This window comes from Streptomyces caatingaensis (assembly GCF_001187435.1).
Taxonomy (GTDB): domain Bacteria; phylum Actinomycetota; class Actinomycetes; order Streptomycetales; family Streptomycetaceae; genus Streptomyces; species Streptomyces caatingaensis.
Map to the genome: position 1 here is coordinate 512,455 of NZ_LFXA01000004.1, position 111,565 is coordinate 624,019.

Below are 111,565 nucleotides of genomic sequence, written 5' to 3' on the forward strand. Positions count from 1 at the left end.
GGCGGCCGACTTCTCGCCGTTCTGGTTCGCGGTCCCGGTCAACCGGCCGCTGTTCGCGGAGGACGGCTCCCCCACCCCGATCGCCGAGCTGGCGCCCGGCACCTGGTACCTGGCGGTGGACCAGCGGGGACAGGCGCTCGTCGCCCAGACCCAGGACGGCCGCCGCGGCGTCCTCCAGGACACCTCGGGCATCCAGCGCGGCTGACCCGCGCACCCGGGCGAGGGCCCGCCGGGGAGCTTCCCCGGCGGGCCCTCGCCGTCAACGGCGGTCCGGCTTCCCGGCCTTGAACAGCCAGGTGTCGAAGAGCCCGCCGAGATCCCTGCCCGACTTCCTCGCGCAGAGCCGGACGAAGTCGTCCGTCCCCACGTTCCCGTGCCGGTGGTCGCGCGCCCACGTCCTCAGGATGTCGAAGAAGACCGGATCGCCCACCGCTTCGCGCACCTTGTGCAGCACCATCGCGCCGCGCCCGTAGACCGGCCGTTCGGATATCGTCCCGGCCGTCGGGGAGGCGGGCGGGAAGGCCCAGATGTCGTTGCCCTCGGGGTCCTTGGACTCCGGATCCCTGCCGTCGTAGTAGTCGTCGAAGATCTGCTGCTCGCTGCGGCCCTTCTGCTGCTGGGCCTCCCACATCCACTCCGTGTACTGCGCGAAGCCCTCGTTGAGCCACATGTCGCGCCAGGTGCGCGGGGTGACCGAGTTGCCGAACCACTGGTGCGCCAGCTCATGCACGATGATCTTGTCCGACTCGGGCTCGGGGAAGTACGGCTTGGTCTGGGTCTCCAACGCGTAGCGGATGTACGGGTTGTCGTCGACGATGCCGCCGAACGACGTGAAGGGGTACGGGCCGAAGCGCTCGCGCGCCCAGGTCATCGCCTTGGGCAGCAGCTCCTTCATGTGCCGGGCGGCGTCCTCGTGCTTCGGCGCGTAGGCGATGTACGCCGGCACCCCGGCCGCGTCCGTCTCGACCGTGCCGAAGTCGCCCACCGCGACGGTGGCGAGATAGCTGGCCATGGGCTCGCCGCTGTGCCAGGTGAAGACCGTCCACGCGTCGCCGTCCTCGTCCTCCACCTGCTCCCTGCCCTTCAGCTCGCCGTTGGCCACGGCGGTGAAGCCGTCCGGGACGGAGACGGTGACGTCGTAGGACGCCTTGTCGGACGGGTGGTGGTTGCCGGGGAACCAGGTCATGGAGCCCTGGGGTTCGCCGAGGGCGACGGCGCCGTGGTCCGTCTCGATCCAGCCCTCCTTGGCGCCGTCCGGATCCCGCATCGGCCCCGGCTTGCCCTCGTAGACGATCTCCGTCCTGAACGTGGCGCCCTTGCCCACCGGTTCGCCGGGGACCACCGTCAGTTTGTCGCCCTCACGCGAGGTCTTCGCCGGTCTCCCGCCGACCTTGGCGTCGGTCACCTTCATGCCCCGGAAGTCGAGGGTGAAGGAGGACAGCTTCTCGGTGGCGCGGGCGGTGATGACGGCCGTGCCGTCCAGGTCGTTCCCCTCGGGCTCGTAGTCGAGCTCCAGGCCGTAATGCTCCACCTGGTAGCCGCGGTTGCCCAGGGAGGGGAAGACGGGGTCGCCGACGCCCGCCCCGCCGGCGCGCGGGCCGGAGTGCCCTCCGCCCGAGCAGCCGGCGACGAGCGCGAGGGCGACCGGCGCCGCGCAGTACAGCACGGCTCTGCGCAGGGCGGGCACGGAAGCGGACCTGGTCTTCACCATGAGAGCCATGCTCCCACCGGCCACCGACAGCGGTCAGGGCGCGGGGCCGTCAGCCCTTCTGCAGCTCGCTCACCGAGGGCGTCTTGTCGGTGACGGGCGCGCCCGCGCTCCGGCCGGCGTCCTTGACCTGGCCGATCACCTTGTCCACGGAGTTGACGTCGGCGTCGTTGGCGTCGCCCTTGCGGAGCTTGGTGCCCAGGTTCTTGAGGGAGTCGATGCCGGAGTTGACCGGGGCGAGGGCCTTGGCGAGCGTGGGGTCGCCCTGGGCGTTCCGGGTCGCGGCCTTGAGCCGGTTGTAGGTGAACGCCCCGGCCAGGCCCGCCTTGACGAGGGCGCCGGTGCGGCCGTCCGCGCCCTTCCTGAACGCCCCGTTGCGGTACGGCTTGATGATCCACTGGTAGGCGGCGCCGGCCGCGAGGCCCGCGTTGGCGACGAAGCGGGTCTTGGCGAACTTCTGCCGCTCGGCCGAACTCGTCGGAGTGGCCTCGGCCTTCTCCTTCTTCCCCCCGCCGCCCCCGCCGCAGGCCGAGCCGGTCAGCAACAGGCCGCACACCAGCGGCAGGACGACGACGGTGCGGCGGACGCGGGCACGCTCGGACACGCTGGCCTCCACGGCGGGCGGACACGGTACCGGACCAGCGTGGCCCGCCCCGCGCCCGGCCGCATCCGGACCGCGCCCTTCGGGTGAACGGCCGGGCGCCGGACCGCCGGGATCGGGCCATGAACGCTCAGCAGCGGCAGTCCGGTTCCAGCCCCCGCGGCAGCCGCTCGCCGCCGAAGACGGCCGTCGTCGCCTCGTCGCCGCCGAGCGCGGCCACGGCCAGCAGCAGGGAACCGGCCGTCCAGGTGGTGCGCTCCTCGGGCCAGATCGCGTCGTCCTCGTAGACGTAGCCCGTCCAGTACATGCCGTCGTCCGCGCGCAGGTGCTGGATCCAGCGCAGGATCTCCACCGCGTGGTCGGACTGGCCCACCGCCCAGAGCGCCAGGGCCAGTTCGCAGCTCTCGCCGCCGGTCACCCAGGGGTTGGGCACCACGCAGCGGACCCCGAGGCCGGGGACGACGAAGCGGTCCCAGTCCGCGGCCAGCCGCGCCGCCGCCTCGTCGCCGGTGAGGGCGCCGCCGAGGACGGGGTAGTACCAGTCCATCGAGTAGTGGCCCTTGTCGAGGAAGCGCTCCGGGTGGCGGCGTATCGCGTGGGCCAGCAGCCCGGCCGCGAGCTCCCAGTCCGGCTGGGGCTCCTCGCGGTGCTCGGCGATCGCCAGGGCGCAGCGCAGCGCCTGGTGGATCGAGGACGAGCCGGTGAGCAGGGCGTCGGTGACGGCGGTGCCGTCCGCCTCCCGCTTCCAGCCGATCTGCCCGCCCGGCTGCTGGAGTTGGAGGACGAACTCGACGGCCGCGTAGACGACGGGCCACATCCGGTCGAGGAAGGCGTCGTCGCCGGTGGAGAGGTAGTGGTGCCAGACGCCGACGGCGACGTAGGCGGTGAAGTTGGTCTCGCGGGCGCGGTCGGTGGGGGCGCGGTGGTCGCCGTCGGCGTAGGCCGCGTACCAGGAGCCGTCGGGGTTCTGGTGCTCGGCGAGCCAGCGGTAGGCGGCCTCGGCGCGGCCGTGTTCGCCCGCGGTGTCGAGGGCCATGGCGGCCTCGACGTGGTCCCAGGGGTCGAGGTGGTGGCCGCGGAACCACGGTATGGCCCCGTCGTCGCGCTGCCCGGCGGCGATGCCGGCGACGGTGGCGTCGATCTGCGCGGCGGTGAGCACGCCGGGCAGCGCGAGCCGTTCGGCGGGGGGCCGCCGGCCGGCGGGGGTCACGCGCGGTCCTCGCGGGAGCCGCCGTCACGGGCGGCGGGGCCGCGGCCGGCGGCCGGCGAACCCGCCGCGACGTCGTGCGGGACGTGCGGCTTGGTCGCGTAGGCGACGAAGCTCTTGCCGATCACGGGGTTGAGGAGCCGCTCGGCGGCCCGCGTGGCGGCGGGCTTCTTCATGATGTCCCAGACGAGCAGCTTGTGGTACGCGCGCACGGGCAGCGCCTTGTCGTTGTCGACGCCGAAGGCGCACTTGAGCCACCAGTACGGGCTGTGCAGGCCGTGTGCGTGGTGGGTGCCGTACGGCTTGAGCCCGGCCTCCTCCATCTTGCGCAGCAGTTCGTCCGCCTTGTAGATGCGGATGTGGCCGCCCTCGACCTCGTGGTAGGCGTCGCTGAGCGCCCAGCAGACCTTCTCCGGCCCGTAGCGGGGGACGGTCACGGCGATCCGGCCGCCGGGCCTGAGCACCCGGACCATCTCGGCGAGCACGCCCTTGTCGTCGGGTATGTGCTCCATGACCTCGGAGATGATGACGACGTCGAAGCTGTCGTCGGGGAAGGGCAGGGCGAGCGCGTCGCCCTCCAGGGCGGTGGCGGTGGCGCCCGCGGGGGCCTCGCCGGCCTCCTTCATCGCGGCGAACCACGTGGCGACCTCGCGGATCTCCTCGCCGTTGCGGTCGAGCGCCACGACGTGCGCGCCGCGCCGGTAGCACTCGAAGGCGTGCCGGCCCGCGCCGCAGCCCAGGTCGAGGACGCGGTCGCCGGCGGCGAGCGGGAAGCGGGAGAAGTCGACGGTCAGCACGGCGGCGGTCTGCTTTCGTCCGGCGGGTGGGTGGGTGACGGGCGGTGCTAGGCGCGTACCGGCAGCGGGCCGGTGCCCGCCCGGGCCCGGGCCCTCGCCCGCGCGGCGCGCTCGATGGAGGCGCGGTAGCGCTCGGCGGTGCCGAGGGCGGCCTGCCGCCAGGTGAAGCGGGCGAGCACCCGCTCGCGGCCGGCGGCGGCGAGCCGGCGGCGCAGCTCGTCGTCGGCGAACAGCCGCTTGAGCGCGCCGGCGAGGGCGTCGGCGTCGCCGGGCGGCACGGCCAGGCAGGTCTCGCCGTCGGGTCCGGCGACCTCGGGGATGGCGCCGCCGGTGGTGGCGACCAGCGGGGTGCCGGTGGCCATGGCCTCGGCGGCGGGCAGCGAGAAGCCCTCGTACAGCGAGGGGACACAGGCGATCTGCGCGCCGCGGACGAGGCCGACCAGCTCGGCGTCGCTGATGCCCTTGACGAACTCGACGGCGCCGTCCAGCCCGTACTGCTCGATGGCGCGCGCGACCGGCCCGTCCTCGGCGCGCCTGCCGACGACGACGAGGTGCGCGCCGGGCACCTCGGTGCGGACCTTGGCGAGCGCCTCGACGAGGTGCACCAGTCCCTTGAGGGGGACGTCGGCGCTGGAGGTGGTGACGATGCGGCCGGGGACGACGGGGACGGACGGGTCGGGCGAGAAGAGGTCGGTGTCGGCGCCTATCGGCACGACGTGGACCCGCTCGGGGCGCACCTTGAGGTGGTCGACGATCTCCTGGCGGGAGGAGCCGGAGACGGTGAGGATCGAGGGCAGGCGGCGGGCCACCTTCTCCTGCATGCGCGTGAACGCGTACCAGCGCCGGACGGACATCCTCCGCTTGACGTCGTCCCCCGCGGCCTCCAGCTCCAGCCGCCGGTCCACGGTGACGGGGTGGTGCACGGTGGTGACCAGCGGTGCGCCGAGGTCGGCGAGGAGGCCGTAGCCCAGCGTCTGGTTGTCGTGGACGACGTCGAAGTCGCCGCGGCGGGCGGCGAGATGACGGCGGGCCCGCAGCGAGAAGGTCAGCGGCTCGGGGAAGCCGCCGGTCCACATCGTGGCGACCTCCAGCGCGTCGATCCAGTCGCGGTACTCGTCGCGCCTGGGCGTGCGGAACGGGTCGGGCTGCCGGTAGAGGTCCAGGCTGGGCAGTTCGGTGAGGGTGACGCCCTCCTCCTCGCCCAGGTCGAGGACGGGGTACGGCTGGGCGCCGATGACCTCGACGCGGTGGCCCAGCAGGGCGAGTTCGCGGGAGAGGTGGCGGACGTAGACGCCCTGGCCGCCGCAGAACGGGTTCCCCTTGTACGACAGCAGCGCGATGCGCAACGGACCGTCGGGGGCCGTCGCGGTGCGCGGACCCGGCCCGGCTGCCCGGTCGGTCTCAGCGGTCACTCGCGGCCCCCAATTCGTCCTGCTGGTTCGGCGGGAGCGTAACCGCTCCGGATTCTCTAGAACAAGTTCCACCCCTGGAAATCACGCGGAAATCACGGAAAGCCCGACAAGTCGTGAAGCGGGCGGAAGACGGAGGGGCAGAGGGACAGGAGAGGGGGGATACCGGGATCCGGCAGCGCCCGGGCGCGCGAAAGGGTAATGATGCTGTGATGCGCGCCGACGCGTCCGCCCCGCGCCGCGCGGGAAGGGATGCACGCCGACGAGAGGCCACGACCACTGGAGATACGGGCATGAGCCTGCCGCTTCATCTGTCAGTCAAGCTCGGCAAACACCTGCTCAAGCAGAAGCTGCGGCGCCGGGAGAAGTTCCCGCTGCTGGTCGAGGTGGAGACGCTCTTCGCCTGCAACCTCAAGTGCGCCGGCTGCGGCAAGATCCAGCACCCGGCGGCCACGCTCAAGCAGCGGATGCCCGTGCAGCAGGCGATCGGCGCGGTCGAGGAGTGCGGCGCGCCGATGGTCGCGCTGTCGGGCGGCGAGCCGCTGATGCACCCCCAGATGCACGTGATCGTACGGGAGTTGCTGGCGCGCAAGAAGTTCGTGCTGCTGTGCACCAACGCGGTGCTGCTGCCCAGGCACCTCCACAAGTTCCGTCCGCACAAGAACTTCGTGTGGATGGTGCACATCGACGGGCTCAAGGAGCGGCACGACGAGTCGGTGAGCAAGGAGGGCGTCTTCGACCAGGCCGTCGAGGCCATCCGGCTGGCCAAGTCCCGCGGCTTCCAGGTCTATACGAACAGCACCTTCTTCAACACGGACACCCCGCAGGACATCATCGACGTCCTCGACTTCCTCAACGACGAGCTCAAGGTCGACCGGATGCAGATCTCGCCCGGTTACGCCTACGAGAAGGCGCCCGACCAGGACCGCTTCCTGGGCGTCCAGCAGACCCGCGACACCTTCCGCAAGGCGTTCGCCGGCGGCAACCGGCAGAAGTGGCGCTTCAACCACTCCGCGCTCTTCCTCGACTTCCTGGAGGGCAAGCGGGACTTCGCCTGCACGCCGTGGGGCATCCCGCTCTACAACCTCAAGGGCTGGCAGCGCCCCTGCTACCTGATGGAGGACGGCTACGCGAGCACGTACCAGGAACTGCTGGACACCACCGACTGGGAGAAGTACGGCCGCGGCAAGGACCCCCGCTGCGACAACTGCATGGCGCACTGCGGGTACGAGCCGAGCGCCGTCCTCGCGACGGTGGGCTCCCTGCGGGAGAGCATCCGGGCGGCGACGTCCATGTGACCGCGGGGACGGCCGGCGGTGACTCGCGTCACGGCGCCGTGCCTGCCATGATGCCTGCCCATCGACTCGTGGGGAACGTAAGGAACGCACCGACGTGGGACAGAAGACCGCCGCCGCCTTCCCCGCCCCTCCCGTACGCCCCCACCTGACGGAGCGTCAGGAGGCGCGGCGGCGCGCCATCCTGTCGGCCACGACGCGGCTGGCGAGCCGGGGCGGGTTCGACGCGGTGCAGATGCGGGCGGTCGCGGAGTCGTCGAACGTCGCGCTCGGCACGCTCTACCGCTACTTCCCCTCCAAGATCCACCTGCTCGTCGCCACCATGCGCGACCAGCTCGAACAGCTCCACGACACGCTGCGCGAACGCCCGCCGACGGAGGCGGAGCCGGCGGCCCGCGTCGCCGGCACCCTGATGCGGGCGTTCCGCGCGATGCAGCGGGAACCGCACCTCGCCGACGCGATGGTCCGCGCCCTGACCTTCGCCGACCGCTCGGTCAGCGCCGAGGTCGACGCCGTCTCCCGCCTGACGACGACCATCATCCTCGACGCGATGGGCCTGCGCGGCGCGCCCTCCCCCCACCAGCTCTCCGCCATCCGCGTGATCGAGCACACCTGGCACTCCGCCCTGATCACCTGGCTGTCGGGCCGCGCCTCGATCGCGCAGGTACGCGTCGACATCGAAACGGTCTGCGGCCTGATCCGCCGCCCCTGACACGGCGCGTGCCTCCCCGCCCTGCCTCGCCCCGCCCTGCCGCACCGCGCCGTGCGGCTCGCCCGGCCCGGCCGCGCCGCGCCCTGCCCGCCCCGGGGCGGGGTGCGGCGGAGCCTCGCGCAGGGCGCGGGAGCGCACCCCCCACGGGATGCAGGGGCGCAGCCCCGCGCAGGGGTGCTGGGGGCAGCGCCCCCGCCCCCGCCCCGCACGCCAGTGCGCGCCGGGCCGAGGGGCGGAGCCCCGGGAGAGACGGTGAACGGGCGGGGCGGGGGCAAACCTTCCCCGGACACCAGGCGGGGCAGGGGCGGACCTCCCCCGGGGCACCGGGCAGGGCGGGGCGAACCCTCCACCGGGCACCGGGCACCGGCGGACCGGGCCTGGAGCCGCCCCACCCCGGCACCGACTAAAGTGGCAGACCCCCGCAAGAGCACCGACGCAAGAGCACCGAGAGGCACCCCCACCCCCATGGCCCCCTCCTTCGACGCCCGCCGCCGCGCCCGCACCGCCGCGGCCCTCGCCGGCGCCGCCGTCCTGAGCGCGGCCGTGATCCCCGCCGCGGCGGCCGACGGCGGGACGCCCGCCCCGGCCGCGGCCCAGGGCCTCTACGGTTCGGCCGACCCGAAGTTCGACGGCGTCTACCGCCAGTCCCTCGCCTTCCTCGCCCAGCACGCCACCGGCGTCACCCCGGCCCCCAAGGCCGTCGACTGGCTCGCGGGCCAGCAGTGCAAGGACGGCGGCTTCCCCGGCTTCCGGGCGGACACCGGCAAGCCGTGCGACCCGGCGAAGGAGGAGTTCCCCGACCAGACGGCGGCCGCCGTCCAGGCGCTCGCCGCCGTCGGCGGGCGCGGCGCCCAGGTCACCAAGGGCATCGACTGGCTCAAGTCGCACCAGAACGAGGACGGCGGCTGGGGCATGAACCCCGGCGCCGCCAGCGACGCCAACTCCACCGCCGCCGCGATCGGCGCGTTCGCCGCCGCCGGCCAGGACCCGGCGAAGGTCGAGTCGAAGGGCGGCAGGACGCCCTTCGACGCCCTGCTCACCTTCCAGCTCGGCTGCGACGCCCCCGAGGCCGACCGCGGCGCCTTCGCCTGGCAGCCCCGGGACGGCAAGCTGAACGCCGACAACTTCGCCTCCGCCGCCGCCACGACCGCCGCCCTCGGCAAGGGCTACCTGGTCGAGCCGGCCGACAAGGACAAGGGAGGCAGGGAGAGCAAGGAGAGCAAGGCCGCCCGCCCCCTCGAGTGCCCCGGCGGCAAGCCCAAGGACGCCCCCGCCGCCGCCTCGGCCTCCGCCGCCTACCTGGCGAAGAAGCTCGCCGGCTCCGGCGACCACCTGGAGGCGTCCATGCCCGGCGCCCCCAAGGGCCCGGACTACGGCGTGACGGCCGACGCCGTCACCGCCCTCGCCGCGGGCGGCCACCACGACGCCGCGAACAAGGCCCTGGACTGGCTGCGTTCCAAGGACAGCAAGACCCTCGCCTGGGCCAAGGGGGACAACGGCAAGGGCGACCCCGGCCGCCTGGCCAAGCTCGTCCTCGCGGCCCGCGCCGCCGGCGCGGACCCGCGCGACTTCGGCGGCACCGACCTCGTCGAGGCGCTGAACGCGACCGGCCCGAAGCCCGCGGCCGTGGAGAAGACCACGGACGAGGAGAAGAAGGACGGCGAGGGGTCGTCGTCCGGCACCTGGTGGTTCGCCGCCGTCTGCTTCGTCGCCGCCGTCGGCATCGGCTTCCTCCTCAGCAACCGCAGGAGGAAGCAGTCGTGACCCGGGCGCGGGCGACCGCCGTCCTCCTGCTCGCCGGCCTGCTGACGGCCCTGCTCGGCACCGCTCCGGCACAGGCCACCGGCTACCGCTACTGGTCGTTCTGGCAGACGGGCCGGGAAGGGACGGCCCAGCAAGGGTCGTGGACGTACGCCACGCAGGGCCCGTCCTCCGCCCGCCCCCGCGACGGCGAGACCGTCGGCTTCCGCTTCGCGGTCGGCAGGGACGCGGCCGACGCCGCGAAGCCGCGCACGGCCCCCGACTTCGCGGCCGTGTGCGACCGCACCCCCCACGAGGAGGGCCGCAAACGCGTGGCCGTCGTCCTCGACTTCGGGACGGACGCCGACGCCCCCGGCGGCGAGCGGCCGCCCGCCGCCCGCACGGCCTGCGCGCAACTGCCCGGCGACGCGAGCGCCGGCGACGCCCTCGCGGCCGTCGCCAAGCCGCTGCGCTACAACTCCGCCGCCCTGCTCTGCGCCATCGCGGGCTACCCCAGGACCGGCTGCGGCGAGCAGGCGGACCCCGCCGGCCCCGGCGCGAAGACGGAGAGCGGGAACGACGCGGGCGGGAACGGCGCAGGCCCCTCCGCCGGCCTCCTCGGCGGCATCGCCGCCGTGCTCGTCCTCGGCGCCGCCGCCGCGTGGCAGGCCCGCCGCCGGCGCGCCCGGTGACCGGGGCGCTGCACGCCGGCGCCTGGTGGGTATGGGCGCTCGGCCTGGCCACCGCCGCCTCGCGCACCACCAACCCGCTGCTGCTCGCCCTGATCGTCGCCGTCGCCGGCTACGTCGTCGCGGTCCGGCACACGGCCGGCGCCGGGGCCCGCCCGTACGCCGCGTTCCTCAAGCTCGGCCTGGCCGTCCTCGCGATACGCCTGGTCTTCGCCGTCCTCCTCGGCTCCCCCGTCCCCGGCACGCACACCCTCCTCACCCTCCCCGAAGTGCCGCTGCCGCACTGGGCGCAGGGCGTGCGGATCGGCGGCCGCGTCACCGCCGAGGGCGTGGTGTTCGCCCTCTACGACGCGCTCAGACTGGCCGCCCTCCTCGCCTGCGTCGGCGCCGCGAACGCCCTCGCCGCCCCGGCCCGGCTGCTCAAGTCCCTGCCCGGCGCGCTCTACGAGGCGGGCGTCGCCGTCGTCGTCGCCCTGACCTTCGCCCCCAACCTCGTCGCGGACGTCCGGCGGGTGCGCGCCGCGCGCCGGCTGCGCGGCCGCCCCGGCCGCGGCTTCCGCGGCCTGCTCCAGGTCGGACTGCCGGTGCTGGAAGGCGCGCTGGAACGTTCCGTGGCGCTCGCCGCCGCGATGGACGCCCGCGGCTACGGCCGGACGGCCGAGGTCCCGCCCGCCGTGCGCCGCACCACCTCCGCGCTCACCCTCGGCGGCCTGCTCGGCGTCTGCGCCGGTACGTACGGACTGCTCGCCGGCCAGGGCGCGGGCTACGGCGCGCCGCTGCTGGCCGCCGGCCTGCTCGCCGCGCTGGGCGGACTGCGCCTGGGCGGACGCCGTTCGGTCCGCACCCGCTACCGCCCCGACCGGTGGGACGCGCGCGCCTGGCTGGTCTCCGGCTCGGGCGCGGCGGCCGCGGCGCTGACCGTCTGGGCCGGAGCGTACGCGCCCGGCGCGCTGCACCCCCCGGCCGTCCCACTGACCGCGCCGGAACTGCCGCTGTGGCCCGCCGCGTCGGTGCTGCTCGGCCTGGCCCCGGCGCTGCCGTGGACGGCCGGGCGCGCCCCGGCGCCCGCCGTCCCGGGACAGCGCAACGCCCCGTTGTCGTCCTCGCGAAGGAGCCGCACCCCGTGATCCGCTTCGAGCAGGTGTCGGTGACGTACGAGGGCGCCGCCGCCCCGGCCCTGCGGGACGTCGACCTCACCGTCCCCGAGGGGGAGTTGTGCCTCCTCGTCGGCCCGTCCGGCGTCGGCAAGTCCACGCTCCTGGGCGCGGTGAGCGGCCTCGTCCCGCACTTCACCGGCGGCACGCTGCGCGGCCGGGTCACGGTCGCGGGCCGCGACACCCGCACGCACCGCCCGCGCGAACTCGCCGACGTCGTCGGCACGGTGGGGCAGGACCCGCTCGCGCACTTCGTCACCGACACCGTCGAGGACGAACTGGCCTACGGCATGGAGTCGTTGGGTCTGCCCGCCGACACGATGCGCCGCCGCGTCGAGGAGACCCTCGACCTGCTGGGCCTCGCCGAGCTGCGCGACCGCCCGATCGCGACCCTCTCCGGCGGGCAGCAGCAGCGCGTCGCGATCGGCTCCGTCCTCACGGCGCACCCCCGCGTCCTCGTCCTCGACGAGCCGACGTCCGCGCTGGACCCGGCCGCGGCCGAGGAGGTGCTGGCGGTGCTCCAGCGCCTCGTCCACGACCTCGGGACGACGGTGCTGCTCGCCGAGCACCGCCTGGAGCGGGTCGTCCAGTACGCCGACCAGGTCGTGCTGCTGCCCGGCCGCGGCGAGGCGCCCGTCGTCGGCGCCCCGGCCGCCGTCATGGCGCACTCGCCCGTGCACCCGCCCGTCGTCGCCCTCGGCCGGCTCGCCGGCTGGTCGCCGCTGCCGCTGTCGGTGCGCGACGCCCGGCGGGCGGCGGCCCCGCTGCGGGAACGGCTGGCGGACGTGCGGCCGCCCGCGGTCGCGGCCCCCGTGGAGACCGCCGCACCGGTCCGCCCGCCCCGCGGCCTCCTCCGCCGCGCCCGCCGCGCCCCCGAAGGCCCGGCGCCCGCCGCCGCGTTGACGGACGTGTCCGTCCGGCACGGCCACGTCGACGCCCTGCGCGAGGTGTCCCTGACCGTCCGCCCCGGCGAGACCGTCGCCCTGATGGGCCGCAACGGCGCGGGCAAGTCCACGCTCCTGCGCACCCTCGTCGGCCTGCACGAGCCGGCGCGCGGCACCGTACGCACCGGCGGCGCTGCCCCGCACCGCACCGGCCCGCGCGAACTCCTGCGCCACGTCGGCCTCGTGCCGCAGGACCCCCGCGACCTCCTCTACGCGGACACCGTCGCCGCCGAGTGCGCCGCCGCCGACACCGACGCCTCGGCGTCTCCGGGGACCTGCCGCGCCCTCGTCTCCTCCCTCCTCCCGGACGTCCCGGACACGGCCCACCCGCGCGACCTCTCCGAGGGCCAGCGCCTGGCCCTCGCCCTCGCCGTCGTCCTCACCGCCCGCCCGCCGCTGCTCCTCCTCGACGAGCCGACGCGCGGCCTCGACTACGCGGCCAAGGCCCGCCTGGTCGAGGTCCTGCGCGGGCTGGCCGCCGAGGGCCACGCGATCGTCCTCGCGACGCACGACGTGGAGCTCGCGGCCGAACTCGCGCACCGCGTCGTCGTCCTGGCCGAGGGCGAGGTGGTCGCGGACGGCCCGACGCCGGACGTCGTCGTCTCCTCCCCCGCCTTCGCCCCCCAGGTCGCGAAGATCCTCTCCCCCCTCCCCTGGCTCACCGTCCCCCAGGTCCGCGAGGCCCTGTCATGACCGCCCGCGCCATCCGCCTGGGCCCCCGCTCGGTGGCGGCCCTCGCCCTCGTCACCCTCATCGGCGTCGCCGCCTTCGGCTGGCCCCTCCTCGCCGGCCCGTCCTCCGGCCTCGCCCACTCCCAGGACGCCCCCTGGCTCTTCGCCGCCCTGCTCCCCCTGCTCCTCGCCGTCGTCGTCGCCACCATCGCCGACACCGGCCTGGGCGCCAAGGCCGTCGCCATGCTCGGCGTCCTCGCGGCGGCCGGCGCCGCCCTGCGCCCGCTCGGCGCGGGCACGGCCGGCATCGAGCCCATGTTCTTCCTCATGATCCTCGCGGGCCGCGTCCTGGGCCCCGGCTTCGGCTTCGTCCTCGGCTCGCTGTCGATGTTCGCCTCGGCCCTGCTGACGGGCGGGGTCGGCCCCTGGATGCCCTTCCAGATGCTGGCGATGGGCTGGGCCTCCATGGGCGCGGGCCTGCTCCCCCGACGCGCCCGGGGCCGCGCCGAGCCGGCCCTCCTCGCCGCCTACGGCGCCCTGGCCTCCCTCTGCTACGGCACCGTCATGAACCTCCAGGGCTGGCCCTACATCGGCTCCCTGGCCTCCTCCATCTCCTTCGTCCCCGGCGACCCGCTGACGGACAACCTGACCCGCTTCGCCGCCTACTGCCTGGCCACGTCCCTCGGCTGGGACATCCCCCGCGCCCTCGTCACCTCCGTGGCGACGCTGCTCCTGGGCCCGGCGGTCCTGAAGGCCCTGCGCCGGGCGACGCGGCGGGCGGCGTTCGAGGCCCCGGCGCGCTTCGAGGACGCGGACGCGGCATAGCCGCGGACCCCGCCGCGGACACCGCCCCCCGCTCCGTCGCGACGCCGCGCCCCCGGAGCCGCCCCGTTCCCGTCCCGGCGGACGTCGGCCCGCTCTCCGTCCGCCCCGGAACCTCCCGCCACAGCGCCGCGTACGCGGTGAACCGCCGCACGCCGCAATGCCGGCAGGCGGCGGAACCGGCCGCCACCGTCCACGCGCCGTGCACGCACGTCTCCACGTCAGTGCATCCAGCGCTGGTGACGCCCCATGGCCACGATCCAGCCCTGCGCGGCGGTGCGGTCGCCCTCGCGGGTGGCGGCGTGGAAGGCGTCCTTGATGCGGCGGCACTCCGCGCACGGGAGGGGAACGGGCGGCGGGAGCTGCGGCGGTGGCGGTGCGGAGGCAGGCAAAGGGCACCCCTTCAGGTGGGCAATCACTGGATGTATCAACAGCGTTGCGGACCGCGAGTACGCTCCGGAAGAGGCGAACCCATAACTTCGCGCGAGTTATCAACCCGGAAGGTGCGCTGCTGCTCATGGCCGCCGAGACCGACACCCCGGACCCGACCTCGTCCCTCCTCGCCTTCTTCGGCTCCGAGCTGCGCCGGGTGCGCCTGGCGGAGGGCAAGTCGCAGAGCGAGACGGCGAAGCTCGCCCATACGACGCAGGCGATGATCTCCTACGTGGAGTCGGCGAAACGGGTGCCCTCGGAGGAGCTGGCGAGGGATCTCGACCTCGCGTTCGGGACGGGTGGGCACTTCGGGCGGCTGTACCCGCTGGTGATCAAGTTCGCCTACCCGAGCTGGTTCCTCCCGTTCGTCCAGTTCGAACGGGACGCGTCGTCCATCCGGTCGTTCCAACCTCAGGTGATTCCAGGTCTGTTGCAGACGGAGGAGTACGCCCGGGAAGTGCTCGCGAGCGGACGACCCGACAGTCTGGACGACCTGCTCGCCGCCCGGATGACGCGCCAGGACCTCTTCGAGCGCGACACACCGCCACGCACATGGTTCGTCATGGACGACTACGCCCTCACCCGCGCCTTCATGCCACCAAAGATCATGAAGGGCCAGTTCCAGCACCTGCTGCAAGCGGCCGACCGCCCCCGGACGGTCATCCAAGTGGTACCGCGCGACGCTCCGCCGCACCCCGGCCTGGCCGGTCCCTTCACCCTCCTGAGCTTCGACGAAGGCTCGGACGTGCTTCACGTGGACGGCTACTCCCAAGGCTGGACGGTGCTCGACGCCGGGCGCATCTCCGAGGCAGCCCACGCCTACGATCTGATCCGGGCCACGGCCCTGTCCCCCCGGGCGTCCGCTGACCTGATCAACACGTACTTGAAGGAGCTGGCCACATGACCACGGCGAACGAGCCGCCTGTCGCACGGCGGCGGAACCGCCACAGTACGGACGGCAGCCGCCCTTCGCGCACCGAAGCCCCCGGGCACGTCCGATGGATCAAGTCCAGCCACAGCAGTAACAACGGCGGCGACTGCCTCGAATGGTCCCCGCCCCGAGCCTGCTCCGGCACCGTCCCCATACGCGACAGCAAGGCCCCGGCCGGCCCCGCCCTCCGCTTCCCAACTCCCGCCTGGCGCACCTTCCTTCACTCCCTGACGGCGTCCGGGTAACCCTGTCGGCGGCCACCGCCCGCGCCGTCCGCGCCGTCCGGAAAGAACGTCCAGGATTCTTCCGGGGAAGCGGGGGGATCCAGCCCCCGCAAACCCCCTTCTCCTTCGAACATGTTCCCCCCGTTCGAAGGAGAAGGAGAAGGACATGCCCCGGGAAGTCATCCCCCGCCCGGCCCGCCGGATCCTGCAGGCGGCGCTCGTCGTCGGCGCGGAGGCCGCCCTGCCGCCGGGCCCGCTCCGGGATCTGACCGTCCTCTGCGCGGGAGCGCTGCTGGAACTCCTCCCGCTCCCCGCGCTCCGCGCGTGCTTCCGTGCGCTTCGCGCAACCGTCCGCGCGCGGCTCGTGCGCTCGTCCAACGCACCGGCGTGCCTGGCACGTTCGGCAGGAGGACGGGCACGACGGGGGAGCGAGGTGGACGAGCGGTGACGGCGTGGGAGATCACCGAGCTGGACGATGCAGGCCTGGCGCGCGTGCTGGCCGGGGCCGAGGACCGGGCGCGCCGCGCCGCCGTCGTCACGGAAATCGTGCGGCGCTACGACGCGCGCGTCTGCCGCCACTGCCGCAAGCGGCTCGGTCCGGACGACGCCGAGCTGGCCGCCGCCGACACCTTCGCGGCGGTGTGGAAGGAGGTGGAGAAGGGCACGGTGCCGGACAACGTCGAGGCGTTCGTCATCGGGATCGCCAACAACCGCGTCAAGGAGCAGGAGGGCAAGCGCGCCGAACGCGCCCGCAGGGAGGCCGGGCTCGGCGAGCAGTGGGAGCTGTGGCGCCGGCAGGAAGAGGAGCGGAAGCGGGCGGAGGACGACCGGGAGTTCGGCCTCCGGCACCGGCTGGTGCGGGAGCTGGTCGACAACATCGTCGGGACGCAGCCGCCCGCCCGCCGGCGCCTGCACGAGCTGCACTTCCGCAAGGGGCTCACCGGCGCTGCCCTGGCCGAGGAGCTGGGCTGCTCGACGCGGCGGGCCAACAAGGCGGTGGAGGGGCACCAGGAGTGGGTGACGCGGGCCTTCCGCAGCAACGCGCTGGCCCGGGATCCGCACCGCCGCGACGCCTGCGGCAGGCTGGCCCGTATCCTCGCGGAGGCCGCCCGGAAGGACGAGGACCTGCGGACGATCCTCAAGGACGGCCGGAGCACCCTCGCCCTAACGGCGGCACTCTGCGAGACGGTCACCCGCCACGCCGCGCACTGCGGAACGTGCGGCGCCAACGGCCAGCGGGCCGTGGCCCGTTGGACCCGCGCCCTCGTTCCGCTGCTCTTCCTCCCGGCCGCGGTCGAGGAGGGCACCCGTACGGACGTGGAGCCGGTCTCCTGCTCCTCCCGCCCGGACGGCTCCGACACCGGCCCGGCGGGGCGGCCGGGCGGCCCCCGGGCCGCCCGCCGTCCGCCTTGGCGCAGGACGCTGCTCCGCAACGCCACGGCGCTGGCCGCGGGGGCGGCGCTGCTGTGGGGAGCGCTGACCCTGGACGACGCGGGCGGCACCGGCGACGCCCCGCCCGCGCCGCTGGGCCCGGCCGTCGTCACCCCGCCCTCTCCGACGCCGAGCGCACCGCCGACGGTGGGGAGCCCGGACGGGATGCCGCCCCAGCCCGTACCGCCGAAGCCGAAGCCGAAGCCCTCCGGCTCCACGGCCCCACCCGTGACTCCCCCGATGAACCGGCCCTCGCCGGACGCGGCGCGGGACGCCGCTCCGGCTCCGCCAACGCCCGTACGGCCGCGCCCGGTTGAGCCGAGCCGCCCGGCCACCCCACCCGCCTCCCCGGAGGCCGCAGCGGGCCCGGTCCCCAAGCCCACCCCCACCCCGAAGCCCTCCCCCGAACCCTCGAAGCCGACGCCGAAGCCGAAGCCCCCGCCCGAGCCGGCCCCGCACGACGGCGAAGAGATCGTCCCCAAGCCGCCGCCCAACCCCGGCCCCGGCAAGGACGATTCCGGGAAGAGCAAGCCGAAGCCCAAGCCCGTCCCCCACCAGGACGCGGCCCCGAAGCCCCCGCCCAAGCCCCCGCAGAAGCCCGCCGAACCGAACAAGCCCGCCCCCGAAAAGGTCGCCCCCCAACCCCAGAAGCCCGTGCAGCCCCAGAAGCCGAAACTGTCGTAGGGCCGCAGGGACAGCACCCCGGCGTGCGCGCCGATCACCCGACCGGTGCGCACGCCCACCGCTACCCGCCCCCCGTCCGACGCGCCATGTCCCGTAGCGACACGGCCAGTTCGCGTGCACGTCCCGGCGTGACGGGCATGGCGTCCAAGGCCCGGCCCAGCAGCCCGGCCGTGTGCGACAGCGCACTCGGCCGGGGTGAGAGGCCCGCCTTCTCCAGCAGGACGGCGGTCAGGTGGGGGTCGTGGGCGTACGGCCACTGCGGGGACGACACCGCGATCTCCCGCCACCGTTCGCGGGGCAGATCGCCGACGCCCTCCAGCAGTCGCGCGGCGGCGAACCGCCCGGCGAGCGCGAGCCGGCGGCCGATGCCGCGCGCGTGGCCCTCCAGGTCCAGCAGGCCCGGCCTGCCGTCAGCGGCGTCGCTCATGGGATCCCTTCGGCTCGTCCGGCCCCGCGCACCCACGATCCCCGTCCCCGAGGAGCAGCGTCAACGCGCTTTGTCCAACCCCCCAACCAGGAAAGGCAATCACTGTCCGCACGAACCCTTGTCTCTGGTCCGGACCGGACTTACTCTCGGGTACACCTTTCTGGGACGGCTTGCACACACGCGGCGCGTTCGGCGCGTTGATCCCTTGATGCGGCGAACGCCCCGGCACGTCCCCCTGCACCGGCAACGTTGTCAGACCGCTCACCGAGGGGAACGGCACCATGAAGGACGCTCAGGGCAGACAGGTGACGGGACGGGTCAGGTGGCGGAAGTTCGCCGTGCTGGCCGTCCCGGGGTTCGCGGTGACCGCCGCGCTGGCGGTGGCGCTGGCGCAGGGCGCGCTGGCGGCGTCGTTCGCCGTGTCGGGGCAGCAGTTCAAGGTCAGGGCGGGGAGCATGCACGGCGAGGGCTTCGCCCAGTACGGCACCCTCGACTACAACGTGCGGGACGGCAAGGACCACCCCTTCCCGGCCGTTGCGACCGCCATCCACAAGGCCACGATCCACGAGCTCTGCCAGTCGGTGGTGACGGACTTCCCCGGGCTCGGTACGTTCTCGCTGAACGTGTCGGCGGGCAAGGACCCGCAGCACCCGGTGGAGGCCACGGACCTCGTCCTGGACCTCACCCAGCTGGAGGGCAACGCCGACTTCACCAACATCGAGATCGGACGGGACGCCTCCACGCTGGACAAGGGGCCCAAGAAGGCCAAGGGAATGCAGGACCTCTTCGGCCAGCAGGCGGACAGCCTCGACATCAACGACGCCAAGCAGGTCGCCTGGTCCGTCAACGCCGCCAAGTTCAAGCTCTCCGGCCTGAGTCTGAGTCTCCACAAGGGCAAGCAGGAGTGCTTTAGGTGACGAGCGGCGCCGGCACACGCCGCCGTCACCCCTGGCTCGCATGGCGGATGTGGCGCAAGGGCCGCCCGTTCTGGGGCGGCCTGTTCACCACCCTCGCCGGAGTCGAGATAGCCCTCATTCCGCTGGGGCCGCTCAAGGTGATGCTCGTCCAGGGGATCACGGGGTTCCTGTCGGTCCTCATGGGACTGGTCCTGATCCTGATGGGCCTCAGCGCGTGGTTCGCCCCCAACTACCGGGGATTCGCGGGGATCGTGGCGGTGATGTGCGCGGCGGCCGCGCTGGTGCTGTCCAACCTCGGCGGGTTCCTGCTGGGCACGGTCCTGGGCGTGATCGGCGGCAGCATGGTCTTCGCCTGGCAACCGCACACCCTCCCCACGGACGAGTCCCCTCCGCGCGTCTCGCTGCTCAAGGTCCGGCGCACCCCACCCCTCCCACCCAAGGAGCCGCAATGACCGCAGCGCACAGATTCCGCTCCCGGACCCTGCTCGCGTCCGGTTCCGTCCTGGCCGTCGCCCTCGGGCTGGCGGGCACCGGGACGGCCACGGCCCGTACGGCGGACGCCGCGTCCACCACCGTCTCCCCGGCGGGGCACTTCTTCGCGGCCACGCTCAACGGCACGGCGACCTTCACGGCCGGTTCCCTCGTCGTGACGTGCTCGACCTCGAGTTCCACGCCGGACGCGGGCAGCAGCCACAACCAGGTGCCCGCCGCCCCGGGCAACGCCAACCCCTCCGGACCGGTCGTCAGCGACATCAACGCCCCGACGTACTCGGACTGCGACGTCAACCTGCCCGGTATCAAGGTGGCCATCCAGACCTCGGGCACGTGGAACGTCTCCATGCAGAACGGCAGCCCGATCACCGCCGGTCTGACCATCCCCAAGGGCGGTTTCGTGCTCAAGAGCACGGGCCTGGCCACCTGTACGGTGACCGCGGCGCCGACCGCTCCGGCGAGCTTCGGCACGGTGTTCACCAACAGCGACGGCAGCGGTCCTTCGAAGCTCACCGTCACGGACGCCGAGGTGGCCGTGAAGGTGGAGGGCGGGGTCGGCTGCCCGACGGCCGCCAAGACGTCCACCTTCAACACGGTCTACGACATCACCGACGTCACCGACCCGTCGTCCCAGATCACCGTCGGAAGCTGACGGACGGCGCGCGCACCCCTCAGGAACGGGTACCCCGGGCCCCGCAGAACGCCGGCTCTAGCGTGCTCAACAACCCTTTCAGCACGGCGTTGTTGTTGGACGCGTTGGCGAACGCGACGACCGTGCGCCTGCCGTCGCGCGTCGCGAAGACCTCGCTCTGGTAGCCCTGGACGACGCCGCTGTGGCCGTAGACCTTGCGGCAGGAGAGGGTGATCTCGCGGAGGCCGAGGCCGTAGGCGACGTGCGGGGTCGGGGTGGGGAGCGCGGCCGTCATCTGGCGGAGGGAGGCGGCGGAGAGGAGGCGGCCGCCGAGGAGGCCGGAGAGGAAGCGGTCCATGTCGGCGGCGGAGGAGATGACGGCGCCCGCGGTCCAGATCCAGGAGGCGGTCTGCTCGGTGGAGTCCAGGGGCGGCCGGGAGCGGTCGTCGTTCGTCAGGTAGCCGGTGATGTGGCGGCCGGAGATGGTGCGGGCCGGGACGACGAAGGACGTGGCGGTCAGGTGCAGCGGCCGGACGATCTGGTCGCGCAGGACGTCCGCGTACGGGCGGCGGGTGACGTGCTCGACCGCCATGCCGAGGAGGACGTAGTCGGTGTTGGAGTAGGCGTAGCGGGTGCCCGGGGTGTACTGGACGCCGTGCTTGACCGAGAGGGCGGCCAGGGCCGCCGGGCGGTAGACCGCCGTGCGGATGCGCTTCTCGAACGCGGCCGTCGTCTCCTCCCCCGGCCCGCCGAGCAGGTCGTAGGTGTGGTCGTAGATGCCGGCGCGGTGCTGCATGACCTGCCGGACGGTCATCGTCCAGCCCCTGGGGAGGGTGCCGGGCGGGAGGTAGTCGCGCATCGGGCGGTCGAGGGCGATGCGGCCCTGTTCGGCCAGGCGCAGGACGAGGGCGGCGGTGAAGGTCTTGGTGTTGCTGCCCGCGCGGAAGCGCCAGGAGGCGTTCATGGGCGTGCCGTCGAGGTCGGCCCGCCCGACGGTCGCGGTGCGGGCGGGGGTGGTGGCCCCGCCGTCCCGGACGACGGCGAACGCACCGGGCGCGCCCGCGCCGACGGTGCGTCCGAGCGCCGCGCGGACGGCCGCCATGTCGGGCGCGGAGGCCCGTGCCCCGGGCGGCGCGGACGCCCCGGCCGCCGTCGCGTCGACCGCCCCGGCGGTCGCCAGCACCACACTGCTCAGAGCCGCCGCGGCGGCCCGCACAACCCCGGTTCTCATGGGCCGGATCGTAGCGGCGCGCCCCCGCCCGGGCCGGCTCATACGCGCGCCGACCGCTGCTCCGCCGCCGACGCGTCCGGTGCGCCGCGCGCCCCCGGGATGCGGGCGAGGGCCTGCCGGCCGGGGCCGGTCAGGGCGTACTGGAGGGCGAAGCCGGAGGCGACGACGGCGGCGCCGCCGGCCGCGTCGAGGACGTAGTGGTTGGCGGTGCCGACGATCACCAGGAAGGTGAGCAGGGGGTAGACCATGCCGAGCGCCTTGGTCCACGGTCCCGGCGCGACGATCGCGATGACGACGCCGCACCACAGGGACCAGCCGATGTGCAGGGAGGGCATCGCGGCGTACTGGTTGGACAGTTCGGTCAGCGCCCCGAAGTCGGGGTGGGCGAGGTCCTGGGGGCCGTTGGCGGTGTCGATGTAGCCGAGGCCGGGCATGAGGCGCGGCGGGGCGAGCGGGTAGGCCCAGAAGCCGACGAGCGCCAGGAGGGTGGCGAGGGCGAGGGCCGTGCGCGCCCAGCGGTAGGTGGCGGGGCGGCGTACGTAGAGGAAGCCGAGCACGGAGAGCGGCAGCAGGAAGTGGAAGGTGCCGTAGTAGTAGTTCATGGTGTGCTCGAGCCAGCCGACGCCCGCCACGAAGTGGTTGAAGGCGTGCTCGACGTCGACGTGCAGGAGCTTCTCGGCGCCGAGGATCTGCCGGCCGTGGGCCTCGGCGACGCTCCGTTCGTCGGGGGCGCTGCCGCGGATGTACGCGTAGCCGAAGTAGCCGACCCGTATCAGCATCAACTCCAGCAGCAGATTGGGGCGGTTGAGCGGGCGCTTCCAGAAGCGTGCGAGCGGGATCCCGGGGAGGCGGCCCGGCTGGGGGTCGACGACGGGGGTCGGCGTGGGCCGCTCCCACAGCTCCGATCCGCGGGTCAGGAACGGCACCGCGCAGGCGGCGGCGAGCGCGGCGAGCAGCGGGGCGTTGTCGCCGAGGGGGGCGAGGACGGGGTTGTCGGGGACGATGATGCGGCTGGGCAGGGTCGTGACGAGCACGACGAGCACCGGCCACACCAGCCGGTCGGCGCGGCGGCGGCCGGTCCGGCCGGCGAGGGCGAGCAGGATCCACAGCTGCTGGTGGCGGAAGGCGGTGGGCGAGGCGGCGACGGTGACGCAGCCGGTGACGGCGACGGCGAGCAGCGGCTGTCCGTCGCGGGCGTAGCGCACGGCGCGGCGCAGGCCGAGGACGGCGACGGCGGCCGCGAGGGCCGCGCAGAGCGCGATCTCGGCCGGTCCGCGCAGGCCGAGGCGGAGCAGGAGCCCGTGCAGGGACTGGTTGGCGAGGCCGTCCGGCCGGTCGCCGAGGCCGGCGCCGGCGACGTGGTGGATCCAGTACGTCCACGAGTCCCGCGGCGCGGCGGCCCAGGCGAGGGCGGTGGCGAGGGCGAAGGTGCCGCCCGCGACGGCCGCCGCCCGGCGGCGGCCGGTGAGCCGGAGCAGGGGGACGAACAGCAGGACGGCGGGCTGGAGGGCGGCCGCGAGCCCGGCGAGGACGCCGGCGGAGCGGCCGGAGCCCTCGGTGCGGCGGGGCGGGCAGCAGGCCAGCACGGCGAGGAGGACGGGGAGGACGCTGGTCTGGCCGAGGGTCAGGGCGCTGCGGACGGGCAGCGAGAGCACGGCGAGGCTCACGGCGACGGGCGCGGCGAGGAGGGCGGTGCGCCGGGAGAGCGGTCCGGGCAGCGCGCGGGCGGCGACGAGGGCGAGGGCGACGACGAGGAGGAGGGTGCCGATCGTCCAGCCGATGCCGAGGCTTTGCTCGGCGGCGCGGGTGAGCGGCTGGAGGACGAGACCGCCGAAGGGGGTGCCGGTGAACCGGTCGTCGTCGTAGAAGGAGCCGCGGGTGCGCAGCACGCCGTGTGCGCCCGTCCAGGACGCGAGGTCGGTGAACCGGTGTTCCGGGGGCCGGAGCAGGACGGCGGCGGCCTGACGGGCCGCCAGCGCGCCGGCGAGCAGCCAGAGGGCGCCGAGCGCCAGGACGGTCCGTGAGCCGGCCCTCCGCGGACCGGCCGGTCCGCCCCTTCCCGCATCCACCACGCCCTGTCCGCTCCTCCGGTCGCCCGGCCCGACGGCCCCGGTCACCCTCGACGGGCCCGGTGAGACCTTACTGACTACGGGCGGACACCCGCAGGTCGCCACCACGTCACATCCGGCCTTCCCGGGGTGGCCCGAATGCGCCGCTCGCGCGGGGGCGTCCCGGCGCCCGTGTCAGGGATTCATATCAGGTGCCCGGGGGCGCGCGGTGTCCCCCGCGCGGGGAACACCCCCTGTTCGCACAGGCGTTCAATCCGCTCGCGGTCCGCGCCGCGCCGTGCCACGCTCGCCCTCCATGACGGAGTCCCTCCTCATCGCCCCGGCCCCCGCCGCCTCCCCCACCGCCCGCGCCCTGCTGCGCGAGTACCTGGCCGACGTCGCCGGCCGCTGGTACCGGCTGCACCGTCAACGTCCGTACACCGAGGAGGAGTTCGAGCGCCATCTCGCCGAGATGCGGGACGAGGGCCTCGGCGTCCTCCTGGTCGCCCGCCGCGCCGGCGAACCGGCCGGCTGCGGGGGGCTGCGGCGGCTGGACGCCGAACGGGCCGAGGTGACGCGGATGTTCGTGCGCCCGGCGCACCGGGGCGCGGGCGTGGCGCCCGCGCTGCTGAACGCGCTGGAGGAGACGGCCCGCGCCTGGGGCGCGTCCCGGGCCGTGCTGGAGACGCGGCTGGACCTGACGGAGGCCAGGGCGCTGTACGCCCGCCACGGCTACACGCCGGTACCGGCGTACGTGCACGGCCCCCACGCCGAGGTCTGGCTCGGCAAGGAGCTCGGACCGACGCGTCAGAAGCGGTGATCCGCCCTTCCCCCGTCGTGCGGCTGCTCCGCGTCCGACCCGCACATCTCCCCGCACAACTCCCGTACGAGCGCGTCGAGATCGGTCGGCCGGTCCGGCGTCCACCAGTCGCCGAGCAGCTCGGCGAGCGACTCCTCGCGCGCCCGGAAGAGCAGCCTGGCCTGCCGGCGCCCCTCCTGCGTGGGGAGGAGCTGCACGCCCTCGCGGGAGACGAGCCCGCGGGACTCCAACTGCCGTACGGCGTCGGTCAGGACGTGCAGCGGGATGTCCGCCTTCTCGGCGAGCAGCGGTGGTTCGACGTGTCCCTGCCGGTCGGCGCGCAGGAGCATCCAGCTCGCCGCCGGATGCAGGTCGAGCCCGGCCCGTTCGGTGATGTGTTCGTAGACCTGTTTGCGGCCCTCGCGGCTGCCGAGGAGGGACAGCGCGCGGGCCACCTCGTCGCGCGAGGAGCGCTCGACGGGGTTGCTGGCGACGACCTCGCTGGCCTCGGGGGCGGTGACGCTGGCGCGCAGCGGCTCCTCCCGGAGCCACCAGGCGAGGAGGAAGGCGAGGAGCCCGGCGGGGACGGCGTAGAGGAAGACGTCGGTGATGGAGTCGGAGTACGCGGCGAGGACGCCGCCGCGGACGGCGGGCGGCAGCCGGTCCAGGGCGCGCGGGTCGGCCGTGAGACTGGACGGCGAGACGCCCGGCGGGAGCGTGACCCCGGCCAGCGCGTCCCGCACCCGCGGGGCGAGCCGGTTGCTGAAGATCGTCCCGAAGACGGAGACGCCGAAGGAGGCGCCGATGGACCGGAAGAAGGTGGCGCCGGAGGTGGCGACGCCGAGGTTCTCGTAGGAGACGGAGTTCTGCACGACCAGGACCAGCACCTGCATCACCAGCCCCAGCCCCAGGCCGAAGACGAAGAAGCAGACGCTCATCACGCCGGTGCTCGTGGCCGGCTCCAACTGGTGCAGGAGCAGCAGCCCGACGACCATCACGGCGGTGCCGGAGATGGGGAAGAGGCGGTAGCGGCCGGTGCGGCTGACGATCTGTCCGGAGGCGGTGGAGGCGATCAGCATCCCGGCGACCATGGGCAGCATGTGGACGCCGGACAGCGTCGGCGTGACGCCCTTGACGACCTGGAGGAAGGTCGGCAGGTAGGTCATCGAGCCGAACATCGCGAAGCCCACGATGAAGCCGATCACCGAGCAGAGCGTGAAGGTGCGGTTGCGGAACAGCCCCAGCGGCAGCACCGGTTCGGCCGCGCGCCGCTCGACGAGGACGAACGGCACCAGCAGCAGCACGCCGAGCACCCCGAGCCCGATGATCTGCCAGGACGACCAGGGGTAGCTGACCCCGCCGAGCGAGGTCATCAGCACCAGGCAGGTCGCCACGAGGGCGATCAGCAGCGTGCCGGGGTAGTCGATGCGGTGCGGGGTGCGGCGGACGGGGATGTGCAGGACGGCGGCGATGACGGCGAGCGCGACGATGCCGACGGGCACGTTGACGTAGAACACCCAGCGCCAGCTGAGGTGGTCCACGAACAGCCCGCCGAGCAGCGGCCCGAGGACGCTCGTGCCGCCGAACACGGCGCCGAAGAGACCCTGGTAGCGGCCGCGGTCGCGGGGCGGGACGATGTCGCCGACGATCGCCATCGACAGCACCATCAGCCCGCCGCCGCCCAGCCCCTGGAGCGCCCGGAAGGCGATCAGCTGGGGCATGTCCCGGGCCACGCCGCAGAGCACGGAGCCCACGAGGAAGATGCCGATCGCGGTCTGGAAGAGCTTCTTGCGCCCGTACTGGTCGCCGAGCTTGCCCCACAGCGGGGTGGCCGCGGTGGAGGCGAGCATGTAGGCGGTGACCACCCAGGACAGGTGCTCCAGGCCGCCGAGGTCGCTGACGATGGTCGGCAGGGCGGTGGAGACGATCGTCTGGTCGAGCGCCGCCAGCAGCATGCCGAGCAGCAGCGCGCCGATGGCGAGGCGTACGGTCCGGGCGGACCGCTCCCCGCCGGGGGCGGGCTCGGCGGCCACCGCGGCACCCGGGGTCTGCTGCGCCATGGCACCGCCTCCTCGGGATCGGGTCGGTTCCGGCGCGTCGTCCTCCCCATGGTCGTCCGAACGGGCGTCGTCGGCCCGCCGGGCTGGTCCGTCAAGGGGGTGCCGGGCGCCCGGAACAAGCCCGTGACCTGGGGCGTTGGCGCAAAAGCACTGCTTTTTTGTATGTTCGGGAAACAAAGTGGTTCCGCCCGCACTCCCTGACCGGCGGGCGGAACCGCTTGTTCTCCTGCGCGTCCGTTCTCCTACGCGCCCTTGAGGAACGAGACCTCCGGGAAGTCCTTCGACGGCCCGTCGAGCAGCGGGCTCGCCGCCCCGTTCAGGTGCTTGTCGAAGAAGGCCCCGACGTAGGCCCGGGTGAGCGCGTTGCCGCGCTCGCTCCGCACGGTGCCGAAGGCGCCCTCGTAGGCGTCCGGCGGGACTCCCTCCGGCAGGCCGACGCTGTCGGCGAGCCACTGGTTGTCGGTGAACGTCATGTGGCCGCCCTTGCCGACGTCCAGCCACCGCTTCCAGCCGGTGAGGTTCTTCCAGGCGGGGCTCCAGGTGTCCCGCTCACCGCCGAGCTCACCGGCGCGGGCGGCGCCCAGCAGCATGACCGGCTTCCTCAGCCCGCCGGCGGGCTGCCGGGTGAACAGGTCGCCGTCCAGGTCGGCCGCGGCGGCCACCCGCGCGTCACGGCCCGCCGCCTCGACCGCACTCGCGCCGCCGAGCGAGTGCCCGGCCACGCCGATGCGGGACGTGTCGACCTTCAGCCCGGGCACCAGGCCCTCGCCGCCGGTGATCCGGTCGAGCAGGAAGCGGATGTCCTCGGCCCGGTTGCGGACGAGCGCCCCGTTGTCGACGTCCTCCTTGGCGCACAGCTCGCACTTCTCGACCCGCCCGCCGGGGAACTCCACGGCCGACTCGTAGGTGTGGTCGAGCGCGGCCACCACGTACCCCCGGCTCGCCAGGTCCTCGGCCAGCGCGGTCAGCGAGGAACGGCCCTGGGTGAAGCCCGGCGAGAGGACGACGACCGGCCGCGCCCTCCCCTGCGCGGGGGCGGCGTCCACGACGGCGTGCGTGCGCACGGTGCTCAACTTGTCGTTGCCGTACAGCTCCTGGGAGAGCGCGGCGGAGACGTACGGCGCCTTGGCACCGGCGGACGAACGGGCCGGGTACCGGACGGTGACCATCAGCTCGCGCGGCCCGGCCGACGGCTTCCAGGGATCGGTCCGGGCGGAGTCCACCAGGCGCAGCGTCCGCTCGCCGACGGGCAACGCCCCGGTCGGGGCGGGGACTTCGGGCGCCGCGGCCGCGGCGGCCGCCTGGGGCGCCACCAGGGCGGCGGTCAGCAGGGCGGCGGCGAGGCCGCCCGCGCGTACGGAATTCTTCATGATCGCCACGCTAGGGAGCGCGGGATCCCCGGGCATCGGCCGCCGGGAGGAGCGGCGGCCCGTACCGCACGGGGGCGACCCCCGCCGACCGGAGGGGTCGCCGGCGGCCACGGCGCCCCTGCCGGGGCGCGGCTCCGCTGCCGGCGGCGCCGAAGGCCCCCTACCACCGCGGGCACCGGCCGGCCCGGCGCGGGGGCGGGCGCGCCCTCCCTCCCCTTTGCCCGACCCGGAGGCGACTTTGTATCGTATATGAACAAAACCCGGCCCCTCACCGCAGGAGTGCACCATGCGCAGGTCAGAGACCATGAGCGCGATCAAGGCCGTCCTTCTCGACATGGACGGCACCATCGTCAACTCCGACGCGGTCGTCGAGCGCTGCTGGCGCCGCTGGGCCGAGGAGCACGGCCTGGACGCCGACGAGGCGCTCAAGGTGGTCCACGGCCGCCAGGGCTGGGCGACGATGGCGCACCTGCTGCCGGACCGGCCGATGGAGCTCAACCACGAGGACAACCGGCGGATGCTCGAGGCCGAGACGGCCGACACCGACGGCGTCGTCCCCGTCGGCGGCGCCCCCGCCTTCATGGCCTCCCTCGCGGACGTCCCGCACGCCCTGGTCACCTCCGCCGACCGGGCCCTGGCCGAGGCCCGCATGGGCACGGCCGCCCTCCCCATGCCCGCCGTCCGCGTCACCGCCGAGTCCGTCAGCGCCAGCAAGCCGGACCCGGAGGGCTTCCTCAAGGGCGCCGCGGAGCTGGGCTTCGCCCCCGCCGACTGCGTCGTCTTCGAGGACTCCGAGGCCGGCGTCGCCGCCGGCCGCGCCGCCGGCATGCGCGTCGTCGGCGTCGGCCCCCGCGCCGCCGCCCTCGGCCCCGACGCCCACGTCATGGACCTCACCCAGGTCCACGTGGAGCGCGCGGCGGACGGCACGGTCACCCTCCACTTCACGGAGGCGTGAGGCCCGCCCGGCCACCGGCCGGCGAGCACCTCGACCACCCTTGGAAAGAAGCCACTTGGGCGGGCCGGGGCGACACGTCGCCCCGGCCCGCCCGGTCCGTTCCGCCGTCTACCCCGTCACCGCCTCGTACAGGCTGAACCCCGCCAGCGCCAGCATCACCAGCGCCGCCACCTTGGTGATCAGGGCGAGGGGGACGTAGCGGAGGAGGGTGCGGCCGCCGGCGATGCCGAGGGCGGCGACGGCCCAGAGGCCGAGGACGGCGCCGAGGGCGACGGAGAGGGGGTCGTCGTAGCGGGCGGCGAGGTTGGCGGTCATGATCTGGGTGAGGTCGCCGAACTCGGCGACCAGGATGAGCATGAAGCCCGCGCCGGAGACCTTCCAGAAGGACTGGCCGGCGGGGGCCTTGATCTCCTCGTCGCCCTCGTCCTTCTTGAGCAGCAGCACGGCCGCGCCCAGCAGGAACGCCGCGCCCACGATCGCCTGGAGCAGGCGGTGCGGCAGCAGCGTGAGGAGGCTGCCCGCCGCGATGGCCAGGGCGACGTGGACGGCGAACGCGGCCGCGACGCCGGCGAAGACGTAGGACGCGCGGTAGCGGGTGCCGAGCATCAGGGACGCCAGCGCGGTCTTGTCCGGCAGCTCGGCCAGGAAGATCACGCCGAAGACCAGGGCGGTCACGGTGAGGCTGATCAAGGGATTCTCCCCTTCGGTGGGGCCGCCGCACCGAAGAAGCCCGCCGGGTGGGGATCAGGGGTCGCCTCGGCACGGCAGCGTCGTGGACACTGCGGCCGAAGGTCTCGCTGGCCTGCGCCGACACGGCGCGGCTCCGGGCGCCGGCCGGGCACGGGGGCCCAGCAGTATGTCGACGGTCCGGCGAAGAGCTACTCCCCTTCTGCTCCCCTCAGGGTACGTGACGCGCGCCGGTGCCCCGACCCGACGGCGAACCCGTCACACGTCGCACCCTGGCATCAGGGACACCGTCCCACACATCACCGAACGGTCTCGAAGGAGGAGATCGGGGGGAGATAAAGAACTTGAACTTGCAAGTATTGTGAGGGATACCTAACCTTTGGACCTCTCGTCGTATCCGTCCCCCGACACGAGGAGCTCCACCATGGCCCCCACGTCCACCCGGACCCCGTCCAAACCGTCGTCCCCCACCGGCGCCGCCGCACCGCTCACGGCGCGCCTGGACGCGGCCCGCCCGTACGTCCTGTCGCTGTTCCGCGCCGTCGTCGGCCTGCTCTTCGCCTGCCACGGCGCCGCCTCGCTCTTCGGCGTCCTGGGCGGCGCGGCCGGCACGAAGGGCGGCACGATCGAGGCCGGCACCTGGCCCGGCTGGTACGCGGCCGTGATCCAGCTCGTCTGCGGCCTGCTGGTCATGGCCGGCGCCGGCACCCGGGGCGCGGCCCTGATCGCCTCCGGCTCGATGGCGTACGCGTACTTCGACGTGCACCAGAAGCTCGCCCTGTGGCCGATCCAGAACGGCGGCGAGGCGGCGGCGATGTTCGCCTTCGCCTTCCTGCTGCTGGTCTTCACGGGCCCCGGCCCGGTGGCCCTGAGCCGGCTGTACTCGCGCGGCCGGTGACCTGACGGGCGGGGCCCCGGCCCCGCCCGACGGTCCGTCACGGACCGCCCGGGGCATGTGACGCGCGTCTCCCCCGCCCGGTGATGCGCACTACATCACGTGCCCCATTCACCTTCCCCGGAAGCCCCACGCGTACTGTGTACGGTTGTGAAGGCCGCTCCTGCCGCTCCCCTGCGACATCGCGGCGGGGGACCGTACCAGGAGATCGGACGTGCTGGAGCAGTTGGGGGCGTTGGCCGACACGCCATGGATATACGTCATCGTCGGCCTGTCGGTGCTGCTCGACGTCTTCCTGCCGGTGCTGCCGAGCGGTGTCCTGGTGATCACCGCCGCCACCGCCGCGGCGGGCTCGGCCGTCAGCGCCCACAGCGCCTCCGCCTTCCCGCACCTGTGCGCCCTGGTGGCCTGTGCCGCGACCGCCTCGGTCCTCGGTGACCTGGTCGCCTACCGCCTCGCCTGGCGCGGCGGCGACCGCTTCGACCGCGCCATCGCCCGCTCCCGCCGTCTCACCACGGCCCAGGAGCGGCTCGGGACCGCGCTGCTGCGCGGCGGCGGCGCGCTCGTCGTCGTCGCCCGTTTCGCACCGGCCGGCCGCTCGGTGGTCAGCCTGGGCGCCGGGGTCACGCACCGCCGGGTCCGCGAGTTCCTCCCCTGGTCCGCGCTGGCCGGGCTGAGCTGGGCCGTCTACAGCGTCTGCCTGGGCTACTTCGGCGGCAGATGGCTCGGCGCCACCTGGATCGGCACGGCGGTCTCCGTCCTCGCGCTCTTCCTGGCGGGGGCGGGCGCCGCGTTCCTCGTCCGCCGCCCGCACCGCCTCGAGGCCGAGGCGGGCTGACGGCGGCGGACCGGGAGAACGCCGGACGGGCCGGGGAGCCCGTCCGGCGTCCGTCATGTCGCACCCGTGCGGCGGACGTGCGGCGGACCGCGCCCGTCAGTAGACCTTGACCGTCGGGCCCTGCTTGGTCGCGAACGGGCTCAGCCCGTTCCGCCACAGCGAGTCCACCCGGCTGCGCTCGTTCGCGTTCGGGTAGCGGTTGGTGCAGGACGGGCCGGGGCCGCCGCCGGACATCAGCTCACTGCACGGGCCCGAGTAGTGGTCCGGCAGGCCGAGCACGTGACCGGTCTCGTGGGCGGTGACGCGCACCGAGTCGTACTGCTGGTTCTGGCGGTAGTCGAGGAAGATGTACCCCCGGCCGTGGCCGTCGGTGCTCGCGTACGAACCGCGCGAGTCGTTGCCCTCGTAGTAGCTGAAGTCCGCGTCCGAGCCCTGCTGGAGACGGACGTTACGGACGGAGCTGTTCCATATCTGTGCGCTCTGCGCTATCTGGCTCGCGAAGCTCGGGGCCTGGCTGGCGTCGTACGTCACCGTGACGGTCCTCAGCCCCGGCGACGCCGCCTGCTTGGCCTTCGCGGACTTCATCACGGCGTCGTAGAACGCCTTGCTGTCGGCCTCCTCCCGGGCCGAGCCCACGTAGGACGAGACGACGGAGGAGGATCTGGCCGACTGCTGCGGGGCCTGGGCCGCCGACGCCGGAACGGCCGTGGCCGCGGTCGCCAGGCCGATGCCGAGCGCGGCCGTCGCGGCCAGCAGGGAACGCTTCATGGAGTGATTCATGTGGGGGACTCCATTCGTGCGGCACGCCGCGGGAACCGTGCGGGTGGGACGCGCGGCCCGGCGGCGCGCCGAAGGGTTTCGGTTTCCGCAGAGTGTGGGCCGGGGCGTCGCCGGCGCGGATGATGCCAATCCGCTATAGCCCCGGCCCCATCACCCCCACCCGCCACCGGCCGCGGCCGCACGGCCCGTTCGCGCATCTGCCCGAGATGTGCCTGGTGTGACCCACGGGGCGCGGATATGCTCGCGACCGTGGAGCTTGAGGTCAGGCACCTCCGAGCGCTTTGCGCCATCGCCGACACGGGGAGCGTACGGAAGGCCGCGTTACAGCTGGGCATGACCCAGCCGTCCCTCACCACTCAGCTCAGGCGCATCGAGGCGGCGGTCGGCGGAACGCTGTTCATCCGGGGGCAGACGGGCAGCCGCCCCACGCCGCTGGGGCACTCCGTGCTGTCCCGGGCGAGACCCATCGTGGCGGAGATGACCGCCCTGGTCATCGCCGCGCGCGACGCGGCCTGCGGGGTCGGCGGGTTGTGCCTGCGGCTGGGGGGCGTGGGGAGCCGGGTGGTGCCGGGCTGGCTGCGGCGCGTCCACGAGCGGCGGCCCACCGCCGAGACGACGATCCACATAGAGGTATCCTCCGCCGCCCTGCTCCAACTGCTCGTCTCCAAACAGCTCGACGCCGCCCTGGTCCACGAGCCGGCCGGCTTCCCGCTGCGGCTGCCGCCGGAGATGGAACGCCGCGTGCTGGCGCCCCGCGAGCCCCGCTTCGTCGCCCTGGCCGCCGGCCACCCCGCCGCCCGCCACCCGGTGGTGCCGCTCGCCGAGCTCGGCGACGACTCCTGGATCGTCGACCCCGCGGCGGGCCACGAATGCGCCGCGCTCCGCCGCGCGTTCAGCACCGCCGGCCTCGATCCGCGGCTGCTGCACGTCCGCGACAGCGCCACCGCCGCCGAGCTCGTCGCCGCCGGCGTTGCCGTTCGCTCCTGCGAACCCACCGCGGAATCCACGGCCGCCACCGTCGTCCGTCCGCTGCTCGGCGACCCCTTGACCGCGCAGGTGTCCCTCGTGGCCCGGCCCGGCGCCCTGCCGATCACCGAAATCGACGCGCTGTACGCGGACTTGGCCGATGCCTATACGGAACTCGCCAACGGCAGCGCGGTGTACCGGGCGTGGCTGGGCGGGGCCGCGGACGACGGGCCCGGACCGCTCACGCCCGCGTCGTATCCGCCGTCCCCCACGGGCGTCCCGTGCGAGCGCCAGGACATCTCCGCCTGACTCGTCCGGGTGACAAGGCGGTTGAAGCGGACGGCCCAGGGCAAACCACCCGCCCAGGGACTTCCGGTCCCCGGGTGAATGGGGACGATCCATGGCCACCCATACCGTATCCATCGTGGACTTCGCCTTCCGGCCCGACCAGTTGACGATCCCCTTCGGCGACACGGTCGTGTGGAGCGACGACGGGTCCACCACGCACACGGTGACGGCGGACGACGGCACCTTCGACTCGGGCGACATCGCCCCGGGCGGGACGTTCGCCCTCACCTTCGACCGGGGCAGGGGCACGGTCGCGTACCACTGCTCGATCCATCCGGACATGAGGGGGGCCGTCACGATCACTTGACCCATGGGCACTTGACACACGGGCCCGGCATCCGGGCCGTCCAGTCCTTGTCCGGGCGGCGGCCGCGCGCACCGGCCGTCGTCCGCGGGCCTCAGCCCAGCAGCTCCCCCAGCCGCGCCGGCACCGCGGCGTCCTCGAACTCCAGCCGTCCCACGTGCACCCCGTCCGAGCCGTACACCGGCTCCTTGAGGACGGCGGTCTTCAGCACCTCCAGCGACCACCGCTCCCCGCTGAGCGTCACCCCGCCGGCGGGCGGCATGACGCTCATGCTCCAGCCCGCGCACAGCAGCCATCTCCCGTACGCGTCCGCCTCGTTGGCCGGGTTGGCCGGGCAGTGGCGCGCCGCGGTCTCCCACAGCGAGCCGTCCGCCGCCGGGGCCCCGGGCACCGCGACCGAGGCCACCACCGCCATCGACCCGTGCCTGGCGTACGCCAGCACGCACCGCCCGTCCGGCCACCGCGCCGTGAACCGCGCCATGATCACGCGGTCCGTACCGGTGATGCGCTTGGGCATGCTTCCGTTCCTCCCCTGTCGATCTCTGTGGTGGGACAACACCCCTGGGACACACGGGGTCACGGGTGGTGCCAGGTACACCCCCTGCCCGGCATGCAGTCCCCTATGCCCGTCCGGCGCCCGCCGATCGGCCGGCACCCGTCGCCGGAACGAGCGGGAGGAAGGGCACGGTGCGGTTCAGCCGTCGGACGGGAGCGCCCCTGGTCACCGGGGCCCTGGCGGCGGGCCTCACCACGCGCCTCACCACGCGCCTCACCACGGGCGCCCCCTCGGCGAGCGGCGCCCCGGGCGCCCCACGCGCCTCGCCGGACGCGGACGTACGGGCCGTCCGCGCGGCCGCCGGACGTCCGCGTCCTGGCCGAGTCGGTCACCGGCCGGGAGGTGCGCCGGGCACGGGCGGGCGGCGGGGCCGAACCCACGCCCTGGGACGCCCAGTTCCGCACCGCCGGCACCACGAAGACGTTCACCACGACGGTGGTGCTCCAGCTCGCCGCCGAAGGGAGGCTCTCCCCCGACGCCACGGAGCACCCCGCGGCGGCGCCTACTGGCAGCACGAGGGCGACGGCTTCGGCACGTACCCCCGCACCGGCGTGACGGACGACGGCCGCCGCGCCGTCGCGCCGTCGCCGCCTCCGTCACCGGCGCGGGCACGCGCCCCGACCTGGTACGCCTGAACCGCGCCACGCGGAAGCCGGTCGACGACGCGCTGTGCCGCCGCTGACGGGAGCCGGCCGGTTCAGTCCCGCAGCGCCAGCGCCGCCCCCAGGCCCACCAGCACGACGCCGGACACCCCGGAGACCCCGCGCCGCACGCGCCGCCGGCGCAGCACGGCCTGGACGCGGCCGAGGACGGCGACGACCACGACGTACCAGAGCAGCGCCAGCCCCCAGAACAGCCCCGCCAGAAGGGCGTGTTGGGCGAGCACCGGCATTCCCGGGAGCGCGAACTGGGGGAACAGCGAGAGGTAGAACGCGGCCACCTTGGGGTTGAGCAGATTGCTCACCAGGCCCTGGCGGAACGCCCGGGAGGGGGCGGTGGCCGTGGCCGGCCCGGCCGTCGCCGGTGCGCGGCCGCCGCGGACGACGTCGGCCAGCGCCCGCACGCCGAGATACACGAGATAGGCCGCGCCGCCCAGCCGCAGGGCGGAGTAGAGGAGCTGCGACCCGGTCAGCAGCGCGGTCAGGCCCGCGACCGCCGCCGCGGCGAGGACCGCGTTGCCGAGCATGATGCCCGCCGCCGTCGCGGCCGCGCCGCGGCGTCCGGCCCCGGCGGCGTTGCGGAGCAGCAGGACGAGGTCGGGGCCGGGGACGACGATCACGGCGAGGCAGGCGGCGACGAAGCCGAGCAGTTGGGCGGTCATGCGCCCCCATCCTGCCACCGCCCGCCCGCTACAGGGGAGTTGGCGTCCACGGCTCGGGCGGCAGGGCGGGCGCCCGGCGCCAGGCGCGGACGAAGACGGCCGTCATCGGCGCGGCGCACAGCGCCCAGAGCGCCGGTCCCGTCCACAGCCCGAGGCCCAGCCAGGCGGTGAACACGGCGGCGGCGACACCGGCGGCGCCCAGGCCCGCGGCGAGGCGTACGAGGAGGCGCATGCGCCGGGTCGGTTCGTACCGGTCGGCGCCCTGGCGCAGCCGCAGGCCGCAGGCGGCGGCCAGCACGAGCCCGGCGGTGCCGACGCCCGCGGCGGCGGCGAGGTTCGCGCCGGCGGGGTTGACGGGGCGCGCCCAGGTCTCCTGCCTCGTGCCCTTGGCGGCGATCTCCTGGACGGCGCCGCGCCAGAGGGTGGCGGTGACGCGGTCGCCGTCGCGGAGCCTGTGCAGCAGCGGACCGGCTCCGGCGAACCCGATCCGCCGGGCCGTGCCCGCGGAGTCGGTCAAGGTCGCTCCGTACTCGCGCCTGCCCGTACGGACGTCGGAGACGGTGAACTCGCGCTCCCGGACGCAGTCGTCCGTCCTGGCCGTCCCCGCCGTCCGGGCCGTCCGGGCCGTCCCGGCCGGCTGCGGGCAGGCCGGCGCGGACCGGTACGCGCGGTCGTCGGCGAGCTGCTCGGGGACGGAGAAGCCCGCCATCCAGACGGCGAAGGCCACGGCGGCCGCTCCGGCGAGGAGGAAGAGGACCGCCGTCGCGGAGTTGCTCAAGGGGTGCCGGCCGTCCATGGCGAACAATCCTCGCACACCGGGCCTAGGGCACCTCCCCGAAGGCGGCCAGCCGCAGCCGGCCGTCCTCGCGGACCCACCGGGAGACGGAGGCGTTCGGCACGGGCCAGGGCCGGGCGCCGGGCCGTTCGCCGCCGGCGGAGAGCACGTGCCGCAGGGCGACGATCACGGCGTCGTGGGCGACGAGCAACACCCGCCGGGCGCCGGTGAGTTCGCCGAGCGCCTCCCGGACGCGCGCGGCGACGTCGGCCAACGACTCGCCGCCGGGCGGCCGGTGGTCCCACTCGGCGAGCCGGGCCGCCTCGGCGGGCGCCCGCTCGCGGAGGGCGGTCTCGTTGAGCCCGTAGAGCTCGCCCATGTCGCGGTCGCGGAGGCGCGCGTCGACGCGGGGCGGCGGGAGGGCGGCGACCTGCCCAGCGATGGCGTCCCACGTCTCGCGGGCCCGCCGGTACGGCGACACGACGCCGGCGTCCGGCGGCTCCCGGCCGGCCAGGCGGCGGCCCGTCCGCGCGGCCTGCGCCCGGCCCGCCTCCGACAGGGGCACGTCCGCGTCGCCCCCGCCGGTCAGGACGACGGCGATCCCGTCGCGCCGTCCCCGCTCGAAGAGGACGTTCGCCACGCTCTCGCCGTGCCGGACGGCGATCAGCTCGCCGGGGCCGATCGGCTCGCCGGGCGCGATCGGCTCGCCGGGGGCGATCAGTCTTTCCGGGACGATCGACTCATCGGGGGCGACCGGCTTTCCCGGGACGACCGGCTCATCGGGGGAGACGCGGCTCACCTTGCCCCCTCCCCCGCCCGCCACGGATCCTGGTGCGCATGATCGACAGCTCCACCGTCCGCCTCTTCTCCTACGGCACCCTGCGACAGCCCGAGGTCCAGCGCTCCCTCTTCGGCCGGGAGGTGGCCGGGACGCCCGAGGAACTGCCCGGCTACCGCCTCGACACGGTGGAGATCACCGACCCCCACGTCATCGCCCTGAGCGGCTCGGCCCACCACCCCATTCTGCGCCCGACGGGCGACCCCGCGGACCGCGTCGCGGGCACGGCCCTGGAGATCACCGAGGCGGAGCTCGCGGCCGCCGACGACTACGAGGTCGACGACTACCGCCGCACCCTCGTCCCCCTCGCCTCCGGCGTCCCCGCCTGGGTCTACGCCCCCGCCGACGCCTAGTTCCGGCCGGCTCCCGTCACCGGACGCCCCCTCGCCGCGGAGATCGACCGGCGCGTCGTCCGGCGCGTCGTCCGGCGCGCGGGGCTGCGCCACACCTCCTTCCCCGCACCCGGCGAACTGCGCGTCCGTGAGCGCCACCCCAGGGGCTACCACCGGGACTCCCCGGGCGCGCCCCTCGTCGACGCCACCGAGTGGGACCTCCTGGGCCTGGGCGGCGGGGCAGCCGGTCTCCTCACTCCGACCTCAACCGCTTCCACTCCGAGCTGCTGCGCGGTCACCTCCTGCCGAAGCCGCAGCTCGACCAGATGCGCACCACCGTCCCCGCCGGCCCCCCTTCGCCCGCGGCGCCCGCTACGGCCTCGGCCTGGTCGGCACACCGCTCTCCTGCCACCCCGGCCGCAGGACCAAGGGCTAGCCCTTCCTCCACCACCGCTCCGCCCGCCCCGCGGTCACCCACTCCGCCCGCAGCCGCTCGTACTCCCGCCGCTCGGCGGCGGTGAGCGCGCGCCCCCGGCGCTCGGACAGGAAGGCGCGGATCGCGCGGTTGATCTCCTCCGCGCCGCGTGGCTGACGTACACGAACCGGGGACATGCGCTCAGGCTACGGCCGCCCACCGACAATTCCCCCGGGTTCGCGCCCAAGTTAAGAAGATGCTCATCAAACCCTCATCAACCGGACGCGTCCGCCTCCTGCGCCCCGCAGAGCCCTTCCGCCCGACCGGCCACCCGAGCCCCGGAAGACGGCCGGACAACGCGCACCACAAGGCACCGGCACCCGCAAGTCGCACCCCTCGCCGTCCCGGAACCCGAGCGCCCCGCCGGAGGCTTGTTCTGGCCGTCCCCCGTCGTGGCGTGTTGAGTTCCGGCCTCCATGGCCCCGGTGTTGTGTCCGTACGGGGGGTGCACGTCGGCGCAGGCGCGCGGAGCGGGGCGGAGGCGGGAGCGACAGCGCGGCCGGGTGCGTCGATGAGGTCGGTGAGGCAGAGGAACCTGCAACACCCTGGCCGTGTGGTCGGGGCGGACAATATCAGCTTCTCCGGCGAACAGCCGACTGTCATCGTTGTGGACGGTACGCGAGTGGATGAGCGGCTCGCGTCCATCCCCGGCGTTCTGTCCGAGGACAGGATCTTGTCGATCTATGAGGTGGCTCGCCGGAACGACGTGCGGCTGGCACCGCAGAACCGGCGTTGAGACGGCCAGTGACAGCTGGCCGGGCGTGGACACCGCCGGCTCGGCGGCGGCGTCCACGCCGGAGGCTCCCGGTCGTCCGGCCCGCCGCCGCGCCCTTCGATGATCTGGGGATCGTCGAAGGGCGAACGGCGGGTGATCCTCGTCGAGGCCGACCCGGCGGGCGAATTCCACGACGGCCCGGGGGGCCCTGGCCATGCCGAGGATCTCCCCGTCCGCGCGGACACGGCGCCGGCCGGTGCCGTCCGGCGAGTAGACGACGATCCGCGGGCGATCGGCCATACCGCCACTCTGCGGTGTGCCGCATCGCCCTGCAGGCTCAGTTGCTCTCTTCCGGCTAGCCGAGCGGCACCGTCGTGAAGCGCTCCCACTCGTACATGTGGTGATCGCGGTTCAGGACGATCAGCTCGACGCTGTCGATGCGGGCCCGCGCCGGCTCGGCCTCGATCCTGTCCAGCGCTTCCGCAACAGGCCGCATGGGGCCCTCGGAGCTGCTGTAGGCGATGGAGACGTGCGGGGCGAAGCCGTCAGCCGCTTCCGGGACTTCCCCCCAAACGTCTGCGACGGCGGCGCGGATCGCCGACCGGACATTGACGGGCGGTTGTTTCGGCGCGGCTTCCCACCGAATCGCCTCGGGCGTGATCTCGGGCCGGTGCAACACCAACTCGAAGGCCGGCACCGCGCGCAGGCGCGATGCCGCGGCCTCCACGATGGCACGCACATCCTTCTCCGCTACCTCGTCCACGAAGCCGAGGCCCTGCATCGTCAGGTGCAGCCACCGGTCGGGGACCAGGTCGAGCCCCGGCACCCCGGCGAGTCCCTGGCGGTAGGTCTCGGCGAGCCGGTGCACCTCCGTCGCGTGCTGGAAGGTGAAGTGCCAGGTGTAAAACCGTCGCGATTGGCGCCAACCCGGGCGCCACCACCAGTGATTGGCCATGGCCTCGTGGTGAGTGCTCATGGCCGGTCATCCAATCAGCCGGCGCCGCCCCCTGGCGAGAGGGCGAGGAGGCGCGGCGCGGTGGTCATGCACCACGCGTCGATCTCCTCCTGGAGGCGCGCGGCCGGCCGTGCGGTGGACCATCGGGAGCGCGCGACGGTGCTCGCCAGGTCGCGCATGCGGCGCATGACCGGCTCCAGCCGATGCTCCGGCGGCAGCGACAGCACGGGAGCAACGGCTTCCGCCGCACCGTCGGGCGAGGCGAGGAGCAGGAGAGCGGAGGCGCGGGCGATGTGGATCTGGGCGGCGGTGCCGTAGGAGTGAGCGGGCTGACTGTGCAGCGCCTGGTCGGCCTCCGCAAGGGCGCCCTGAGCGTCACCGACGCGTGTGAGGACGGACGCGGAGTAGTTGGCTCGGCGGACCTCCGGGCACGAGAAGAGACCGCCGATCTCGTCCTCGCCGGCGGACAGTTGGTCACGGGCGCCCCGGGCGCGGAGCAGGGCGGCTCGTGCCTCGTCGACTGCCCCCAGCTCTGACCATGCGTCCGCCTCCTGGGACGCCAGGAGAACGGCCACGGTGCCGCGCGGGCGGCCCGCGGCGCCCCGACGGGCGTGGTTGACGGCGTCACGAAGCCGACTGTCCCAGAAGGCCACTTTCGAACGGGTGGACAGCACCCAGGCGCTCAACTCGGGATGACCGGCGAGCTCGGCGCACAGCCACGCGGTCCGGCCGTGGGTTTCGGCGTCACGCAGTTGTCCAAGGTCGCTGGACATCCAGGCGAGCAGGGTGCAGAGGTAACCGGCCACTACGTAAAGGTCGCTGGCCTGCCGCGGGTGCTGCCGACCTTCGAGCAACCCGAAGGCGCGGTCCCGCAGCCGGCGCGTCCGGGCGAAGACGCGTGCCGGGTCGCCGGTCAGGTAGGCCTCGGAGAGCGCGCGGGTGTCGGCCATCAGCTGCTCGACGGCGATGTCGCCAACGTTGGTGGCCTCAGCCCATGCCGCCCAGGCCGCCGATTCCTCGGCGGCCACGTGGAGCAGCTCGGCGCCTACCGGCTCTCGGCGCTGTACGGGCGTGGGGGCTGGGGTTTCCGGTGCCGGACCGGTGATCTGAGAGAGGACGAGGCGTTCCGTTTCCGGCATGGCTCGGCGGTCGTCGAAGTCGAGGAGCTGGTCGAGGCCGCAGCCGAAGACCTCGCTGAGGGCCGCCAGGACCGCGAGCGTGGGACGACGACCGGAAGGGCCCGGCCATTTCTCCCACTTGCCGACCAGGCTGGCGTCCGCCGCTACAGATTGCCCCTCTCGGGTACCTGCATCGTTGAGTCGATCAGCGGCTTCTTGCATCGTCCACCCGTGAGCGTGCCGCCACGCCTCGCGCGGGCGCAGGCGGAATCGCGCCCGCATCTCAAGGGCGATGTCGGCGGTGGTGCAGCCGGCGGCCGTCATTTCGAATCGAAGATGATCTCGAGCGGCCTTGTTGGAGCGGTTCGTCATCACGGTCCCAACGGTGCAGGCGGTTTCGCTCACCGTAACCACCCGTCTCCCGACGACGCGGCGCTGCACGGGGAACGGCCCCACCGAGCAGACCAAAGCTGGGCCCCAAAAAGGGCGTCCGCACTGGTCAGAAGCCTGTGCATCTGTCCAAGAGGTTTGGACACCGCAGCTCATGACAAGCGCACCGGGGCTTGCAAAGGTAAGAGGCACCGGGAGTAACCCGGGTCACAGCCATTGCTGATCTCGATGGCACACCCCCTGGAGTGGACGCCATGGCCCCTCGCGCCGACCCGCACATCACGGAGGACTGCTGGCTCGGCCAGCACAGCAAGTGCCCTGGCGCCAGGACGATCCGCTGCGTCTCCGGAGACGGCACTGCCCAACGCGCCGATGTGTTGCCGTGCACATGCCCCTGCCACAGATCAGCGTCCGGATGAGTGCCAGCACCGACTGGCTTGCCCGCTGCGTCCCTTCGCCGACAGCGGTCCGGTCGCAATGGGCGGCGGGCGAGTTGGCGCCCCTCCGCTCCGCGGCGTGGTCCGTCGTCGAGACGCGCGACGTCGTCCAGGCCGTCGACGCGCTGCTCGCCCTCCGGCGGGCCGGGCGTCCCGGCCCGGTCCTCGCCCACCCCGAGGGCCGGCGGATCCGGTGGCTGCCGCCGCCCGGCCAGGCCGCCGCACTCGACGGGCTCCCCGGCCTGACCGTGCGCCCCGCCGACTGGGCCCTGCCACGCCCGCCCGCCGACGAGCCGCTGTACGAGGCCCGGTGCACCACCTGCCGGGAGACCTCGAAGCAGGTCGAAGGCGACCGCTGGGCCCGGAGACCTGGGCGCTCCAGCACACCCGGCTCCACCCGGAGCACACCGGCCACTGCGCCGTCACCACGTCCTTCCGGCGCGTCGATCCCATCAACTGAGCAGCGTCCACAGCCCACTTCACCCGAGGTACCGATGACACGCCCCCTGACTTACCCCACGCAGGACCACCCCGGCGCCCGCTGGCTGGTCTCGCGGACCGTGCACCCCCGCCTCGTCCACGAGGCATGGGACATGGGCTGCACCGCCGGCATCGAAGTCGGTCATCACTTCGACATCGTCCACCTGTCCGCCCGGGCCGTCGAGGACGGCATCGTCGGCGTCAGGACAGACGAAGCGATCAGGTCGGCGTTCCTCACCGCCGGCATCGCCCACGGCGTCATCGCCTCCCGCCGCCGGGACTCCTACACCGTCCTCGTCCCGCCGGGAACCGCCCGGACCTGGGACGCCCCGGACACCACGGGCACCGGGGCCGACGACCCCCACCGCTACCTCCGGGCACCCCACCCCCGACTGCGGGAGGGGCCCGGTGCCTTCTGGCTGCTCCCCGTCCCCTTGGGGGACGAGCACCTCGCCGACCCGGCGCTCCTCCGCTCCCTCCTCGTACCCCCGCCACCCGCACCCCGTCGGCTGAAGTGGGGCAGCCCACAGCCGCCCGCGCGCGCCTGATCCCAGCGCCGGCGCGGCGTCCTTCACCCGCGTCGCCGAGCCGGCCGGCCTGCGCGTCGTCCGGCTGCACGACGCCCGGCACGGCTGCGCCACGTTGCTCACGATGGAGATCCCCGGTCACTCCCAGATCGCGGTGACCAGAACGTCTGCACCCACGTGTCGGAGGACTCCCGGGAGGGAGGCGGTGGGGCATAGGGATCGGCTCTTGCACCGCCGGCGGGAGCGTCCGGAACAGGGACTGCCGTCAAGGGCTACCGTCAACGCCCCCGCGGAGAGATCTCCGCGGGGGCGTTTCCCCTGGTGGGCACAGACGGATTTGAACCGCCGACATCCGCTTTGTAAGAGCGGCGCTCTACCGCTGAGCTATGCGCCCGCAACGAAACGACAGCCTACATGCCCCCGCCCGGCACCCGGCAAACCCGGGAGCGGGGGTTATCCCCACCCCCGGTGCGGCGGTGGGCAGGAGGGCGGGGGGAGGGGTGGGTGCCTAGGGTGAGGGGGCCGGGGGTCGCCGTTTGGAGTGGGGGTTTGTGATGTTTCGCCGTGCTCGTGCCATGCGTCTGACGGTGCTGGTCGGAGGGGTGGCGGTCGCCGGGGCGGTGCTGGCGGGGTGCGGGCAGCCGGATCCGGACGCGGTGGAGCCGGAGACGCGGACGTTCGCGCTGGAGGGGCGGACGCTGACGGTGGACAACGACAACTCGCAGCTGGAGCTGGTGCCGGGGAGCGGGAAGGACGTGAAGGTCACGCGGCGGTTCGACGGGTGGTCGGTGGGCGGCTCCACGGGGACGTCGTGGGAGATGGACGGGGACACGCTCAGGCTGCGGCAGAAGTGCGGCGGGATCAGCAAGCACTGCGAGTCGAAGCACCGGATCGAGGTGCCGGGCGGGGTCACCGTCGTCGTCAAGGACCGGAACGGCGGGGTCACGGCCCGGGGGATCAAGGGCGATCTGCGGATCGGCTCGGTGGACGGGGCGGTCCGCGTGCACGGGGCCGACGGGCGGCTGGACCTCACCACCACCAACGGCGACATCGAGGCCGGCGACGCGATCGGCTCGCACCGGATCTCCGCCCGATCCGACAACGGGAACGTCACGGTCGCGCCCCGGCGCGTCCCGGACCGGGTGCTCGGCGAGTCCGTCAACGGGAACGTCACGGTGAGGCTGCCGGAGAGCGGCAGGTACCGGGTGGACGCGCAGAGCGACAACGGCTCGGCCACGGTGGACGCGCACCGCGACGACGCCTCCCGGCACAGCGTGCGGGCGCACAGCGACAACGGGAACGTCCGCGTGCGCACCGGCGGCTGACCGCGCCCGCGAGGGCGTCCGGGGCGGGTGGGAGAATGGCCCTCCGGCCTGGGCGACCAACGGGAGAGGGCAGAGCGCACGTGACGGTTACCCCCTTCACGCAGTCGGTACGACCCGCCGTGCGGGCGGTCCGGGAGGCCGTCGCGCTGGCACTGCTGCCGCTGCCCCTGCTGGCCGCGGCGGCCGTCGCCGCGCCGGCGGCGTTCGCCGGCGGGGGCACCCGCCGCTGGGGGTGGGGCCGGGGCGAGGGGCAGCGGGCCGAGGCGCAGGCGGCCAAGGACGCCGCGGCGGCCGCGTTCTACGAACTGGACACCGCCCAGCGGGACCTGCGGATCTCCATCGAGACGATCACGGCCGTGGACTCCTCGGCGGCCGCCCGCCGGGCCGCCGGGCAGTTCGCCGCGCTGGGGGCCCGCGTCGACGAGGTGTCGGGCGCGTACATCGCCGCCGTGGACGCCCACGACCTCGACCGGGAGGACCTGGACGGCGCCTCGGCGGCCCGGGCCCGGCAGGACCTGACCCGGGCGAAGGACGAACTGCTCAGGGCCAAGGCGGATCTCGACCGGTTCGCGCAGGGCCTGACGCCGCTGCTGGCGGCGGCCGAGCGGGAGCTGACGAGGCTCGCCCCCGCCGTGGAACGCGCCCGGCAGGCGCTGCTGGCCGCGAGCGAGGCCCTGGACGCCGTCCGCGCGGCCGGTCTGCGGGCCGACGGCCCGGCGGCCCGCCTCGCCGCCCTCGCCCCGGAGCTGACCCGCCTCAACGAGGGCGCCGGCCGGCACGGCGTCCCGCAGACGATCGAGCGGGCCGAGCGGACCCTGCGCGAGGCGGAGGCGGTCCGCGCCGAGGCGGAGCAACTGCCGCGGCGAGCGGCCGAGATCGACAAGCGGCTCGTCTCGCTGCGGACCCGCGCGCAGGCGATCGGCACGCGGGCCGAGGGCGTCGCGCCCGTCCTCAGCGAGCTGCGCCGCCGCTACAGCGCGGCGTGCTGGCAGGACCTCCAGCACGTGCCGGAGCGGGCGCGGCAGTCGGTGGAGCAGGCGGAGGCCAAGCTGGCCGAGGCGCGGCGGGCGCGGGACGAGCAGCGCTGGCCGGACGCGACGGCGCTGCTGTCGACGGTGCGGGCGCTGCTGGCGGAGACCGACGAGTCGGTGTCGGCGGCCGGCGACCGGCTGCGGCGGCTGGACGAGGTGTCGGCGGACCGGCGGGGGGAGATCGAGCGGACCCGGTTCGCGATCAGGGACGCCCAGCGGCTGGCGATGGCCGGGCGCAGCACGCCGGACCCCCGGCACGCGGGCCCGCTGGACGAGGCGGTGGCCCGGCTGGACCGCGCGGTGGCGGGTCTGACCGGGCGGCATCCGGACTGGTGGGCGTTCCTGACCGAGACGGACGCGGTGCGGCGGTCGGTCGCGGAGGTCGTGGCCCGGATCCGGGAGGAGCGCGGCACCCGGGGCTGACCGGTGCTGGCTATGCTGCCGGCATGCCTCGTTACGAATACCGCTGCCGGACCTGTGGTGACGCCTTCGAGCTGGACCGGCCGATGGCCGAGTCGTCCGCTCCGGCGGCCTGCCCCGAGGGGCACGCGGACACCGTCAGACTGCTGTCGGCCGTCGCCGTGACGGGGAGCGCCGCCGCCCCCGCCGCGCCGCGTGCCGGTGGTGGCGGCGGGTGCTGCGGAGGCGGCTGCTGCGGCTGAACGCCGCGCCCGGCCAAGGGGGTTCAGGACACCTTGCGGGCCAGCGTCAGGCCGTCGGCGACGTTCAGCAGGACCGACTCCATGCGCTTGTCGGCGGCGGCGTGGTCGTTGAACCGCCGTACGCCCGCCGCCGGCCCGGTGACCCCGGGGTCGGTCACGGTGCCCTGGAAGAGGGTGTTGTCGACGACGAGCAGGCCGCCGGTCCGCAGCCGGGGGACGATCTCCTCCCAGTAGTTGACGTAGTTCTCCTTGTCGGCGTCGAGGAAGACGAGGTCGAAGCCCGGCTCGGCGGGCAGCGCCCGCAGGGACGCGAGCCCGTCTCCGATGCGCAGGTCGATGCGGTCGGCGACGCCCGCCTCGGCCCAGGCGCGGCGGGCGTGGGCGGTCCACTCCTCGGAGACGTCGAAGGCGATGATGCCGCCGTCGGAGGGCAGGGCCTGGGCCATGGCCAGCGAGGAGAGGCCGGTGAAGGTGCCGATCTCCAGGATGCGGCGGGCACCGGTGAGGCGGACGAGGAAGGCGAGCAACGGCGCCTGCTCCTCGGCGACCTGGAGGTGCGCCGCGTCGGGGAGCAGGGAGCGGGTGGTGTCGACCAGCTTCCGCAGGACGGGGTCGAGCGGCGGGTTGTGGTCGAGGAGGTACTGGTAGAGCTCGGGGCTGAGCTGGACGCTCTTGGTGACGGTCACGCGAACTCCTCGTCGGCGGCGGTACGTTCCGGGTCGGTCGATCCGTGGATCCATGTCCCGTAGATCCATGTCCCGTAGATCCACGTTCCGTTGATCCGTGAACGACCTTAGATCGAACCGCCCCGGCACGACAGGCCGTTGTCGGACGTTCCGGACACGCCCTCCGCATCGGCGAGCGCCGCCGCGGCCGCCCGGACGATCTCCTCCCCCGCCGCCACGCCGGCCGTCGCGAGGGCCGTGACGTGCGGTGCGCTCCAGCCGCAGGCGGCCAGTTCGCCGTGGCCGGGGCGCCAGCCGAGGTCGGCGGCGAGCAGCAGGTCGGCGTCGAGCAGGGAGTCGCCGGCGGCCAGGACGCGGCCGGCGCCGGCGCGGCGGGCGACCTCGGTGACGGCGGCGCCCTTCGTCACGGGCCGGGGCACGGCGTAGACCTTGCGGCCCTGGAGGGAGACGTTCCAGCCACGCTCGCCCGCCCAGGCGGCCAGGTCGTCCACCCAGCCCTCCGGGAGCCGCTCCCGGTCGACGACGAGGTAGGCGAAGAGGCCGTCCGCCGTGCGGTCCTTGAGGAGCCAGGCGGGGTCGGCGGTACGGGCGACGCGGTCGCGGACCGCGGCGAGGGGCGCGCAGCCGTCCGCCACGGCCCGGCGCACCCGCGCCCGCCAGCCGGGGTCGGGCTCGCCGTCGACGAGGATCTCGCCGCCGTTGGCGCAGACCGCGTACCGGGGCGGCGGGCCGGGCAGCCGGACGCGGGCGTACTGGGCGAGGGTGCGGGTGGTGGCGGGGACGAACGCGCCGGTGCGGGCGATCCCCGCGAGCACACCCGCGGCGCCCTCGGTCAGGAAGGACAGCGGCCTGCCCTCGTACACCTCGACGCACAGCAGCCGGGGGGCGGCCGCGTCCGGCCCGGCCAGGCGCAGGGCGGCGGACGAGTAGACGAGGGTGCGGTCGAGATCGCTGGCGAACAGGGTGCTCACGGGGCGGCGACCGCCTTGCCGTCGGTGCCGGTGGCGGCCCTGGTGTACCGGGGGTGGACGAGTCCGACGCAGCTGTACGGCAGGCCGTCCACCTCCTCGACGGGGACGCCGCGCCCCTCGGCGAGCAGCCGCACGTGGTCGAGGGCGGGGCCGGCGCCGCGCCGGGCGAGGATCTTCCAGGGGACGCGGCGCAGCAGGACGCGGGTCGTCTCGCCGACGCCGGGCTTGACGAGGTTGACGTCGTGGATGCCGTACTCCTCGCTGATCCGCTCGACGGCGGCCCAGCCCTGCCAGGTGGGGGTGCGGTCGTCGGCGGCCAGCTCCTTGGCCTCGTGGGCGACTTCGTCGGCGACGGCGTCGAAGCGGGCGGAGACGGTGTCGAGGAAGGCGCCGGAGACGTCCGAACCGGCCAGCTCCCGGTAGAACTTGGCGCCGTGGAAGTCGTCCGGCCCGACGAGGTCGGCGCGCAGGACGGTGCGCGATATCAGGCCGGAGACGGTGGAGTTGAGGCAGGCGGAGGGGATGAGGAAGTCGTCGCGCGTGCCGTAGGTCTCCACGCAGGAGCCGGGGTCGGCGAGCACGGCGAGCCGTGGGTCGAACTCCGTTCCGGCCAGGGCCTGTTCGAGCTCGCGCGTGATGGCGCCCTTGCCCGTCCAGCCGTCGACGAAGACGACGTCGCGGGGGTCGTGGCGGTCGGCGAGCCAGCGCAGGGCCGCGGTGTCGACGCCCCGGCCGCGGACGATGGAGACGGCGTAGTGCGGCAGGTCGAGGCCGTGCGCGTGCCGGGCCCAGCGGCGCATCAGGACGCCGACGGGGGTGCCGGCGCGGGCCAGCGAGACCAGCACCGGGCGGGGGGACCGCTCGGCGAGCACCGTCTCGGTCACGACGCCGACGGCGCGGGCGAGGCGGTCGGCGGAGGCGTCGAGCGCGGCGCGGTAGAGCGCCTGGTAGCGCTCGCCGGGCCGGTACTCGACGGGCAGCGACTCGGCGTAGTGCGCGCCGCCGTTCTGGATGGCCTCCTCGCGCTCCTCGACGGGCGCCTCCAGGGTGACCCCGGAGAAGTCCTGGAGCAGCCAGCCGACCTCCTCGGGCGCGTACGAGGAGAACGCGGGGCCGCGCAGGGGTTCGCGCGGGGCTCTGTGCGAGGGGATCACGGCGAGCAGCACCTTTCGGGTGTGTGCGGCCAGCCGGTCCAGCAGGCCGCCGGGCGCGTGCAGTTCGGGGGTGTCGGCCACGGAGTCGACGACGGCGACGACGGCGTCGAAGCCGGTGCCGTCGGCGGCGGGGGCGACGTTGTAGGCGTAGCGGTCGCCCGGTCCGTCGGCGGGGGCGTCGTGGGCCGGGAAGCGCAGCCGGGTGCGGATGGCGTAGCCGGGGTCGTCGACGGCCAGGACGGGCGAGCGCGTGGTGGTCGAGAAGCGTACGTCGACGCCGTCGGCCTCCAGGGCGGCGGCGAGGCGCAGGGGCGCGTACATGAGCTCCTCGTTGCCGAGGACGAGGACGCGGGCGCCCTCGGGGAGGTGCCCGGCGATCTCGCCCGCCATGCGCGGCAACGCGCCCTCCAGGCGGGCGCGGTGGGCGGGGGTGAAGCCGTGGCGCCCGCCGTCGGGGAGGCCGGGGGGCCAGCGGAGGTCGACGCGGGTGGCGGTGCGGGGGGCCCTGGAGGGTGCGCCGGCCTCCGCGCCCCTGTCCGTCGCCCGCGGGGTCCGCGCCGGGCCCCCGGAAGGGGCCGGGTGCCCCGCGCCGGACCAGCGGGCCACCAGCTCCCGGCCCCGCTCCAGGACGTCCTCCGGGAGGGTCACCGTGCCCGTCGCGAGGGCGATCAGGTCCACCCGGGCGCCGAGTCCGGCGGCGAAGGCGTCGAGGCGGGCGCGGTCGCCGGGCGAGCGCATGTCGACGAGGGCGACGATCACGTAGTGGCCGCGGGGGTGGCGCCGGTGGAGCGCGGCGATGGTGTTCGTCACCGTGCGGCCGGTGGAGAACTCGTCGTCGACGAGGACGAGCGGTCCGTCCCCGGCGAGCAGCGCCGGGTCCTCCGGGAGCAGCAGGTGGGAGGTCGCGTGGCTGTGCTCCTCCTCGAAGCCGCCGACGGGGGCGACGCCCGGCACCGGCCGCCGGGTGGAGTGCAGGTACGGGGCGAGCGCGAGGCCGTCGGCGACGGAGTGGCCGAGGCCGGTGGCGGTCTCGGCGTAGCCGAGGACGACGGCCCGGGCGGCCGCCTCGTCGCCGAGGAGCGCGCGGACCCGGCGGCCGAGCCCGACGCCGGTGCCGTGCACCACGGAGGGCCGCTGCGGCACGTGCTTGCCGAGGACGTGGGAGACGAGCAGGTGGGCCCGCCGCGGATTGTGCCGCAGGGCGAGGCCCAGCAGGCCGGAGAGGGCGGCGTCGCCCTCCAGCCGCACCCCGAGGCGTTCGGCCACCCAGCGGCCGGACCAGGCAGGCCGGGTCACAGGACCGCTCCTCGTACGCTCGCGCCCAGCAGTTCCACGAAACCGACGTCCTCTCCGGCCACACCGAACACCTCGGCCCTCAGCAGGGTCCGCTCCGCCCAGGCGCGGTGCGGCTTCACCTCGTTCATCTTGTTGGTGTACGAGGAGCGCAGCACCCCGCCGCCGCCCCCGTCGGCGACCGACCGCAGGATGTCCCGCGCGTCGCTGAACTCCTCGTGGCTGACGACCGACAGGGCGTGCACGGGCGCCACGTGCGAGGGGTGGATGCACGTCTTGCCCAACAGGCCGTTGGCGCGGTCGAGTTCGATCTCGCGCAGCAGCCCGTCCATGTCGTGCTCGATCAGCACGGACCGCAGCGCCTCCGCGGGCCCGGCGAACGGGCTGCGGCGCAGCTGCGGTTTGAACATGCGCTGGTGCTGGCGGAAGTACTCCCACACCGGCCCGGTGACGGTGAACCCGCTGCCGTCCGCGCGGCCGAGGACGTTGACGACGTCGGCGATGACGGAGGCGACGATCTGCACGTCGTAGGCGGTCATGTCGGGGGCGCGGCGCAGCCCGTAGGCGGAGCAGAAGTCGGTGACGCCGAGCCGGAGGGCGAGCACGCGCTCGCGGTGCTTGGCCGTGGCGCGGGCTATGCCGGCCAGGGTGCCGGCGCGGGTCTCCAGGTGGAGGAGCTCGGGCGATTCGAGGACGGGCATGGCGAACAGCCGCTGTCCATGGGCCTCTTCGGCCTCGGCGACGGCCTCCAGGAAGGGCAGTCCGCGGTCCTCGGTGAACTTGGGGAGGACGAAGCCGGAGAGCAGCCGGCGGGCGGGGCCGAGCCGCCGGGCCAGGGCGGTGATCTGGCCGGGTTCGCGGACGCGGACGAAGAGCAGCGGCAGCGGCCCGTCCGCCCGCGCCAGCTCGGCGAACTGCCGGACGAGGTTCTCCTCGGCGGCGGGCACGTCGGCGTCGCCGATCGAGTCCTCCAGGCACAGGACCATGGACACGACCCCGTGCCCGGCCTGCTTGACGACGTCCCGGGCGAGGGCGGGGCGGGTGGCCGGGCTGTAGAGCGTGGCGCCGAGGGCGGCGGCGAGGAGGGGGGCCGGGGAGCCGGCGTCGAACTCGGCGGGCTCCTTATGGAACAGCCTGTTCCGCACCTCGGGTGCGAGGTGTCCAAAATGCCGCATCTTTCTCCCCGTTGCATGCCCAGCCGTTCTGGGTGGCCGATTATCGTACGCTCGGCGGTGGGTCAAGAGTTCCCCAAACGGCCGGCACATCGGCCCGCGTTGTCCCGGGCCCGCCGGGGAGGGCAGGATTGCGGGCATGACGCACGCGATGCTGAAGGGATCGAACATCCCGCTCGAGGCCCCGGCCGTCCGGGCCGTGCTGCGCTGGACGCCCGGCCCCGGCGTCCCCGACGTCGACGCCTCCGCCCTGCTGCTGGGCGACGACGGCCGCGTGCGCTCCGACGAGGACTTCGTCTTCTACAACCAGCCCCGCCACCCCTCGGGCCTGGTGCGCCACCTGCCCAAGAAGCGGCTCACCGAGGGGCTCACCGACTCCATCGAGACCGACCTCGGCGCGCTCGACGCCTCCGTGCGCCGCGTCGTCCTCGCGGCCTCGGCGGACGGCGGGACGTTCGGCCTCGTCAAGGACCTCTGCGTGCTGCTGTACGACACGGCCGCGCCCGCCGGGGGCGACGCGGTCGCCCGCTTCGACGTCCACCCGGAGACGGGCGACGAGACGGCGATGATCTGCGGCGAGCTGTACCGGAGGGGCGAGGGCTGGAAGTTCCGGGCGCTGGGGCAGGGATACGCGTCGGGGCTCGTGGGGCTGGCGACGGAGTTCGGGATCTCGGTGGAAGAGGAAGGGCAAGGGGAAGGGCAAGGGGAGGAGGGGACGGGAACGCCGGAGAGGGCGGGGGCGCCGGAGGCGCCGGCCTCCGCGGCCGAGCCGATATCGCCGGCGCCGGCCGGGGGGTATCCGCCCCCGCCGCCGGTGCCGCCGTCGATTCCCGCGTACGGGTATCCGCAGTACGGCTACCCGCCCCCGGACCCGGCGTTCCGGCTGCCGCCGCAGGGGCCGCAGTTCCTGTCCGCGGCGGGGCGGTAGGGATTCCGCTCCGGGCTCCTCCCCGGGGGTTCCCCTCCGGGGAGGAGCCCGGAGCACCTCAGCGCACCCTCACACCTTCGTGCTCTTCGTCCCCCGCCCCCACTGGAGGCCCCAGCCGTACAGCCGGTCCAGCTCCGACTGGAACCCGTACACGTACCGCATCTCCCTGCGCACCACGATCTCCTTCTTGTCGTTCTCGATCAGCAGCACCGCGCAGGACCGCGCCTCCGGCGCCCGCTCGTCGAGCGAGACCTCCAGCCGCGGCCCGTTGCCCGGGTACAGCGTGACCGTGGCACGCGTACGGTCGAACGCCGGCGTGCCGTCGTAGATGTAGACGAAGACGAGCAGGCGCTTGATCTCCTCCCGGTGGTCCATGTTGATGTAGAGCGTCTCGCCCGACCCCGACCCGAACCGGTCGTCACCGCTCAACTGCACATACGGCGGCGTGTTGATGCTGCCGAGTATGTTGCCGAGCGGCTGGACTACGCCCTTCGACCCGTCCCACAGCTCATACATGCAGGCGAGGTCGAGGTCCACACTGACCATGGCCGTCCCCTGCGCCTGGACGACCTCCGGCGTGAACTTGCGGAACGGGTTCCGTACGGACCCCCGGGCCGGCCGGTCGTAGAGGTCCGACGTCCGCATCTGCCACGACAGGTTGACCCGCATGTTGCCGCTGACCGCGCCGTTCTTGGTCAGCGAGTAGACCGGGCGGCGCTTGGTGAGCTCGACCGCGCCGCTCCCGCCGTGCGGGGCGTCGAACTGCCAGGCGGCCCCGCGCCCCCAGTTGGCGAACAGCTTGTCCCGTACCGTCATGACGGCCCCCACCCTCGTGACCCTCGTGGTCCGGTCTCCCCTCCGGAAACCGGTGAGCGGGGCGCGGCGAGCTGCAACTCACCACCGCCCCGCTCAGAGGGTTCCCGCGCACGTGCCGGGGTCACACCCGGCAGGCGCCCGGGTCTCACACCCCGGACGCGACCTCCTGGCGGTCACCGCTGCCGGGGCCCGCCTCCGCCTCCTTGCGGTTGCGCCGCACCGAGGACCAGAAGGCGAGGCCGATGAGGACCACGCCGACGACGCCGGTGATCACGTCGTTGATCTCGTACTTGATGGTGGCGAGGAGGATCAGGGCGAGCGCGCCGATCGCGTAGTGCGCGCCGTGCTCCAGGTAGACGTAGTCGTCCAGCGTCCCCTTGCGGACGAGGAAGACCGTCAGGGAGCGGATGTACATCGCGCCGATGCCCAGGCCCAGGGCCATCACGAAGATGTCGTTGGTGATCGCGAAGGCGCCGATGACGCCGTCGAAGGAGAACGAGGCGTCGATGACCTCCAGGTAGAGGAACATGAAGAACGCGGCCTTGCCGGCCAGCCCGACGGCCGCGGAGGCCCCGGACGTCTTCCCGGCGGCGGACTCCTCGTCCTCCTCCTCGTCCTCCAGGCGGTCCTCGAAGAAGGCGGAGATGCCGCCGACGACCAGGTAGGTGACGAGTCCGCCGACGCCGGCGAGCAGGACGGTGGACGCCTTGTCCACCGTGCCGGAACCGCCGTGCACCGGCACGGCCGTGGCGACGGTGGTGGCCGCGATGATCAGCACGACGAGCGAGACGATGACCGACAGGCTCTCGACCCGGCCGAGGCGGGCGAACGGCCGCTCCAGCCAGCCGAGCCACTTGATGTCCCGGTCCTCGAAGATGAAGTCCAGGAAGATCATGAGCAGGAACATCCCGCCGAACGCGGCGATGGCCGGGTGGGCGCCGGTGACCAGCTGCTCGTAGCGGTCGTGATCGTTGATCGCGACGTCGATCGCGTCGATGGGGCCGAGCTTGGCGGTGATGGCCACGATGACGACCGGGAAGACCAGCCTCATGCCGAAGACGGCGATGAGGATGCCCAGCGTCAGGAACATCTTCTGCCAGAACGCGTTCATCTTCCGCAGGATCCCGGCGTTGATGACCGCGTTGTCGAAGGACAGCGAGATCTCCAGGACGGACAGGATCGCGACGAGCGCCAGCCCCTTCCACCCCCAGAGCACACCGGCCGCGGCAAGCCCGGCCGCCGTTATGGCGAACGACCAGCCAAAGGTTTTCAGGAGCACTGGCTACCCAATCCTTCGTTGTTCGGGTTCTCCCCGCCGCACGGGCGGGGTTTTGCGAAACGTTGACCCCGAAGTCTAGATGCCCCGGGAGGCAACCGGGATGGGCGCATCCGCGTCCGCCCCGGGGCCCGTTCCGCGCCCCGCACCGTCCGTCACGAGACGTTGACGCCGAAGTCCAGGGCGATACCGCGCAGTCCGGAGGCGTAACCCTGGCCCACCGCGCGGAACTTCCACTCCCCGCCGTAGCGGTAGACCTCGCCGAAGATCATGGCCGTCTCGCTGGAGGCGTCCTCGGAGAGGTCGTAGCGGGCCAGTTCGGAACCGTCGGCCTGGTTGACGACGCGGATGTAGGCGTTGCGCACCTGGCCGAAGTTCTGGCCCCGGACGTCGGCCTCGTGGATGGAGACAGGAAAGACGATCTTGTCGCAGGAGGCCGGGACCTTGGTGAGGTCCACCAGGATCGTCTCGTCGTCGCCCTCACCCTCACCGGTGAGGTTGTCACCGGTGTGCTCGACCGAACCCTCGGGACTCTTGAGGTTGTTGTAGAAGACGAAGAACTCGTCGCCCAGCACCCGTCCCCCGGCGCACAACAGCGCGCTGGCGTCCAGGTCGTAGTCCGCACCGGTGGTGGTACGGGCGTCCCAGCCGAGACCGACGACGATCGCGGTCAGGTTCGGCGCGGCCTTGGAGAGGGAGACGTTGCCCCCCTTGGCGAGCGTGACACCCATGATCCTTGTTCCTCCCCGAGTTGAGCGTTGCGCGGCACGGTGCGCGTCCGGCGCCGCACCCTCGGGTTTCCGGGGTACGGCGCCGGCTGCGGTCCAAGCGTCTCAGACGTTGACGCCGAAGTCCTGCGCGATGCCGCGCAGGCCGGAGGTGTAACCCTGGCCGATGGCGCGGAACTTCCACTCGGCGCCGTGGCGGTAGAGCTCGCCGAAGACCATCGCCGTCTCGGTCGAGGCGTCCTCGGAGAGGTCGTAGCGGGCCAGCTCGGTGTTGTCGGCCTGGTTGACGACGCGGATGTAGGCGTTGCGCACCTGGCCGAAGCTCTGCTGACGGGTCTCGGCGTCGTAAATGGACACCGGGAACACGATCTTGGCGACCTCGGCCGGGACACCGGCCAGGTTGACCTTGATGACCTCGTCGTCGCCCTCGCCCTCACCGGTGAGGTTGTCACCGGTGTGCTCGACCGAACCGTCGGGGCTCTTCAGGTTGTTGAAGAACACGAAGTGCTGGTCGGAGACGACCTTGCCCTGCTCGTCGGTCAGCAGCGCGCTCGCGTCCAGGTCGAAGTCCGTACCGGTGGTGGTACGGGCGTCCCAGCCGAGACCGACGATCACCGCGGTCAGGTTCGGGGCCGCCTTGGTCAGGGAGACGTTGCCGCCCTTGCTGAGACTGACTCCCACGAGTCCTCCATTGGTTCGAGGGGCCGGGCCGCCGCGCGGCCCGCGCCCCCGGTTGTGCGATGGCAACCGGTCAACGTCTGGATCCTAGTGACCGGTTCCCACCGATTGCAGGGTCTTGCGCGGGAACGCGGGCCGGGGCGTCAGAGCTTGGCCAGTTCCGCCGCGTACTCGTTCAGGTCACGCGCGTCGGGCAGGCCGTTGACGACCGTCCAGCGGACCACGCCCTCCTTGTCGATGACGAAGGTCCCGCGCAGGGCGCAGCCCTTCTCCTCGTCGAAGACGCCGTAGGCGCGGCTGACCTCGCCGTGCGGCCAGAAGTCGGAGAGCAGCGGGTAGTCCAGCTTCTCCTGCTCGGCGAAGACGCGCAGGGAGAACGGCGAGTCGTTGGAGACGGCGAGGAGCTGGACGTCGTCGTTGACGAAGGTCGGCAGGTTGTCGCGCAGGGCGCACAGCTCGCCGGTGCACACGCCGGTGAAGGCGAAGGGGTAGAAGAGCAGGACGACGTTCTTCTCACCGCGGAAGTCCGAGAGGCGGACGGTCTCGCCGTGCTGGTTCTTGAGCGCGAAGTCAGGGGCCTCGGTGCCGGCTTCGATCGCCATGTGCGCTTCCCTCTCTCTGCGGACGCCGGCCGCCCGGCCGGGCTCGGGTAGACGGACAGTCTGTCACTGCCCCGGGGGCCCCACGCACCGCGCCCCCCGCAGCCGTGCTGCGGGGGGCGCGGGGACGCTCGTCGCGCGCTGTCTAGCGCTTGGACTTCGGCGCGCTCAGGCGCGTGCCGGACCAGTCCTTGGCCACGCTGATGCTCTTGGTCTGGGAGAGACCGGCGGTCTGCGCGGCGTCCTGGATGTCGCTGGGCTCGATGTAGCCGTCGCGGCCGGTCTTGGGCGTCAGCAGCCAGATGTCGCCACCTTCGTCGAGCAGACCGATGGCATCCACCAGCGCGTCCGTGAGATCTCCGTCCTCATCCCGGAACCACAGCAGGACGACGTCGGCCACGTCGTCGTAATCCTCGTCGACGAGGTCCTGGCCGATGAGGGACTCGATACCTTCACGGAGATCATGGTCGGCGTCGTCGTCGTAGCCGATCTCCTGGACCACCTGTCCGGGCTCGAAACCCAGCCGTGCGGCGGGGTTGGTCCGCTCCTCCGCGTGGTCCGCGGTCGCGCTCACTGAGTGCCTCCTGTCATCTTTCGAGAAATGCTCTTGTGCCCCCCGTATACGCGAGGCATGGGGCGTAGTCCACACGTGCCGGACGGATCGCGCAAGTACCCGCTCAGCGATCCCTCCCAAACGTTGACGTCTCATGGCAACTCCCACCATGAGGCGGCAACCGAGAGTGATTCACACCACAGCGTTGTGCCGGGTTTGTGAAGTTACTCCCTGGGATTGCGGGCTTCGCGGCCGAACGGCCGTACGCGGGGGACCCCCATAGGGGGCGTAAGGTTGCGATTTGGCCGTCCAGCGACGGCCGACACCGAACACTTCATCTCGCGAGTGGTGGTTACCGCCCAGTAGAGATGACGTTTCCGTCGCCGCGGTCCACGATGGGAGCCGGCGCGGCATAACCAGACACTGCATGTGACCGCGTGCGCAGCATCGATTGCGTGCAGAGCACGACACGACCGAACAGCGAAGGAACAGCGTGGCTTCCGGATCCGATCGCAACCCGATCATCATTGGCGGTCTTCCCAGCCAGGTCCCGGACTTCGATCCCGAAGAGACCCAGGAATGGCTCGACTCGCTCGACGCAGCCGTCGATGAGCGAGGCCGGGAACGTGCCCGCTACCTCATGCTTCGACTGATCGAGCGGGCGCGCGAGAAGCGTGTGGCCGTGCCCGAGATGCGCAGCACGGACTACGTCAACACCATCGCGACCAAGGACGAGCCGTTCTTCCCCGGCAACGAGGAGATCGAGCGCAAGATCCTCAACGCGACCCGGTGGAACGCCGCCGTGATGGTCTCCCGCGCCCAGCGCCCGGGCATCGGCGTCGGCGGTCACATCGCCACCTTCGCCTCCTCCGCCTCGCTGTACGACGTGGGCTTCAACCACTTCTTCCGCGGCAAGGACGGCGGCGACGGCGGCGACCAGATCTTCTTCCAGGGCCACGCCTCCCCCGGCGTCTACGCCCGCGCCTTCCTGCTGGACCGCCTCTCCGAGCAGCAGCTCGACGCCTTCCGCCAGGAGAAGTCGAAGGCCCCGTACGGCCTGTCGTCGTACCCCCACCCGCGCCTGATGCCGGACTTCTGGGAGTTCCCGACCGTCTCCATGGGCCTCGGCCCGCTCGGCGCGATCTACCAGGCCCGGATGAACCGCTACATGGAGGCGCGCGGCATCGCCGACACCTCCAAGTCGCACGTCTGGGCGTTCCTGGGCGACGGCGAGATGGACGAGCCCGAGTCGCTCGGCCAGCTCTCCCTGGCCGCCCGTGAGGGCCTGGACAACCTGACCTTCGTCGTCAACTGCAACCTGCAGCGCCTCGACGGCCCGGTGCGCGGCAACGGCAAGATCATGCAGGAGCTGGAGTCGCAGTTCCGCGGCGCCGGCTGGAACGTGATCAAGCTGGTGTGGGACCGCTCCTGGGACCCGCTGCTGGCCCAGGACCGCGACGGCATCCTGGTCAACAAGCTGAACAGCACGCCGGACGGCCAGTTCCAGACGTACGCCACCGAGACCGGCGCGTACATCCGCGAGCACTTCTTCGGCGACGACCACCGCCTGCGCAAGATGGTCGAGGGCATGACCGACGACCAGATCCTGCACCTGGGCCGTGGCGGTCACGACCACCGCAAGATCTACGCGGCCTACGCGGCGGCCAAGGCCCACAAGGGCCAGCCGACCGTGATCCTGGCGCAGACGGTCAAGGGCTGGACGCTGGGCCCGAACTTCGAGGGCCGCAACGCGACCCACCAGATGAAGAAGCTCACGGTCGAGGACCTCAAGCGCTTCCGCGACCGCCTCCACATCCCGATCGCGGACAAGGAGCTGGAGTCCGGCCTGCCGCCGTACTACCACCCGGGCCGCGACTCGGAGGAGATCCAGTACATGCACGACCGCCGCAAGGCGCTCGGCGGCTACGTGCCCACCCGTGTGGACCGCTCCAAGCCGCTGAACCTGCCCGGCGACAAGGTGTACGCGCCGATCAAGAAGGGCTCCGGCCAGCAGCAGATCGCCACCACCATGGCGTTCGTCCGCCTGCTCAAGGACCTCATGCGGGACAAGGAGATCGGCAAGCGCTTCGTGCCGATCGCGCCCGACGAGTACCGCACCTTCGGCATGGACTCGCTGTTCCCGTCGGCGAAGATCTACAACCCGATGGGCCAGCAGTACGAGGCCGTGGACCGCGAGCTGCTCCTGGCGTACAAGGAGTCCCCGACCGGTCAGATGCTGCACGACGGCATCTCCGAGGCGGGCTGCACCGCCTCGCTGATCGCCGCCGGCTCCGCCTACGCCACGCACGGCGAGCCGCTGATCCCGATCTACGTCTTCTACTCGATGTTCGGGTTCCAGCGCACCGGCGACCAGTTCTGGCAGATGGCCGACCAGCTCGCGCGCGGTTTCGTCCTCGGCGCGACCGCCGGCCGCACCACCCTGACCGGTGAGGGCCTCCAGCACGCGGACGGCCACTCGCACCTGCTCGCCTCGACCAACCCGGCCGTCGTCGCGTACGACCCGGCGTTCGGCTTCGAGATCGCGCACATCGTCCAGGACGGTCTGCGCCGGATGTACGGCGAGAACGCGGAGGACGTCTTCTACTACCTCACCGTCTACAACGAGCCGATCCAGCACCCGGCCGAGCCGGAGAACGTGGACGCCGAGGGCATCCTCAAGGGCCTGTACCGGTTCAAGGAGGGCGAGAAGGGCGCGATCCCGGCGCAGATCCTCGCCTCCGGCGTGGCGGTGCCGTGGGCGCTCGAGGCCCAGAAGATCCTCGCCGACGAGTGGAACGTCAAGGCGGACGTCTGGTCGGCGACCTCCTGGAACGAGCTGCGCCGCGACGCCGTCGAGGTGGAGGAGCACAACCTGCTCCACCCGGAGGAGGAGCAGCGCGTCCCGTACGTGACGAAGAAGCTCGCCGCCGCCGAGGGTCCGAAGGTGGCCGTCTCCGACTGGATGCGTGCCGTTCCGGACCAGATCGCGCGCTGGGTGCCGGGCACCTACCAGTCGCTGGGCGCGGACGGCTTCGGCTTCGCGGACACGCGGGGCGCGGCCCGTCGCTTCTTCCACATCGACGCGCAGTCGATCGTCCTGGGCGTGCTCACCGAGCTGGCCAAGGAGGGCAAGATCGACCGCTCCGCCCTGAAGCAGGCGATCGACCGCTACCAGCTCCTGGACGTCGCGGCCGCCGACCCGGGCGCCGCGGGCGGCGACGCGTAGTCGCCGGGCGCTCGGCCTGACGCGTGACGAACGCCCGGATCCCGTAAGGGGATCCGGGCGTTCGCGCGTTCCGCGGGCGGCCGGGCTCACAACGGCGCGGCGCCGCGCCCCGCGTCGTGGTCACCGGCCCTGGTGAACAACGCCAGCACCGCCGCCACCACCGCCACACACCCCGCGACCACGAACGACGTGCTCATCGCGGAGACGAACGTCCCGTGCGCCACGTCCGTGATCCTCGCGGCGTACTCCGGCGGAGTCCCCTCCGGCACCGGCGCCACCCCGATCTCGACGGCCGAGGAGACCGCCCCCCGCTGCTCGCCGGTCAGGGGCGGCAGCCCGGCGTCCGTCCACCGGCCGGGCAGGACGTGCCCCACCCGGGACGCCATCACCGCGCCCAGCACGGCCGTCCCCAGCGTCCCGCCGACCTGCATGGCCCCCTGCTGAAGGCCCCCGGCCAGCCCGGCGTGCTCCACCGGCGCGTTGCTGACGATGACCTCCGTCGCCCCGACCACCACCGGCGCCAGCCCCGTGCCGAAGAGCGCGAAGAGCACCGACATCAGCGGCGTACCGGAGTCCACCTCCAGGGTGGACATCCCGAAGCAGGCGCCCGCCGTGAGGACCATGCCGCCGAAGAGCGGGAGGCGCGGCCCGACGCGGGTGATCAGCGCTCCGGCCGCCGGCGAGGCGAAGATCATCATGCCGGTGAGCGGCAACAGCCGCAGCCCCGCGGCCACGGGCGACATCCCGTGCACGTTCTGCAGGTAGAACGTGACGTAGAAGAGGCCGCCCATGAAGGAGAAGGCCATCAGGATCATCAGGGCCGCGCCCGCGGAGAACGGCACGGAGCGGAAGAGCCGCAGCGGCAGCAGCGGTTCACGGCTCCTGGTCTGCCACAGGGCGAAGGTGACGAACGCGAGGAGCGAGGCGCCGAGGAAGAGCAGGGTCCGGGCGCTCCCCCAGTGCCAGGAGGGCACCTTGATCAGCGCCCAGACGAGGCAGAACATCGCGCCCGAGAGGAGCGCGATGCCGAGGAGGTCGAAGGAGCGGGGCGCGTTCTCGGCGCGGTGGTCCTTGAGCACGATCAGGCCGAGCGCCAGCGCGACCGCGCCGACCGGCACGTTGACGAAGAAGACGGACTGCCAGTTGACGTGTTCGACCAGCAGGCCGCCGAGGATCGGTCCGCCGGCGGCCGAGCCGCCGATGACCCCGCCCCACAGGCCGATCGCCATGTTGAGCTTCTCGGCCGGGAACGTGGCGCGCAGCAGGCCCAGCGCGGCCGGCATCAGCATCGCCCCGCTCAGGCCCTGGAGGGCCCGCAGGGCGATGACCGTCGACACGCTGTGGGAGAGGGCGATGAGTCCGGAGGACGCGGCGAAGCCGGTGATACCGATAAGGAAGACGAGGCGGTGGCCGAAGCGGTCGCCGAGCTTGCCCGCGGTGATCAGGGCGACGGCGAGGGCGAGGAGATAGGCATTGGTGATCCACTGGACGTCGGAGAGCGAGGCTCCCAGACCCTTCTGGATGACCGGGTTGGCGATGAAGACGATCGTGCCGTCCAGCGCGACCATCATCACTCCCGTGGCGACGGTCAGCAGGGTGGGCCAGGGGCGGCCCCGTAATCCGCTCGGGGGGCCGGGAGCCGGTGGTGTCGCACCGGCGACGGCGGTCTGAGGCGTCATGCGACCGAGATTATGGCAGTGACTGCCAGTTGCCCAAGGGCATCATGAGTCATGATCCGACGAGGCGTCCGGCGACGGCCGTTCCGACCATTCCGATCAGCGCGAACAACGAGAACAGGCAGGGGCCCATGCAGGCGATCGACGGCGCGGTGGAGCGCGCGACGCTCCCGGGACTGCGGGAGCGGAAGAAGCGGCGGACGCGCAACACCCTCACCAGATGCGCCCTGGAACTCTTCGCCCGCCAGGGCTACGACGGCACCACGGTCGACGAGATCGCCGAGGCCGCGGACGTCTCGCAGCGCACCTTCTTCCGCTACTTCGCCAACAAGGAGGAGGTCGCCCTCGCCCTCCAGGAGGTCGAGGAGGAGGTCGCCTTCGCCGCGCTGGCGGCCCGCCCGCCGCACGAGCCGCCGCTCACCGCGCTGTGCAACGCTGCCGTGGCCTCCGGGCGGACCGTCGGCGAGGCCATCGAGGCCGTCGTACCCCTCGGCCTCCACCTGAGCACCCAGCGGATGATCGAGTCGACGCCCCAGCTGCTGGCCGCCCGGCTGCGCCGGCTCGCCGTCCTGGAGGAGCGGTTCGCGGCGGAGATCGCCCGCCGCGAGGGCCTGGACCCGGCCGCCGACCCCCGGCCCCGGGTGCTGGTGGCCGCGTGCAGCGGGGTGCTGCGGGCGGCGTCCCGGGTCTGGGGCGAGGACGAGGACGGCGACCTGGACGGGCTGCTGCGGCTGATCACCACGTACCTGGAACAGATCGGCCCGGCCCTGGCGGAGGGCTGGCGGGCGGCACCCGCCCACTGACCGCGCCCGGCCCGGCCGTTGGGGGGCGACTGTGAGGCGACGCACACATGTCCAGCGTCACCTCCCGTCAAACGTGAGACGTGTCACTGACTTGGCGGACGCGCTCCCGTTTCTCCTAGTGTGGTCCGCGGTGACTTCCTTCCCGGAGCTCGGCTCCCCCTCCCCCCTGCCCTGGACGAACGCGGCCACGGTGTGGCGCGCGCTGCTCGCGCTCACCGTGGTCTTCGTCATGCTCGCCACCACCGGGTGGACGGCCGTGCGCGGGCGCGGCGCGGACGCCGGGCCGCGGCAGGCGGCGCTCTCCGCCTGGCTGCACGGCAGCGTCGCGGGTCACCGGCTGCCCTCCCCCTACGCCGCGCCCGGCACCCTGGCCCGCTTCTTCGCCTCCCTCTCCCCGGCCGACCGGCTGGGCCTCGCCGACCGCTACCCCCTGGTCGTCGGCAACCTCGACGGCGCGCCCACGGAGCTGCGCTACCGCGCCAACCGCACCGCGCTCGCCCAGGCCCGCGCCGTCGAGGAACGGCGCACCCACGACGCCGGGCTCTCCCCGGCCGGCCGCTACGAGGCGGGCCGGCGCATGCACCGCTTCGACTCCCTGCTCGCCGACGGCCGGCGGATCCTCGCCTTCGACCCCGGCGGGGCCGGGCGGGTCGCCGAGGTCTTCGGCGACCTCGACCGGGCCGACCGGGTCTCCGTCGTGGTGCCCGGTGTCGATACGAACGTCCTCACCTTCGAGAAGAGCGGACGGCCGTACACGGCCCCCGTCGGGATGGCGGACTCCCTCTACACCGCCGAGCGCACCGCCCGCCCCGGCACCCGTACCGCCGTCATCGCCTGGGCCGACTACACCTCCCCCGCCGGCCTCGGCATGGACGCGGCAACGGGCCGGCTGGCCGCCGAGGGGGCGCTGCGGCTGCGCTCCCTGGTGCGGGGACTGCCCGGCGGCTCGTCCGTCGCCCTCTTCTGCCACAGCTACGGCTCGGTGGTGTGCGGCATCGCCGCCCGCGACCTCGACGCCCGCGTCACCGACATCGCCGTCGCCGGCAGCCCCGGCATGCGGGCCCGGCACGTCTCCGAGCTGCGCACCAGCGCCCGGGTCTGGGCCATGCGCGACGGCGACGACTGGATCCAGGACGTCCCGCACCTGGAGGTCGGCGGCCTCGGCCACGGCGCCGACCCCGTCTCCTCGTCCTTCGGGGCCCGGCTGCTGTCCGCCGCCGGGGCCGAGGGCCACACCGGCTACTTCGAGCGCGGCACGACCAGCCTGGCGAACTTCGCCGGGATCGGCACGGGGGACCTGCGCGGCGTCCGGTGCGCCGCGTCCGCCCCCGGCTGCGCCGGCTGACGGCGCCGGCCCCGCCCGGCCGCTTGACGCGCGTAGCGTCGCATGGCGGCCGGAGGGGGTGCCACCGCCCGGACGCCGCTTACGATGAGCCGCATGGGTGATGTGCTGGCCGGTTTCCACACCGTCTGGGAGTTCGACACCGACTCCGTGCTCATCCGCTTCGAACGGGGGATCCGCACACCGAAGCTGCTCCAGGCGCTCGGCGAGCGGCGCATCCCCCACGAGGCGCTGGCCGCCGTCGAGCGGGTGCCCGGCAGACGCGGCACGGTGGCGCTGCGGGCCGTGCCCAGACCGGGCGCGGACCCGCTGATGGACGCCGCCGGGGACCAGCTCCGGGAGACCTCCGACCCCTACCGGCTGGAGCTGCCCGCCGAACGCGAGCCGCTCGCCGCGTACTGGGCCGGCGAGATACGCGGCGCGCTCGGCCCCGCGGGGGAGCCGGCCGAGCGCCACCTCGTCGCGGCGCCGGAGCCGCCGCTGTCCTTCAAGGCGTACGACGGCAAGGCCTCCTTCGACGGCCGGACCGTCTCCTTCCGCTGGTCGCGGACCGGTGCCTCCACGGCCAAGTGGAAGGCCGGCGACCAGCACTTCGCCATCGAGGAGCTGGCCGGCGTCGAGTGGCGCTCCCCCGACGCGCCCGGGGGTCTGCTGCGGCTGCTCCCGCGCGGCGCGGAGCCCGGCCCGGAGGCCGACCAGGACCCCGCGGCGGTCGTCTTCGGCCGGGGCTACGGGCTGCTGCACGAGTCGCTCCCCTTCGCTGCCTCCGTACTCGCCGCGATCCACCGCGCCGCCCCGGCCGGCCGCTCCGGCGCCTCCCCCGTCGCCCGCCCCGACCCCGGCGCGGTCGCGGACCGCATCCGCCACCTCGGGGCACTGCACTCCGCGGGGCTCCTGACGGACGCGGAGTTCACGACGAAGAAGGCGGAGCTGCTGGCGGAGCTGTAGGAGGCCGGTGCCCGCGAGGGCTGGTGCCCCCACCCCTCCCCCAGCGGGGGCACCCCCCACTTTCACCGTTTCCGCCGGGGCTCCGCCCCCGAACCTCCGCGCGGGCCTTCGCCCCTGCGCCCCACCGGGGACCCGATACCGGAGACCTGATACCGGGGTATGACGCCCCCGCCCACCCCACCCCCGTACCCTGAACGGGCCATGCTCCCAGCGCTCCACGCCCCCCTCGCCCTCCTCCGCGACCTCTTCACCCCGGCCGGGCCGCCCGAACCCCTGCTCGGGCAGGCCGAGCGCCCGATCGTCCGCAGGCTGCCCCGCCTCCTCTCGCTCCTCCTCGTGGCGATCTTCCTGCCGGTGACGGCGACGATCCTGCCGAACCAGTACGGGGTGCAGAGCGACCTGGCCGTCGCGCTCGCCGTCGCGCAGAGCGGGCCGCTGCTGCTCGCCGTGCGCAGGCCGCTGCTGGCCTGGGGGATCGCGTTCCCGGCGGACGTGGTGGGCGCGCTGTGCATGCCGTCGGACTTCGGCGGAACGGCCGCCGGCGTATGGCCCTGGCCGGCCCCCCAGATCCTCGGCCTGCTGGTGCTCATGCTGCTGGTGGGCCTGCGCGAGCGCCCCCGCACCGTGGCCGCCGTCTGGCTGCTGGTCTCCGGGACGGGCTACGCCCTCACCGCCGCCGAGCGGGGCCGCGACAACGGCGCCTGGCTCGTCGTCGTCATCCTCGGCGGCCTGCTCATGGCCCTCGGCAGCGCCCTGCGCCGCAGCAGCACCGACCGGCGCGCGCTCGCCGAACAGGAGACGATCAGCGAGGCCGAACGCGCCCGCCGCACCCTCCTGGAGGAGCGCACCCGCATCGCCCGCGAGCTGCACGACGTCGTCGCCCACCACATGTCCGTGATCACCGTGCAGGCGGACAGCGCCCCCTACCGCCTCCCGGACCTCCCGCCCGCCGCCGCCGAGGAGTTCGGCACGATCGCCGCCACCGCGCGCGAGTCGCTCGCCGAGATGCGCCGCCTGCTGGGCGTGCTGCGCAGCGAGGACGCCGGGGAGGGCGGCGGCGAGAAGACCCCCCAGCCCGGCGTGGACCGGATCGGACAGCTCGTCGAGGCGACCGTGCGGGCCGGCCAGCCGGTCGAGCTGACGCTGGACCAGGACCTCGCGTCCGCCGCCCTCCCGCAGGCCGTCGACCTGTCCGCGTACCGCATCGTCCAGGAGGCCCTGGCCAACGTCGTCCGGCACGCGCCGGGCGCGCTGGCCCGGGTGTCGGTGTCGGCGGACGACGAGGGCCTGACCGTCCTGGTCGTCAACGACCCGGCGGACGGCCCGCACACGCCCCTGGAGACCGCCGGCACGGGCCACGGCCTCGTCGGCATGCGCGAGCGCGTCCGCCTCGTCGGCGGCACCCTGGACACCGGCCCGCTGCCCGGCGGCGGTTTCCGGGTCGCGGCCCGACTGCCTTTCGTTTCAGCCCACTTGGAGAAGGAAAACCCGGCCGCATGACCATCAAGGTGCTCATCGTCGACGACCAGGCGATGGTGCGGGCGGGCTTCGCCGCGCTCCTCGCCGCGCAGCCCGACATCGACGTCGTCGGGGACGCCCCCGACGGGGCGCGCGGCGTGGCGGCGAGCCGCTCCCTCCACCCGGACGTCGTGCTGATGGACGTCCGCATGCCCGAGATGGACGGACTGGAGGCGGCCCGCCGCCTGCTGGACCCGCCCCCCGGCGTGGTCCACCGGCCGAAGGTGCTGATGCTGACCACCTTCGACGTGGACGACTACGTCTACGAGGCGCTGCGCGCCGGCGCGTCCGGCTTCCTGCTCAAGGACGCCCCGCCGGCCGACCTGATCTCCGCGGTGCGGGTCGTCGCCGCCGGCGAGGCGCTGCTCGCCCCGTCCGTCACCCGGCGGCTGATCGCGGACTTCGCCCGGCAGCGGCCGGCCCCGCGCAAGGACCGGTCGCTGCGCCTCAAGGGCCTCACGCCCCGCGAGACGGAGGTGCTGGAGCTCATCGCCCGCGGCCTGTCCAACCAGGAGATCGCCGCCTCCCTGGTGCTCGCGGAACAGACCGTCAAGACCCACATCGGACGGGTGCTGGCGAAGCTCGCACTGCGCGACCGGGCCCAGGCGGTGATCTTCGCCTACGAGTCGGGGCTGGTGAAGCCGGGCGAGGTGTGAAGACCGCACAGCTCCCCATAGCGGTCGATCTTGTAGTCGAGGACGTCGAGCGTGCTCTGCAGCTCGGCGATGCGGCGCCGCACGTCCTCCCGGTGGGAGCTGAGCAGCCGCAGGCGGTCGACGACCGTGTGGTCGCCCTCGCGGACCATCTCGGCGTACCGCACCATGTCCGCCACCGGCATGCCGGTCAGCCGCAGCTTGCCGACGAGGTCCAGCCAGTCCAGGTCCCGGTCGGTGTAGCGGCGCTGGCCGGTGTGGGAGCGGTCGACGTGCGGCATCAGCCCGATCCGCTCGTACCAGCGCAGGGTGTGCGCGGACAGGCCCGCGTAGTCGGCCACCTCGCTGATCGTGTAACGCTCGCGGCCCTCCGGCCGCGCGGTGCGCACCGGCGCGCTGTCGATCACGGTCATGCGGTTCCCCCTATGTGTCCCCGTGGGCCTTGTGCTCGTGCCCCTGTGACTGCGTCAACGCTAGTGAGTTGGAGTGCACTCCAGGCAAGCGCAGACTTGACGGAATCTTTGGATCGCGGGGGGCGGGGATAGGCTCGTCGGCATGGAGAGTCTGCGGAAGATCGATGACTGGCCCGTGCCGACCGCCGCCGCGGCGGTCGTCCGGGCGGACGGCACGCTCGCGGGGGCCCGTGGGCCGACCGGGCACCGCTTCCGGCTGGCCTCCGTCACCAAACCGCTCGCCGCGTACGCGGCGCTGATCGCCGTCGAGGAGGGTGCGGTCGAGCTGGACGAGCCGGCCGGTCCGGCGGGTTCGACGGTCCGTCACCTGCTCGCCCACACCTCGGGGCTGGCCTTCGACGAGGACCGGGTGATGGCCGAGCCGGGCACCCGCCGGCTCTACTCCAACGCCGGCTTCGACGCGCTCGGCGACCACATCGCCAAGGCGACGGACATCCCCTTCGCCGAGTACCTGCGGCAGGCCGTGCTCGAACCGCTCGGCATGACCGCCACGCACCTGGCGGGCTCGCCCGCCGCGGACGGCGTCTCCACGGTGGACGACCTGGTCCGCTTCGCGGCCGAACTCCAGGCGCCGCGGCTGCTGTCGCGCCCGACGCTGGACGAGGCGACGCGCGTCGTCTTCCCCGGGGTCGCCGGCGTCCTGCCCGGGTACGGGCATCACCGCCCCAACGACTGGGGGCTCGGCTTCGAGCTGCGCGACGGCAAGTCGCCGCACTGGACGGGGACGAGGAGCTCGCCCCGCACCTTCGGGCACTTCGGCCAGTCCGGGACGTTCCTCTGGGTCGACCCGGCGGCCGGCGCCGCGTGCGTGGCCCTGACGGACCGCGACTTCGGCGCGTGGTCGGTGGAGGCGTGGCCACTGCTGACGGATGCGGTGCTGGCCGAGCTGGGGTGATCAACGCCGGACGGGCTGGACCAGCCCGTCCTGGGGGCACCCCCCTCCGGGGCGGTTTGAGGACACCGCCCCGGAGGGCGGTTCCCGCGCGGCAGCGCACAGAAACGGTGAAAGGGCGGGGGCGGGGAGAAAACCCCCTCACGGGAATCGCGACTCCGCATGCATCTCCCACAGCAGCAACTCCGCCCCCTCCCCCGACGCCACCGCGTCCAGCTCCGCCGCGTCCTCCACCCGCGCCGAATCCCCTTCGCCCAGCGTCCACTCCGCCAGCCGCACGGCCCCCCGCACCACGTGCACGTACAGCCACCGCGCCCCCGGCAGCGCCACCCGCTCCCCCGGCCCCGGCCGGCGCACGTGCAGCACCGCTTCCGCGCGTCCCAGCGCGCACACCGCCCCGTCGGCGACGGACCGGGCGACGCCGTAGGAGGGCGGGCCGCCCGCCGAGGACGGCGACGGCGTCAGCCACATCTGCAGGAACCGCAGGGGCACCGCCCCCGCGTTGCGCTCGACGTGCCGCACCCCCTCCCCCGCGCTGAGCCACTGCACGTCCCCGGGCCGGACGACCTCCACGTGTCCCGTCGAGTCCTCGTGGGTGAGCTCGCCCTCGACGACCCAGGTGACGATCTCCACATCCCGGTGGGCGTGCTCCGCGAAGCCCGCCCCCGGCTCCAGCCGCTCCTCGTTGCAGGCGGACAGCGGTCCGAACCGCACGTTGTCGGGGTCGTAGAAGCCCGAGAAGGAGAACGCGTGCCGGGTCGAGACGCCCGCCCCCGCGTCCCCGCCGGGGAACCGTTCCGCCGCCCGCCGCACCTGAATCCGCGCCTCGATCACCGGGCTACGGTAGCCCGGCCGCCCCGGACCGCACCCGAATAGGGCAGGCTTGTCCCCGTGCCTGAATCCGCTGCTCATCCCCCGCACCCGCACAGCGCCACCCTGCGCAACCTGGAGAAGTCCTCGGGAACGCTGGCCGCGGCCGCCATCGCCAGGATGGACGCGCAGCTGCCGTGGTACAGGGCGATGCCCCCGGAGAACCGCTCCTGGATCGGGCTCGTGGCCCAGGCCGGCATCGCGGCCTTCACCGAGTGGTTCCGGCACCCGGAGACCCCCCAGGCGATCAGCACCGACGTCTTCGGCACCGCGCCGCGCGAGCTGACGCGGGCGATCACCCTGCGCCAGACCGTGGAGATGGTGCGCACCACGATCGAGGTGATGGAGTCGGCCATCGACGAGGTGGCCGCGCCCGGCGACGAGTCGGCGCTCCGCGAGGCGCTGCTCGTCTACGCGCGGGAGATCGCCTTCGCCACCGCGCAGGTGTACGCGCAGGCCGCGGAGGCGCGCGGCGCGTGGGACGCCCGGCTGGAGTCGCTGGTGGTCAACGCGGTGCTGTCGGGCGAGGCGGACGAGGGCGCGCTGTCGCGGGCCGCCGCGCTCGGCTGGAACGCGCCCGCCCACGTCTGCGTCGTCCTGGGCACCGCGCCCAACGGCGACAGCGAGCTGACCGTGGAGGCCATCCGCCGCGCCTCGCGGCACGCCAAGCTCCAGGTGCTGACGGGGGTGCTGGGCGACCGGCTGGTGGTGATCGCGGGCGGCAGCGACAACCCGCTGCACACCGCCAAGGCGCTGATCGGCCCGTTCGCCCGGGGCCCGGTGGTGGCCGGACCGGTGGTCCCCGACCTGCTGGCGGCGACCCGGTCCGCGCAGGCCGCGGCGGCCGGTCTCAAGGCGTGCGCGGCCTGGCCGGACGCCCCCCGCCCGGTGCTGGCGGACGACCTGCTGCCGGAGCGCGCGATGGCCGGCGACCCGGTGGCGCGCGAGCAGTTGGTGGAGGAGATCTACAGACCGCTGGAGGAGGCGGGCTCGGCGCTGCTGGAGACGCTCAGCGTCTATCTCGAGCAGGCCAGCAGCCTGGAGGGGGCGGCGCGCATGCTCTTCGTCCACCCAAACACCGTGCGGTACCGGCTCCGACGTGTGACGGACGTCACCGGATGGTCACCTTCCGATGTGCGCTCGGCCTTCACTCTTCGCATCGCGCTCATCCTGGGGCGTCTGGCCGAGGCGGACTGACCGCCGTAGGCTTTTGTCGAACATAGACAATTCCCCTGACGGTTCTTCGTCCCTGTCCTCACGGGTGGGCGGAGCCGTCCACGAGAGAGAGTGTGAGGGTGCTCGTACTCGTCGCTCCCGGCCAGGGCGCTCAGACGCCCGGCTTCCTGACCCCCTGGCTCGACCTCCCCGGCGCCGAAGACCGCCTTCGGGAGTGGTCGGCCGCCATCGACCTGGACCTGGTCCACTACGGCACGAACGCCGACGCGGACGAGATCCGCGACACCGCCGTCGCGCAGCCGCTGCTCGTCGCCGCGGCCCTGCTCTCCGCCCGGCAGCTCTTCCCCACGGCCGACGACGTCGCGCGTCTGGTCGGCGCCACCGCCGGGCACAGCGTCGGCGAGCTGGCGGCCGCCGCCCTGTCCGGCGTGCTGACCGAGGACGAGGCGCTGCGGCTGGTCCGCCGCCGCGGCCTGGCCATGGCCGACGCCGCGGCGGTCACCGAGACGGGCATGTCCGCCCTGCTCGGCGGCGAGGCCGAGGTCGTCCTGCCGCACCTGGAGAAGCTCGGCCTGACCCCGGCGAACGTCAACGGCGCCGGGCAGATCGTGGCCGCCGGAACGATGGAGCAGCTCGCGGCCCTCGCCGAGGACAAGCCCGAGGGCACCCGCCGCGTCGTCCCCCTCAAGGTCGCGGGGGCGTTCCACACCGAGCACATGGCCCCGGCCGTTTCGGTCCTGGAGGCCGCCGCGGGCGAGCTGAGCCCGGCCGACCCGCACACCCGCTACGTCTCCAACCGGGACGGCGCGGTCGTCACCACCGGTGCCGACGTCGTGGCGCGCCTGGTCGGCCAGGTGGCCAACCCGGTCCGCTGGGACCGGTGCATGGACACCTTCAAGGAGCTGGGCGTCACCGCGATCCTCGAGGTGCTGCCCGGCGGCACGCTGACCGGCATCGCCAAGCGCGCGCTGCCGGGCGTCAAGACGCTGCCCCTCAAGACGCCGGCCGACCTGGACGCCGCCCGGGAGCTGATCGCCGAACACTCGGCCCCCGCCGACTCGGCCGCCTAAGGAGCCCTGGACCATGACTTCGAAGATCAAGCCCGCCAAGGGCGCGCCGTACGCGCGGATCATGGGCGTGGGCGGCTACCGCCCGACCCGGGTGGTGCCGAACGAGGAGATCCTCAAGCGCATCGACTCCTCCGACGAGTGGATCCGCTCGCGCTCCGGCATCGCCACCCGGCACTGGGCCGGCCCGGAGGAGACCGTGGCCACCATGTCGGTGGAGGCCGCGGGCAAGGCCATCGCGGACGCCGGGATCACCCCCGAGCAGATCGGCGCCGTGCTGGTCTCGACGGTCTCGCACTTCAAGCAGACCCCGGCCATCGCGACGGAGATCGCGCACCGCATCGGCGCGGGCAAGCCCGCCGCGTTCGACATCTCCGCCGGCTGCGCGGGCTTCGGCTACGGCCTGACCCTGGCCAAGGGCCTGGTCACCGATGGCTCGGCCGAGTATGTGCTGGTCATCGGCGTGGAGCGGCTGTCGGACCTGACGGACCTGGACGACCGTTCCACCGCGTTCCTCTTCGGCGACGGCGCCGGCGCGGTCGTCGTCGGCCCGTCCAAGGAGCCGGCCATCGGCCCGACGGTGTGGGGCTCCGAAGGTGACAAGGCCGACACGATCCGGCAGACGCTGCCGTGGGACGTGTACCGCGAGTCCACCTCCGACGTGCGCTTTCCGGCCATCACGCAGGAGGGCCAGGCGGTCTTCCGCTGGGCCGTCTTCGAGATGGCGAAGGTCGCCCAGCACGCGCTGGACGAGGCCGGGATCACCGCCGAGGACCTCGACGTCTTCATCCCCCACCAGGCGAACATGCGGATCATCGACTCGATGGTCAAGACGCTGAAGCTGCCGGAGAATGTGGTGGTGGCCCGCGACGTGGAGACCACCGGGAACACCTCCGCCGCCTCCATCCCGCTGGCGATGGAGCGACTTCTGGCCACCGGAGCGGCGAAGAGCGGGGACACCGCGCTGCTCATCGGCTTCGGGGCGGGTCTCGTCTTCGCCGCGACGGTCGTTACCCTCCCCTAGGCGGGATCCGCACGGACCGGCACCGGCCGGTCACGGGGCGGAGGCTCACCACAGCAGTTCTCAGCAGTTTTACCCGTATCACCGCACAATTAAGGAGCGCCGCAATGGCCGCCACGCAGGAAGAGATCCTCAAGGGCCTCGCCGAGATCGTCAACGAGATCGCCGGCATCCCCGTCGAGGACGTCCAGCTGGACAAGTCCTTCACCGACGACCTGGACGTCGACTCCCTGTCCATGGTCGAGGTGGTCGTCGCCGCCGAGGAGCGCTTCGACGTCAAGATCCCGGACGAGGACGTCAAGAACCTGAAGACGGTCGGCGACGCCGCCGGCTACATCCTCAAGCACCAGGGCTGATCCTGCGTTCGTCGCCACCCCGGCGGGTGGCGGTTCCAGCACCTCTACACGTGGAGACAGAATTCCTGTGAACTCGACCAATCGCACCGTGGTCGTCACCGGTATCGGCGCAACCACACCGCTGGGTGGCGACAGCGCATCAACCTGGGAAGGGCTCCTCGCCGGACGCTCCGGTGTCAAGCCCCTGGAGGGCGAGCGCTTCGCCGACCTCCCCGTCCGCATCGCCGCCCCGGCGGCGGTCGACCCGGCCGACGTCCTGCCCCGCCCGCTCTGCCGCAAGCTGGACCGCTCGGCCCAGCTCGCGCTGATCGCGGCGCGCGAGGCGTGGGCCGACGCCGGCTACTCCGCCAAGGCCGGCGAGGACAGCAGCATCGCCCCCGAGCGGCTGGGCGCCGTCATCGCCTCCGGCATCGGCGGCGTGCAGACCCTGCTCGACCAGTACGACGTGCTCAAGGAGAAGGGCGCCCGCCGCGTCTCCCCGCACACCGTGCCGATGCTCATGCCCAACAGCCCGTCCGCCAACGTCGGCCTGGAGGTCAACGCCCAGGCGGGCGTGCACACCCCGGTCAGCGCCTGCGCGTCCGGCGCCGAGGCCATCGGCTACGCCGTGGAGATGATCCGCACCGGCCGTGCCGACGTGGTCGTCGCCGGCGGCACCGAGGCGGCCATCCACCCGCTGCCGGTCGCGGCCTTCGCCAGCATGATGGCGATGTCCAAGAACAACGACCACCCCGAGCAGGCCTCCCGCCCGTACGACAAGGCCCGTGACGGCTTCGTCCTCGGCGAGGGCGCCGGTGTCGTCGTCCTGGAGTCGGCCGAGCACGCCGCCCGGCGCGGCGCCCGCGTCTACTGCGAGGTGCTGGGCCAGGGCCTGTCCGCCGACAGCCACCACATCGCGCAGCCCGAGCCGACCGGCCGGGGCATCGCCGCCGCCCTCCAGTCCCTGCTGGAGTCCAGCGACCTGAAGCCGTCGGAGGTCGTGCACCTCAACGCGCACGCCACCTCGACCCCGCAGGGCGACCTCGCGGAGATCAAGGCGCTGCGCAAGGTCCTCGGCGACGACCTCGACCACGTCGCGGTCTCCGCCACCAAGTCGATGACCGGCCACCTGCTGGGCGGCGCGGGCGGCGTCGAGACGGTCGCCACCGTCCTCGCCCTCCACCACCGCACGGCCCCGCCGACCATCAACGTCGACGAGCTCGACGAGGAGATCGACGCCGACATCGTCCGCGGCGAGCCCCGCAGGCTCCCCGAGGGCACCATCGCCGCGATCAACAACTCGTTCGGCTTCGGCGGCCACAACGTGGTGCTGGCGCTGCGCACGGTCTGACGCGCGCGCCGTGTCGTGAGCGCGTCGTGAGGGGCCCGGTCCGCCGGGCCCCTCACGCGTTTCATCGGGGCCGGGCCCCGAAGGCGGGCGGGTGGTCGTCCGTCCCGTCCCGGTTGACGACGACCCGGCCGTGGCCGTCGTCGTACAGCTCGGCGGCACCGTGGCCGACGAGCCGGTCCTCGCCGCCGATCGGCTCGGGCTCGCCCACCGAGGTGCCGGTGCGCGGATCGAGGCGGCGTACGGTCCCGTCGGAGAACCGCCGGGTGAGGACGGCGGCGTTCCCGTCCGGGCCGCGGGTCAGGGCCGCGACGTCGTCCTCGAAGCTCCGGTCCCAGAGCGCGCCGCCGTCGCGCAGGGAGTACGCGGCCACCCGGTGCGCGCCGGTGTCACCCGGCTGTTCGACGGCCGTCACGAGGACGTCTCGTACGACCGCGGCGGTGAACGCCGGCCGGGCCGCGAAGTCCTCCGTCCCCGCACTCAGCACCAGATCGTCCCGTCGGCCCGACAGCGGCACCGCCGCCCGGCGCCGCCCCTCGCCGTCGAAGGACAGCACGGCGGCGGTGCCGCGCGCGTCGCTCTCGCGCAGCGCGATCACGGCGGGCTCGGCCGACAGCACGAGGAGCTCCTCGGGGCGGGAGGCGACGGGCAGCGGGGCGCTCCAGCGGGGCGCGCCGGTACGGGCGTCCAGTGAGGTGATCCGCATCCGCACGGCGTGCCCGTCCTCGCACTGCTCGACGAGCAGGACGCGTGCGGCGGACGCGTCCACGGCCCCGGCGCGGCAGCCCGTGCCCAGGTTCCTCCGCCACGTCTCCCTGCCGTCGGCCGCGTTCAGACCGCGGACGGCGGTGTCCTCGGCCACGGCGGCCGTCCCGTCGGCGAGGGCGATCCGTCCGGCGCCCGGCTCCACCGTGACGGCGCGGCGCCAGCGCGTCCTCCCGGTGGAGAGATCGACGAGCGCGACGGACGCGCACGGCTGCCGGTACCCGGCGAAGCCGACGAGCCCGGTGCCCGCGCCGGTGCGGGCGCCCAGGGCGCACACGCTCTGGCGCGGCGGGGCCGCGAGCGTCCAACGCTCCTGTCCGTCACGGGTGTTGTACGCGGTCAGGCCGTCGGAGCGGGCCCGGACGAGGGTGCTGCCGACGCCCCAGTTGCCCACCCCGCGGACGTCGGACGGACGGTCGGGCGGGGCGGCCCATACGGCGTCGAGCCGGGGCCCGTAGAGCGAGTCGTGCCAGAGCCGGCCGGGTACGAGGCCCAGCAGCAGGCCGCAGCCGACCGTGCCCCAGACCCGGCGCCGGCCCCAGGCCCAGCGGCCGCGGGCCAGGGAGACCGTCAGGGACACGGCGACGACGCCGAGGGGTGCGAAGAGGACGCCCAGCGTGAACGCGGTGCCGTCCCCGCTGGGACACGCACCCCCCGAACACCGCTTCGGCCCCATGGTGTTGAGCACGAGGAACAGCACCGCCCAGCCGGCCAGGGCCCCGGCGACGGCAAGCGAGGCCCGCTTGGCCACGCGTCTCCATTCGATCATGAACTCGAATGTATCCGCGGCCTCCCCTGGGCTCGCGACGTGCGCCCCCCGCGGAGACGGATGAGGGCGGGTCCGGGGCGCCCTCACACCACCTGGTGGAGCCACCGTACCGGCGCCCCCTCCCCCGCGTGCCGGAACGGCTCCAGCTCGTCGTCCCACGGCTTCCCGAGGAGCCGGGCCACCTCCCCCGCCAGCTCCGCCTCCCCCCGCTCCGCCCGGCCCAGCGCGGCCCGCAGCCGGTCCTCCGGGATCAGGATGTCGCCGTGGATCCCGGTCACGGCGTGGAAGATGCCCAGGTCGGGGGTGGAGCTGTAGCGCTCGCCCTCCGCGCCGGCGGACGGTTCGGCCGTCACCTCGAAGCGCAGCAGGTGCCAGCCGCGCAGGGCGGAGGCGAGGCGGGAGGCGGTGCCGGGCCGGCCCAGCCAGGAGAACTCCGAGCGCCAGGTGCCGGGCACCACGGGCTGCCTGATCCAGTCGAGCGTGACGCGCCCGCCGAGTACGTCCGCGACGGCCCATTCGACGTGCGGGCACAGCGCGCGCGGAGCGGAGTGCACGTAGAGAACGCCACGTGTCGTCACCGGGACCTCCAGTGCGGTTCGAGGGTCGCCTTCCCGAGCGGCCCCAGCGGCCTCGCACACGTAACGGTCCTGCCCCGATGGCCACTCCCGCACCAGCTCGCGAGGTAACCAACAGTAAACACCATTGGGAGCAATTCTCCGGAAAAGGGACAGGATGTGACGTTGAGTGATCCAGCGGGACCGAGGAGCGGACATGACCGGGAACAGCTCGGTCACTCCGGGAAAAAGCTATCGTGCGCTGAGGTCACCGCGGTGACGTACCGTCGGTCCAGGACAGATATCACCCGGCCGGAGGGGGAAGGACGATGAGCGGCAGCGCGCACCGCCGCCCGGCACGGGCGGCCCTCGCGGCGGCGACGGCGCTCGCCGCCGCCCTCCTCGCCTCCGGCTGCGACGGCAAGGCCGGGGGCGCCGCGGCCGCCCCCGGGGAGAAGAAGCCCGCCGGTCCCGTCTGGAACACCCGTCCCACCTCGATGGCCTCGCTCGGCGACTCCATCACCCGCGGCTTCGACGCCTGCTCCCTCCTCCGGGACTGCCCCGAGGTGTCCTGGGCGACCGGCACCGAGGTGAACAGCCTGGCCGCCCGCCTCCTGCCCTCCCCGGCCACCCGGAGCTGGAACTACGCGCGGACCGGCGCCCGCATGGCCGACCTGCCCGGCCAGATGCGCGCGGCCGTCGCCCGGCGCCCGCAGCTGGTGACGGTGCTGGTCGGCGCGAACGACGCGTGCCGCGCCGACGCCGGCCGGATGACCCCGGTCGCCGGCTTCCGCGCCGACTTCGAGAAGGCGATGGCCGAGCTGCGCCGGGCGCTGCCCCGGACGCAGGTGTACGTGGCGAGCGTGCCGGACCTCAAGCGTCTGTGGTCGGAGGGGAGCAGGAGCCCCTGGGCCGGCAGGTGTGGAAGCTGGGCATCTGCCCCTCGATGCTGAAGGACGCGGACGCGCTGGACGCCGCCTCGCAGGAGCGCCGCTCGGCGGTGGACCGCAGGGTCAAGGAGTACAACGCCGTCCTGGAGGACGTCTGCCGCCGCGACCGGCTGTGCCGCTACGACGGCGGCTCGGTCCACGGCTACGCCTTCACCGACGAACTCCTGAGCCACTGGGACTGGTTCCACCCCAACCGCAAGGGCCAGCAGGAGCTCGCCGACCTGGCGTACCGGCGGATCACGGCGGAGGGGCCGGCCGGCCGCTGACCGGCGGGCGGGGGCGGCGCCCGTCAGGTGGGCGCCGCCCCCGCCCCCGGCACGGTAGCCGATGAACTCGCCCCCGCGCCAAGCGCGTTCACGCACCGGGCCTCTCCAGCACCGGGCCCGCTCGGCACCGGCCGTTCAAGGCCGGGCCGTTCGGCGTCAGCCGGACGTCACTCCGTGCTGTCGCGGTGCGCGCGCAGCCCCACCCCGAGGATGCCCTCCCACTCCGTCAGCTCCTCGACGAGCGGATGGGCGGACGTACGGCCCTCCAGCCCCAGCACCACGTCGGCCTCCTTCACCTTGCCGGACTCGCGGGCCTCGGAGGTGATGTGCACGTCGGTCACGCGGAAGCCGCGGGCGGTGCACAGCTCCAGCACCCGGCCCAGCAGGCCCCGGCGCGTGCGGTAGGAGAGCCGCAGCTCGACCTGCGAGACGGTGCGTCCGGACACCAGCCGGCGGGTGACCAGCGGGAAGCCGCGGACGACGAGGAAGTGCACCAGCGTCGCGCCCGCGCCGAGCAGCGGCAGCCCGCCGCCGCACGCCATGCCGACCGCGCAGGTCAGCCAGATCGTCGCCGCGGTGGTCAGCCCGCGGACCGCGTCGCGGCGGACGAAGATGAGCCCGCCGCCGATGAAGCCGATGCCCGAGACGATCTGCGCGGCGACCCGGGAGACGTCCACGGACGCGCCGGGGACGCCGGTGAGCGACCCGAAGCCGTGGATCGAGACCTCCATGAACAGCGCGCTCCCCACCCCGACGAGGGTGTGGGTGCGCAGCCCCGCGCTCTTCTGCTGGAGCTCCCGCTCCAGCCCGATGAGCAGCGACAGCAGCAGGGCCAGGCCCAGTTCGGCGAACTGCCGGAGCCCCTGGCCGGCGGCCGTGCCGAACAGCGGCGGGGCCGCCCCTGGTGAACCACTGAGGACTGCCTGATGAACTCCCGTGAACCCGGCTATATCCATCCGGCCATTGTGGCGCGAAACCACCGGTGGGGAAGGGCAGTTGGCGTACCCCTACCCTCTGCCTCCCCCCATTGATTTCATACGGCCCCATGGGAATCATCACGCGCACATCGCACGTCCGGAGCGCCGCTCTGCTCGCCGCGCTCCTGTCCGTCCCCGCGCTCACCGTCCCCGCGCTCGCCGTCCCGGCGGGGGCCGACGCGCCGCCGGCGGGCCCGACGCGGGAGGAGAGCCGCCTCGACGCCCCCGTGCCGCGGGAGATCCTGCGGCGCGGCGGATTCGACCGGGAGGCACCGGAGTTCGCCGCCGCGCTGGCGCGCACGCGCACCGCGCGGCAGGCGGAGCGGCTGACCGCGGAGACCGGACGGCGGCTGTGGCGGCGCGCGGTGGACCGGGCGCAGGGCCGCGGCCCCGTCCGCGGCGACCTGCCGCGCGACGACGACCGCCCGCTGTACTGGGCGCGCGTGGGCCTGACGAGGGCGCTGCGCGAGTGGCGGCCCTCCTTCCCGCTCCCCGCGGAGCGGCGCGCCGCCCTGCTGGACGGGCTGGAGCGGGGCTCGCGCGGTCAGGACTCGGTCGCCTTCCCGGCGGGCCGGGGGATCAAGCGGGTGCTGGTGACGGGGTTCGACCCGTTCCGGCTCGACGACGACGTACGGCGCTCCAACCCGTCCGGCGCCTCGGCGCTGGCGCTGGACGGCACGACCGTCAACACCCCTTCGGGACCGGCCCGGATCGAGGCCGCCGTCTTCCCCGTCCGCTGGGACGACTTCGCCCGCGGCACGGTCGAGCGCACCCTGCTGCCGCACTTCCGGCCGGGCCCGCACCGGGTCGACCTGTTCACCACCATCAGCCAGGGCCGTCCGGGCCGTTTCGACCTGGAGCGCACCAACGGGGCGTGGCGCGGCTCCGGAACGGACAACGAGGGCCTGCGGCGCGGCCCGGCGCCCGTCCCCGTACGGCAGCACCCCCAGCCCCAGTGGACGCGCACGACGCTCCCGTACGCCGTCCTCGCCTCGGCGGCGACGGGCCCGTACCCCGTCCACGACAACACGTCCGTCACCGAGATCCCGGCGGGCGGCACGGATCCCGTCGAGCGGCCGGACGGACCGACGCCGGGCTCGGCGGCGCGCGCGGGCGGCGGGGGCGACTACCTCTCCAACGAGATCGCCTACCGGGCGACGCTGCTGCGCGACGCGCTGCGGCTGCGCGTCCCCGGCGGTCATCTCCACACCCCCGTCCTGCAGTTCGCGGACGACAACGGTCCGGCGGGCGGCCGCGTCACGGATCCCAAGTTCGAGCGGAGCCGCCGGGCGATCGTGGCACAGGTCAGGGCGGTGTTGGGGGTGGCCGCGGGCACGGTGCGGCGGGGATGATGGGCCAATGATCATCGCAAGTGCGCAGTTCACACCCCGGCCGTGCGACGTCGCGGCCAACGTCGGGGCCATGGCAGCCCTCGTCGGGGAGGCGGCCGCCGCCGGCGCGGCCGTCGTCGTCTTCCCGGAACTGGCCGTCACCGGTTACGAGTTGGGCGCCATAACCGCCGACCCGGCGCTCCTCCTGGCCCCCGACGGCCCGGAGCTGGCCCCGCTGCGCGAGGCGTGCCGCGCGTCCGCCGTCACCGCCGTGGTCAACTGCCCCGGCCGGTCGGCGCAGGGACCGACCATCAGCTCGTACGTGTACGGCCCCGACGGGGCCCTGCTCACCCGCTACGACAAGGTCCATGTGACGGAGACGGAGCGGGCGGCGGGCTTCGCGCCCGGCACGGAGGACGGCCGTTTCGAGCTCGACGGCGTCCGCGTGGGGCTGGCGATCTGCTACGACACGGCGTTCCCCGAGGTGGCCGCCCGGGCCGCGGCCGACGGCTGCCGGCTGCTGCTGGCCAGCTCCCTGCACGACGCGGAGGACGGCCCGCGCAAGCTGGCCACGCTCTACCCCGCGATGGCGCGGGACAACGGCCTGTACGTGGCGCTGGCCAACCACGTGGGCCCGTCGGGCGGTTACACGGCCTGCGGGCTGAGCGCGGTGTGGGGTCCGGACGGCCGCGTCCTGGCCGAACGGCCGGACGCGGGGCTGGTGCTGGCCGAGGCCGGCGCGGCCGGCGCCTGAGGCCGCGGGGGCGGGGCGCGAGCCCCGCCCCCGGCGCATCACAGGCTGACGATCATCTTCCCGGTGTTCTCGCCGCGCAGCATGCCGAGGAAGGCGTCCACCGCGCCCTCGATCCCGTGGACCACGGTCTCGTCGCGCTTGAGCTCGCCGGAGCGGACCCAGCCCCCGACCTCCTCGACGAACCGCGGCCGCAGCGCCTCGTGGTCCATGACGATCATGCCCTGGAGGCGCAGCCGCTTGCCGATGGCGAGGGCGAGGTTGCCCGGGCCCGGCACCGGCCCCGTCGCGTTGTACTGCGCGATGGCGCCGCACAGCGTGACCCGGCCGTGCAGCCGCAGGGCGCCGATCGCCGCCTCCAGGTGCTCGCCGCCGACGTTGTCGAAGTAGACGTCGATCCCGTCGGGGGCCGCCTTGGCGAGCTGCTCGGCGACCGGGCCGTTCTTGTAGTTGAACGCCGCGTCGAAGCCGTACTCCTCGACGAGCCGGCGCACCTTCTCGTCCGACCCCGCGCTGCCGACGACCCGCGAGGCGCCCTTGAGCCGGGCGATCTGCCCGGCCATGCTGCCCACCGCCCCGGCGGCGCCGGAGACGAAGACGGCGTCGCCGGGCCGGAAGGACGCGACCTCCAGCAGCCCCGCGTAGGCGGTCATGCCCGGCATGCCGAGGGCGCCGAGGTAGGCGGAGAGCGGCGCGGCGCCGGCGTCCACCGGGAAGGCGTGCCGGGCGTCGAGCACGGCGTACTCGCGCCAGCCCAGGTCGTGCAGGACGTGGTCGCCCACGGCGAAGCGCCCGTCCCGCGAGGCGACGACCTCGCCGACGGCGCCGCCGGTCATGGGCCGGTCGAGCGCGAACGGCGGCACGTACGACTTGACGTCGTTCATGCGGCCGCGCATGTACGGGTCGACCGACAGGTGGAGGTTGCGGACGACGATCTGCCCTTCGGCGGGCTCGGCGACGGGCTCCTCGCGGAGCGCGAAGTCCTCGGGGTTCGGCTCGCCCACGGGGCGGGCGACCAGGTGCCAGGCGCGGGCGGTGGCGGGAACGGACATCGGTTCTTGACCTCCTATTGCTTCATCAGCTGAAACAATAGTTGACCTAGATATTTTATGTTGTCAAGGAACTGGGTAGGCTGGTGTCCATGGCACCGTCGTCGACCCCCCGGACCCCCGACCCGCTCACCACCGAGGTGGTGGAGCTCATCGGCACGGTCGTGGTGCGCTACCACGAGGAGTACGACGAGGCGGCCGCCCGTCACTCCCTGACCGGCGCCCAGGCCCGCGTCCTGGCCCTGCTGGCCCGCGAGCCGCTGCCCATGCGGCGCATCGCCGAGCGGCTCAAGTGCGAGCCGTCCAACGTGACGGGCATCGTCGACCGCCTCGCCGCCCGCCGGCTCGTCGAGCGCCGCCCCGACCCCGACGACCGCCGCGTCAAGCTCGCCGCGGTGACGCCCGAGGGCCGCGCCACGGCGGAACGCCTCCGCGAGAGCCTCCACTTCGCCCGCGAACCCCTGGGCCGCCTCTCCCCGGCGGAGCGGACGACGCTGCGCGACCTGCTGCGGCGGATGCTGGGGGAGGGGAGCGGCGAGGGCTTCGGGGAGTGAGCCCCGGGGAGCGGGCCGCGAGGTACGGGAAACCCCCTCGCCGCCCCCTCCCCATCCGTCACCATGACCCCATGACCGCCCCCGCCCCCTTCACCCCCCTGGACTTCCAGCTCGTCCTCCTCCGCCGCATGGCCGACCACCAGCCCGGCCTCGTCGAGGACGCCGTGCGCCGACTCGGCGTCACACGGGCGGAGATGCGCGAGGCCAACCGCCGCTGGCAGGCCATGCTGCACTCGCCCCGGCGCGGCGCCGGCCCCCGCTACCGCTCCGTCCTCGGCCCGCCCGAGAGCGTCACCCGGCGCCGGATCGGCGACCTCACCGCGGAGGCGGCCACATGGCCCGTCCCCCTCTGGCCGGACCTCCGCTTCGAGGTCCTCACCGCCCCCGGCGGCGCCGTCTGGAACGCGTGGCTCGTCCGCGCCCCCGGCGCCCCCTCCCCCGCCCCCCGCACCGTCGAGGACCTGACCCCCTGGTCCTGCACCGTCGACGAGACCGCCCGCGCCTTCGCCCCCGCCCGCCCCATGGAGGGCACCGCCCCCACCCGCTGGCAGCTCGCCTTCACGGCCCCGGACGCGTCCGGGCGGCGGGAGGAGCACGTGGCGGATTTCACGTGGGGGCTCTTCCAGCGGCTCATACGCTGAGGCGCGCCTCATCCTTTCGGCGGACGCGGCGCCGCCAAGGGTGGCCGTTTACCCGAGGCGGCCGGGGGCGGCGGCTCCGTAGCGTGGGGCCGTCCCATGTCATCGAGAGGGAGCGGTCCCATGTCCCGTGCGCGCCACATCGCCCTGGCCGTCGCCGGCCTGGTCTGCCTGGCGCTGCCCCTCGCCCTGCTGGCCGGCGGGTGCTTCGGGAGCGTCGGGGCGGTGGACGACAAGGCCGTCGGCACCCCGGCGTCCGCCGACGAGCCGCAGCGGGTGCGCATCCCGTCGCTCGGCGTGGACAGCCCGCTGATCCGCATCAACACGCTGGGCAAGGACCGCAGCGTGCAGGGGCCGCCGCCCGAGCAGGGCATGACGGCCGGCTGGTACAGCGGCGGCGTCCTCCCGGGCGAGCGCGGGGTCGCGATGATCGTCGGGCACCGGGAGGACCGGGACGGCCGTCCCGCCGTCTTCCGGGAGCTGCACACGGTCGGCGAGGGCACGGTGATCGACGTCGAGCGGGGCGACGGGCGGGTGCTGCACTTCGTCGTCACCCGCGTCGAGACCGTCGAGAAGGGCGTCCCCGTCGCCCGGAAGGAGCAGCCCGCGCCGAAGGAACGCAAGCTGCTCCTGGTCACCTGCGGGGGCGCCCCGGCGCCCGGCGAGCGGGCCGCGAGGAACCTCGTCGTGCACGCCGCGCTGCGACCATGAGGGCGTGACGCTGCTCGCGGCCCTGCTGGCGCTCACCCTCGTCGCCGGGGTCGTCGACGCGGTGAGCTTCCTCGGGCTGGGCCACGTCTTCACCGCGAACATGACCGGGAACGTGGTCTTCCTCGGCTTCTCGGCGGTCGGCGAGGCCGGGTTCTCGGTGCCCGCCTCGGGGGTCGCGCTGGGCGGCTTCCTGGTGGGGGCGCTGCTCGGCGGGCGGTTCGGGGTCGCGATGGACGGCCGGCCGAGGCGGCTGTGGCTCGGCGGCGCCCTGGCGGCGGAGGCGCTGCTCGTCGGCGCTGCGGCGGCGGTGGCGGCGGCCGGCCCGGGCGGGGAGGGCCGGCGCTGGACGACGACCGCCGTCCTGGCGCTGGCCATGGGGGTACGGGTCGCCACGGTCCGGCGGCTGGCCGTGCCCGACATGATGACGGTCATCCTGACCCGCACCCTGACCGGGATCGCCGCGGACTCCCGCGCGGCCGGGGGGACCGGCCCCTTTCTCGGACGGCGCGTCGGCTCCGTCCTCGCCATGGCCCTCGGGGCCGCCGCCGGGGCGTGGCTGGTGACCCACCACGGCCCGGTGTGGCCGCTGGCCCTCGCGGCGGGCGGCGTCGCGCTGCTCGCCGCGGGGGCCCTGCTGAGCGGCGTCAGGCGATCTCGGCGGTGAGGGTGATGGTCGTCCCGGCGAGCGCCTGGCTGACCGGGCAGTTCTTCTTGGCGTCCTCGGCCGCGGCGGCGAAGCCCTCCTCGTCCAGGCCGGGCACCTCGCCGCGGACCCAGAGGTGGATGCCGGTGATGCCCTCGCCCGGCTGGAAGGTGACGTCCGCCTTGGTCTCCAGCCGGGTGGGCGGGGTGCCCGCGCCGGTCAGGCCGTGCGACAGCGCCATGCTGAAGCAGCTCGAGTGGGCGGCGGCGATGAGCTCCTCGGGGCTGGTCTTCCCGTTGGCCTGCTCGGCGCGGGACGGCCAGGAGACCGGCTGGGAGCCGATGCCCGACGAGTCGAACGTGACGGTGCCGCTCCCGGTGAGCAGCTCGCCCTCCCAGACGGTGTGCGCGGTACGGGTCGTGGCCACGGATTCCTCCAGAGGGAAGTACGGATCCTGAGGTGCGGATCCTGAAGTACGGGTCCTGCGACACGGGCCGCCGCCGATCAGCCGCCGATCAGCCCCGATCGGCTGCGGATCAGCCGCATCAACGGTCCCGGCCGGACGGACGGTCCTCGACGATCATACGGAGGCGGCGGGTCCGACGCCCCCGTCGGTACACGGGGCTCGGGCCGGCAAGGGGGGGCGCGGGCCGGGGCCGGCCCGGGGGCCGGCGCCCCGGCCCCTCGCAACCGCCGCACCGCCACCGGCGCAGGCGCGGCAACCTCCGCCCACCGCACCGCAGTTCACCCGCCGGCGGCGGACCGGCGAACCGGCGCCCCCCACACAGCGCCCCGCACACCGGACGACGCCGGACGCCGTTCAGTCCTTCGCCTGCGCCTGCGCCTCCGCCACCGACGCCCGGACCTCGTCCATGTCGAGGGCGCGGGCCTGGCGGATGACGTCCTCCAAGGCGGCCTCGGGGAGGGCGCCGGGCTGGGCGTACACCGCGATGTTGTCGCGGACGATCATCAGCGTCGGGACGGAGCTGATCTCGAAGGCGGCGGAGAGCTCGGCCTGGGAGTCGGTCTCGACCTTGGCGAAGACGAGGTCCTCGTGCTTGGCGGCCACGCGGTCGTAGACGGGCGCGAACCGCTTGCAGGGACCGCACCACGTGGCCCAGAAGTTGATGAGGACGAAGTCGGCGCCCGAGACGACCTCGTCGAAGTTCTCCTTGGTGAGCTCCACGGTGCTGCTCATGCGTGCCTACCCGCTTCCGGTGGTGGTCGTGTGTGGCTCGGTCGTTGTGGCTCAGGAGCGGTAACCGGGCCGTGCCGCACCGTATTCCTCAGCCGCCGAACGGCCCCGTATGGCCTACGGCCGCCTCCGCGGCCAAGCGGTGTGACCGTGGTTACATCATCGGCGGAGGTGCGCTTATATGACCGGTGAGAGAGCGCAGAACGGTGACGGCCCCGGGCCGCGTCCGCACACGACGACGTCCCGGCGCCTGGTGCTGGCCACGGCCGCCTTCGCGCCCCTCCTGGCGGGCGCCGGCCCGGCGCGGGCGGCGCCCGCGAGCGACGGGTGCCGCACCGCGGACCCGTGCCGCAAGAGGCTGATCCACCCGGCGGGCACCAAGGAGTCCGACTGGCAGGGCGTCATCGACACGCTGGACCACCGCGGCCGGATGGGCGGCGAGCACGTCTACCGGATGGGGTTCCTCCGCCACGATCTGAAGGTGACCTCGCACGGGCACCGCATCATCCCGAGCCTGGGGATCGGCTCGTTCGTCTCCTTCGTCCGGTACGAGGACGGCCGGACGATGCTGATGGGCGACATGGCCGTCACCGAGGACGAGATGCAGCGGGTGATCGACGTCCTCGACGCGCGCGGGATCGCGCAGACGGCGATCCACAAGCACATGCTCGCCCACGAGCCGGCCGTGTGGTGGATGCACGTCCACGGGCTGCACGAGGACGAGACCGTGCTCGCCGACGCCCTGCGGGAGGCGCTGGCGGCCACCGGCACCCCGCCCCCGACCGGGCTCCCGCCCACGGCGGACGTCGACCTGGACACCGAGGGCGTCGACGAGGCGCTGGGCACCAGGGGCGGCACCGAGGGCCAGATCTACAAGATCACCTTCGCCCGCCGGGAGACGATCGTCGAGCACGACCGCGTCCTGCCCCGGATGACCGGCGCCACGACCGCGATCTCGTTCCAGCCGGTCGGCGGGGGACGGGCGATCGTCAACGGGGACTTCGTGATCACGGGGGCCGAGATGCAGCACGTCATCCGCGCCCTGCGGCGCGGCCGGATCGACATCGTCTCGATCCACAGCCATATGCTCCACGAGGAACCGCGGCTGTTCTTCCTGCACTTCTGGGGCGTCGACGACGCCGTCCGACTGGCCCGGACCCTGCGGACGGCGGTGGAGTGCACCGATGTCTCACCCGCGGGCGCGCATGAGTAAGCGCAGCTCGGATCGTTTCTGCACGGCTGCCGCGAAGTGGGGCGGGTGGGACTCGAACCCACGACCGACGGATTATGAGTCCGCTGCTCTAACCGGCTGAGCTACCGCCCCGTTCACGGCGCGTCGCGCACATCTGTGCGCGCCGTCTGCCGCAGCATAGCCGCTCATACGATCTGCTGCCCCGGTGGGGGCACATCGTGTGACCAGCCTGACCTTGAGGACTTCGGCCGTGGCCGGATCGGTTCCCGTCCGGCGTCGATCCGGGGACGAAAAAAGGACCCCCGAGGGGTCCTTCTCCCGTATGGCTCCTCCGACTGGACTCGAACCAGTAACCTGCCGGTTAACAGCCGGCTGCTCTGCCAATTGAGCTACAGAGGATCGAGCTCCCCCGACTGGACTCGAACCAGTAACCTGCCGGTTAACAGCCGGCTGCTCTGCCAATTGAGCTACAGGGGACTGTGGCGTTGCCTCGAATGCATCTTCGTCCGGTCTCCCGGGCGGCGTGCGCTCGCTGCGAGACATACATTAGCGCAAGCAGGGGGGTGCTCCGCCAATCGGTATCCCGGGAGTGATCTTCCCGGACTCCGGGCAGGCGGTGACCCGAGCCCGGCAGGGCCCGCGGTCGCGCGGGATTCCAGGGGATCCGAGGGAAGGACGGTACGGGATGCGCTACCGGCTGACGTTCATCGCTGGGGCTGCCGTCGGGTACGTGCTCGGCGCGCGGGCCGGCCGCGAGCGGTACGAGGCGCTGCGCAAGGGGGCGCAGCGGATCGCGGGGAACCCGGCGGTGCGCAACACCGTGGAGGCGGCCGCGGTGAACGGCCGGACGCTGGTCTCGCGGACGTTCGACAAGGTCGGCGACCGGGTTCCGGAGTCGGTGGCCGAGCGGGTGCGCTCGCTGCGCGAACAGCGCGCGGGCGACGAGGACGAGTGGGGCACCAGCAACACCTGACCGGCGCCTTTGGCATCATCCTCGGCATGGGGATAGTCGCCGGGCTGGACAGTTCCAGCGGAAGCACACGGATCGTCGTCTGCGACGCGGACACGGGCACCGTGCTCCGCCAGGGGTACGCGCCGCACCCGCCGTCCGCCGCCGAGGGCGACCCCCAGGGGTGGCTGATGTCCCTGGGCGAGGCCGCCGCGGGCGGGTTGCTGGAGGGCGTGCAGGCCATCGGCGTCTCGGCGCAGCAGCACGGGCTGCTGGCGCTGGACGCGGGCGGCGTGCTCGTCCGTCCCGCGCTGCTGGGCAACGACAAGCGGGCCCAGGCCGCGGCCGCCGATCTCACCGACGCGCTGGGCGGCCGGGCCGCCTGGGCGCAGGCGGTGGGCACGGTGCCGCAGGCCTCGCTGGCGGTGGCGAAGCTGCGCTGGCTGGCGCGGAACGAGCCGGAGTCGGCGACCCGTACGGCCATGCTGCTCCAGCCGCACGAGTGGCTGGTGTGGCAGCTGCTGGGCCGCCCGGTGCGGCGCACCACGGACCGCGGCGCCGCCTCGGCCACCGGCTACTGGTCGGCGGCCACCGGCGCGTGGCGGCCGGACCTCGTCGAGCTGGCCCTCGGCCACGGGGCGGCGCTGCCGGACGTGCTGGCGCCCGCCGAGCCGGCCGGGCACACCCCCGAGGGGCTGCTCATCTCCGCCGGCACGGGCGAGACGATGGCCGCGGCCTTCGGGCTGGGCGTGGGCCCGGGGGACGCGGTGGTCTCGCTGGGGGCCTCGGGCTCGGTGTTCGCCGTGCACCACGAGGCGCTGGTGGACCCGACGGGCACGATCACCTCGTTCGCCGACGCGACGGGCCGGCACCTGCCCGTCGTCCACACGCGGAACGCCGTCCGGGTGCTGCGCGGGACGGCCGAGCTGCTGGGCACGGATCTGGGCGGTCTCTCCGAGCTGGCGCTGCGCTCCTCGTGGGGCGCCTACGGGATGGTGCTGCTGCCCTATCTGGAGGGCGAGCGGACGCCTCATCTCCCGCACACGGCCGGGACGTTGACGGGTCTGCGGCGCGAGAGCATGAAGCCGGAGCACCTGGCGCGGGCGGCCTTCGAGGGCATGCTGTGCGGGCTGACCGACGCGCTGGACGTGCTGCGCGGGCGCGGCGTCCCGGTGCGGCGGGTCTTCCTGCTGGGCGCGGCGGCGGAGCTGCCCGCGGTGCGGGCGCTGGCGCCGGCGCTGTTCGGCGCGCAGGTGGTCGTCCCGCAGCCGGCGGACTGGGCGGCGCTGGGCGCGGCCCGGCAGGCCGCCTGGTCGCTGGGGGTGCAGCACGGTGTGCTCTCCCCGCAGGAGCCGCCGCACTGGCCGTACGGCACGGGGCAGGTCTTCGAGCCGGGCGAGGAGCTGCCGGCCGGCCAGGCGGTGCGGCAGCAGTACGGGACCGTGCGCGAGCAGACGCACCCCGGGGCGTTCGGGCAGTGACGGCGCGTCAGTCCAGGTAGCCCCGCAGCTGGTCGGCGAAGGCGTGGTCGCGGAGCTTGTTGAGGGTCTTGGACTCGATCTGGCGGATCCGCTCGCGGGTGACGCCGAAGATCCGGCCGATCTCCTCCAGGGTCCGCGGCCGGCCGTCCACCAGCCCGTAGCGCAGCTGGACGACCTTGCGCTCGCGCTCGCCGAGGGTGGAGAGGACCGCCTCCAGGTGCTCGCGCAGCAGCAGGAAGGCGGCCGATTCGACGGGCGAGGCGGCGTCGCCGTCCTCGATGAGGTCGCCGAGCGCGACGTCGTCCTCCTCGCCGACGGGCGCGTGCAGCGACACCGGCTCCTGGGCGAGCCGCAGCACCTCGCTGACGCGCTCCTCGGAGAGGTCGAGGTAGGCGGCGACCTCCTCGGCGGTGGGCTCGCTGCCGCGCTCCTGGAGCATGCGGCGCTGGACGCGGACGACGCGGTTGATCAGCTCGACGACGTGCACCGGCACGCGGATGGTGCGGGCCTGGTCGGCCAGCGCCCGGGACATGGCCTGGCGGATCCACCAGGTCGCGTAGGTGGAGAACTTGTAGCCGCGGGCGTAGTCGAACTTCTCCACCGCCCTGATCAGCCCCAGGTTGCCCTCCTGGACCAGGTCGAGCATGGTCAGCCCGCGGCCGATGTAGCGCTTGGCGACGGAGACGACCAGGCGCAGATTGGCCTCGATGAGGCGGCGCTTGGCCATCCGGCCGAGGACCACGAGCCGGTCGAGGTCGAGGGCGAGGGCGGTGTCGAGGTCGGGGTGGGTGGAGAGCTTCTCCTCGGCGAACAGGCCCGCCTCCACCCGCCGGGCCAGCTCGACCTCCTCGGCCGCCGACAGCAGTGGGATGCGGCCGATCTCGCGGAGGTACTGCCGGAAGAGGTCCGAGGACGGGCCGCCGGTGTCGGGGCGCCGCTCGCGCTCGGGCGGCGGCGGGGCGTCGAGGATCTCGGCCGGGGGCGGGCCGGGCTGCCTCGGTACGGCCGGTGCCGGGCGGACGGCGGCCGGCGCGATGGTGGGGGTCCGGGTCTGCACGGGGGCGACCTCCAGGGTGATCGCTGCGTGGGCAGAGGACTCGGCGCGGGCGGCGGCCGAGCGGTTCGCGGGGTTCCCGGTCCGTGCCACTGCTCCGGAGGACTCAGGCACCGCCCACCAGTGTGCGGCACGACGCGGCCCCGCCACGAGGGGCGTGCGGCCACTTTCTGTGGTCGGCGCGTGTGCCCGGGGTGACGGGCGACGGTGGTGGGGTGCCGTCCCGTCAGAGGGCCGCGGCGCCGCGGTCCTGGAGCGACTTGCGGTACTGCTGGAGCACCCACAACTCGTTCTGGACGGCGGCGAGATGGTCCGGCGAGGAGGTGGCGCCGAGGCGGACCAGGCTCGCCTGGACCTCCTTGATCCGCCGCTCGACGGCCCGCAGCCGGACCTGGACCAGCTGCGTTCCGGCGTAGACCTCGTCGACCGTACGGGCGTGGACGGGCTCCACGGCCAGCTCCGTGACCATCGAGCGGACCGTGTCGTCGGGGGCGGCGTCGCGCACCCGCGCCAGGTACTCCCCGTCGGCGCCTGCCACGCCGCCGGCCTGCTCGATGGCGCGGCGGACGACGGCGTAGGGCGGGGCGGTGAACTCGTCCTCCCCGTAGGCGTCGAAGGCCGGGGCGACCAGCTCGGGGTGCTGGAGGGCGAGCTTGAGCAGCTCGCGCTCGGTGCGGTGGGCGGGGCTGCGCAGATTGAGCGCGGGGCCGCGGGGGGCGGGCGGGCGCGGGGCGGGCGCGGCCTCGGGGCGGGGGGCCGCCGGCCGCCTGCGTCCGTCGCCGCGCTCTCCGCGCTCGGCGCGCTCGCGGGCCCAGCGGGCGAGCTGCCCGACGCGCAGGACGACGAACTGGGTGTCGAGGATGCCCAGGAGGCCGGCCAGGCGCACCGCGTACTGGTGGCGGATGGAGCTGTCCTTGATGCCGGCGACGATGGGCGCGGCCTCCTCCAGGGCGGCCGCCTGGCCCTCGGGGGTGTCCACCTCGTGCCGGGCGACGACGGAGCGGATCGCGAACTCGAAGAGCGGGGTGCTCTCCTCGATCAGCGCGCGCACCGCCTCGTCGCCGCCGTCGAGGCGCAGCTCGCAGGGGTCCATGCCGCCGGGGCTGACCGCGATGTTGGTGTGGGCGGCGAACTTCTGGTCGTCCTCGAAGGCGCGCAGGGCGGCGCGCTGCCCGGCGGCGTCGCCGTCGAAGGTGAAGATCACCTTGGCCCGGGAGTTGTCCATCAGCAGCCGGCGCAGGATCTTGACGTGCTCGCCGCCGAAGGCGGTGCCGCAGGTGGCGATGGCGGTGGTGACGCCGGCGAGGTGGCAGGCCATCACGTCGGTGTAGCCCTCGACGACGACGGCCCGGTTGCCCTTGGCGATGTCCTTCTTCGCCAGGTCGATGCCGTACAGCACATGCGACTTGCGGTAGATGGGCGTCTCGGGGGTGTTGAGGTACTTCGGCCCGTTGTCGTCCTCGCGGAGCTTGCGGGCGCCGAAGCCGACGACGTCGCCGGCGATGTCGCGGATGGGCCACATCAGGCGGCCGCGGAAGCGGTCGATGGGGCCGCGGCGGCCCTCCTGGGAGAGGCCGGAGAGGACCAGCTCCTTGTCGCTGAAGCCGCGGCCGCGCAGGAAGCGGGTGAGGTGGTCCCAGCCGGCGGGGCTGTAGCCGACGCCGAAGTGGTGGGCGGCGGCCTGGTCGAAGCCGCGGCCGGCGAGGAACGCGCGCGCGATCTCGGCCTCGGCGCTCCCGAGCTGCTCGGCGTAGAACTGGGCGGCCGCCTTGTGGGCCTCGACGAGGCGGGTGCGCTCGCCCTGCTGGCGGCCCGGGGTGTAGCCGCCCTCCTCGTAGCGCAGGGTGATGCCGGCCTGGGCGGCGAGCCGCTCGATGGTCTCGGCGAAGGAGAGGTGGTCGACCTTCATGACGAAGTCGACCGTGTCCCCGCCCTCCTGGCAGCCGAAGCAGTGGTACAGCCCCTTGGCGGGGCTGACGTGGAAGGACGGGGACTTCTCGTCGTGGAAGGGGCACAGGCCCTTGAGGTTGCCGCCGCCGGCGTTGCGCAGCTGGAGGTATTCGGACACGACGGCGTCGATCGGGACGGCGTCCCGGACCGCCTTCACATCGTCATCGTTGATCCTGCCTGCCACGCGTGAAGTCTACTGGCGGCCGCGGACGGCCCGGCCCCCGCGGGTGCTCAGGGCAGCAGCGACTCCAGGGGGACGGCGGGGTCGGCCAGCGCCTCGGGGGACGGGCGGGCTCCCGAGCGGATGAGCCGCTGGACGGTCTCCGTGACCTCCCACACGTTCACGTTCATCCCCGCCAGGATCCGGCCCTCGCGCAGCCAGAAGGCGACGAACTCCCGCTTGCCGACGTCGCCGCGGCACACCACCTGGTCGTAGGAGCCGGGCGGGGCGTAGCCCGAGTACTCCATGCCCAGGTCGTACTGGTCGGAGAAGAAGTACGGGACGCGGTCGTGGACGACCTCCCGGCCCAGCATCGCGCGGGCCGCGGCCGGGCCGCTGTGCAGGGCGTTGGCCCAGTGCTCGACGCGCAGCCGGGGGCCGGGGCCGGCGGACGCGACGGCGGCCACGTCCCCGGCGGCGAAGATCTCGGGGTCGGAGGTGCGCAGCGAGGCGTCGACGGCGATCCCCCCGCCGTCGGCCCGGTCGACCAGGGCGAGCCCGGCGGTCTCGGCGAGCGCGGTGCGCGGGGCGGCGCCGATGGCGGCGAGGACGGCGTGGGCCGGGTGCTCCTCGCCGTCGTCGGTGCGCACGGCCAGCACCATGCCGTCCTGGCCGGTGATCTCCACGAGCCGGGCGCCGAAGTGGAAGCGGACGCCGTGCTCGCGGTGCAGGTCGGTGAAGAGCTGGCCGAGCTCGGGGCCGAGGACGCCGTGCAGCGGGGTGGGCTCGGGCTCGACGACGGTCACCTCGGCGCCGTAGCCGCGGGCGGCGGCGGCCACTTCGAGGCCGATCCAGCCGGCGCCGGCGATGACGAGGTGGCCGTTGTCGCGGCCGAGGGAGGCGAGGACGCCGCGCAGCCGCTCGGCGTGCGCGAGGCGGCGCAGGTGGTGGACGCCGGCCAGGCCGGTGCCGGGGATGTCCAGGCGGCGCGGCTCGGCGCCGGTGGCCAGCAGCAGCCGGTCGTAGCGGACGACGGTGCCGTCGCCCAGGCGCACGGTGCGGGCGGCGCGGTCGAGGTGGACGGCGGGCTGGCCGAGGTGCAGCTCGATGTCGGACCGGGCGTACCAGGCGGGTTCGTGCACGAAGACGCTGTCGCGCTCGTCCTTGCCGATCAGGTACCCCTTGGAGAGCGGTGGACGCTCGTAGGGGTGGTCGCGTTCGTCGCAGATGAGGATCACCCGGCCGGTGAACCCCTCCGCGCGGAGCGTCTCGGCGGCCTTCGCGCCGGCGAGCCCGCCTCCGACGACGACGAACGTCTGGTTCGCATCCACCACTTGCTGCCTCCTCGCTGCCGCGCGGCGTGCCCTGCGGGCGGCCGCGCCTACGGTGTGCCGTACGTCCCCGGTCTCGTCGCCGTTCCCCGCCCGGTCCCGCCGCCGCTGCGAGCGCGGTGCCGGGCGCCGGGAAACGGCAAGTGCGAGCGTGCCGCACCCGGCGGGCCGCCGGAAGAGGGACTGCCCGCGACGGCCCGCCCGGATGCCCCCGATCCCCCGTGGATCCCCTCGCGGGGCGCCCCCTCAGCCCGCGCGCCCCGGCGGGGACGCCATGAGCCGGGCGTGCAGGGAGCGCGCGGACGCGTCGGTGAGGGCGGCGATCTGGTCGACCACCGCCCGCAGCCGGCCCGCGTCGTCGGCCGCCGCGGTGAACAGGGCGCGGAACTGGGGGTCCAGGCCGTCGGGGGCGCGGGCGACCAGCCGCTCCGCGAGCCCGGCGATGACGACGCGCTGCTCGGCGCGGAGCTTCTCCTGGTCCTCGCGCTGGATGACGTAGCGGTCGGCGACGGCCTTGAGCACGGCGCACTCCAGGCGGGTTCCCCGGGGGACGACGAGCTCGGCGCGGTAGCGGCCGAGCGGCCCCGGGCCGTACGCGGCGCGGGTCGCGGCCTCGGCGGCCAGGCAGAAGCGGCCGATGAGCTGGCTGGTGGCGTCCTTGAGCCGGGCCTGGGCGACGGCCGACCCGTCGTAGCCGTGCGGCCACCACTCCTGGGCGAGCAGCCGGTCCAGCGCGGCGGCCAGCTCCGCCTCGTCCGCGCCCGGGGCGTGCCGGCCCGCGGCGACGGCGAAGATCTCGCTCCGCTCGGGGGCGGAGTGCAGCACCTTCGGCTCCAGGTGGCCGGCGTGCAGGCCGTCCTCGACGTCGTGGACGGAGTACGCCACGTCGTCGGACCAGTCCATGACCTGGGCCTCGAAGCTGCGCCGGTGCCCGGGGGCGCCCTGGCGCAGCCAGGCGAAGACGGGCGCGTCGTCCTCGTAGACGCCGAACTTACGCGAGCCCGGGTCGGCGGGGCGGCCGCCGCGCGGCCAGGGGTACTTGGTGGCGGCGTCGAGCGCCGCGCGGGTGAGGTTGAGGCCGACGCTGACGGGCTCGCCCGTCTCCGGGCGCTCCGGGTCGGGTACGAACCGCTTGGGCTCCAGGCGGGTCAGCAGCCGCAGGGACTGGGCGTTGCCCTCGAACCCGCCGCAGGGGCCCGCCACTTCGTCGAGCGCCTGCTCCCCGTTGTGCCCGAACGGGGGGTGGCCGAGGTCGTGCGCCAGACAGGCCGTCTCGACGAGGTCGGGGTCGCAGCCGAGGGCCGCGCCCAGCTCCCGGCCGACCTGGGCGCATTCGAGCGTGTGCGTCAGGCGGGTGCGGGGGGTGGCGTCCCAGGCGCCGCCGTCGCGGCTGCCGCCGGGGGCGACGACCTGCGTCTTGCCGGCGAGGCGGCGCAGGGCGGCGGAGTGCAGGACGCGGGCCCGGTCGCGCTGGAAGGCGGTGCGGCCCGGGCGCTTGTCGGGCTCGGGGGCCCAGCGCTCCAGGTCCGGCTCGGCGTAACCGGCGGTGGCGGGCTTCTCGTTCATGCCTCCGACGGTAGCCGCCGCCGCTGACAGCGGCATGGGCCGCCCGGCCCGGAACGGGGCGGACCCGGCGGGAACCGCCCGCGCCGCACCCGCGTCCCCTCCCCCGAACAGGGGGAAGCGAACATGAGTCCGATGAGAAGACCGGCCCGGCGCACGCAACGGCGCACCGTCCAGGCGCTGATGGCCGCCGCCGTCCTCGCCCTCCTCCCGGCCGCCTGGGTGCACGCCGCCGCCGAGGACCGGCTCCGGACCGTCGCGGACGCCCCGTCCGCCCCCGTCGCCGTCGTCTTCGGCGCCGGGCTGTGGCACGGCAGGCCCTCGCCCTACCTGGCGCACCGCCTCGACACCGCCGCGGACCTCTACCGCGCGGGCAAGGTCCGCGTCGTCCTCGTGACGGGCGACAACGGCCGCCCGGAGTACAACGAACCCGACGCGATGCGCGCGTACCTGCGCGCGCACGGCGTCCCCGGCGACCGGATCGTCGCCGACTACGCCGGCTTCGACACCTGGGACTCCTGCGCCCGCGCCAAGCGCGTCTTCGGCGTGGACCGGGCGCTCCTGGTCAGCCAGGACTTCCACATCCGCCGCGCGGTCGCGCTGTGCGACGCGGCGGGGATGGACGTGTACGGCGTCGGCGTGGACGCCAGGCGCGACATGACGCGGTACGCGGGGAGCGCCCGCGAGATCCTCGCCGCCGGAAAGGCCGTGGTGGAGGCCGTCGTCCGGCCGGGGCCGGCCTTCCTCGGCCCCCGGGAGCCCGGCGTCCAGCAAGCGCTCGCGGCGGCGGAGCGCTGATCAGCGCTTGGGCTCGCGGTTGTTTATGGCGTCCAGGTAGAGCTTGAAGATCTCGTCGTCGTTCATGGGGCTGTACGACAGCTGGGCCGAGTTGTCCCCGTCGGGGCCGCCGCCGTTGAGCCCGCCCAGGACGCCGATCAGGTCGCCGGTGCGGGTCTTCTCGTTGAAGTGGGTCAGCCACGGGCTGCCGGAGGTGCCGGAGAAGAAGCCGTCGCAGCGCATCTTCAGCTGGTTGTGGTTCTCCAGCCGGCTGGTCATCGCCGTGCACCGGATCGCCTCGTCGGCCGGGTCGTCGTCGGCGCTCGGGTAGCCGATGACGGTCACGCGGTTGACGTACGCGGGGGTGCGGACGAGCCGGTTGGCGCCGGTGACCTGCTCGATCTGGCGCCCCTTGGCGTCGGGTCTGACGGTCGCGAAGGCGAAGTCGAGGTCGGACCCCTCGCCGGTGTCGGTGCGTCTGGGATCGGTGAAGACGCGGTCGACCGTCCAGACCCCGTACGGCTGCCGGTCGGCGCCCTGCTGATAGTCCGGCACGAACGCCGCGTCGTCGCCGATCGAGCAGTGCCCGGCGGTGACGAGGAGGTTGCCCTTGGGGCTGTGCACCACGCTCGCCGTGCAGTGATGGCTCCTCATGTCGTCGCCCGTGTAGAAGAGGACGCCCACCGAGGGCACCCCGCCGAAGTGGCGCGCGCTGCCGGTGATGCGCTGCGCCGGGCTGCGGGAGTCGGCGTCCGCGCCGTCGCCGGCGTCGTCCGCGGTGCGCGTGGGCCCCCAGAAGCGCTGGGCCTGTTCGCTGGTCCAGCTGCGGTCCTTCCCGTGGCCGCCGGCCCGGGGAACCGCGGCCGCCAGGACGACGACGTACAGCCCGGCCAGCGCGGCCCGGCCCCATCGGGCCCGGCTCCACCGGGAGAAACGCACAGGCACCCCCACCACTCAGGAAGGTCGTTGACAGGCTAACCGCATCGTCCGGACCCGGCTCCCGGGCGGACCGTTTTCCGTACCGTCCGAAGACAGACGATCCGGCATATGACCAGCGTACGAATGATCGTCAACGGTTCTCCACATTTGGCCGCCCGGGACGTCGCGGCCCGGCACCCGACCACACGGATGGAGCCCGCCCGCCGCCCCGTCCGCGCGGATGCCTAGGCTGGGCGGGAAGGGTCTTCGGACGACGGACGCCCGGGACGGCGGACGCCTTCGGACGATGGGCACGGACGGACGGAGCGCACAGGTGAACGACTGGACCCTCGCCGACATCCCCGGTCAGCACGGCCGGACCGCCGTGGTGACCGGCGCGAACAGCGGCATCGGCTACGTCACCGCCAGGGAACTCGCCCGCCGGGGCGCCCGCGTGGTCCTGGCCTGCCGGGACGAGACGCGCGGCCGGGCCGCGGAGGAGCTGCTGAGAACGGAGGTCCCGGACGCCGACGTCCGCCTCGCCCCGCTGGACCTCGCCGACCTGGCGTCCGTACGGGCCTTCGCGGACGGGCTCCCCGAGGAGCGGCTCGACCTCCTCGTCAACAACGCCGGTGTGATGGCGCTGCCGCGGCGGCGCACGGTCGACGGCTTCGAGATGCAGTTCGGCACCAACCACCTGGGGCACTTCGCCCTGACCGGGCTGCTGCTGCCGCGGCTGCGGGCGGCCGGGGACGGGGCCCGGGTCGTGACCGTCTCCAGCGGCATGCACCTGCTCGGCACGGTCGATCCGCGCGACGTGCAGATGGACGGCGGTTACCGGCGCTGGATCGCCTACGCCCGCTCCAAGAGCGCCAACCTGCTCTTCGTCCACGAACTCGCCCGGCGGCTGGCCGCGTACGGCTCCCCGCTCGTCGCGGCCGCGGCGCACCCCGGCTACGCGGCGACGAACCTGCAGACGGCCGCGGCCCGGCTGGAGGACCGCCCCTGGCGCGAGCGGGTGGCCCGGGCCGCGAACCGGCTGGTCGCGCAGAGCGCGGAGGCGGGGGCGCTGCCGACCCTGCGGGCGGCGACGGGGCCGGATGTCCGGCAGGACGACTTCTTCGGCCCGCGGCTGCAGTTGTGGCGGGGGGCGCCGGTGCGGTCGGTGCGCGCGCCGTGGACGCGTGACGACCGCGCGAGCGCGGGCCTCTGGGCGGTGTCGGAGCGGCTGACGGGCGTGACGTACGAGTGGCCGCCGCGGGTCTGAGCCCGCGGGGCGGCGGGCGCCCCGGCCCCTGTCCCCGGGAGGGGGCGCCCTCACTCCACGCCCGACGCCCGCAGGACGGCCCGCGCCCCCTCGCCGTCCACCCGCTCCCCCAAGGCGTCCAGTACGGCCGCCCCCTCGCGGAGCAGCCCCCGCTCCCGCGCCCGCCGCACCCCCGCGTCCAGCTCGTGCCAGAGCAGCGGGTTCGCCCGCAGCACCCGGGGGTCCAACTCCACCCGGTTTCCCGCGACATCGCAGAGGACGAGCCGGGGAGCCACCCCGTCCACCTGCCGGACGCGCGTCAGCAGGTCCGTCCGGACACGCCGTTCGCGCAGCAGTCCGCGGGTCGCGAGCCAGCCCGCGCCCGCCGTGATCCGGGCGGGGCGCAGCACCGCGACGAGGGCCGCGGCGAGGGCCGTCCAGCAAGCGGCGCGCGGCCCGTCGAGGCTGCCGCGCGCCAGGTCGGCGCCGGCCAGCACCCCGCCGAGCGCGAAGCCCCAGCACCACGCGGCGCGGGCCTCGCGCCGCCAGCCGCGGTCCCAGGCGAGCGCACCGTGCCACGGCCGGCGTGCGGCCGTGCCCCGCGCGCGTGCGCCTGCCCGCACCATCGATCGCCGTCCCATGTCCGTGACGCTAGAACCGCCCGTTCAACGCCTCGCCGGGCTTTGACGACACGCTGACGAGCCGGGGGGCGACCCTGACGCCTCGCTGACGCGTCCTTGACACCCGCCGCCCCGGCGTTAAGAAGTCGCGAAGAAAACGTCAGAACCCGCCAAGAGCCCGCCAACACCGGTCGCGCCCCGGTCGCCCCCGAAGCACGCTGAGCGTCCACGCCCTCAGGAAGGCCCTCAGGACGGCACGGAGGTACGACCGAACATGTCCACGCTGGTCAACACGGACGAACGGCCCGGCGGGACGGCCGAGGAGCCGCCCGATACCGGGGCCGGGAAGCCCGCCGGGGAGGACCGGCACCGGCTCACCGCCCTCCAGGGCCTGGCCGCCCTGTCGCTCGACGCGATGGCCTCCGTGGCCTACGGCCCCGAGGCCGTCGTCCTGGTGCTGGCCGCGGCCGGGGCGCACGGCCTCGGCTTCACGCTCCCGGTCACCCTCGCCATCGCCGCCCTGCTCGCGGTGCTCGTCCTCTCCTACCGGCAGGTCATCTCGGCCTTCCCGGACGGCGGCGGCTCCTACGCCGTCGCCAAGCGCCACCTCGGCCGGCGCACCGGCCTGGTCACCGCCGCGTCCCTCGTCCTGGACTACGTGCTGAACGTGGCCGTCTCGGTCACCGCCGGCGTCGCCGCCCTGACCTCCGCCTTCCCCTCCCTCTACGCCGACCGGCTGTGGATCTGCCTGGCCGTGCTCGCCCTGGTCACCGCGGTCAACCTGCGCGGCATCGCCGAATCCGCCAAGGCGTTCATGGTTCCCACGGCGGTCTTCGTCGGCTCCATCCTCGCCGTGATCGCCGCCGGCCTCTTCCGCGACGCCCCGGCCAGCACCGAGGCCGCCGCCGGGCACGCGTCCGCCCTCGCGGGCCACGCGACAGGCGTCGGCGCCCTGCTGCTGCTCAAGGCGTTCGCCGCCGGCTGCTCCGCCCTCACCGGCGTCGAGGCCGTGGCCAACGCCGTCCCCTCCTTCCGCGCCCCGCGCACCCGCCGCGCCCAGCGGACGGAGGTCGCGCTCGGCGCCCTGCTCGGCGTGATGCTGATCGGCCTGTCCGTCCTGATCGGCCGCTTCCACCTCCAGCCGGTCGAGGGCGTCACCGTCCTCGCCCAGCTCGCGGACGCCTCGCTCGGCCACAACTGGGCGTTCTACGTCGTGCAGTTCGCCACCGTGGTCCTGCTCGCGCTCGCCGCGAACACCTCCTTCGGCGGCCTGCCCGTCCTGATGAGCCTGCTCGCCCGCGACAACTACCTGCCGCACGTCTTCGCCCTCAAGGCCGACCGCCAGGTCCACCGGCACGGGGTGCTCGCCCTCGCCGGCGTCTCCGCGCTGCTGCTCGTCCTCTCCGGCGGCGACGTCAACACGCTCGTCCCGCTCTTCGCCATCGGCGTCTTCGTCGGCTTCACCCTCTGCCAGGTCGGCATGGTCCGCCACTGGCGCCGGGAGCGGTCCGCCGGCTGGTCGGGCAAGGCCCTCCTCAACGGCTTCGGCGCGCTGCTCACGGGGGTCTCGGCGGTCGTCGTCACGGCCACCAAGTTCCAGGAGGGCGCCTGGCTGATCGTCGTCGCGCTGCCGCTGCTGGTGCTGGTCTTCGAGGCCGTCCACCGCGCGTACGGGCGGATCGGCGAGCGCCTGGAGCTGGGCCGGGTGCCCGAGGCGCCGCGCCGCTGCCACTCCGTGGTCGTCGTCCCCGTCTCCTCCCTCTCCCGCCTCACCAGCAAGGCCCTGACCGCCGCCGTCTCGCTCGGCGACGAGGTCGTCGCCGTGACCGTCGCCCAGCCGGACGCCGAGGGGCGCCGCGCGGCGGAGTCGCTGCGGCGCGACTGGGAGCTGTGGAAGCCGGGCGTCGACCTGGTCGAACTCCCCGCCGCCACGCGGGCGCTGGGCCGGCCCATCGTCGACTACGTCCGCGAGCTGACCGACCGGCACCCCGACAACCGCGTCACCGTCCTCATCCCCGAGGTCGAACCCGCCCACGTCTGGCAGCGGCTGCTGCAGAACCAGCGCGGGGCCGTGGTCGCCCACGCGGTGCGGCGGGACACGGACGCGGTGATCTGCCGGCTGCGCTTCCGGCTCATCGGCGCCGCAGACGGCCCCGTACGCCCTTGATCACCTCGACCCTGCCGGTCCGGAGCGTCAGCACGCCCCGGTCCGGCAGGGGCTTCGCGTACCACGGCAGCCCCAGCCGCTGCCACCGCGCGGCCTCCAGCCCCGGCTGCTCCGGCACGGGGACCGTCCACTCCCGTCCCCCGGCGGCCAGCCGCAGGCCGAGCCGCCACTCGCCCGGCGCCGTGCAGGCGACGTGCGTCCTGAACGAGCCGTCGGGGCGCGTCCCGACGGGTACGTCGACGACCGTCCCGTCCGCCGCCGCGGCCCGCAGCGCCAGCGAACCGACGGGACGGTCGGCGAGCGCGCAGCGCCCGGTCACGGCGAGCGCGGCCGGCCCCGCCTGCGGATCCCAGGCGGCCCCCGTCACCTGCAGTCTGTCCTCCACGGGGTGGCGGAGCTCGCCGACGTCGAGGGTGAGGCCGTCGGTGACGGGCAGGGTGGCGACGGTCCCGTCGGCGGCGACGACGGAACGTTCCTCCTCGTCCTCCCCGTCCGTCTCGTACGGGGCGTCGAGCCGGGCCTCCTTGCGGATGCCGCCGGCGGCCGTGACGGCGACATGGACGTCCCAGACGCCCTCGGGGACGTCGGCGAGGGCCACCCGGCCGGCGAAGCGTCCTCGCCCCATGTCCTGGGCGGCGAAGCGCAGTTCCGTCCCGGTGACGTGCCCCCGCAGCACCAGCTCCGGGTCCTCTCCCCCGCCGGCCGTCCGGTCCACGCGGGCCTCCCCGGCCAGCGCGAGGCCGGTGCCGTCGAGCTTCGCCTCCGACAGGCGGTGGCGGACGGCGAGTTCGTCCGTGACGTCATAACAGGCGTCCGGTACGCGGAGGGTGGAGTCCCTGAAGTACGGGTACTGCGCGTAGGCCCTGCCTCCCTCGACGAGGACCTCCGGCTCCACGTCCCCGTCGAGCTCGTGCCGCACCAGCGTCAGCAGTTCGTCCAGGTGCCCGTGGACGACGAGGTGGCGGCGCAGCCGGTCGAGCGCGGGCAGCGCGTCCGTGCCGGGCTCCGCGCCGAACGCGGCGACGGCCCCGCCGAGTCCGGCGAGCAGGGCCGCCTGGGCGGCCCGCCGCGGCTCGCGCCACAACGCGGCGGTGGCGGCCCGGAGTTCGCCCCCCACGATCCCGCGCACCAGCGCATCGCGCTCCTCACCGGCCTCCGTTCCGCCGATGACCAGCTCTGCCAGCCTCCGCAGGCGTTCAGGCCCGGGGGCGACCGGGATTGTCTCGATCTGATCGGGGGTGAGGGGGAGTTGTGGTAACGGGTCGCGGCCGGGGAGGTCGTCGCCGTTCACGTCCGAGCCGGGCATGGGGCCAGGGTAGTACGGGGGGTTCGCGCTGTTGGGGGTGTGCGTTGGGGGGTGGGGTGCGGGGCCGCGGGGCGGGGGCGCCGTTGCAGTCCGCGGCCCGCGGGCCCCGCGACCGCGCTCCGCGCGGCTGTCCTCAAGCTCCCCCACTACATCGGCGCCGCCGTCGACCGCCGCTGCCGCGCGCCCCCCGGCACCTCGTGCCCACCCCGCAGCAACGCCGCCCCGAGAGGGGTCAAGGTGTGGAGCACGGCGCTGCCGTGGCGGAGGGTCAGGACGAGGCCGGCCTCCCGGAGCACGCCCGCGTGCTGGCTGGCCGAGGCGGCCGACACCCCCACCCGGCGGGCGAGTTCGCTCGTCGTGCAGCCGCCCCCGATGGAGCCGAGCACCGCGGATCGCGTGTGGCCGACGAGCTTCCCCAGGGAGCGCGGCGCCGCGGCGACGGGCGGCGCGGCCTCCGACGCGTGGCGGACGGGGTAGACGAGGACGGGCGGCAGGTCCGGGTTCTGCAGGGCGACCGGGTTGCCCCGGCAGAAGAAGGAGGGGACGAGGAGGAGCCCCCGCCCGTCCAGATGCAGATCGCGGTCCACGGGATAGTCCGCCTCCAGCACCGGCGCCCGCCACCGCATCGTCGGCGGCAGCGAGGACAGCAGCGCGTCCGCGCCCCCGTCGAGCAGGGCGCGCCCCCGCACGGCCCGGTCCGCCTCGATCTGCGCCTGGATGTGCGGCCAGTAGGGCGCGATGGCCGCCTCGTGGTAGGCGTGCAGGGCGCCGATCAGCTTGCCGAAGGCCCGCGCGTCCCCCTCGGCCAGCGATCGTATCCAAGCGGGCAGCGTCCGCACGGTGGACAGCCGGCCCAGCTCGTCGTGGACCCGTTCGGCCGGGGTGGCACGCAGCGCCTGGACGCCGGAGTCGAGTCCGAGGGCCCCTTCAGGAGGTGTCAGGAAGTCGGGGAAATAGCCCCGCGGCGGAACCAGGGGCGCCAGGAGCCGAGTTTCACTATTCAACCGAGCGCGGGTTTCGGCGCGCCAATCGCCGTAGATCGACTCGCCTTGTTTGTCCCGCAGCCGGTGCAGACTCAATACGGTTTCCCAGAGCACGTCCGGGTCTCCGGCCAGGCGCAACCGGGCCAGATCGAGTCCCGTGAAATGGACACGCAGCACCAAACCCCCACATGAGACATCCGCCGTCACCCCCCGCCCACTGAGTATGCACACCGATACGTGCTGTTACCACGGCCTTTTGGCCACAGTTGAAACGGCTCGCGGACAACAGCCCCGATGCGAAATCCTATTCACGCACTCAGGGCCGCCCCGGCTCGTTCCCGTGGGGGGTGGCGAGCGAAAAAGCGGCCGCTGAGTATGCGAGTTGCCGCCCGAGCCGATGCGGGCGGCAACAACTCCCGGTGGGGGAGTAAAGAGGGGCGGCGCTCCCGCACGGGCGCCGCCCCTCCGCCGGTTTCCCGGGGCCGGAGCGTCCTCCCGGTCCGAGGGTCTGGTTGCCCCGGGTGGCGCTCCGGTGACTCTGGTGTTGATCTCGTGTTACGTACGGGTTACGGGTGTCCGGCCACCGGTCGCCGGCGGCCGGACACCGGACACCCCGCCGGGCACTCCGTCGGGCACCCCGCCGGGCCCCGCCGTCAACGGCTGTCCGAGGAGCCGCCGTTGCCCATCGCCGCCGCCCGGCCGGCCTCCAGCCGCGCCACGGGGATGCGGAACGGGGAGCAGGAGACGTAGTCCAGGCCCACCTCGTGGAAGAAGTGCACCGAGTCCGGGTCGCCGCCGTGCTCGCCGCAGACGCCGAGCTTGAGGTCGGGGCGGGTGGCCCGGCCGGCCTCGGCGGCGGCGCGGACGAGCGAGCCGACGCCGTCCTTGTCGATCGTCTCGAAGGGGCTGACGCCGAAGATCCCCTTCTCCAGGTAGGCGGTGAAGAAGCTGGCCTCCACGTCGTCCCGGGAGAAGCCCCACACGGTCTGGGTGAGGTCGTTGGTGCCGAAGGAGAAGAACTCGGCGGCCTCGGCGATCTGACCGGCGGTCAGCGCGGCGCGCGGCAGCTCGATCATCGTGCCGAGGGTCAGCCTGAGGTCCGTGCCGGTCGCCTTCTCCACGTCGGCGATGACGCGCTCGGCCTCCTCGCGGACGATCTCCAGCTCCTGGACGGTGCCCACCAGCGGAATCATGATCTCCGCGCGCGGGTCGCCCTTGGCGTTCCGCCGCTCGGCCGCCGCCTCGGCGATCGCCCGCACCTGCATGGCGAACAGACCGGGGATGACGAGCCCGAGGCGGACGCCGCGCAGACCCAGCATCGGGTTCTGCTCGTGCAGCTTGTGCACGGCCTGGAGCAGGCGCAGGTCGTTCTCGTGCGGCTCGTGGCGGGCCTCGGCCAGCGCGACGCGGACCGAGAGGTCCGTGATGTCGGGCAGGAACTCGTGCAGCGGCGGGTCCAGCAGCCGGACGGTCACCGGCAGTCCGTCCATGGCCTCGAAGAGCTCGACGAAGTCGGCCTTCTGGAGCGGCAGGAGAGCCCCCAGCGCCTCCACGCGCTCCTCCTCGGTGTCCGCCAGGATGAGCCGCTCGACCAGCTCGCGCCGCTCGCCGAGGAACATGTGCTCGGTGCGGCACAGGCCGATGCCCTGGGCGCCGAACCGGCGCGCCCGCGCCGCGTCCTCCGCGTTGTCGGCGTTGGCCCGCACCCGCAGCCGGCGCATGCGGTCCGCGTACGCCATCATGCGGTGCACGGCCTGGACGAGCCCGTCGGCGTCGTCGGCGCCGGCGTGCATCCGGCCCTCGAAGTACTCGACGACCGGGGACGGCACGACGGGCACCTCGCCGCGGTAGACCTTGCCGGAGGAGCCGTCGATGGAGACGACGTCGCCCTCCTCGATCACCACGCCGCCCGGCGCGGTCAACCGCCGCCGCTTGGTGTCGACTTCGAGCTCCTCGGCGCCGCAGACGCAGGTCTTGCCCATGCCGCGGGCGACGACGGCGGCGTGCGAGGTCTTGCCGCCGCGGGAGGTCAGGATGCCCTCGGCGGCGATCATGCCGTTGAGGTCGTCGGGGTTGGTCTCGCGGCGGATGAGGATGACCTTCTCGCCGGAGCGCGACCACTTGACGGCGGTGTACGAGTCGAAGACCGCCTTGCCGACCGCCGCGCCCGGCGAGGCGGCGATGCCCCGGCCCAGCAGCTCGGTCCTCGCCTTCTCGTCGAAGCGCGGGAACATCAGCTGCGCGAGCTGGTTGCCGGTGACGCGCGACAGCGCCTCCGCCTCGGTGATCAGCCCCTGGTCCACGAGCTGGGTGGCGATGCGGAACGCGGCGCCGGCGGTGCGCTTGCCGACGCGGGTCTGGAGCATCCACAACTTGCCGCGCTCGATGGTGAACTCGATGTCGCACAGGTCGCGGTAGTGCGTCTCCAGCGTCTCCATGATCTGCATCAGCTGGTCGTAGGACGCCTTGTCGAGCTGCTCCAGCTCGGCGAGCGGCATGGTGTTGCGGATGCCGGCGACGACGTCCTCGCCCTGCGCGTTCTGCAGGTAGTCGCCGTAGACGCCCTGGTGGCCGCTGGCGGGGTCGCGGGTGAAGGCGACGCCGGTGCCGGAGTCGGGTCCGAGGTTGCCGAAGACCATGGAGCAGACGTTGACGGCCGTGCCCAGGTCGCCGGGGATGCGCTCCTGGCGGCGGTAGAGCTTGGCGCGGTCGCCGTTCCACGAGTCGAAGACCGCCCTTATGGCCAGGTCCATCTGCTCGCGCGGGTCCTGCGGGAAGTCCCGGCCGGTCTCCTTGGCGACGATGTCCTTGAACTCGCCGACCAGCGTGCGGAGATCGGCCGCATCCAGCTCCACGTCGGTGGCGACGCCCTTGGCCCGCTTGGCCTCCTCCAGCGCCTCCTCGAAGAGGTCGCCGTCGACGCCGAGCACGGTCTTGCCGAACATCTGGATGAGGCGGCGGTACGAGTCCCACGCGAACCGCTCGTCCCCGGCCTGCGCCGCCAGCCCCGCCACCGACGCGTCGGAGAGGCCGATGTTGAGGACGGTGTCCATCATGCCCGGCATGGAGAACTTGGCGCCCGAGCGGACCGAGACCAGCAGCGGGTCGTCGGCCTGGCCGAGCTTCTTGCCCATCCGGCCCTCCAGCGCGTCGAGGTGCGCGCTGACCTCGTCACGCAGTGCCGGGGGCTCCTGGCCGTCGGCCAGGTAGACCTTGCACGCCTCGGTCGTGATCGTGAACCCGGGCGGGACGGGAAGGCCCAGGTTGGTCATCTCGGCGAGGTTGGCACCCTTTCCGCCGAGCAGGTCCTTGAGGTCCTTGTTGCCCTCGGTGAAGTCGTAGACGAACTTCTGGCGATCTTCGGATACCGGCACGGGACTCGACTCCTTCGTTGGGGCCTCCCTGGACGACGGTGGGGAGGGCTGCCCTTGACGGCGGGGAGCGTACCCAGATCGAAGGCTTCTGAGGAGGTCTGCTCCCTGGACATGAGGCCGCAACCGCACGTCTGCCAATAGATCGAAAGCATCTGCCCCGTCGAGGTTTAAGAGAGATCCGTTCACATCTTGAACGTGATCTCACCCAAAACACCCGAGGCGTCACAGGGTGTCGAGGAATCACACCTTCCGCCGCCACTTCGTGAAGGGTTACCGGGTGGCACTCAGTGCCACCCTTAGGAAGGTGCACACCCCCGCCGAGCGCTCATCTGAGCACACCCCCTATCAGAGGTGGCGAGAATCACGCGGACGGCCGATCAGGCAAAGTACACTTTTCGGGTGAACGACACCCTGCCTCCCTGCCCCGAGTGCTCCGGCACCTACGCCTACGAGATGGGCGCCCTGCTCGTCTGTCCCGAGTGCGGCCACGAGTGGTCGCCCGCCGCCGGCGCCGACGGTGAGGGGGAGAAGGTGATCAGGGACTCGGTCGGCAACGTCCTCGCCGACGGCGACACCGTGACGGTCGTCAAGTCCCTCAAGGTCAAGGGCAGTCCGTCCGGCATCAAGGCCGGCACCAAGGTGCGCGGCATCCGCCTGGTGGACGGCGTGGACGGCCACGACATCGACTGCAGGATCGACGGCTTCGGCGCGATGCAGCTCAAGTCGAGCGTGGTCAAGAAGGTCTGACGGCACACGAAGGGCCCGGAGCGCAGCGCTCCGGGCCCTCGCCGTTCCTCCGTCAGCCGCCCGACGTGTCGAGCTCGGCCTCGGCGCCGACGATCGCGCGGTCGTAGGGGTCGTCCAGCCAGCCGTCCGGCAGGACCACCCGGTTGCGGCCCGAGGTGCGGCCGCGCGGGCCGTCCGCGCCCGCCGGCCAGGGCTGGTCCAGATCCAGCCCGTTCAGCAGCTCTTCCAGCTCGGCCGGCGACGAGGTGACCGCCAGGCGCTTGCGCAGCTCCGAGCCGATCGAGAAGCCCTTGGTGTACCAGGCGACGTGCTTGCGGAAGTCGATGACCCCGCGCTCCTCGCTCTCCAGCCACTCGCCGAGCAGCTGCGCGTGACGCAGCATCACCTTCGCCACCTCGCGCAGGGTGGGGGTGGCGGCGGGTCGCGGCCCGTCCTCGTCGAAGGCGGCGACCAGGTCGCCGAAGAGCCAGGGCCGGCCCAGGCAGCCGCGGCCGACCACGACGCCGTCGCAGCCGGTCTCGCGCATCATGCGCACGGCGTCGTCGGCTGACCAGATGTCGCCGTTGCCGAGCACCGGGATCTCCGGGACGGTCTCCTTGAGGCGGGCGATGGACTCCCAGTCGGCGGTGCCGCCGTAGTGCTGGGCGGCGGTGCGGCCGTGCAGGGCGATCGCGGTGACGCCCTCCTCGACGGCGATCCGGCCGGCGTCGAGGTAGGTGATGTGGTCGTCGTCGATGCCCTTGCGCATCTTCATCGTCACCGGCAGCGAACCGGCGTTGCCGACGGCCTCGCGCAGGATGGCGCGCAGCAGGTTGCGCTTGTACGGCAGGGCCGAACCGCCGCCCTTGCGGGTGACCTTGGGGACGGGGCAGCCGAAGTTGAGGTCGATGTGGTCGGCGAGGTCCTCGTCCACGATCATGCGGACGGCGCGGCCGACGTAGTGCGGGTCCACCCCGTAGAGCTGGATCGAGCGCGGCTTCTCGGTGCCGTCGAAGTGGATCAGCCGCATGGTCTTGGCGTCCCGCTCGACCAGCGCCCGGGTGGTGATCATCTCGCTGACGAACAGCCCCTTGCCGCCCGAGAACTCACGGCACAGGGTACGGAAGGGCGCGTTCGTGATCCCGGCCATCGGGGCCAGGACCACCGGCGGCTGCACCGTGTGCGGGCCGATCTGGAGCTGCGTCATGAGATTCCTCGCTGGTGGGTCTGCGACCGTCCATTGTCCCCCATCCGGGCGGGTGGCTTCCGCGGCCCCGGTCACGCCGGGGAGGGCCGCAGCCGGCGCAGCCGCTCATGGGTCTCGGCGTCGACCGGGGTGAAGGTGAGCAGCCGGGTGCCCGGGTGGGGGCCGGTCCAGAGGTTGTTGAAGGTGAGCCGGAGGGTGCCCAGGCGCGGGTGGTGGAAGCTGCGCGGCCGGTTGGCGGCCGCGGGCGGGACGACCTCGTGCCGCGCCCACTGCTCACGGAACTCGGGCGAGGCGTCGTGGAGCCGTTTGAGCAGGCACTTCCAGGCGGGCTCGGCGAGGTGGTCGGCCATGGCGGCGCGGAACTTGGCGGCCATGGACTCCTTGGCGTCCTGCCAGTCACGGGGGTCGCCGTAGCGGACCAGGCCGGTGTAGTGGATCCAGAGGCAGTTGCGGTCCTCCGGGCGCAGGGCGCCGAGGTCGCAGATCAGCTCCTGGTACGCGGCGTTCCAGGCGAGGATGTCGTAGCGGGCGTTCTGCACGCACGCCGGGAAGGGCTCCAGCTGCTCCAGCAGCAGGCGCAGCTCGGGCGGCACGCCGGCGGGCGCGGCGGACGGCATGGGGTCGGCGGTGCCCGCCAGCGCGAAGAGGTGGGAGCGCTCGGCGCGGTCCAGCCGCAGGGCGCGGGCGACGGAGTCGAGGACCTGCGCGGAGACCTGGATGGGCCGGGCCTGTTCGAGCCACGTGTACCAGGTGACGCCGACCGAGGCGAGCTGGGCGACCTCCTCGCGGCGCAGCCCGGGGGTGCGCCGGCGGGGCCCGCGGACGAGACCGACCTGCTCGGGCGTGATGCGCTCGCGGCGGCTGCGCAGGAACGCGGCGAGCTCGCCGCGGCGTACGGCGTCGGCGGCGCGCGCACCGTCGGCCGCGGCGACCGGGCGTTCCGGGGCCGGACTTTCCGGGGCCGGGCTCTCCAGGGCCGGGCGTTCCGTGGCCATCGTGGTCATGCCTCCAGGGTGCGGGACGTCCGAGCCTGTTACCAGGTACTTCCTGTACCAGGATAAGAGCACTCTGGTACCCGGCTGAGGACTCCGGCACCGTGGGGTGACGTGAGCGAAACCCGAACACCCGTCCCCGTCTCGTCCCCCGTCCGCCCCTCCCCCGCGCTCGGCGCGGCCGGCCTCTTCACGGTGCTGGTCGGCGCCGCGCTGCCGATGGTGGACTTCTTCGTCGTCAACGTCGCCCTGCCGACCATCGACCACGACCTGCACGCCGGTCCCGCGCTGCTGGAGATGGTGGTCGGCGGCTACGGCGTGGCCTACGCCGTCCTGCTCGTCCTCGGCGGCCGGCTCGGCGACATGATCGGCCGGCGCCGGCTCTTCGTCTGGGGCACGGCCGCCTTCGGCCTGACCTCCGTCGCCTGCGGCCTGGCGCCGGACGCCTGGACGCTGGTCGCGGCGCGGGTGGCGCAGGGCGCCGCCTCCGCGCTGATGCTGCCGCAGGTGCTGGCGACGATCCAGGCGACGACCAGCGGGCCCCGGCGCGGCCGGGCGATGAGCCTGTACAGCGCCACGACGGGCGTGGCCAGCGCGTTCGGCCAGGTCCTCGGCGGCGTCCTGCTCGCGGCCGACCTGTGGGGCACGAGCTGGCGCTCGATCTTCCTCGTCAACGCCCCGGTCACCCTGCTGGCGCTGCTGCTCGCCCGTTTCGTCCCCGAGACCCGCTCCGAGCACCCGACGCGGGTGGACGGCCCCGGCACGGTGCTGCTGTCGCTGACGCTGGTGGCGCTGCTGGTGCCGCTGACCGAGGGCCGGTCGGCGGGGTGGCCGGTGTGGGCGTGGGTGCTGCTGGCCGTCTTCCCCTTCGCGGCGTACGCGTTCGTACGGACCGAGGCGCGCGCCGAGCGGGCCGGGCGGACGCCGCTGGTGCCGCCGTCGCTGCTGCGGATCCACTCGGTGCGCAGCGGGCTGGCCGTGCTGGTCTCGTTCGGCCTGGGCTGGGGCGGCTTCATGTTCGTGATCGCCGTCGCCTACCAGGAGGGGCTGCGGCTGGGGCCGCTGGACGCGGGGCTGGCGCTCATCCCGCTGTCCGTCGCGTTCTTCACCGGCTCGCTGCTCGGGCCCCGGCTGGGCGCGCGGTACGGCCGGCGCGCGGTGACCGCCGGGGCGCTGCTCCAGGGCGTGGGCGTCGTCGGCCTGGCGCTGACCTTCCACGGGGGCTGGGACGCGCTCGGCCCGTGGGGCACGGCGCCGGCGCTGGTCGTCCAGGGCCTGGGGCAGGGGCTGCTGCTGCCGCTGACGCTGCGGACGGTGCTGAGCGAGGTGCCGGTGGCGCAGGCGGGCGTCGGGGGCGGGGTGATGGTCACCACCCAGCAGTCCTTCATGGCGCTGGGGGTGGCGGTGTTGGGCTCGCTGTTCCTGTCGCTGTCGGGGTCGCTCGGGATGCGGGACGCCCTGACGGTGACGCTCGGCGTGCATCTGGTGTCGGTGGTCGCGAACGTGGTGCTGAGCAGGCGCCTGCCGGCGGCGCTGCGCTGAGGCCGGGGGCGTGGGCCGGGCCCGGACGCCGCGTGGCACATGGAATGACAGATATTGAAATCTGTCATTCCATGTGCCACTCTCGATGGCGTACCCGTTCCCCGAACCCGCCCCAAGGAGTTCCCGTGCTGTACCGCACCCTCGGCACCGCCGGTCCCCAGGTCTCCGCCCTCGGCCTCGGCTGCATGGGCATGTCCGCCCTCTACGGCCACGCCGACCGGGACGAGTCGATCGCCACCATCCACGCCGCCCTCGACGCGGGCGTCACCCTGCTCGACACCGGCGACTTCTACGCCATGGGCCACAACGAGCTGCTGATCGGCGAGGCGCTGCGCACCGCCCCGGCCGCGCTCCGCGAAAAGGCGCTCACCAGCGTCAAGTTCGGCGCCCTGCGCGACCCGGACGGCGGCTGGTCCGGCTACGACGGCCGCCCCGCCGCGGTGAAGAACTTCGCCGCGTACTCGCTCCAGCGCCTCGGCGTCGACCACATCGACGTCTACCGCATCGCCCGCCTCGACCCCGACGTCCCCGTCGAGGAGACCGTCGGCGCCATCGCCGAGCTCGTCGAGGCCGGCCACGTCCGGCACATCGGCCTCTCCGAGGTCGGTGCGGAGACCCTCCGCCGGGCCGCGGCGGCCGCCCCGGTCTCCGACCTCCAGATCGAGTACTCCCTCCTCTCCCGCGGTATCGAGGCCGAGATCCTGCCCACCGCCCGCGAGCTGGGCATCGGCGTCACCGCCTACGGCGTCCTCTCCCGCGGCCTGATCAGCGGCCACGTCACCCGCGACCGGCAGTTCGCCGCCAACGACTTCCGCGGCATGAGCCCGCGCTTCCAGGGCGAGAACCTCCAGCGCAACCTCGACCTCGTCGACGCCCTGCGCAAGGTCGCCGAGGAGCGCGGCGCGACGGTCGCCCAGACCGCGATCGCCTGGGTCCTCTCCCGCGGCGAGGACATCGTCCCGCTCGTCGGCGCGCGCACGCGCGAGCGCCTCGCCGAGTCGCTCGGCGCCCTCGACGTCGCCCTCAGCCCGGACGACCTCGCCGCCATCGAGGCCGCCGTCCCCGCGGGCGCGGCGGCGGGCGAGCGCTACCCCGAGTCCCAGATGGCGCATCTGGACAGCGAGCGCTGAGCCCGGGTTCCGGGCCCGGGTTCCGGGCCCGGGTTCCGGGCCCGGGTTCCGGGCCCGGGTTCCGGGCCCGCGCGCGCCCGGACCGTACCCGCCCGTACGGGCCGCCCCCGGCGGCCGGGTACGGTCGTCCGAGAGGCCCGACCGCGAGGGCGGGCCCGACCGAAAGGACCCGCACCCCGATGCCGCCCGCGCCCCTGACCCCGGAACGCATCCTCGAAGCCACCGAGGACGTCCTGCGCCGCTTCGGCCCGGCCAAGGCGACCGTCGTCGACGTCGCCCGCGCCCTCGGCGTCAGCCACGGCAGCGTCTACCGCCACTTCGGCAGCAAGGCCGCCCTCCGCGAGGCCGTCACCGAGCGCTGGCTCGACCAGTCGCACGCCGAGCTCTCCGCCATCGCGGAGTCCGC

At 73.8% G+C, this 111,565-nt stretch carries 108 protein-coding genes, 4 tRNA genes and 2 pseudogenes (2 of these 114 running past the window's edge); 59 read left to right on the forward strand and 55 right to left on the reverse strand.

The genetic code is table 11. The annotated features are described in order from the left end of the window. Positions 1-205, forward strand: partial view of a DUF5336 domain-containing protein gene (locus tag AC230_RS09690; protein WP_078871092.1) — the end only. Its footprint begins 644 nt before the window's first position; 205 of the gene's 849 nt are visible here — the last part of the coding sequence; its start codon lies off the left edge, out of view; the stop codon is at positions 203-205. A 54-nt stretch (positions 206-259) separates the two neighbouring features. Here the strand turns inward: AC230_RS09690 and AC230_RS09695 are convergent, their stop codons facing one another. The 5 genes from AC230_RS09695 to AC230_RS09715 all read right to left on the reverse strand — a co-directional run bounded on the left by AC230_RS09695 (position 260) and on the right by AC230_RS09715 (position 5,725). Next, positions 260-1,711, reverse strand: a complete 1,452-nt coding sequence (locus AC230_RS09695) for a M1 family metallopeptidase (protein WP_049715665.1) — start codon at positions 1,709-1,711, stop codon at positions 260-262. Positions 1,712-1,760: 49 nt separating this feature from the next. After that, positions 1,761-2,312 (reverse strand): hypothetical protein, encoded by a 552-nt coding sequence (locus AC230_RS09700; RefSeq protein WP_049715666.1) that lies wholly within the window; start codon positions 2,310-2,312, stop codon positions 1,761-1,763. Between the two features lie 127 nt (positions 2,313-2,439). Then, positions 2,440-3,519 carry a prenyltransferase/squalene oxidase repeat-containing protein gene (locus AC230_RS09705; RefSeq protein ID WP_049715667.1) on the reverse strand — a complete coding sequence of 360 codons (1,080 nt, stop codon included), beginning with the start codon at positions 3,517-3,519 and terminating at the stop codon, positions 2,440-2,442. Beyond that, positions 3,516-4,313 (reverse strand): class I SAM-dependent methyltransferase, encoded by a 798-nt coding sequence (locus tag AC230_RS09710; RefSeq protein ID WP_049715668.1) that lies wholly within the window; start codon positions 4,311-4,313, stop codon positions 3,516-3,518. Before AC230_RS09710 ends, AC230_RS09705 begins: the two co-directional genes overlap by 4 nt. A gap of 47 nt (positions 4,314-4,360) precedes the next feature. Beyond that, positions 4,361-5,725 carry a glycosyltransferase family 4 protein gene (locus AC230_RS09715; RefSeq protein WP_049715669.1) on the reverse strand — a complete coding sequence of 455 codons (1,365 nt, stop codon included), beginning with the start codon at positions 5,723-5,725 and terminating at the stop codon, positions 4,361-4,363. Positions 5,726-6,015: 290 nt separating this feature from the next. On the opposite strand from AC230_RS09715, the gene hpnH reads away from it, so the two are divergent. The 7 genes from hpnH (at position 6,016) to AC230_RS09750 (ending at position 13,752) form a co-directional block, all read left to right on the forward strand. After that, the gene (gene hpnH, locus AC230_RS09720; protein ID WP_049715670.1) at positions 6,016-7,020 is read left to right on the forward strand and encodes an adenosyl-hopene transferase HpnH; all 1,005 of its coding nucleotides are present in this window, start codon (positions 6,016-6,018) and stop codon (positions 7,018-7,020) included. A 94-nt stretch (positions 7,021-7,114) separates the two neighbouring features. Next, entirely contained in the window at positions 7,115-7,729 is a 615-nt protein-coding gene (locus AC230_RS09725) for a TetR family transcriptional regulator (protein ID WP_049715671.1), read from the forward strand. A 465-nt stretch (positions 7,730-8,194) separates the two neighbouring features. Then, positions 8,195-9,493 carry a prenyltransferase/squalene oxidase repeat-containing protein gene (locus AC230_RS09730; protein ID WP_049715672.1) on the forward strand — a complete coding sequence of 433 codons (1,299 nt, stop codon included), beginning with the start codon at positions 8,195-8,197 and terminating at the stop codon, positions 9,491-9,493. Further along, the gene (locus tag AC230_RS09735; RefSeq protein WP_049715673.1) at positions 9,490-10,161 is read left to right on the forward strand and encodes an SCO2322 family protein; all 672 of its coding nucleotides are present in this window, start codon (positions 9,490-9,492) and stop codon (positions 10,159-10,161) included. The genes AC230_RS09730 and AC230_RS09735 overlap by 4 nt, the downstream gene beginning before the upstream one ends. Then, entirely contained in the window at positions 10,158-11,285 is a 1,128-nt protein-coding gene (locus AC230_RS09740) for a CbiQ family ECF transporter T component (protein WP_241833156.1), read from the forward strand. The genes AC230_RS09735 and AC230_RS09740 overlap by 4 nt, the downstream gene beginning before the upstream one ends. Next, positions 11,282-12,949: an ABC transporter ATP-binding protein gene (locus AC230_RS09745; RefSeq protein WP_049715675.1), complete on the forward strand. Its 1,668-nt coding sequence runs from the start codon at positions 11,282-11,284 to the stop codon at positions 12,947-12,949. The genes AC230_RS09740 and AC230_RS09745 overlap by 4 nt, the downstream gene beginning before the upstream one ends. After that, positions 12,946-13,752: an ECF transporter S component gene (locus tag AC230_RS09750; RefSeq protein ID WP_078871093.1), complete on the forward strand. Its 807-nt coding sequence runs from the start codon at positions 12,946-12,948 to the stop codon at positions 13,750-13,752. Before AC230_RS09745 ends, AC230_RS09750 begins: the two co-directional genes overlap by 4 nt. On the opposite strand, the gene AC230_RS34655 is transcribed toward AC230_RS09750, so the two are convergent. Then, on the reverse strand, positions 13,637-13,969 hold the full coding sequence (locus AC230_RS34655; RefSeq protein ID WP_422125567.1) for a DUF6255 family natural product biosynthesis protein: 333 nt from the start codon (positions 13,967-13,969) through the stop codon (positions 13,637-13,639). The two genes, AC230_RS09750 and AC230_RS34655, sit on opposite strands and share 116 nt — an antisense overlap. A 1-nt stretch (position 13,970) precedes the next feature. Next, on the reverse strand, positions 13,971-14,141 hold the full coding sequence (locus tag AC230_RS32490) for a hypothetical protein (RefSeq protein WP_157868543.1): 171 nt from the start codon (positions 14,139-14,141) through the stop codon (positions 13,971-13,973). A gap of 125 nt (positions 14,142-14,266) precedes the next feature. Between AC230_RS32490 and AC230_RS09755 the strand changes: the two genes are divergently transcribed. From AC230_RS09755 to AC230_RS09765, 4 genes are all read left to right on the forward strand, one after another. Further along, on the forward strand, positions 14,267-15,085 hold the full coding sequence (locus tag AC230_RS09755) for a helix-turn-helix domain-containing protein (protein ID WP_049715676.1): 819 nt from the start codon (positions 14,267-14,269) through the stop codon (positions 15,083-15,085). Continuing rightward, positions 15,082-15,357 (forward strand): DUF397 domain-containing protein, encoded by a 276-nt coding sequence (locus AC230_RS34500; protein WP_078871094.1) that lies wholly within the window; start codon positions 15,082-15,084, stop codon positions 15,355-15,357. The genes AC230_RS09755 and AC230_RS34500 overlap by 4 nt, the downstream gene beginning before the upstream one ends. Positions 15,358-15,502: 145 nt before the next feature. Continuing rightward, positions 15,503-15,784 carry a hypothetical protein gene (locus AC230_RS09760; protein ID WP_049715677.1) on the forward strand — a complete coding sequence of 94 codons (282 nt, stop codon included), beginning with the start codon at positions 15,503-15,505 and terminating at the stop codon, positions 15,782-15,784. Then, positions 15,781-17,451: an RNA polymerase sigma factor gene (locus tag AC230_RS09765; RefSeq protein WP_049715678.1), complete on the forward strand. Its 1,671-nt coding sequence runs from the start codon at positions 15,781-15,783 to the stop codon at positions 17,449-17,451. Before AC230_RS09760 ends, AC230_RS09765 begins: the two co-directional genes overlap by 4 nt. Positions 17,452-17,512: 61 nt before the next feature. Here AC230_RS09765 and AC230_RS09770 read toward each other — a convergent pair whose 3' ends face one another. After that, complete coding sequence (locus tag AC230_RS09770) at positions 17,513-17,878, reverse strand: hypothetical protein (protein WP_049715679.1); 366 nt, start codon at positions 17,876-17,878, stop codon at positions 17,513-17,515. Between the two features lie 281 nt (positions 17,879-18,159). Between AC230_RS09770 and AC230_RS09775 the strand changes: the two genes are divergently transcribed. The 3 genes from AC230_RS09775 to AC230_RS09785 are packed head-to-tail and all read left to right on the forward strand — an operon-like array spanning position 18,160 to position 19,939. Further along, positions 18,160-18,795: a DUF6230 family protein gene (locus tag AC230_RS09775; RefSeq protein ID WP_049715680.1), complete on the forward strand. Its 636-nt coding sequence runs from the start codon at positions 18,160-18,162 to the stop codon at positions 18,793-18,795. Further along, positions 18,792-19,247 carry a DUF6114 domain-containing protein gene (locus AC230_RS09780; RefSeq protein WP_241833157.1) on the forward strand — a complete coding sequence of 152 codons (456 nt, stop codon included), beginning with the start codon at positions 18,792-18,794 and terminating at the stop codon, positions 19,245-19,247. The genes AC230_RS09775 and AC230_RS09780 overlap by 4 nt, the downstream gene beginning before the upstream one ends. Then, on the forward strand, positions 19,244-19,939 hold the full coding sequence (locus AC230_RS09785; protein WP_049715681.1) for a hypothetical protein: 696 nt from the start codon (positions 19,244-19,246) through the stop codon (positions 19,937-19,939). The genes AC230_RS09780 and AC230_RS09785 overlap by 4 nt, the downstream gene beginning before the upstream one ends. Positions 19,940-19,958: 19 nt before the next feature. Here AC230_RS09785 and AC230_RS09790 read toward each other — a convergent pair whose 3' ends face one another. Together AC230_RS09790 and AC230_RS09795 are read right to left on the reverse strand one after the other, a co-directional pair. Continuing rightward, positions 19,959-21,149, reverse strand: coding sequence for a serine hydrolase domain-containing protein (locus tag AC230_RS09790; protein WP_078871095.1), 1,191 nt, complete (start codon positions 21,147-21,149; stop codon positions 19,959-19,961). A gap of 38 nt (positions 21,150-21,187) precedes the next feature. Next, entirely contained in the window at positions 21,188-23,221 is a 2,034-nt protein-coding gene (locus AC230_RS09795; RefSeq protein ID WP_053161103.1) for a bifunctional glycosyltransferase 87/phosphatase PAP2 family protein, read from the reverse strand. 292 nt (positions 23,222-23,513) lie between these two features. On the opposite strand from AC230_RS09795, the gene AC230_RS09800 reads away from it, so the two are divergent. Beyond that, positions 23,514-24,017 (forward strand): GNAT family N-acetyltransferase, encoded by a 504-nt coding sequence (locus tag AC230_RS09800; RefSeq protein WP_049715683.1) that lies wholly within the window; start codon positions 23,514-23,516, stop codon positions 24,015-24,017. Here the strand turns inward: AC230_RS09800 and AC230_RS09805 are convergent. Beyond that, on the reverse strand, positions 24,005-26,056 hold the full coding sequence (locus tag AC230_RS09805) for an MDR family MFS transporter (RefSeq protein ID WP_049715684.1): 2,052 nt from the start codon (positions 26,054-26,056) through the stop codon (positions 24,005-24,007). The genes AC230_RS09800 and AC230_RS09805 overlap by 13 nt on opposite strands. Positions 26,057-26,298: 242 nt before the next feature. Then, complete coding sequence (locus AC230_RS09810) at positions 26,299-27,426, reverse strand: alpha/beta hydrolase family protein (protein WP_078871133.1); 1,128 nt, start codon at positions 27,424-27,426, stop codon at positions 26,299-26,301. Positions 27,427-27,712: 286 nt separating this feature from the next. On the opposite strand from AC230_RS09810, the gene AC230_RS09815 reads away from it, so the two are divergent. Continuing rightward, positions 27,713-28,381 (forward strand): HAD-IA family hydrolase, encoded by a 669-nt coding sequence (locus AC230_RS09815; RefSeq protein WP_049715686.1) that lies wholly within the window; start codon positions 27,713-27,715, stop codon positions 28,379-28,381. A gap of 108 nt (positions 28,382-28,489) precedes the next feature. On the opposite strand, the gene AC230_RS09820 is transcribed toward AC230_RS09815, so the two are convergent. Next, positions 28,490-29,071: a TMEM165/GDT1 family protein gene (locus AC230_RS09820; RefSeq protein ID WP_049715687.1), complete on the reverse strand. Its 582-nt coding sequence runs from the start codon at positions 29,069-29,071 to the stop codon at positions 28,490-28,492. Positions 29,072-29,492: 421 nt separating this feature from the next. On the opposite strand from AC230_RS09820, the gene AC230_RS09825 reads away from it, so the two are divergent. Next, positions 29,493-29,966, forward strand: a complete 474-nt coding sequence (locus AC230_RS09825) for a DoxX family protein (RefSeq protein WP_078871096.1) — start codon at positions 29,493-29,495, stop codon at positions 29,964-29,966. A 211-nt stretch (positions 29,967-30,177) separates the two neighbouring features. Next, positions 30,178-30,801 (forward strand): DedA family protein, encoded by a 624-nt coding sequence (locus tag AC230_RS09830; protein ID WP_049715688.1) that lies wholly within the window; start codon positions 30,178-30,180, stop codon positions 30,799-30,801. Positions 30,802-30,897: 96 nt separating this feature from the next. Here the strand turns inward: AC230_RS09830 and snpA are convergent, their stop codons facing one another. Next, positions 30,898-31,581: a snapalysin gene (snpA, locus tag AC230_RS09835; RefSeq protein ID WP_078871097.1), complete on the reverse strand. Its 684-nt coding sequence runs from the start codon at positions 31,579-31,581 to the stop codon at positions 30,898-30,900. A 237-nt stretch (positions 31,582-31,818) separates the two neighbouring features. Between snpA and AC230_RS09840 the strand changes: the two genes are divergently transcribed. Both AC230_RS09840 and AC230_RS09845 read left to right on the forward strand, forming a co-directional pair. Next, a complete protein-coding gene (locus AC230_RS09840) occupies positions 31,819-32,856 on the forward strand; it encodes a LysR family transcriptional regulator (RefSeq protein WP_078871098.1) in 1,038 nt (345 codons plus the stop codon). Between the two features lie 91 nt (positions 32,857-32,947). After that, positions 32,948-33,202: a cupredoxin domain-containing protein gene (locus tag AC230_RS09845; protein ID WP_049715690.1), complete on the forward strand. Its 255-nt coding sequence runs from the start codon at positions 32,948-32,950 to the stop codon at positions 33,200-33,202. A gap of 91 nt (positions 33,203-33,293) precedes the next feature. Here AC230_RS09845 and AC230_RS09850 read toward each other — a convergent pair whose 3' ends face one another. Further along, positions 33,294-33,716 carry a hypothetical protein gene (locus tag AC230_RS09850; protein ID WP_049715691.1) on the reverse strand — a complete coding sequence of 141 codons (423 nt, stop codon included), beginning with the start codon at positions 33,714-33,716 and terminating at the stop codon, positions 33,294-33,296. A 381-nt stretch (positions 33,717-34,097) separates the two neighbouring features. Between AC230_RS09850 and AC230_RS33560 the strand changes: the two genes are divergently transcribed. Then, complete coding sequence (locus AC230_RS33560) at positions 34,098-34,310, forward strand: serine hydrolase (protein WP_241833158.1); 213 nt, start codon at positions 34,098-34,100, stop codon at positions 34,308-34,310. Positions 34,311-34,452: 142 nt separating this feature from the next. On the opposite strand, the gene AC230_RS09855 is transcribed toward AC230_RS33560, so the two are convergent. From AC230_RS09855 to AC230_RS09865, 3 genes are read right to left on the reverse strand one after another with little or no spacing between them, the layout of a single operon-like run. Beyond that, positions 34,453-35,076, reverse strand: coding sequence for a LysE family translocator (locus tag AC230_RS09855; RefSeq protein WP_049715692.1), 624 nt, complete (start codon positions 35,074-35,076; stop codon positions 34,453-34,455). A gap of 28 nt (positions 35,077-35,104) precedes the next feature. Continuing rightward, the gene (locus AC230_RS09860; protein WP_049715693.1) at positions 35,105-35,872 is read right to left on the reverse strand and encodes a hypothetical protein; all 768 of its coding nucleotides are present in this window, start codon (positions 35,870-35,872) and stop codon (positions 35,105-35,107) included. Between the two features lie 25 nt (positions 35,873-35,897). Continuing rightward, on the reverse strand, positions 35,898-36,650 hold the full coding sequence (locus AC230_RS09865; protein ID WP_241833159.1) for a histidine phosphatase family protein: 753 nt from the start codon (positions 36,648-36,650) through the stop codon (positions 35,898-35,900). Between the two features lie 38 nt (positions 36,651-36,688). Here AC230_RS09865 and AC230_RS09870 point away from each other — a divergent pair, with 38 nt between their 5' ends. Continuing rightward, positions 36,689-37,042 (forward strand): gamma-glutamylcyclotransferase family protein, encoded by a 354-nt coding sequence (locus AC230_RS09870; protein WP_049715694.1) that lies wholly within the window; start codon positions 36,689-36,691, stop codon positions 37,040-37,042. Positions 37,043-37,057: 15 nt separating this feature from the next. Beyond that, positions 37,058-37,430: pseudogene (locus AC230_RS33565) on the forward strand (serine hydrolase); the annotation flags it as partial. Positions 37,431-37,453: 23 nt separating this feature from the next. On the opposite strand, the gene AC230_RS09875 reads toward AC230_RS33565, so the two are convergent. Beyond that, positions 37,454-37,633, reverse strand: a complete 180-nt coding sequence (locus AC230_RS09875) for a hypothetical protein (RefSeq protein WP_049715695.1) — start codon at positions 37,631-37,633, stop codon at positions 37,454-37,456. A 416-nt stretch (positions 37,634-38,049) separates the two neighbouring features. Here AC230_RS09875 and AC230_RS32495 point away from each other — a divergent pair, with 416 nt between their 5' ends. Beyond that, complete coding sequence (locus tag AC230_RS32495; RefSeq protein WP_049715696.1) at positions 38,050-38,232, forward strand: hypothetical protein; 183 nt, start codon at positions 38,050-38,052, stop codon at positions 38,230-38,232. 334 nt (positions 38,233-38,566) lie between these two features. On the opposite strand, the gene AC230_RS09885 is transcribed toward AC230_RS32495, so the two are convergent. Together AC230_RS09885 and AC230_RS09890 are read right to left on the reverse strand one after the other, a co-directional pair. Beyond that, positions 38,567-39,187, reverse strand: a complete 621-nt coding sequence (locus AC230_RS09885) for a 2'-5' RNA ligase family protein (RefSeq protein ID WP_078871099.1) — start codon at positions 39,185-39,187, stop codon at positions 38,567-38,569. 14 nt (positions 39,188-39,201) lie between these two features. Next, positions 39,202-40,656, reverse strand: coding sequence for a helix-turn-helix domain-containing protein (locus AC230_RS09890; protein ID WP_422125573.1), 1,455 nt, complete (start codon positions 40,654-40,656; stop codon positions 39,202-39,204). A gap of 433 nt (positions 40,657-41,089) precedes the next feature. On the opposite strand from AC230_RS09890, the gene AC230_RS32500 reads away from it, so the two are divergent. Further along, the gene (locus AC230_RS32500) at positions 41,090-42,139 is read left to right on the forward strand and encodes a hypothetical protein (RefSeq protein ID WP_157868544.1); all 1,050 of its coding nucleotides are present in this window, start codon (positions 41,090-41,092) and stop codon (positions 42,137-42,139) included. Positions 42,140-42,437: 298 nt separating this feature from the next. On the opposite strand, the gene AC230_RS09900 is transcribed toward AC230_RS32500, so the two are convergent. Next, a tRNA-Val gene (locus AC230_RS09900) sits at positions 42,438-42,512 on the reverse strand. Between the two features lie 181 nt (positions 42,513-42,693). Here AC230_RS09900 and AC230_RS09905 point away from each other — a divergent pair. The 3 genes from AC230_RS09905 to AC230_RS30945 are packed head-to-tail and all read left to right on the forward strand — an operon-like array spanning position 42,694 to position 45,136. Continuing rightward, entirely contained in the window at positions 42,694-43,443 is a 750-nt protein-coding gene (locus tag AC230_RS09905; protein WP_049715698.1) for a DUF4097 family beta strand repeat-containing protein, read from the forward strand. Positions 43,444-43,478: 35 nt separating this feature from the next. After that, the gene (locus tag AC230_RS09910; protein ID WP_422125569.1) at positions 43,479-44,897 is read left to right on the forward strand and encodes a hypothetical protein; all 1,419 of its coding nucleotides are present in this window, start codon (positions 43,479-43,481) and stop codon (positions 44,895-44,897) included. 23 nt (positions 44,898-44,920) lie between these two features. Beyond that, a complete protein-coding gene (locus tag AC230_RS30945) occupies positions 44,921-45,136 on the forward strand; it encodes an FmdB family zinc ribbon protein (RefSeq protein WP_078871102.1) in 216 nt (71 codons plus the stop codon). Between the two features lie 23 nt (positions 45,137-45,159). Here the strand turns inward: AC230_RS30945 and AC230_RS09915 are convergent, their stop codons facing one another. From AC230_RS09915 to AC230_RS09930, 4 genes are all read right to left on the reverse strand, one after another. Beyond that, positions 45,160-45,822, reverse strand: coding sequence for an O-methyltransferase (locus AC230_RS09915; protein ID WP_049715700.1), 663 nt, complete (start codon positions 45,820-45,822; stop codon positions 45,160-45,162). A 107-nt stretch (positions 45,823-45,929) separates the two neighbouring features. Next, positions 45,930-46,793 carry a hypothetical protein gene (locus AC230_RS09920; protein ID WP_049715701.1) on the reverse strand — a complete coding sequence of 288 codons (864 nt, stop codon included), beginning with the start codon at positions 46,791-46,793 and terminating at the stop codon, positions 45,930-45,932. Continuing rightward, positions 46,790-49,243, reverse strand: coding sequence for a phosphoribosyltransferase (locus tag AC230_RS09925; protein ID WP_049715702.1), 2,454 nt, complete (start codon positions 49,241-49,243; stop codon positions 46,790-46,792). The genes AC230_RS09920 and AC230_RS09925 overlap by 4 nt, the downstream gene beginning before the upstream one ends. After that, positions 49,240-50,415, reverse strand: coding sequence for an HpcH/HpaI aldolase/citrate lyase family protein (locus tag AC230_RS09930; protein ID WP_049715703.1), 1,176 nt, complete (start codon positions 50,413-50,415; stop codon positions 49,240-49,242). Before AC230_RS09930 ends, AC230_RS09925 begins: the two co-directional genes overlap by 4 nt. A gap of 136 nt (positions 50,416-50,551) precedes the next feature. Between AC230_RS09930 and AC230_RS09935 the strand changes: the two genes are divergently transcribed. Then, positions 50,552-51,340, forward strand: a complete 789-nt coding sequence (locus tag AC230_RS09935) for a TerD family protein (protein WP_049715704.1) — start codon at positions 50,552-50,554, stop codon at positions 51,338-51,340. A 69-nt stretch (positions 51,341-51,409) separates the two neighbouring features. Here AC230_RS09935 and AC230_RS09940 read toward each other — a convergent pair whose 3' ends face one another. The 6 genes from AC230_RS09940 to AC230_RS09965 form a co-directional block, all read right to left on the reverse strand. Further along, positions 51,410-52,156 (reverse strand): TerD family protein, encoded by a 747-nt coding sequence (locus AC230_RS09940; RefSeq protein ID WP_049715879.1) that lies wholly within the window; start codon positions 52,154-52,156, stop codon positions 51,410-51,412. A gap of 145 nt (positions 52,157-52,301) precedes the next feature. Continuing rightward, on the reverse strand, positions 52,302-53,435 hold the full coding sequence (locus AC230_RS09945) for a DUF475 domain-containing protein (RefSeq protein WP_049715705.1): 1,134 nt from the start codon (positions 53,433-53,435) through the stop codon (positions 52,302-52,304). A 152-nt stretch (positions 53,436-53,587) separates the two neighbouring features. Continuing rightward, entirely contained in the window at positions 53,588-54,163 is a 576-nt protein-coding gene (locus AC230_RS09950) for a TerD family protein (RefSeq protein WP_049715706.1), read from the reverse strand. A gap of 102 nt (positions 54,164-54,265) precedes the next feature. Further along, positions 54,266-54,841 carry a TerD family protein gene (locus tag AC230_RS09955; protein ID WP_049715707.1) on the reverse strand — a complete coding sequence of 192 codons (576 nt, stop codon included), beginning with the start codon at positions 54,839-54,841 and terminating at the stop codon, positions 54,266-54,268. Between the two features lie 140 nt (positions 54,842-54,981). Beyond that, complete coding sequence (locus AC230_RS09960) at positions 54,982-55,440, reverse strand: peroxiredoxin (protein WP_049715708.1); 459 nt, start codon at positions 55,438-55,440, stop codon at positions 54,982-54,984. Between the two features lie 142 nt (positions 55,441-55,582). Then, positions 55,583-56,011, reverse strand: coding sequence for a DUF3052 domain-containing protein (locus AC230_RS09965; RefSeq protein ID WP_049715709.1), 429 nt, complete (start codon positions 56,009-56,011; stop codon positions 55,583-55,585). A gap of 472 nt (positions 56,012-56,483) precedes the next feature. Here AC230_RS09965 and aceE point away from each other — a divergent pair, with 472 nt between their 5' ends. Beyond that, the gene (aceE, locus tag AC230_RS09970; RefSeq protein ID WP_049715710.1) at positions 56,484-59,216 is read left to right on the forward strand and encodes a pyruvate dehydrogenase (acetyl-transferring), homodimeric type; all 2,733 of its coding nucleotides are present in this window, start codon (positions 56,484-56,486) and stop codon (positions 59,214-59,216) included. A gap of 86 nt (positions 59,217-59,302) precedes the next feature. Here the strand turns inward: aceE and AC230_RS09975 are convergent, their stop codons facing one another. Then, positions 59,303-60,895, reverse strand: coding sequence for an MFS transporter (locus AC230_RS09975; protein ID WP_049715711.1), 1,593 nt, complete (start codon positions 60,893-60,895; stop codon positions 59,303-59,305). A gap of 128 nt (positions 60,896-61,023) precedes the next feature. Between AC230_RS09975 and AC230_RS09980 the strand changes: the two genes are divergently transcribed. From AC230_RS09980 to AC230_RS10000, 5 genes are all read left to right on the forward strand, one after another. Beyond that, on the forward strand, positions 61,024-61,695 hold the full coding sequence (locus AC230_RS09980; RefSeq protein ID WP_049715712.1) for a TetR family transcriptional regulator: 672 nt from the start codon (positions 61,024-61,026) through the stop codon (positions 61,693-61,695). A 130-nt stretch (positions 61,696-61,825) separates the two neighbouring features. Beyond that, positions 61,826-63,040 carry an alpha/beta hydrolase gene (locus AC230_RS09985; protein WP_049715880.1) on the forward strand — a complete coding sequence of 405 codons (1,215 nt, stop codon included), beginning with the start codon at positions 61,826-61,828 and terminating at the stop codon, positions 63,038-63,040. Positions 63,041-63,133: 93 nt separating this feature from the next. Next, entirely contained in the window at positions 63,134-63,985 is an 852-nt protein-coding gene (locus AC230_RS09990) for a DUF4429 domain-containing protein (RefSeq protein WP_049715713.1), read from the forward strand. Positions 63,986-64,186: 201 nt separating this feature from the next. Next, entirely contained in the window at positions 64,187-65,485 is a 1,299-nt protein-coding gene (locus tag AC230_RS09995) for a sensor histidine kinase (protein ID WP_049715714.1), read from the forward strand. Next, on the forward strand, positions 65,482-66,159 hold the full coding sequence (locus AC230_RS10000) for a response regulator (RefSeq protein WP_049715715.1): 678 nt from the start codon (positions 65,482-65,484) through the stop codon (positions 66,157-66,159). Before AC230_RS09995 ends, AC230_RS10000 begins: the two co-directional genes overlap by 4 nt. Here the strand turns inward: AC230_RS10000 and AC230_RS10005 are convergent. After that, the gene (locus AC230_RS10005) at positions 66,123-66,569 is read right to left on the reverse strand and encodes a MerR family transcriptional regulator (RefSeq protein WP_049715716.1); all 447 of its coding nucleotides are present in this window, start codon (positions 66,567-66,569) and stop codon (positions 66,123-66,125) included. The genes AC230_RS10000 and AC230_RS10005 overlap by 37 nt on opposite strands. A 142-nt stretch (positions 66,570-66,711) precedes the next feature. Between AC230_RS10005 and AC230_RS10010 the strand changes: the two genes are divergently transcribed. Further along, entirely contained in the window at positions 66,712-67,524 is an 813-nt protein-coding gene (locus AC230_RS10010; RefSeq protein ID WP_049715717.1) for a serine hydrolase domain-containing protein, read from the forward strand. A gap of 138 nt (positions 67,525-67,662) precedes the next feature. Here the strand turns inward: AC230_RS10010 and AC230_RS10015 are convergent, their stop codons facing one another. Continuing rightward, a complete protein-coding gene (locus tag AC230_RS10015; protein ID WP_422125570.1) occupies positions 67,663-68,355 on the reverse strand; it encodes a pirin family protein in 693 nt (230 codons plus the stop codon). A gap of 57 nt (positions 68,356-68,412) precedes the next feature. Here AC230_RS10015 and AC230_RS10020 point away from each other — a divergent pair, with 57 nt between their 5' ends. From AC230_RS10020 to fabF, 5 genes are all read left to right on the forward strand, one after another. After that, a complete protein-coding gene (locus tag AC230_RS10020; RefSeq protein WP_049715718.1) occupies positions 68,413-69,588 on the forward strand; it encodes a PucR family transcriptional regulator in 1,176 nt (391 codons plus the stop codon). Between the two features lie 98 nt (positions 69,589-69,686). Further along, the gene (locus AC230_RS10025) at positions 69,687-70,637 is read left to right on the forward strand and encodes an ACP S-malonyltransferase (RefSeq protein ID WP_049715719.1); all 951 of its coding nucleotides are present in this window, start codon (positions 69,687-69,689) and stop codon (positions 70,635-70,637) included. Between the two features lie 13 nt (positions 70,638-70,650). Beyond that, complete coding sequence (locus AC230_RS10030; protein ID WP_049715720.1) at positions 70,651-71,658, forward strand: ketoacyl-ACP synthase III; 1,008 nt, start codon at positions 70,651-70,653, stop codon at positions 71,656-71,658. Between the two features lie 104 nt (positions 71,659-71,762). After that, on the forward strand, positions 71,763-72,011 hold the full coding sequence (locus AC230_RS10035; RefSeq protein ID WP_049715721.1) for an acyl carrier protein: 249 nt from the start codon (positions 71,763-71,765) through the stop codon (positions 72,009-72,011). 67 nt (positions 72,012-72,078) lie between these two features. After that, positions 72,079-73,341, forward strand: coding sequence for a beta-ketoacyl-ACP synthase II (gene fabF, locus AC230_RS10040; protein ID WP_049715722.1), 1,263 nt, complete (start codon positions 72,079-72,081; stop codon positions 73,339-73,341). A gap of 61 nt (positions 73,342-73,402) precedes the next feature. Here the strand turns inward: fabF and AC230_RS10045 are convergent, their stop codons facing one another. Both AC230_RS10045 and AC230_RS10050 read right to left on the reverse strand, forming a co-directional pair. Next, positions 73,403-74,872: an outer membrane protein assembly factor BamB family protein gene (locus AC230_RS10045; protein WP_107082098.1), complete on the reverse strand. Its 1,470-nt coding sequence runs from the start codon at positions 74,870-74,872 to the stop codon at positions 73,403-73,405. An 83-nt stretch (positions 74,873-74,955) separates the two neighbouring features. Further along, positions 74,956-75,450 (reverse strand): DUF3145 domain-containing protein, encoded by a 495-nt coding sequence (locus tag AC230_RS10050; RefSeq protein WP_049715724.1) that lies wholly within the window; start codon positions 75,448-75,450, stop codon positions 74,956-74,958. 305 nt (positions 75,451-75,755) lie between these two features. On the opposite strand from AC230_RS10050, the pseudogene AC230_RS10055 reads away from it, so the two are divergent. Next, positions 75,756-76,642, forward strand: a pseudogene (locus tag AC230_RS10055) (SGNH/GDSL hydrolase family protein). A gap of 167 nt (positions 76,643-76,809) precedes the next feature. Here AC230_RS10055 and AC230_RS10060 read toward each other — a convergent pair. Beyond that, complete coding sequence (locus AC230_RS10060) at positions 76,810-77,598, reverse strand: MgtC/SapB family protein (RefSeq protein ID WP_078871105.1); 789 nt, start codon at positions 77,596-77,598, stop codon at positions 76,810-76,812. Between the two features lie 89 nt (positions 77,599-77,687). Between AC230_RS10060 and AC230_RS10065 the strand changes: the two genes are divergently transcribed. After that, a complete protein-coding gene (locus AC230_RS10065) occupies positions 77,688-78,971 on the forward strand; it encodes a C15 family peptidase (RefSeq protein ID WP_049715725.1) in 1,284 nt (427 codons plus the stop codon). A 7-nt stretch (positions 78,972-78,978) separates the two neighbouring features. Continuing rightward, positions 78,979-79,704, forward strand: coding sequence for a carbon-nitrogen hydrolase family protein (locus AC230_RS10070; RefSeq protein WP_049715726.1), 726 nt, complete (start codon positions 78,979-78,981; stop codon positions 79,702-79,704). A 38-nt stretch (positions 79,705-79,742) separates the two neighbouring features. Here AC230_RS10070 and AC230_RS10075 read toward each other — a convergent pair whose 3' ends face one another. Then, positions 79,743-80,753, reverse strand: a complete 1,011-nt coding sequence (locus tag AC230_RS10075; RefSeq protein WP_049715727.1) for an NADP-dependent oxidoreductase — start codon at positions 80,751-80,753, stop codon at positions 79,743-79,745. An 89-nt stretch (positions 80,754-80,842) separates the two neighbouring features. Here AC230_RS10075 and AC230_RS10080 point away from each other — a divergent pair, with 89 nt between their 5' ends. The 4 genes from AC230_RS10080 to AC230_RS10095 all read left to right on the forward strand — a co-directional run bounded on the left by AC230_RS10080 (position 80,843) and on the right by AC230_RS10095 (position 83,317). Further along, on the forward strand, positions 80,843-81,304 hold the full coding sequence (locus AC230_RS10080) for a MarR family winged helix-turn-helix transcriptional regulator (RefSeq protein WP_049715883.1): 462 nt from the start codon (positions 80,843-80,845) through the stop codon (positions 81,302-81,304). 71 nt (positions 81,305-81,375) lie between these two features. Then, on the forward strand, positions 81,376-81,945 hold the full coding sequence (locus tag AC230_RS10085) for a hypothetical protein (RefSeq protein ID WP_049715728.1): 570 nt from the start codon (positions 81,376-81,378) through the stop codon (positions 81,943-81,945). A gap of 120 nt (positions 81,946-82,065) precedes the next feature. Next, positions 82,066-82,653 carry a class F sortase gene (locus AC230_RS10090; protein WP_049715729.1) on the forward strand — a complete coding sequence of 196 codons (588 nt, stop codon included), beginning with the start codon at positions 82,066-82,068 and terminating at the stop codon, positions 82,651-82,653. Positions 82,654-82,657: 4 nt separating this feature from the next. Beyond that, the gene (locus tag AC230_RS10095) at positions 82,658-83,317 is read left to right on the forward strand and encodes a YoaK family protein (RefSeq protein ID WP_049715730.1); all 660 of its coding nucleotides are present in this window, start codon (positions 82,658-82,660) and stop codon (positions 83,315-83,317) included. Here AC230_RS10095 and AC230_RS10100 read toward each other — a convergent pair. Then, the gene (locus AC230_RS10100) at positions 83,298-83,723 is read right to left on the reverse strand and encodes an OsmC family protein (protein ID WP_049715731.1); all 426 of its coding nucleotides are present in this window, start codon (positions 83,721-83,723) and stop codon (positions 83,298-83,300) included. The genes AC230_RS10095 and AC230_RS10100 overlap by 20 nt on opposite strands. 393 nt (positions 83,724-84,116) lie before the next feature. Beyond that, positions 84,117-84,494 carry a thioredoxin family protein gene (locus tag AC230_RS10105; RefSeq protein WP_049715732.1) on the reverse strand — a complete coding sequence of 126 codons (378 nt, stop codon included), beginning with the start codon at positions 84,492-84,494 and terminating at the stop codon, positions 84,117-84,119. A 178-nt stretch (positions 84,495-84,672) separates the two neighbouring features. Here AC230_RS10105 and AC230_RS10110 point away from each other — a divergent pair, with 178 nt between their 5' ends. After that, complete coding sequence (locus AC230_RS10110) at positions 84,673-85,704, forward strand: DUF1259 domain-containing protein (RefSeq protein WP_049715733.1); 1,032 nt, start codon at positions 84,673-84,675, stop codon at positions 85,702-85,704. Between the two features lie 37 nt (positions 85,705-85,741). Here AC230_RS10110 and AC230_RS10115 read toward each other — a convergent pair. The 3 genes from AC230_RS10115 to AC230_RS10125 all read right to left on the reverse strand — a co-directional run bounded on the left by AC230_RS10115 (position 85,742) and on the right by AC230_RS10125 (position 86,160). Next, positions 85,742-85,815, reverse strand: a tRNA-Ile gene (locus AC230_RS10115). Between the two features lie 191 nt (positions 85,816-86,006). Beyond that, a tRNA-Asn gene (locus tag AC230_RS10120) sits at positions 86,007-86,082 on the reverse strand. Positions 86,083-86,087: 5 nt separating this feature from the next. After that, a tRNA-Asn gene (locus AC230_RS10125) sits at positions 86,088-86,160 on the reverse strand. A 208-nt stretch (positions 86,161-86,368) separates the two neighbouring features. On the opposite strand from AC230_RS10125, the gene AC230_RS10130 reads away from it, so the two are divergent. Both AC230_RS10130 and AC230_RS10135 read left to right on the forward strand, forming a co-directional pair. After that, positions 86,369-86,656: a hypothetical protein gene (locus AC230_RS10130; protein ID WP_049715734.1), complete on the forward strand. Its 288-nt coding sequence runs from the start codon at positions 86,369-86,371 to the stop codon at positions 86,654-86,656. 26 nt (positions 86,657-86,682) lie between these two features. Beyond that, the gene (locus tag AC230_RS10135) at positions 86,683-88,113 is read left to right on the forward strand and encodes an FGGY family carbohydrate kinase (RefSeq protein WP_049715884.1); all 1,431 of its coding nucleotides are present in this window, start codon (positions 86,683-86,685) and stop codon (positions 88,111-88,113) included. Between the two features lie 7 nt (positions 88,114-88,120). Here the strand turns inward: AC230_RS10135 and AC230_RS10140 are convergent, their stop codons facing one another. The 4 genes from AC230_RS10140 to AC230_RS10155 all read right to left on the reverse strand — a co-directional run bounded on the left by AC230_RS10140 (position 88,121) and on the right by AC230_RS10155 (position 94,174). After that, positions 88,121-89,260 (reverse strand): RNA polymerase sigma factor, encoded by a 1,140-nt coding sequence (locus tag AC230_RS10140; RefSeq protein WP_049715735.1) that lies wholly within the window; start codon positions 89,258-89,260, stop codon positions 88,121-88,123. A 133-nt stretch (positions 89,261-89,393) separates the two neighbouring features. Continuing rightward, a complete protein-coding gene (gene dnaG / locus AC230_RS10145) occupies positions 89,394-91,301 on the reverse strand; it encodes a DNA primase (RefSeq protein ID WP_049715736.1) in 1,908 nt (635 codons plus the stop codon). A 47-nt stretch (positions 91,302-91,348) separates the two neighbouring features. Next, positions 91,349-92,611 carry an NAD(P)/FAD-dependent oxidoreductase gene (locus AC230_RS10150; protein ID WP_049715737.1) on the reverse strand — a complete coding sequence of 421 codons (1,263 nt, stop codon included), beginning with the start codon at positions 92,609-92,611 and terminating at the stop codon, positions 91,349-91,351. A gap of 243 nt (positions 92,612-92,854) precedes the next feature. Continuing rightward, entirely contained in the window at positions 92,855-94,174 is a 1,320-nt protein-coding gene (locus tag AC230_RS10155; protein WP_049715738.1) for a deoxyguanosinetriphosphate triphosphohydrolase, read from the reverse strand. A 132-nt stretch (positions 94,175-94,306) separates the two neighbouring features. Here AC230_RS10155 and AC230_RS10160 point away from each other — a divergent pair, with 132 nt between their 5' ends. Further along, the gene (locus AC230_RS10160) at positions 94,307-94,969 is read left to right on the forward strand and encodes a SanA/YdcF family protein (RefSeq protein ID WP_049715739.1); all 663 of its coding nucleotides are present in this window, start codon (positions 94,307-94,309) and stop codon (positions 94,967-94,969) included. Here the strand turns inward: AC230_RS10160 and AC230_RS10165 are convergent, their stop codons facing one another. Next, positions 94,970-95,887, reverse strand: coding sequence for a trypsin-like serine peptidase (locus tag AC230_RS10165; RefSeq protein WP_241833161.1), 918 nt, complete (start codon positions 95,885-95,887; stop codon positions 94,970-94,972). It abuts the gene before it with no gap. A 313-nt stretch (positions 95,888-96,200) separates the two neighbouring features. Between AC230_RS10165 and AC230_RS10170 the strand changes: the two genes are divergently transcribed. After that, positions 96,201-97,133 carry an oxidoreductase gene (locus tag AC230_RS10170; protein WP_049715740.1) on the forward strand — a complete coding sequence of 311 codons (933 nt, stop codon included), beginning with the start codon at positions 96,201-96,203 and terminating at the stop codon, positions 97,131-97,133. Between the two features lie 50 nt (positions 97,134-97,183). Here the strand turns inward: AC230_RS10170 and AC230_RS10175 are convergent, their stop codons facing one another. Beyond that, a complete protein-coding gene (locus AC230_RS10175; RefSeq protein ID WP_157868545.1) occupies positions 97,184-97,753 on the reverse strand; it encodes a hypothetical protein in 570 nt (189 codons plus the stop codon). Between the two features lie 253 nt (positions 97,754-98,006). On the opposite strand from AC230_RS10175, the gene AC230_RS10180 reads away from it, so the two are divergent. Beyond that, on the forward strand, positions 98,007-99,899 hold the full coding sequence (locus tag AC230_RS10180) for an APC family permease (protein WP_049715742.1): 1,893 nt from the start codon (positions 98,007-98,009) through the stop codon (positions 99,897-99,899). On the opposite strand, the gene AC230_RS10185 is transcribed toward AC230_RS10180, so the two are convergent. The 3 genes from AC230_RS10185 to ppdK form a co-directional block, all read right to left on the reverse strand. After that, on the reverse strand, positions 99,865-101,205 hold the full coding sequence (locus AC230_RS10185; RefSeq protein ID WP_049715743.1) for a hypothetical protein: 1,341 nt from the start codon (positions 101,203-101,205) through the stop codon (positions 99,865-99,867). The genes AC230_RS10180 and AC230_RS10185 overlap by 35 nt on opposite strands. 146 nt (positions 101,206-101,351) lie before the next feature. Beyond that, on the reverse strand, positions 101,352-102,365 hold the full coding sequence (locus AC230_RS10190) for an ArsR/SmtB family transcription factor (protein ID WP_078871110.1): 1,014 nt from the start codon (positions 102,363-102,365) through the stop codon (positions 101,352-101,354). Positions 102,366-102,841: 476 nt separating this feature from the next. Next, positions 102,842-105,562, reverse strand: a complete 2,721-nt coding sequence (ppdK, locus tag AC230_RS10195; RefSeq protein ID WP_049715745.1) for a pyruvate, phosphate dikinase — start codon at positions 105,560-105,562, stop codon at positions 102,842-102,844. Positions 105,563-105,961: 399 nt separating this feature from the next. On the opposite strand from ppdK, the gene AC230_RS10200 reads away from it, so the two are divergent. Then, positions 105,962-106,309, forward strand: a complete 348-nt coding sequence (locus AC230_RS10200) for a zinc ribbon domain-containing protein YjdM (protein ID WP_049715746.1) — start codon at positions 105,962-105,964, stop codon at positions 106,307-106,309. Between the two features lie 52 nt (positions 106,310-106,361). On the opposite strand, the gene dusB is transcribed toward AC230_RS10200, so the two are convergent. Next, positions 106,362-107,495 (reverse strand): tRNA dihydrouridine synthase DusB, encoded by a 1,134-nt coding sequence (dusB, locus tag AC230_RS10205; RefSeq protein ID WP_049715747.1) that lies wholly within the window; start codon positions 107,493-107,495, stop codon positions 106,362-106,364. 71 nt (positions 107,496-107,566) lie between these two features. Then, positions 107,567-108,499: a helix-turn-helix transcriptional regulator gene (locus tag AC230_RS10210; protein WP_049715748.1), complete on the reverse strand. Its 933-nt coding sequence runs from the start codon at positions 108,497-108,499 to the stop codon at positions 107,567-107,569. A gap of 102 nt (positions 108,500-108,601) precedes the next feature. Between AC230_RS10210 and AC230_RS10215 the strand changes: the two genes are divergently transcribed. The 3 genes from AC230_RS10215 to AC230_RS10225 form a co-directional block, all read left to right on the forward strand. Then, positions 108,602-110,029 carry an MFS transporter gene (locus tag AC230_RS10215; RefSeq protein WP_049715749.1) on the forward strand — a complete coding sequence of 476 codons (1,428 nt, stop codon included), beginning with the start codon at positions 108,602-108,604 and terminating at the stop codon, positions 110,027-110,029. A gap of 125 nt (positions 110,030-110,154) precedes the next feature. After that, positions 110,155-111,159, forward strand: a complete 1,005-nt coding sequence (locus AC230_RS10220; RefSeq protein WP_107082099.1) for an aldo/keto reductase — start codon at positions 110,155-110,157, stop codon at positions 111,157-111,159. A gap of 179 nt (positions 111,160-111,338) precedes the next feature. After that, positions 111,339-111,565 carry the beginning of a TetR/AcrR family transcriptional regulator gene (locus AC230_RS10225; protein WP_049715750.1) on the forward strand. The gene runs 361 nt beyond the window's last position, so 227 of the gene's 588 nt are visible here — the first part of the coding sequence; its start codon is at positions 111,339-111,341; the stop codon falls past the right edge of the window.

Excerpts from the sequence above, each read along its gene's own strand:
- AC230_RS09695 (WP_049715665.1), bottom strand. The coding sequence starts at position 1,711 with ATGGTGAAGACCAGGTCCGCTTCCGTGCCCGCCCTGCGCAGAGCCGTG.
- hpnH (WP_049715670.1), top strand. The coding sequence starts at position 6,016 with ATGAGCCTGCCGCTTCATCTGTCAGTCAAGCTCGGCAAACACCTGCTC.
- AC230_RS09730 (WP_049715672.1), top strand. The coding sequence starts at position 8,195 with ATGGCCCCCTCCTTCGACGCCCGCCGCCGCGCCCGCACCGCCGCGGCC.
- AC230_RS09750 (WP_078871093.1), top strand. The coding sequence starts at position 12,946 with ATGACCGCCCGCGCCATCCGCCTGGGCCCCCGCTCGGTGGCGGCCCTC.
- AC230_RS09755 (WP_049715676.1), top strand. The coding sequence starts at position 14,267 with ATGGCCGCCGAGACCGACACCCCGGACCCGACCTCGTCCCTCCTCGCC.
- AC230_RS34500 (WP_078871094.1), top strand. The coding sequence starts at position 15,082 with ATGACCACGGCGAACGAGCCGCCTGTCGCACGGCGGCGGAACCGCCAC.
- AC230_RS09760 (WP_049715677.1), top strand. The coding sequence starts at position 15,503 with ATGCCCCGGGAAGTCATCCCCCGCCCGGCCCGCCGGATCCTGCAGGCG.
- AC230_RS09770 (WP_049715679.1), bottom strand. The coding sequence starts at position 17,878 with ATGAGCGACGCCGCTGACGGCAGGCCGGGCCTGCTGGACCTGGAGGGC.
- AC230_RS09775 (WP_049715680.1), top strand. The coding sequence starts at position 18,160 with ATGAAGGACGCTCAGGGCAGACAGGTGACGGGACGGGTCAGGTGGCGG.
- AC230_RS09785 (WP_049715681.1), top strand. The coding sequence starts at position 19,244 with ATGACCGCAGCGCACAGATTCCGCTCCCGGACCCTGCTCGCGTCCGGT.
- AC230_RS09790 (WP_078871095.1), bottom strand. The coding sequence starts at position 21,149 with ATGAGAACCGGGGTTGTGCGGGCCGCCGCGGCGGCTCTGAGCAGTGTG.
- AC230_RS09800 (WP_049715683.1), top strand. The coding sequence starts at position 23,514 with ATGACGGAGTCCCTCCTCATCGCCCCGGCCCCCGCCGCCTCCCCCACC.
- AC230_RS09805 (WP_049715684.1), bottom strand. The coding sequence starts at position 26,056 with ATGGCGCAGCAGACCCCGGGTGCCGCGGTGGCCGCCGAGCCCGCCCCC.
- AC230_RS09810 (WP_078871133.1), bottom strand. The coding sequence starts at position 27,426 with ATGAAGAATTCCGTACGCGCGGGCGGCCTCGCCGCCGCCCTGCTGACC.
- AC230_RS09815 (WP_049715686.1), top strand. The coding sequence starts at position 27,713 with ATGCGCAGGTCAGAGACCATGAGCGCGATCAAGGCCGTCCTTCTCGAC.
- AC230_RS09825 (WP_078871096.1), top strand. The coding sequence starts at position 29,493 with ATGGCCCCCACGTCCACCCGGACCCCGTCCAAACCGTCGTCCCCCACC.
- snpA (WP_078871097.1), bottom strand. The coding sequence starts at position 31,581 with ATGAATCACTCCATGAAGCGTTCCCTGCTGGCCGCGACGGCCGCGCTC.
- AC230_RS09840 (WP_078871098.1), top strand. The coding sequence starts at position 31,819 with ATGCTCGCGACCGTGGAGCTTGAGGTCAGGCACCTCCGAGCGCTTTGC.
- AC230_RS09845 (WP_049715690.1), top strand. The coding sequence starts at position 32,948 with ATGGCCACCCATACCGTATCCATCGTGGACTTCGCCTTCCGGCCCGAC.
- AC230_RS09850 (WP_049715691.1), bottom strand. The coding sequence starts at position 33,716 with ATGCCCAAGCGCATCACCGGTACGGACCGCGTGATCATGGCGCGGTTC.
- AC230_RS09855 (WP_049715692.1), bottom strand. The coding sequence starts at position 35,076 with ATGACCGCCCAACTGCTCGGCTTCGTCGCCGCCTGCCTCGCCGTGATC.
- AC230_RS09860 (WP_049715693.1), bottom strand. The coding sequence starts at position 35,872 with ATGGACGGCCGGCACCCCTTGAGCAACTCCGCGACGGCGGTCCTCTTC.
- AC230_RS09870 (WP_049715694.1), top strand. The coding sequence starts at position 36,689 with ATGATCGACAGCTCCACCGTCCGCCTCTTCTCCTACGGCACCCTGCGA.
- AC230_RS09875 (WP_049715695.1), bottom strand. The coding sequence starts at position 37,633 with ATGTCCCCGGTTCGTGTACGTCAGCCACGCGGCGCGGAGGAGATCAAC.
- AC230_RS09885 (WP_078871099.1), bottom strand. The coding sequence starts at position 39,187 with ATGAGCACTCACCACGAGGCCATGGCCAATCACTGGTGGTGGCGCCCG.
- AC230_RS09890 (WP_422125573.1), bottom strand. The coding sequence starts at position 40,656 with ATGACGAACCGCTCCAACAAGGCCGCTCGAGATCATCTTCGATTCGAA.
- AC230_RS32500 (WP_157868544.1), top strand. The coding sequence starts at position 41,090 with ATGAGTGCCAGCACCGACTGGCTTGCCCGCTGCGTCCCTTCGCCGACA.
- AC230_RS09905 (WP_049715698.1), top strand. The coding sequence starts at position 42,694 with ATGCGTCTGACGGTGCTGGTCGGAGGGGTGGCGGTCGCCGGGGCGGTG.
- AC230_RS09910 (WP_422125569.1), top strand. The coding sequence starts at position 43,479 with ATGGCCCTCCGGCCTGGGCGACCAACGGGAGAGGGCAGAGCGCACGTG.
- AC230_RS30945 (WP_078871102.1), top strand. The coding sequence starts at position 44,921 with ATGCCTCGTTACGAATACCGCTGCCGGACCTGTGGTGACGCCTTCGAG.
- AC230_RS09930 (WP_049715703.1), bottom strand. The coding sequence starts at position 50,415 with ATGCGGCATTTTGGACACCTCGCACCCGAGGTGCGGAACAGGCTGTTC.
- AC230_RS09935 (WP_049715704.1), top strand. The coding sequence starts at position 50,552 with ATGACGCACGCGATGCTGAAGGGATCGAACATCCCGCTCGAGGCCCCG.
- AC230_RS09940 (WP_049715879.1), bottom strand. The coding sequence starts at position 52,156 with ATGACGGTACGGGACAAGCTGTTCGCCAACTGGGGGCGCGGGGCCGCC.
- AC230_RS09950 (WP_049715706.1), bottom strand. The coding sequence starts at position 54,163 with ATGGGTGTCACGCTCGCCAAGGGGGGCAACGTCTCCCTCTCCAAGGCC.
- AC230_RS09960 (WP_049715708.1), bottom strand. The coding sequence starts at position 55,440 with ATGGCGATCGAAGCCGGCACCGAGGCCCCTGACTTCGCGCTCAAGAAC.
- AC230_RS09975 (WP_049715711.1), bottom strand. The coding sequence starts at position 60,895 with ATGACGCCTCAGACCGCCGTCGCCGGTGCGACACCACCGGCTCCCGGC.
- AC230_RS09980 (WP_049715712.1), top strand. The coding sequence starts at position 61,024 with ATGCAGGCGATCGACGGCGCGGTGGAGCGCGCGACGCTCCCGGGACTG.
- AC230_RS09990 (WP_049715713.1), top strand. The coding sequence starts at position 63,134 with ATGGGTGATGTGCTGGCCGGTTTCCACACCGTCTGGGAGTTCGACACC.
- AC230_RS09995 (WP_049715714.1), top strand. The coding sequence starts at position 64,187 with ATGCTCCCAGCGCTCCACGCCCCCCTCGCCCTCCTCCGCGACCTCTTC.
- AC230_RS10000 (WP_049715715.1), top strand. The coding sequence starts at position 65,482 with ATGACCATCAAGGTGCTCATCGTCGACGACCAGGCGATGGTGCGGGCG.
- AC230_RS10005 (WP_049715716.1), bottom strand. The coding sequence starts at position 66,569 with ATGACCGTGATCGACAGCGCGCCGGTGCGCACCGCGCGGCCGGAGGGC.
- AC230_RS10010 (WP_049715717.1), top strand. The coding sequence starts at position 66,712 with ATGGAGAGTCTGCGGAAGATCGATGACTGGCCCGTGCCGACCGCCGCC.
- AC230_RS10030 (WP_049715720.1), top strand. The coding sequence starts at position 70,651 with ATGACTTCGAAGATCAAGCCCGCCAAGGGCGCGCCGTACGCGCGGATC.
- AC230_RS10035 (WP_049715721.1), top strand. The coding sequence starts at position 71,763 with ATGGCCGCCACGCAGGAAGAGATCCTCAAGGGCCTCGCCGAGATCGTC.
- AC230_RS10045 (WP_107082098.1), bottom strand. The coding sequence starts at position 74,872 with ATGATCGAATGGAGACGCGTGGCCAAGCGGGCCTCGCTTGCCGTCGCC.
- AC230_RS10060 (WP_078871105.1), bottom strand. The coding sequence starts at position 77,598 with ATGGATATAGCCGGGTTCACGGGAGTTCATCAGGCAGTCCTCAGTGGT.
- AC230_RS10065 (WP_049715725.1), top strand. The coding sequence starts at position 77,688 with ATGGGAATCATCACGCGCACATCGCACGTCCGGAGCGCCGCTCTGCTC.
- AC230_RS10070 (WP_049715726.1), top strand. The coding sequence starts at position 78,979 with ATGATCATCGCAAGTGCGCAGTTCACACCCCGGCCGTGCGACGTCGCG.
- AC230_RS10075 (WP_049715727.1), bottom strand. The coding sequence starts at position 80,753 with ATGTCCGTTCCCGCCACCGCCCGCGCCTGGCACCTGGTCGCCCGCCCC.
- AC230_RS10080 (WP_049715883.1), top strand. The coding sequence starts at position 80,843 with ATGGCACCGTCGTCGACCCCCCGGACCCCCGACCCGCTCACCACCGAG.
- AC230_RS10085 (WP_049715728.1), top strand. The coding sequence starts at position 81,376 with ATGACCGCCCCCGCCCCCTTCACCCCCCTGGACTTCCAGCTCGTCCTC.
- AC230_RS10090 (WP_049715729.1), top strand. The coding sequence starts at position 82,066 with ATGTCCCGTGCGCGCCACATCGCCCTGGCCGTCGCCGGCCTGGTCTGC.
- AC230_RS10105 (WP_049715732.1), bottom strand. The coding sequence starts at position 84,494 with ATGAGCAGCACCGTGGAGCTCACCAAGGAGAACTTCGACGAGGTCGTC.
- AC230_RS10110 (WP_049715733.1), top strand. The coding sequence starts at position 84,673 with ATGACCGGTGAGAGAGCGCAGAACGGTGACGGCCCCGGGCCGCGTCCG.
- AC230_RS10130 (WP_049715734.1), top strand. The coding sequence starts at position 86,369 with ATGCGCTACCGGCTGACGTTCATCGCTGGGGCTGCCGTCGGGTACGTG.
- AC230_RS10135 (WP_049715884.1), top strand. The coding sequence starts at position 86,683 with ATGGGGATAGTCGCCGGGCTGGACAGTTCCAGCGGAAGCACACGGATC.
- AC230_RS10155 (WP_049715738.1), bottom strand. The coding sequence starts at position 94,174 with ATGAACGAGAAGCCCGCCACCGCCGGTTACGCCGAGCCGGACCTGGAG.
- AC230_RS10160 (WP_049715739.1), top strand. The coding sequence starts at position 94,307 with ATGAGAAGACCGGCCCGGCGCACGCAACGGCGCACCGTCCAGGCGCTG.
- AC230_RS10175 (WP_157868545.1), bottom strand. The coding sequence starts at position 97,753 with ATGGGACGGCGATCGATGGTGCGGGCAGGCGCACGCGCGCGGGGCACG.
- AC230_RS10180 (WP_049715742.1), top strand. The coding sequence starts at position 98,007 with ATGTCCACGCTGGTCAACACGGACGAACGGCCCGGCGGGACGGCCGAG.
- AC230_RS10185 (WP_049715743.1), bottom strand. The coding sequence starts at position 101,205 with ATGCCCGGCTCGGACGTGAACGGCGACGACCTCCCCGGCCGCGACCCG.
- dusB (WP_049715747.1), bottom strand. The coding sequence starts at position 107,495 with ATGACGCAGCTCCAGATCGGCCCGCACACGGTGCAGCCGCCGGTGGTC.
- AC230_RS10210 (WP_049715748.1), bottom strand. The coding sequence starts at position 108,499 with ATGACCACGATGGCCACGGAACGCCCGGCCCTGGAGAGCCCGGCCCCG.